Raw genomic sequence first — 111206 nt, 5'->3', positions numbered from 1 at the left:
GGCGCGGGGTGAGCCAGGAGGACCGCGAGGTCGACGAGGCGCTCGCGCTCGTCAGTCGCGCGCAGGCAGCACCGGCACCGGCATCGGCGCGGGGGGCGGATCCCGTGCAGGCGCTGGGGCAGATGGGCCAGGAGGCCGGCGCCCCCGGCTCCGCCGGGAACGACGGTCACGTCGGCGACGCGGGCCGGTCCGGCCACGCCGCCGACGCGGGTCATGGGGGGAGCGCCGGTCACGCCGCCGACGCGGGTCAGGCGGGTTCCGCCGGTAACCCCGGTAACGCCGATCGCGCCGGTAACCCCGGTGACCCCGGTGACCCCGGTGACCCCGGTGACCCCGGTAACGCCGATCGCGCCGGGCACGCCGGTAACCCCGGGCACGCCGGTAACCCCGGTAACGCCGGTAACGCCGGAGACCTCGGCCGCCCGGACACCCCGCTCTCGCCCCAGGCCCGCCCCCGTGCCACCCCCTGGGCCGAGGCCCGGGCCGTCGCGGCACGGGCCGGGAGTGCCGCCGTGCCCCGTATACGGCGGGTGGCGCTCGCACAGGCGCTCGGCCAGGTGCTCGCCGAGCCTCTCGACGCCCTCACCGACCTCCCGTCCTTCGACACATCGGCCATGGACGGCTGGGCGGTCGCGGGGCCAGGGCCGTGGTGGAGCGTCGAGGAAGGCGGCCAGGTGCTCGCCGGACACGCCGCCTCCGGGGCGCTCGCCGACGGTGCGGCCGTACGCATCGCCACCGGCGCGCGCGTACCGCCCGACGCCACCGCCGTGATCCGCAGCGAGCACGCCCGCCTCGACGAGGCCAAGGGGCGGCTGTACGCGACGCGCCGCGAAGTGGTCCAGGGGCAGGACATCCGGCCGCGTGGCCAGGAGTGCCGCACCGGCGACCAGTTGCTGCCCGGCGGCGCCCTCGTGACGCCCGCCGTGCTCGGGCTCGCTGCGGCCGCCGGATATGACGGCCTGTCCGTCGTGCCCCGGCCGCGCGTCGAAGTGTTCGTACTGGGCGACGAGTTGCTGAGCGGGGGCCTGCCGCACGACGGGATGGTCCGCGACGCCCTCGGTCCCCTCCTCGACCCCTGGCTCCGCGCCCTCGGTGCGGACGTGCTGGCCACCCGCCATCTCGGCGACGACGCCGACGCGCTCCACCGGGCCGTCACCGCCTCCGAGGCGGACCTCGTCGTCACCACGGGCGGTACGGCGGCCGGTCCCGTCGACCACGTCCATCCGACCCTGCGCAAGGCGGGTGCCGAACTGCTGGTGGACGGTGTGGCGGTGCGGCCGGGCCACCCGATGCTGCTGGCGCGCCTGACCGGGGCCGCAGGCGGCGCGGAGGGGAGCCGGTACCTCGTGGGGCTGCCCGGCAACCCCCTAGCCGCCGTCTCCGGCCTGCTGACCCTGGCGGAGCCGCTGCTGCGCGCCCGTGCCCAGCGGCCGCCCCTCGCGCCGTACCTCTCGCCCGTACGGGACGACGTGAACGGCCATCCGCACGACACCCGGCTCGTCCCCGTCGTCCATCGCGGAGGCGGAAGGGACGGGAACGGGCCCGAGCAGGCCGTGCCCCTGCGTTACAACGGCCCGGCCATGCTCCGCGGCATCGCCGCCGCCGACGGCCTGGCCGTCGTCCCGCCCGGCGGCGCTCGGGCCGGCCAGGAACTCGAAATCCTCGACCTGCCCTGGACAGAAGGACGTTTCACGTGAAACTTCCCGGCCAAGATGCGATGGCCAGGCATGCCGGCGAGCACCTTGTCACCGCTCGGATCAGGCTGCCGCGCCGTATCGTCGACCGCCCGCTGCGGCAGGTCGGGAAGCGGCTGCTGATGGCGCTGGCGGTGCTGCTGCTGACGGTGATAATCGTCTACCTCGACCGCGCCGGCTACCACGACAACGCCGACGAGAACCTCGACTTCCTCGACGCTGTCTACTACTCCACCGTGACCCTCTCCACGACGGGTTACGGCGACATCGTGCCGCACAGCGACAGCGCCAGGCTCACCAATGTGCTGCTGGTGACGCCGCTGCGCGTGCTCTTTCTCATCATCCTGGTCGGCACCACTCTCGAGGTCCTCACGGAACGGACCCGGGAGGAGTGGCGGCTGAACCGCTGGAGGGCCCAGTTGCGCGACCACACCGTCATCGTCGGATTCGGCACCAAGGGCCGTTCCGCGATCCAGACCCTGGCCGCCACGGGGCTCAGGAAAGAGCAGATCGTGGTCGTCGACCCGAGCGCGAAGGTCATCGAAGCGGCCAACGCCGACGGGTTCACCGGAGTCCTGGGCGACGCGACCCGCAGTGACGTGCTGCTGCGCGCCGAAGTCCAGCGGGCCCGCCAGATCGTGATCGCGACCCAGCGCGACGACACGGCGGTCCTGGTCACGCTCACCGCGCGCCAGCTCAACCGGGGCGCGAAGATCGTCGCGGCGGTCCGCGAGGAGGAGAACGCGCCGCTGCTGCGCCAGTCGGGCGCCGACGCGGTCATCACCAGCGCCAGCGCGGCAGGGCGCCTGCTCGGTCTGTCCGTACTCAGCCCCAGCGCGGGCACGGTGATGGAGGACCTGATCCAGCAGGGCAGCGGCCTCGATCTGATCGAGCGGCCGGTGATAAAGGCCGAGGTGGGACGCAACGTGCGGGAGACCGACGACCTGGTGGTCAGCGTGCTGCGCGGACACCGGCTGCTCGGTTACGACGACCCGGAGGCCAGCCCGCTCCAGCTGACGGACCGGGTGATCACCATCGTCCGCGCCTCGCCCGGCGTCACGACCGCGGGGGAAATGCGGCTGACGACGCCGGAGTGACCGGGCGCCCCGGAGCGCCGGTGCGACCGGGGCCCCGAAGCGGCGGCCGGGTGCGACCAAGGCCCGGGAGCGGAGGCCCGAAGCGGCCGGGTGCGACCCACGCCCGGGAGCGGCGCCCCGAAGCGGCCGGGTGCGACCAAGGCGCCCAGGACCGGCGCCCCGGAGCGGCCGGCGACTGGCGTTCCTGTGCGTCCTGGAGCGACCGGGTCCCCGTAGCGACCGGGGACCCGGAGTGGTCCGCTCCGGTGCGGAGTAGCCTCGCGGCCATGTATGCGATCACGATCCCTGAACCCGGTGGCCCCGAGGCGCTCGTATGGGCGGAGGTCCCCGATCCCGTACCCGGCGAGGGCGAGGTCCTCGTCGAGGTCGTCGCGAGCGCCGTCAACCGCGCCGACCTGCTGCAACGCCAGGGCTTCTACGACCCGCCGCCCGGTGCCTCCCTGTACCCCGGCCTCGAGTGCTCCGGCCGGATCACCGCGCTGGGGCCGGGTGTCTCGGGCTGGTCGGTCGGCGACGAGGTGTGCGCGCTGCTGACCGGCGGCGGGTACGCCCAGAAGGTCGTCGTACCGGCGGGGCAACTGCTGCCCGTGCCTGCCGACATGGACCTGGTCACGGCGGCTTCCCTGCCCGAGACGACCTCGACGGTCTGGTCCAACGTCTTCATGATCGCCCACCTGCGGCCCGGCGAGACGCTGCTGCTGCACGGCGGCGCGAGCGGCATCGGCACGATGGCGATCCAGCTGGCCAAGGCGGTCGGCGCGCGGGTCGCGGTCACCGCCGGCGGCCCGGAGAAGCTGGCCCGGTGCGCGGAGCTGGGCGCCGACATCCTCATCGACTACCGCGAGCAGGACTTCGTACAGGAGCTCCGCAAGGCGACCGACGGGGCCGGCGCCGACGTGATCCTGGACATCATCGGCGCCAAGTACCTGGACCGGAACGTGAAGGCGCTCGCCGTGAACGGCCGTCTCGCGATCATCGGTATGCAGGGTGGCGTGAAGGGCGAGGTCAACCTGAGCGCGCTGATGAAGAAGCGCGCCGCGATCACGGCGACGACGCTGCGGGCGCGCCCGCTCGGCGAGAAGGCGGCGATCGTCGCGGCCGTACGGGAGCATGTCTGGCCGCTGATCGGCACCGGCCGGGTGCGCCCCGTCGTGGACCGCGTCGTGCCGATGGCCGAGGCCGCGGAGGCCCACCGGGCGCTGGAGGCGGGCGGCCATGTCGGCAAGATCCTGCTGACGGCGCCCTGAGCGGGTCAGGAGCGAGGTAGAGCGCACGAGAGGCCCGCACCGCCGTCACGGTGGTGCGGGCCTCTCGCGTGGTGATGACGCTGCTCTAGAGGTACGGGCCCGAGCGCACCGGCCCGTGACCGTCCTCCTGGCCGTCGTCGTCGTGACCCGCGCCCGGCGGAAGCGCGCGCCGCATCTGCTCCAACTGGGCCCGCGCCGCCATCTGCTGGGCGAAGAGAGCCGTCTGGATGCCGTGGAAGAGACCTTCGAGCCAACCGACCAACTGGGCCTGCGCGATGCGCAGTTCCGCCTCGGAGGGGATCGCCTCGTCGGTGAAGGGCAGGGAGAGCCGCTCCAACTCCTCGACGAGCTCGGGCGCGAGGCCGTCCTCCAGCTCCTTGACCGAGCTGGCGTGAATGTCCTTCAGCCGTACGCGGCTCGCCTCGTCGAGAGGAGCCGCCCGTACTTCCTCCAGGAGTTGCTTGATCATGCTGCCGATGCGCATGACCTTTGCGGGCTGTTCGACCATCTCCGTCACTGGCACCTCGCGCGACTCGTCGTCCGCGCCGCCGAGAGCCATTCCGTCCTGACCTACGACCAGGACATGGGGGCTCTCCTGCGACCGTTCACTCCTCGGCATCTCCATGAAGCCATTCTCTCGTACACGTGCGTCACCACACGGTGTGCCCCCGTACAGGGGTGATCCACCCTGTACGGGGGCACGGGAAACGACTGTCGCCCGGTCAGCCGGCCGCGCGCCGCGCCACCGCGGTGCGGGAGCGGGTGACGAGTGCGGCGAGGAGCGCAGCGCCCACGGGTACGGCGACGAGCAGCGCCGCGAGGGTCTCCCAGGGGATGACGATCGGGACGTACGGTGCTTCGTTCATACCGCCCATGCCGGCGTCCAGGGCCTCCTCGTACCACTTGAGCTCCTGGCGCTCCTCGGTCAGCCGCAGCCCGATCGCGGGCAGCACGCCCGCCGCCGAGCCGAGCACCACGCCCATCGCGGCGACCACCCCGCACTGGAAACCGCTCAGCGTCCTGCGCACCCGCGGGGGTGCGCCGACCGCGGCGAGGGTCTTCAGGTCGGGCTCGGCGTCGGTCTGGGCGAGGCCCGTCGCGATGCCCGCGGCGCCGATGGTGACGAGTCCGGCGAACACGGTCAGGGCCAGCAGGACGATGCTGTTGTCGCTGGTGTAGCCCTTTTCGACGTACAGGCCGCCGTCGGTGCCGAGCGCGTCGAGTGCCGCGTCGAGCTTCTGCTGCTGGGTGCTGCTCGGCAGTGCGTCGGTCGAGAAGTACGCGCCGACCGGGGCGGTGACGAGCCCTGCGGCCTTCGCCGCCTGCGCGGGCAGGATGATCTTCAGTCCGTACGCGGTGACCGATCCGGGCGCCTGGTGGACGGGGAACGACTTGATCTCGCCGGGGGCGTCCTTGCCCTTCTGCGCCATCAGGTCGGCCTTGTCGGGGTCGGTGATCAGCTTGATGCCGACCTGCCCCTTGTCGACGTTGCGCCGGTCGAAGGAGACGGCCTTGCCGCTCTTGAGGGCGTCGACGGCGGCCGGGTCGTCGATCGCGAGGACCGACAGCAGCTTCTCGTCGGCGACCAGCACGTCGTGCTCGGCGTACTGGCCGCTCTCGTCGCAGCGCCAGTCCTTCGAGAGCTTGCGGCGCTCGGCCGGCGTGAGCTCCTTCGAACCGGGGGTGCCCTCGTCCCACAGGGCGCAGCGGTTCTTCTTGGGCGTGAAGATCTCGTACCGCCCGCAGCCCTTGGCGGCGCTGTAGGGCGCGCAGTTGACGTTGCCCACGGCGATGCGGTCGACGTTGGCGCGTACGTCGACGGGGAAGTGCTTCTGGACGGCCGCGCGCACGGCCGGCACGTCGCGGCCGCCGCCCTCGGCGTGCATCACGCTCACCGCGCCGTGCGGCAGTCGCGCCGAGTACGCGGCACGCTGCTGTACGTCGTCACTGGCGGCGTACGTCGCCACCGCGACCGTCCCGGCGACGGCGGCCAGCACGGCGGCGACGGCGGGGGCCGTGCGGCCCCGGTTGCGTACGGCGTCGCGCAGGGCGAGGCGCGGCGACAGCGGCAGCCACCCGCCGAGCCTGCCGAAGAGGCCGACGAGGGCGGGGGTGAGCGCGACGATGCCCAGCTCGGCGAGGGCGCTGCCGCCCGCGACGATGGTGACGTTGTCGGTCGCGGTGGCGCCGTAGAGGGTGATGGTGACGCCCAGGCCGGCGGCGATCAGGCCGATGACGGGCAGGACGCGGCTGGAGCGGCGTACCCCCCGGCGGCCGGTGAGCGAGGCCAGCACGGACTGCCGGGACGAGGTGATGGCCGGGACGATCGCGGCGAGCAGGCCGGTGAGGACCGCGAGCAGGCCGATGCCGAGCAGCTCCAGCGGACGGATGTCGAAGCTGCCGAACCGCTGGCCCATGTAGTCCTCGAGCAGTGGCCGCAGCGCGAGGGTGAGGAGCAGGCCGAGCACGGTGCCGACGACGGCCGCGGCGACGCCGATGACCAGACCGCCTGCCAGGACGATGGCGCGGATGTGGCGACGGTCGCCGCCGTTCGCGCCGACGAGGCCGAGCTGGCGCGCGGAGCGCCGGGCGCCGACCGCGAACGCGGGTCCCGCCAGCAGGCAGATCTCCAGCATGGCGAGGCCGACGACGGTGCCGACGGCGGCGAGCCCCGCGGCCTGGGACGCCGCGCTCTGCTCGTAGTCGGACCAGCCCTCCCTCTGGAAGAGCGGAACCTCGGAGTCGGCGGGCGGGGCGAGGGCGACGGCGCGCGAAACGACCGCGACGCCCTTGGCGTTCGCCTGCTGGACCATGCTCCACGCGAAACCGTCGCCGCCCACGGACACCAGATAGGTGCTGCTGGTCTCCGTGCCGGGCAGGTCGTCGGCCTTCAGCGCCTTGTCGAGCGGCGCGAGGAGCGTGCCGGGCGGGGCGAGGATCTCGTCGGCCTTGAGGGAGTCGGGGAGTTCGTACGAGCCGACGATCCGGTACTCGGTGCCGAGCCCCCGGGCGGCGATCGTCGAGCCCACCTTCAGGCCACCGGCCTCCAGGAAGTGGGTGGTCGCGGCGACCTCGCCGGCCTTGTCGGGGAACCGGCCCTGGCCGAGGGTCATCATGCCCGCGGTCATGGGGTCGGTCGCGTCCAGCTCGTGCAGCACGGCGTTGAGCAGGCCGTGCTCGGTGCGGATCTTGCCGCTGCCGTTCGCGTCCTTGAGCGTCTTGGCGCCCGCCGGGAAGGCGGCCCGGACGTCACCGGGGCCCTCCGGCCACATCGCGTCCCCGTAGTCCTTCACGGGTGTGGTGTTGATGCCGTCGGGGTCCTGGAGGATCGGCACCCCGCCCATGCCCGGGTCGCTCATCCGGGCGTCGGCGGCGCCCAGTTCGCGTGCCATCTTCTGCTCGGCGGAGAGCTCGGCGCTGCGCAGGGTCAGATCAGCGGCGCTGACGCCCAGGATGGGCAGAGCGATCATGGCGAGTACGAGAGCACTGCGGCCCTTGAAGCGCCAGGCGTCGCGGCGGGCGATGCGCACCGCGGCCACCCATGAGTGGTACCAGCGGTTCACTGTGCGGCCGCCTGCCCGGAGAGCAGGGAGTCGGCCTGGGTGCGCAGCGTCTCGTCGACGACGGAACCGTCGCGCAGGAAGACCACCCGGTCGGCCCAGGCCGCGAAGCGCGGCTCGTGGGTGACGAGGATGCCGGCGGCCCCCGCGTCGCAGCGGGCGCGCAGCAGCGCGAGTACGGACTCGCCCGTCTCGGAGTCCAGGGCGCCGGTCGGCTCGTCGGCGAGGACGAGGCGGCGGTCGCCCACGAGGGCGCGGGCGATGGCCACGCGCTGCTGCTGGCCGCCGGACATCTCGTCGGGGAACCGGTCGGCGAGCTGGCCGAGGCCCATCTCCTCCAGCGCGGCGACCGCGGAGACGCGGGCCTTGCGGGCGGACACGCCGTCCAGTTCGCGGGGCAGGGCGACGTTCTCGGCGGCGGTCAGGGCCGGTATGAGGTTGTAGTCCTGGAAGACGTAGCCGATGCTGCGGCGGCGCAGGGCGGCGAGTTCCTTGCGGCTGACGGCCGTGATGTCCGTACCTTCGACGACGACCCGGCCGGATGTGGGGCTGTCGAGGCCGCCCGCGATCGTGAGCAGGGTGGACTTGCCGGAGCCGGACGGGCCCATGACGGCGACGAGTTCACCGGGAAAGACGGAGAGGTCGACGCCGCGCAGGGCGTGCACTTCGGTGGCGCCGCTGCCGTGGACGCGGGTCAGCTGTTCCAGCCGCAGTACGGGCTGCTGTGATTCCTGCGTCTGTTGGGGCTGGTGTGACTGGTGAGGCGTGGAGCCGGGCATGGCTTCGGGCATGAAGGGGTCCCCCTGGGGCGGAATGGTCGGGCGACGCGGCTTATCGCCGTGCGCTGCGAGACGTCGGGGTGGTGCGAGCGGTTCCGGTGGCGGTGGTGCCGACGGCAGGGGCGGCCGGGTCTCCCGCGTCCGCCGTGCCGGGTGACGCGGCGGCCGCAGGGACGTTCCCGGCCCTGCGCGCGGCCGTCGCGGAGAGCCGGGCGAGCCGGGACTCGGAGTGGTCGAGCCAGCGCGCCTCGGCCTCGGTCTGGAAGATCAGCTGTTCCAGTACGAGCAGCCAGGCGACGTCGTCCCGTGCCTTCTCGCCGTCCCCGCCTTCGACGGCGACCAGGGCCTGGGCCTTGAGGCGCGTGTAGTCCTGCATCGCCCGCAAGGTGGCGTGGCGCTGGGCCTGGATGACGGCCCGGATGTCAACGCCGGGGGCGCCGACGGCCATGGCGAGCTTGATGGCCAGTTCGTCGCGGGGCGGGCTGGCGCGGTCGACGGGCCGCTCGAACCAGCTCCTGAGCTCGCCCCTTCCCGCGTCAGTGATCGCGTAGAGCGCGTGGCCGGCTCCGTCCTCGCCGTCCTGGGCGACCATGCCGTCGCGTTCGAGGCGGGCGAGGGTCGTATAGACCTGGCCGACGTTGAGAGGCCAGGTGGCGCCGGTGCGCGATTCGAACTCGGTGCGCAACTGGGAGCCGTAACGGGGCCCGTGCTCAAGGAGGGCCAGCAGCCCGTGACGGATCGACATACTGAGTATGTATACCGAGTATGCCGCCGTCCGGCCACCTCCTTGAGAAGGACATCGCGCCTAGGCCTTGAGAGGGACAGCCGCCGCACGACGGTCAGTTGCGTCGCAGCCGCAGTCCCAGGAACCCCAGCCCCAGCCCGACCAGAGTCAGCCCCGCACCCAGCGGCAGCACATGGACACCGAGCGGGTCGGACTGCGCCACGACCTGATCGGACCCCTCGTGCGCCGCGCCCGGCGGCTCACCGGAGGGCGAGTCGGTGGGCTCGTGGGCGGGCTCGTCGAGCGCCTCTTCGTGTACGTCCCAGGGCTCGGGCGCGTACGACTTGCGGGGGGTCGGCGAGGCGCCGGACGACCTGGACGCGGAGCCGGACGGTGAGGGGCCGGGCGTCTTGCCGGGGCTGCCGGACGGGCTCACCCCGCTGCTCGGCGACGCCTGCTCGTCCGCCTTCCCGCTCCCACGCGAGGGCGCGTCCTTCTCCGGCTCGCGCCCCGGCCGCGTACGCCCCTCCCCGGCCGGCCGGCCCGCCAGGCTCTTGCCCGGTGAGGCGGCGGGGTCGGAGGGCCGCTCCACCCAGTCCGGCGCCCCGGCGCCCGGCACCAGTTCGTGCTCCTCCTCGTCACCCGGGGCAGGCGACGGCCTGGCGGTGAACACGGGCGTGGGCCCCGGCGCGCGCTCCTCGGCGTGCGCCCCCGAGGCCGGCAGCACCAGCACTGCGGCCACCCCAACCGCCGCGAACCGGACAGCCATGGGACTCCGCCTCCTGAGCCGAAACGCACCGGACCACGATGTGATCCGGACCACTGGGAACAACAGACTCAGCGTCACATGCCGCAACATTTCCGGCACCCCAGGTCACACGAAAGGGGGCCCGCCACGCACGGCGCGTGGCGGGCCCCCTTGACGCTTCCGCACGGGACCGCGCCTGTTCGGCCTAGTCCGAGGGCGGGTTGCCCGTGGAGATCTCGAGCTCGATCGTGGCGTCTTCCGGATCGATGTCGTAACCGCTCTTGGGGAACTGGTTCACCACGAGGTCCTCGCCCCAGGTGGGGTTGTCGACCCTGGTCTCCTTGATCTTCCACCCCGCCGCGTTGAGGCACAGCTTGACCGAGAGGAGGTCCTTGTAGAGGAAGCTCGGCACCGTGACCTTCGCCGGGTCCGTCGCCGATTCCCTGCCCGGCGAGCACTCGGTGGTCTTCATGGTCCTGGTGCGGTCCGGGGCCCGGTATCCGGGCTTCGCCGCCACGTCGCTCTGGGTGGGGTCGGCGGTGACGTCGTCGGCCGGCGGGTCCTCCTTGAGCGAGATCGCGGTGATCACGCCACCGATCGCCAGCAGGACGACCGCGATGGCTCCCACGATCACTGGCATGTTCCGGCCGCCGCCCCCGCCGCCCTGATGCGGCGCCGGAGAGGGTGACATCGTGTACGGCGGCGGGGTCTGCCCGCCTTGCTGCTGCCCCCCTTGGTGCTGCCCGCCCTGGCCCTGCATGCCGTGCGTCGCGTACGGAGCCTGCATCGGCGCCGGGGTCGGGTACCCGTACCCCGACTGCGCGGGGCCGGGGGCCGGTGTGGGCGGACCGTACGGGCCGGGGCCCGGCTGGTAGGGCGTCTGGACGCTGCCGCTCTGCGGGTAGCCCGCCTGTTCGACCGGCGGGAAGACCGCCGATCCGACGCCGGACCCGCTCTGCGAGGGACCGCCGGCGATGATCACCGGTGCGGCGCCCGCCTGGCCCGACCCCGAGACCCGCGTGCACTCGTCGCGCATCGCGGCGGCGCTCGGGAAGCGCTCGTTCGGGTTCTTCTTCAGCGCCCGCGCGACCAGGGCGTCGACCGCCGGAGGGATCGACCGGTTGATCGACGAAGGAGCCACCGGCTCCTCCTGGACGTGGGCGTACGCGATGGCGAGCGGCGAGTCCGCGTCGAACGGCAGCCGCCCGGTCACCAGCTGGAACAGCATGATGCCGACCGAGTACAGGTCGGAGCGCGCGTCGACGCCGCGCCCCAGCGCCTGCTCGGGCGACAGGTACTGCGGCGTACCGACGACCATGCCGGTCTGGGTCATCGACGTGACACCGGACTGCATGGCCCGCGCGATGCCGAAGTCCATGACCTTGACGACATTGCGCTTGTTCATCATCACGTTGCCGGGCTTGATGTCGCGGTGGACCAGGCCCATCTCGTGACTGGTCTCCAGCGCGGCCAGCACGTCCGATGTGATCTTCAGCGCTTTGTCGGCCGGCATGGCGCCGTACTGAGCGATGTCCGCCTGGAGTACGGAGCCGAGCGGCTGCCCCTCGACGTACTCCATGACGATGTACGGCATCAGCGCGCCGTCGAGCTCGTCCTCGCCGGTGTCGAAGACCGAGACGATGTTGGTGTGGGAAAGCTTGGCGACCGCCTGCGCCTCGCGCCGGAACCGCTCGCGGAACGACTGCTCGCGTCCCAGTTCCGTATGCAGCGTCTTGATGGCGACCTGGCGGTCGAGCGCGGAGTCGTACGCGAGGTACACCGACGCCATGCCGCCTTCTCCGAGCAGGTCGCGCAGCTGGTACCGCCCGCCCGCGACCGAGCCGCCCGCGTAGCGGCCCTGTCCGCCGTCCTGGCTCATGACTGTGCTTCCCCCTCAGCGCAAGATTTACGGGCCAAGTCTGCCCGAGGGCACTGACACGTCAAGCGCGATGCCCGTTCCGTGACCGTACGGGCAAGAAGCGTCGCGGAAGCGTTACAGCCCGCGGTCGGCGTGGACCGGTCGCGGGCCGGTCGGGTGCCGGCCGGGGGCAGAGCCAGGGTCGTTCGCGGGTCCGTGCCGGCGGGCCGTCGCGGCCTCGGAATTTGCACGGGTACATCGGCAACGGGTTTGATGGCCGGTCCATCTCGAACCGGGGCGTCGCGCGGAGGCTGTAGCGTGACGTGGCGGAGCACCGAGGCCCTACCTTGAGGCCCATGAGGACGACCGCGGACGCGACGCGGACAGAAACGACGGCGAGGACTGATGGCACCCGAACCCGAGGGAAGCGGCGGCGGAGTGTCGGACGCCCCGGAATCGTGGGGTATGGGCGGGTTGGTCGGCGATGGCCGCTATCGGCTGACGCACCGCCTGGGCCGCGGCGGCATGGCGGAAGTGTTCGCCGCCGAGGACGTACGGCTCGGCCGTACCGTGGCGGTGAAGCTGCTGCGCTCCGACCTTGCGGAAGACCCGACCTCCAAGGCCCGCTTCACCCGTGAGGCACAGTCGGTCGCCGGCCTGAACCACCACGCGGTGGTCGCCGTGTACGACTCCGGCGAGGACCAGGTCGGCGGCAGCGTCGTCCCCTACATCGTGATGGAGCTCGTCGAGGGCCGCACGATCCGCGAGCTGCTGCAGAACGCCGAGGCCCCCGGCCCCGAGCAGGCGTTGATCATCGTCTCCGGCGTACTCGAAGCACTCGCGTACAGCCACCAGCACGGCATCGTGCACCGCGACATCAAGCCCGCGAACGTGATCATCACGCACAGCGGCGCGGTCAAGGTCATGGACTTCGGCATCGCCCGTGCCCTGCACGGCGCGCAGTCGACCATGACGCAGACCGGCATGGTCATGGGTACGCCCCAGTACCTCTCCCCCGAGCAGGCGCTGGGCAAGGCCGTCGACCACCGCAGCGACCTGTACGCGACGGGCTGCCTCCTCTACGAGCTGCTCGCGCTGCGGCCCCCCTTCACCGGCGAGACGCCTCTTTCGGTCGTCTACCAGCACGTGCAGGACATTCCCGTGCCGCCGTCCGAGATGTCGGACGTGGCGCCGCCCGAGCTCGACGGGCTCGTCATGCGCTCGCTGGCCAAGGACCCGGACGACCGGTTCCAGAGCGCCGAGGAGATGCGCGGTCTCGTCCAGTACGGCCTGACCATGCTTCAGGAGCAGGGCAGCCACACCGGCGTGTGGAACACCGGCCCCGTCGAGATGCACGAGGGCGGTCAGACCCCCGCGGGCGGCACCTACGCGACGACGGCGATGGGCCACCCGAACCACGGCGACACCTCGCAGATGCGGGCCGGCGGCGCGATCCTGCCGCCGATGAACCCGGACGACGGGGCGTACGACGGCGGGAACGGCGGCAACCGGGGCGGCCGCGGCAAGATGTGGATCTTCGCCGTGCTCGCGATCATCGCCATCACGGCCGGTGTCGCCTTCGCGGTGAACCGGGCGGGCGGCAACGGCACCGAGGACAAGAAGGACCCGCCGAAGATCACCGACACCCAGACCAAGCCGGAGAAGAAGCCCTCCAAGGAACCGTCGGACGACGAGGAGACCTCGGCCGACACGGACCCGGGCACCTCCTCGAACGGTGGCCAGCAGCCGAGCTGGACCCCGTCCCAGGTCCCGTCGACGTCCCCGAGCGACACCCCGTCGAACACGCCCAGCACCACGCCGTCGACTCCGTCGGAGACCGATCCGGGCACGACGACGGAGGGCGGCACCGACGACGGCGGTACGACCGAGGGCGGCACCGACGACGGCGGTACGACCGAGGGTGACAACGGCGACCCCGGCACGGACCCGGGCGGCACGGACCCGGGCGGTACGGACGCCGGTGGCACCGACGCGGGCGGCACGGACGCGGGCGGCACCGACGTCGGGGGTACCGACGCCGGCGCCACCACCCCCTGAGTCCGGCTCACCCCGCGAACGCCTCGCACACCGCCTCGTACTCCTTCGTCCACCAGACCGCCAGGGCCGACGCCGCAGGAAACTGCGGGTCGGCCCTCCGGTCGTGCCGCTGGTAGCGCCAGCGCAGTATCCAGAAGTCGTTGAGCCGCTCCCACCACACCCGGTGCACCGCCGCGGCCAGCTCCGGTGCCCCGGCCCCGGCGGCCCGCCGGTACGCGGCCGCGTACGCCCGCACCTTCGCGAGCTCCAGCTTCCCGTCCGGCCGTACGAAGAAGATCGCGGCGGCCCGTACCGCCTCCTCCGCGCGCGGCTGCACCGCGAGCCGGTCCCAGTCGACGATCGCGGCGGGCTCGGCGCCCCGGTAGAGCAGATTCAGCGGATGGAAGTCGCCGTGCACCCACCCGGTGGCGGGCTCGGCGACCGGCGGGGGGCGCCGGTCGGCGTGCCGCTCCAGGAGTGCCCGGCGCTCCACGAGGCGGTGCTCGGCCAGTACGTCGAAGGTGTCCCGGGGCCGCTGCCCGCGCGCCAGCGGCAGCAGCTCGTCGATCAGGGCGAAGGTGTCGGCGGGGTCGGCGCAGTCGTGCGTACGCGCGCCTGCCTCCTCCGCTCCGGCCTCGTCCATCACCCGGCCGATCATCACCCGGTCGAGGCAGGTGTGCACGAGCCCCAGCAGCGCCCCCAGCCTTCGCGACTCCACCGTCGTCAGCTGGGCGCCGTCCCGGTGCCGGCCATCGACCCAGGGGTGCAGGGCGTAGCAGCGGCCGCCGATCACGGTGACGGTGCCGCCGTGGGCGTCCTCGACGGGCGGCGCGACGGGGACGCCGAAGGCCTGGAGGTGGCGGGTGGCGCGGTGCTGGCGCCTGATCGTGTCGCGGTCGCCGTCGAGGTGGTGCTTGAGGAAGTAGTCGCCGCGGGTGGTGACGAGGCGGTAGCCGTGGTTGAGCAGGCCCTGGGCCACGGGTTCGCAGGAGAGCGGCTCGCCCGGATCGCGGTAGCGGCGCAGCAGGTCGCCGACGGGCGGCGGAGGGGCGAGTACAGATGAGCGTGGCACCCGCCAGATGTTAGATCACGGAGTCACAGAGCGTGCTCGCACTGTCGCTCCGGGGCGCTGTTCAGGGTGTGCGCGGTGACGAACTGCGGCTCGATGCGCATGTAGACGGGGTCGAAGAGCTCGCCGTCGACGTAAAGGGGGCCGCGTCCGAACAGCTCCAGTTCCTCGTCGGCGGGCTCGAAGATCTCGGCGGTGCCGGTGCACTGGACGGCCCACAGGGCGCCGTCGCCGGGGACCGGGGCGGCATGGAAATTGTCCGCGCCGTAGGCGACCACGCTGCCGTGACAGGCCTGGTGGTGGTTGAAACCCGCGTGCATGCGCAGCAGTACGCGGCCCTGTACGACGATGTGGCGCGCGACGGCGAGGAACGGCAGGGCCCGCATGCTCGTGGCGACTCGGCCGTAGGGGACACGGCGGAGCAGTTCGATGGCGCGGAGATCCTGGTCCTCGGTGGGCATGGCTCATACTCTCGGCCACCCGGGGCGGGCAGAACAGGGACGGAAGTCCCGAATGGCGTAAGTGCCGTGCACGGAAGCGCCGCGTACGGGGGACGGGCATGCGAGGGGGCTAGCGGCGCTCTTCCGCCTGCTTGCGCGCCACATAGGCGGCGGCCTGCGAGCGGCGCTCCATGCCCAGCTTGGAGAGCAGGCTGGAGACGTAGTTCTTGATGGTCTTCTCCGCGAGATGCAGGCGCTCACCGATGACCCGGTTGGTCAGGCCCTCGCCGATCAGGTCGAGGATCCTGCGCTCCTGCTCGGTGAGGTTCGCGAGCCGGCTGTCGCCCTTGGAACCGTTGCCGTTGCCGTCACCCGAACGAAGCCGTTCCAGGACCCGGGCGGTGGCCACCGGGTCGAGCAGCGACTTGCCGGCCGCCACGTCGCGTACGGCCGCCAGCAGCTCATTGCCGCGGATCGCCTTCAGGACGTATCCGGACGCACCCGCCATGATGGCGTCGAAAAGTGCCTCGTCGTCGGCGAACGAGGTGAGCATCAGGCATTTGATGGCCTCATTCTGCGAACGGACTTCGCGGCAGACCTCCACACCGCTCCCGTCGGGCAGCCGGACGTCGAGAACGGCCACGTCGGGGCGGGTCGCAAGGATCCTGACCTGGGCTTCTGCGGCGGTACCGGCCTCGCCGACCACCTCGATGTCGTCCTCCACGGAGAGCAGCTCGTGGACGCCGCGACGCACCACCTCGTGGTCGTCGACGAGAAATACGGTGATTTTTCCATCTTCGGGCACGCCGTCATCCTTACATGCGAACTCTTCCCGTGCCCCGGGTCGCCGGGATAACGTGCCCCTGTTCCGGCGGCCCGCAAGGCTGTGACCAGTGGTTGTTCCCGAATTCTTCGATTTACTTGGATTTCCAAGCAAAATCGCAGGTCAAATGGGGTTTCGCAGTTATGCGAGGCACTGGGTAACGTTCCTTTGGCAGGGCGTTTCGCCGGGGCACCTGTCACACCTGTTCCCGGCCGAGTCGCACCCACCCCGTGCACGAGGACGCAAGCAGGTGAGCCGCACTGGTCACCGGCAGACCCCGGGGGCCGGACAGACGGAGGAGCACGCACGTGACCGTGGAGAGCACTGCCGCGCGTAAGCCGCGACGCAGCAGCACCAAGCGCGTCAGCGCCAAGAAACCCCAGCGATCCGAGCCGGAGCTCGTACAGCTGCTCACCCCCGAGGGCGAGCGGGTCGAACACCCGGACTACTCGATCGATCTCACCCCGGACGAATTGCTCGGCCTGTACCGGGACATGGTCCTGACCCGCCGCTTCGACGCCGAGGCCACCGCGCTCCAGCGTCAGGGAGAGCTGGGCCTGTGGGCCTCGCTGCTCGGCCAGGAGGCGGCCCAGATCGGCTCCGGACGCGCTCTCCGTGACGACGACTACGTCTTTCCGACGTACCGCGAGCACGGCGTCGCCTGGTGCCGTGGCGTCGACCCGACCAATTTGCTGGGAATGTTCCGTGGCGTGAACCACGGTGGCTGGGACCCCAGCACCAACAATTTCCATCTGTACACGATCGTGATCGGCTCGCAGACGCTGCACGCGACCGGTTACGCGATGGGTGTCGCCAAGGACGGCGCGGACTCCGCGGTCGTCGCGTACTTCGGCGACGGTGCCTCCAGCCAGGGCGACGTCGCCGAATCGTTCACCTTCTCCGCGGTCTACAACGCGCCGGTCGTCTTCTTCTGCCAGAACAACCAGTGGGCGATCTCCGAGCCCACCGAGCGCCAGACCCGCGTTCCGCTCTACCAGCGCGCGCAGGGCTTCGGCTTCCCGGGTGTCCGGGTCGACGGCAACGACGTACTGGCCTGCCTGGCCGTGACCCGTGACGCGCTGGAGCGCGCCCGCCGGGGCGAGGGCCCGACGCTGGTCGAGGCGTTCACGTACCGCATGGGCGCCCACACCACCTCGGACGACCCGACGAAGTACCGGGCCGACGAGGAGCGCGAGGCGTGGGAGGCGAAGGACCCGATCCTGCGCCTGCGCACGTACCTGGAGAACGAGGGCGTCGCGGACGATGCCTTCTTCGCGGAGCTCGAGGTGGAGTCGGAGTCGCTGGGCAAGCGGGTCCGCGAGGCGGTGCGGGCGATGCCCGACCCCGACCAGATGGCGATCTTCGAGAACGTCTACGCGGACGGCCACGCCCTCGTCGACGAGGAGCGCGCGCAGTTCGCCGCCTACCAGGCGTCCTTCGCCGAGTCAGTGGAGGGCAAGTAGACATGACCGTGCAGTCTGTACAGAAACTTCCCCTCGCCAAGGCGATCAACGAGTCGCTGCGCAAGGCACTCGACACCGACCCCAAGGTCCTCATCATGGGCGAGGACGTCGGAAAGCTCGGCGGCGTCTTCCGTGTCACGGACGGCCTCCAGAAGGACTTCGGCGAGGAGCGGGTCATCGACACCCCGCTCGCCGAGTCCGGCATCGTGGGTACGGCGATCGGCCTGGCCCTGCGCGGCTACCGCCCGGTCGTGGAGATCCAGTTCGACGGCTTCGTCTTCCCGGCGTACGACCAGATCGTCACGCAGCTCGCCAAGATGCACGCGCGTTCGCTCGGCAAGATCAAGATGCCGGTCGTCATCCGCATTCCGTACGGCGGCGGCATCGGCGCGGTCGAGCACCACAGTGAGTCGCCCGAGGCGCTGTTCGCGCACGTGGCGGGCCTGAAGGTGGTATCGCCGTCCAACTCCTCGGACGCCTACTGGATGATGCAGCAGGCCATCCAGAGCGACGACCCGGTGATCTTCTTCGAGCCGAAGCGGCGCTACTGGGACAAGAGCGAGGTCGACACCGAGGCCATCCCGGGCCCGCTCCACAAGGCGCGGGTCGTGCGTGAGGGCTCCGACCTGACGCTCGCCGCGTACGGCCCGATGGTGAAGGTCTGCACGGAGGCGGCAGCGGCGGCGGCCGAGGAGGGCAAGTCCCTCGAGGTCGTCGACCTGCGGTCGATGTCCCCGATCGACTTCGACACGATCCAGACGTCGGTGGAGAAGACCGGTCACCTGGTCGTCGTCCACGAGGCGCCCGTCTTCTACGGCTCGGGCGCGGAGATCGCCGCTCGCATCACGGAGCGGTGCTTCTACCACCTGGAGGCGCCGGTGCTGAGGGTGGGCGGCTTCCACGCGCCGTACCCGCCGGCGCGCCTGGAGGAGGAGTACTTGCCGGGGCTTGACCGGGTACTCGACGCCGTCGACCGCTCGCTTGCGTACTGAGGAGAGCCGTGACGATGACTGAGACTTCCGCTCCTGCCGCTGACACGGCACGCTTTCGCGAGTTCAAGATGCCCGATGTGGGCGAGGGCCTGACCGAGGCCGAAATCCTCAAGTGGTACGTCCAGCCGGGCGACACCGTCACCGACGGCCAGGTGGTGTGCGAGGTCGAGACGGCGAAGGCCGCCGTAGAGCTGCCGATCCCGTACGACGGCGTGGTGCACGAGCTTCGCTTCGGCGAGGGCGTGACGGTCGACGTCGGCCAGGTGATCATCACGGTGGACGTGGCGCCGGGCACCCCCGACGTGACGCGGGCCCCGGTGGCCGAGCCCGAGCCCACGCCGGCGTCCGAGCCGGAGGAGGCCAAGCCCGCGGCCCGCCAGCCGGTGCTGGTCGGCTACGGCGTCTCCGAAGCCTCGACCAAGCGCCGCGCGCGCAAGGGCGCGGCGGCTCCGGAGGCCGCGGTGGCGGCGGCGATCCAGACCGAGCTCAACGGTCACGGGCACGGCGCCACGGCCGCGCCCGAGTCCCGCCCGCTGGCGAAGCCGCCGGTCCGCAAGCTCGCCAAGGACCTGGGCATCGACCTGGCCACGATCGTCCCGACCGGGCCCGACGGGATCATCACCCGCGAGGACGTCCACGCGGCGGCCGCGACGCCGGTGCACCCGGAGCCGGCCGCGGCCCGGGAGCCCGAGCCGGCCGTTGCTGTGGCCGCGGTACCGGCCGCCGCCGGCGCGCCCCGGGAGACCCGTACTCCCGTCAAGGGTGTACGCAAAGCGATCGCGGCGGCCATGGTGAACAGCGCGTTCACCGCGCCGCACGTCACGGAATTCATCACCTTCGACATCACCCGCACGATGAAGCTCGTCGACGAGCTGAAGTCCGACAAGGACATGGCGGGCCTGCGCGTCAACCCGCTCCTCCTGATCGCCAAGGCGCTCCTGGTCGCGATCAAGCGCAACCCGGACGTCAACGCGTCCTGGGACGAGGAGAACCAGGAGATCGTGCACAAGCAGTACGTGAACCTGGGCATCGCGGCGGCCACACCGCGCGGTCTGATCGTCCCGAACATCAAGGACGCCCAGGCGAAGACCCTGCCGGAACTCGCGGCGGCGCTGGGCGAGCTGGTGGCGACGGCCCGCGAGGGCAAGACGTCGCCGGCGGCGATGCAGGGCGGCACGGTGACCATCACCAACGTCGGCGTCTTCGGCGTCGACACCGGTACGCCGATCCTGAACCCGGGCGAGTCCGCGATCCTCGCGGTCGGCGCGATCAAGCTCCAGCCGTGGGTCCACAAGGGCAAGGTGAAGCCCCGACAGGTCACCACGCTGGCGCTGTCCTTCGACCACCGCCTGGTCGACGGCGAACTGGGCTCCAGGGTCCTGGCCGACGTGGCGGCGATCCTGGAACAGCCGAAGCGCCTGATCACCTGGGCCTGATTCGCTTGATCCGCCTGATGCGGTGACGTACGACGATGCCCCGCCGGGAATTCCGGCGGGGCATCGTCGTACGGTCGCTGATCAGTCCTGCTGTGCGCCCGAGGGCAGGGTGCGCAGCTTCATGGGCGACGACGTGGTGCTGGTGCCGAAGCCGTAGTTCAGGATCTTGGCGGCGTCGTTGTAGCGGTTGGTGACGCTGGTGCTGTTGAGGACGACGCCGATGAGGGTCTTGCTGCCGCGGGTGGCGGCGAAGACCAGGCAGGGGCCGGCCGTCGAGCCGGTGCCGGTCTTGATGCCGATGGCGCCGCTGTAGGAGCCCAGCATCTTGTTGGTGTTGTACCAGGTGTACGTTCGGGTACCGCCCGTGCTGGTCGTCGCGGTGCTCTTGTACGACGTCGCCTTGACGACGGAGCGGAAGGTGGAGTTCTTCATGGCGTAGCGGGCGAGCTTCGCCAGGTCGCGCGGCGTCGTGTAGTTGTTGCCGGTCGCCGAGATGCCGTCGAAGGAGTCGAACTTGGTGTTCGTCAGGCCGAGGGACCCGGCCTTCGCGTTCATCTTCGAGATGAAGGACTTCTTGCGCGCGGCGACGGTGGTGCCCGTGCCGAAGGCGTCGGCCAGGGCGTACGCCGCGTCGCAGCCGGAGGGCAGCATCGTCCCGTACAGCAGCTGACGGACGGTCACCTTGTCGCCGGTCCTCAGATCGGCGGTGCTCGCGCCCTGCGCGGTGACGTAGTCGCGGTAGGCCTGCTTGACGGTCACCTTGCGGTTGAGGTCGACGTTGGTCGTGCTGAGCACCACGGCTGCCGTCATGATCTTCGTCGTGCTGGCCATCTGGCGCTTGGTGTCCGCGCCCTTCTTGTAGACCGTGGCGCCGGTCGCGTTGTTCAGCAGGAACGCGCCCTTCGCGGTGACCGTCGGCGCGGTGGCCGCCTGCGCGGGCGTGGCCAGGGGCGAGACGGTCAGCAGCGCGCCGGTGGTGACGAGGACCGCGGCGGCTTTGCGGACGGCCGGGAGGCTGGTGATCAAAGAACGCTCCGAAGTTCGCGAATGCGTTGAAATGGGACCACCCTGGAATGAGGGTCCCGACAAGAGACGCACGAGCTCCCCGAATGGATGTACGTGTGCGGGAGATTGCCTCGTTCCGGGATGCGGACGCGGCTTTCTGTTGAACCCTGTTGTATCTATGCTGTGCGCATGCCTGCCGCGCCTCCCGCCTCGCCCCCTGTCGTCAAGCAGCCCCCTGTCGTCAAGCAGCCCCCCGCCGCCGACCGCGTCTACGCCCACATCAAGAAGGGCGTCCTCGACCGCCATTACGAAGGCGGCACCCTGCTCACCGAGGGCGACCTGGCCGACGCCGTCGGCGTCTCCAGGACGCCCGTACGGGAGGCGCTGCTGCGGCTGGAAGTCGAGGGGCTCATCAAGCTCTATCCGAAGAAGGGTGCCCTCGTCCTCGCCGTCTCCGCCCAGGAGATCGCCGACGTCGTCGAAACCCGGCTGCTGGTCGAGGAGTTCGCGGTGCGTCGCGCCGTACCGGCGTCCCCCGCCCTCGTCGCCCGGCTCGAAGAGCTGCTGGAGGAGCAGAAGCGGCGCGCCCTCGAAGGCGATCTCGCCGAAGTCGCCGTCACCGACCGGTGCTTCCACGCCGAGATCGTCCGCAACGCCGGGAACCAGATCCTCTCCCGCCTCTACGACCAGCTCCGTGACCGCCAGCTGCGCATGGGCGTCACCATCATGGAGGCGCACCCGGACCGCATCGCCAAGAACATCACCGAGCACGCCGAGATGCTCGAAGCCATCAGGGCGGGTGATGCCGAAGGAGCGGCCCAGTGCGTACGCCGCCACGTCAGCCGGGTCAAGGTTCTCGTCCGGGGCGACGACCGGTGAGCGGGAGCCCGGGGAAGGGGAGCGGGGGCTCCTCGGCCTCGCTGCCCGGCGACCCGCCCGGCGGCCGGCGGGCCGCCGCCGTCTGGGGCATCGGCGTCGCCGTCTACTTCGTCGCGGTCATCTTCCGTACGAGCCTGGGAGTCGCCGGCCTCGACGCCGCGGACCGGTTCGCCGTCAACGCCTCCGCGCTGTCGACGTTCTCGATCCTCCAGCTCCTCGTGTACGCGGGCATGCAGATACCCGTCGGCCTCCTCGTCGACCGCTTCGGGACCAAGAAGGTCCTGACCCTCGGCGTCGTGCTCTTCACCCTCGGCCAGACCGCCTTCGCCCTCTCCCCCTCGTACGGCATGGCCCTCGCCGCCCGAGCCCTGCTCGGCTGCGGTGACGCGATGACGTTCATCGCCGTACTGCGCCTCGGCGCCCGCTGGTTCCCCGCCCGCCGCGGGCCGCTCATCGCGCAGGTCGCGGCCCTGTGCGGAATGGCGGGCAACCTCGTCTCGACGCTCGTCATCGCCCGTCTGCTGCACGGCGTCGGCTGGACCGCCACCTTCGCGGGCAGCTCGCTCGCCGGGGTGTTCGTGCTCGTCCTGCTGCTGCTGTTTCTGAAAGACCACCCCGAGGGCCACGAGCCGGCGCCCGCCGAGCACGCGGGCGCGGCGTACGTCCGCAGGCAGATCGCCGCCGCGTGGCGCGAGCCCGGGACACGGCTGGGGATGTGGGTGCACTTCACGACGCAGTTCCCGGCGATGGTGTTCCTGCTGCTGTGGGGCATGCCGTTCCTGGTCGAGGCGCAGGGACTGTCCCGGGGGACGGCCGGCGAGCTGCTGACGCTCGTCGTGCTCTCCAACATGGCCCTCGGCCTGGTGTACGGGCAGCTGATCGCCCGTCATGGCGCCGCCCGCGCACCGCTCGCCCTCGGCACCGTCGGGAGCACCGCCCTGCTGTGGGCGGCGGTCATCGCCCACCCGGGGGACCACGCGCCGATGTGGCTGCTCGTCACGCTGTGCGCGGTGCTCGGCGCCTGCGGTCCGGCCTCGATGATCGGATTCGACTTCGCCCGCCCCGCCAACCCGCCCGAGCGCCAGGGCACCGCCTCCGGCATCGTCAACATGGGCGGCTTCGTCGCCTCGATGACCACGCTGCTCGCGGTGGGCGTGCTGCTCGACGCGACCGGCGACAACTACCGGATCGCGTTCGCCTCGGTCTTCGTGCTGGAGGCGCTCGGCGTCGTACAGATCCTGCGTCTGCGCAGGCGGACCGCCCGCCGGGAGCGCGACCACCTGGTCGCCAGCCGCGTCGAGGCGGTGCACGTCCCGGCCTGAGAGCGCCCCCGGGCTACGGCGTGACCGCGAAGTTGCGCAGGATCGCGTCCGCCAGCGCCTGGTCGCCCTCGACCTTGACGCGGTCGGCGACGGCCTCGAGGCGGACCCGGCCGCAGGCCAGGCGTACGTACGTCTCCCAGTCCATGCCGATCGTCGCGAGCGGGCCGAGCGACGGAGTGCCGTCCACCGAGCCGCGGCCGTCCGCGTCCACCCGGACCGTGCGCATGAACTCGACCGGGCCGTGCACGTCGAAGACGACCGCCGAGTTGGCGGGCGCGCCGGCGTGCTTCGCGACGACCTTTGGCAGGCCGTGCACCAGGATGTCGCGGGCGACGATCGCGCCGGGCGAGTCGAGGTTGCCGGGCCGGCCGAACGTCGTACGCAGGTCCTGCTCGTGCACCCAGGTGTCGAACGCCCGCATCCGCAGGGCCAGTTCCAGGGTCTGCTCGGCGCCGAGCGGGGCGCGGACCATGGTGTCGGGGGAGCGGGTCTCGTTGCGCAGCTGACGCGCGCGGCGGATGATCGTGTACTCGAGTTCCGAGGTCATCTCCGGCGCGGTGTGGTGGCGCCGTACGTCGACCTGCATCTCCATGTACCGGGCGAACTCCGAGGTCACGTGGTAGAGGTCGCGCGGCAGCGAGTGGATCGGGCGGGGGTCGCCGAGCATCTCGCACTCCATGCCGATGATGTGCGAGACGATGTCGCGCACCGACCAGCCTGGGCACGGCGTACGGCGGTTCCACTCCCCCTCGACGAGCGGAGTCACCAGCTCGGATATCGCTTCGATGGAGTGGGTCCAGGCTTCGGCGTATGTCTGGAGGCTGGGATGGACGGTCACGGGACCCCTCGTGCGGTTCAGTGGCGGTGGCGCGGGCTGGCTGGTCTGGCGGGCTTGCTGACTGGCTGGCGGGCTGGACTGACGTGCGTGCCGGACTGCGTGGGAGGCTCGCACGCTAAGTTACGCTGCCCCGTGGCACCCTGGCAGTGCTTTGGTGTGACGATCGTAGGCCCGTGTTGACGGCTCGAATGCCAGGACGGTGGTAGTGTGCGCGCCTCCCTCATCCAGATCGCAGTAGACCCGGACGAATCAGTCAATTCCCGTCGGCAGCGCGTTGCTTCACTCGTGCGCGAGCAGCGTGAGCGGCGTGGCGCGGATCTCGTGGTCCTCCCCGAACTGTGGCCGACCGGAGCCTTCGCGTACGAATCCTTCGTCGACGAGGCGGAGCCGCTCGAGGGCCCGACGTACGAGGCGATGTCGAAGGCGGCGAGCGACGCGGGCGTGTGGCTGCACGCCGGCTCGATCGTGGAGCGCGACCCGGACGGCCCCCTCTACAACACTTCCCTGATCTTCGCCCCCGACGGCGAGCTGGTCCGTACGTACCGGAAGATCCACCGCTTCGGCTTCGACCAGGGCGAAGCCGTGATGATGGGCGCGGGCGAGGAGCTCGTGACCGTGCCGGCCGCGGGTCTCACCTTCGGTCTGGGCACCTGTTACGACCTGCGCTTCCCCGAACTTTTCCGCGGCCTCGTCGACGCGGGCGCGCAGGCCTTCGTCGTCCCGGCCGGCTGGCCCGCCAGGCGGCGCGAGCACTGGACGCTGCTGGCCCGCGCCCGCGCGGTCGAGAACCAGGCGTACGTCCTGGCCTGCGGCACGGCCGGCACGCACGCGGGGGTGGAGCAGGCGGGCCACAGCATCGTCGTCGACCCCTGGGGCGAGGTGCTGGCGGAGGCGGGCGCGGCGGAGGAGGTCCTGGTGGTGGACCTGGACCCGGCGAAGGTGACGACGACGCGTGAACAGTTCCCGGCCCTTAAGGACCGCCGCCTGCGGTAGGTCCGGGGCGCCCGGACGGCGCCACCCGCCCGCTTGCCGCACGGCCGGAATGCCTGCCCGGTGCATGCGGTTGGATGGAGGTATGGCTACACGTGCACGCGTCCGGGCGCCCGAGCTCATCGGCAGGGGCGGCTGGCTGAATACAGGCGACCGGCAGTATTCCCTCTCCGACCTGCGGGGACGCATTGTCATCCTCGATTTTTGGACCTTCTGCTGCGTTAACTGCCTCCATGTCCTGGATGAGCTGAGGGAGCTCGAGGAGAAGCACCGGGACACGGTGGTGATCATCGGGGTCCACTCGCCGAAGTTCGTGCACGAGGCCGAGCATCAGGCCGTCGTCGACGCCGTCGAGCGGTACGGGGTGCACCACCCCGTTCTCGACGACCCCGAGCTCGCGACCTGGAAGCAGTACGCCGTGCGGGCCTGGCCGACGCTCGTCGTCATCGACCCCGAGGGGTACGTCGTCGCGCAGCACGCCGGTGAGGGCCACGCGCACGCCATCGAGAAGCTCGTCGAGGAGCTGGAGGCCACCCACGCGGCGAAGGGGACGCTGCGGCGCGGGGACGGACCGTACGTCGCGCCCGAGCCCGTCGCGACCGGTCTGCGCTTCCCGGGCAAGGCGCTGCTGCTGCCCGGCACGGGCCACTTCCTGGTCTCGGACACCACCCGGCATCAGCTCGTCGAGCTCGAGGCGGACGGCGAGACCGTCGTGCGGCGCATCGGCGGGGACGGGGACTTCAAGGAGCCGCAGGGGCTCGCGCTGCTGCCGGACGGGCGGGTCGTCGTGGCCGACACCGTCAACCACCAGCTGCGTACGTACGACCCGGCGAGCGGCACGGTCGAGGTCGTAGCCGGTACCGGAAAGCAGTGGTGGCAGGGGTCACCCACCTCCGGGCCCGCCGGTGAGGTCGACCTGTCGTCGCCGTGGGACGTGGCGTGGTGGCAGGGCAGGGTGTGGATCGCCATGGCCGGCGTGCACCAGTTGTGGACGTACGACCCGGAGGCCGGCACGGTCCAGGTCGCGGCCGGCACGACCAACGAGGGGCTCGTGGACGGGCCCGCCGCCGAGGCGTGGTTCGCGCAGCCGTCGGGGCTCGCGGCGGACGGTGACCGGCTGTGGGTGGCGGACTCGGAGACGAGCGCGCTGCGGTACGTCGACAGCGACCTGGTGGTGCACACCGCCGTCGGGGCCGGGCTCTTCGACTTCGGCCACCGGGACGGCGCGGCGGGGCAGGCGCTGCTCCAGCACCCGCTCGGGGTGACCGCGCTGCCCGACGGGTCGGTCGCGATCAGCGACACGTACAACCACGCCCTGCGGCGCTACGACCCCGTGAGCGGTGAAGTGAGCACGGTGGCGACGGACTTGAGGGAGCCGAGCGACGCGGTGCTCGTCGGTGACGACATCGTCGTCGTCGAGTCCGCCCGGCACCGGCTGACCCGGCTGCGGCTGCCCGAGGAGGCGGTACGCGTCGAGTCCGTCGCGCACCGTACGCAGCGGGCGGCGACCGAAGTGGCGCCCGGGAAGCTCCAGTTGGACGTGGTGTTCCAGGCGCCGAGCGGTCAGAAGCTGGACACACGGTACGGGCCTTCGACGCGGCTGCTCGTGTCCTCGACCCCGCCCGGGCTGCTGCGCGGTGGTGAGGGCACCGGGACCGACCTGAGCCGCGAGCTGGAACTGAACCCGGACGTCACCGAGGGCGTGCTGCACGTCTCGGCGATGGCCGCGTCCTGCGACGACGATCCGGCGAACGAGTACCCGGCGTGCCACGTCCACCAGCAGGACTGGGGCGTACCCGTCCGCGTGAGCGCGGACGGGGCGCGCCGGCTGCCGCTGGTGCTGGCGGGCATGGACGACTGAGGGGCCCGGGGGCCCGGGGCGCCGCCGGGCCGGGGCGCCCCCTCCCGGCACCGTGAGGTGCGGGGCGGGGTGAGGGTGTTCGCCGGCCGGCTCAGAGGTTGTGGTGCCGGTCCTCGGACACGACGGTGGTGGTGGGGGGCACGACCGTGCGGCGGCGCCTGGCGACGCTGGCGTAGACCGCGACCCCGATGATCCCGACGAGCATCATGATGACCCCGACGAGGTCGAGATTGACGCTCTCCATCTCCCAGTCGGTGGCGAAGGCGAGTATCGCTCCGCCCGCGATGAGGAGAATGAATCCTCCCAGTCCCATGAGTTCCGCCTCCCTGTTGGCCCGGCTGTTCCGGGCCGGTGTACGTCCTTCGCGTACCCGGCCCTTCAACGGACAAGCCTGCGAGCGGCATTCGGGATTCGGGGCTCAGCCCTCCAGGAACGCCGTCATCGCGTTCGCCAGCAGGTACGGGTCTTCCGCGCCGCACAGCTCACGCGCGCTGTGCATCGACAGGATCGCGACGCCGATGTCCACGGTCCGGATGCCGTGCCGGGCCGAGGTGATCGGGCCGATCGTCGTGCCGCACGGCATCGAGTTGTTCGACACGAAGACCTGCCACGGCACGCCCGCCTTCTCGCACGCCGCCGCGAACACGGCCTGGCCGCTGCCGTCCGTCGCGTACCGCATGTTGACGTTGACCTTGAGGATCGGTCCACCGTTGGCGCGCGGCTGATGCGTCGGGTCGTGGCGCTCGGAGTAATTGGGGTGCACGGCGTGCCCGGTGTCGGACGACAGGCAGATCGTGCCGGCGAAGGCGCGCGCCTTGTCGTCGTAGCTTCCGCCGCGCGCGAAGACCGAGCGTTCCAGCACGTTGCCGAGGAGCGGACCGTCGGCGCCCGTGTCGGACTGCGACCCGTTCTCCTCGTGGTCGAAGGCGGCGAGCACCGGGATGTACGGCAGGGGTCCGTCCGCCGCGCTGACGGCCGCCAGCGCCGCTACGCCCGCGTGTACGGAGATCAGGTTGTCCATGCGCGGTCCGGCCACCAGCTCGCGGTCGCGGCCGAGGTAGGACGGCCGGTCGATGCTGTGCGCCATCAGGTCCCAGCCGGCGACCTCGCCCTCGGCGAGACCCTCTTCCTCCTCCAGGAACCGGATCAGGTCCCCTTCGTGCACGTCGCCCAGGCCCCAGATCGGCTGCATGTGCCGCTGCTTGTCGAGCTTGAGGCCCTCGGTGTTGACCGACCGGTCCAGGTGCACGGCGAGCTGCGGCACGCGCAGCAGCGCCCGGTCGATGTTGACCAGGCGGTACGAGCCGTCGCGCAGCGTCAGCCGGCCCGCGATGCCCAGGTCGCGGTCGAGCCAGGTGTTGAGGAGCGTCCCGCCGTAGATCTCGATGGCGATCTGGCGCCAGCCTCCCGCGCCCATGTCGGGCAGCGGCTTCACGTGGAGGTGCGGGGAGTCGGTGTGCCCGCCGACGATCCGGAACGGGGTGCTTGCCTCCGCTCCCTCCGGCACGTACCAGGCGATGATCGCGCCGCCGCGCAGCACGTACTTGCCGCCGGTCGTCCCGTCCCAGGCGTCGGTCTCCGCGACCTGCCGGAACCCGGCCTTGTCCAGGCGTTCGGCGGCGTTGGCCACCGCGTGGTAAGGCGTCGGGCTGGCCGCCAGAAAGGTCATCAGGTCGTCAGTGTGGCCGCGGTCGAAGCGGAGGGGTGCGCTCATGGGGTTCACCATAACGAGGGTCAACCGCGAGCCAGAGCCGTCCTTCAGAGCCCCGGCGGCCGTTCGAACCGCCGCTGTATGGTCCGGCGCTCACCGCGGCGCACCTGCGGCAGCATCTGCGGGGCGCCGGGCGGCCGCTGCCGCTGACGCCGGCGGCCCACGCAGAACAGGCAGCCCTCGCCGGGCGGCGCCGTCGGGTCGATGGGGGAGCCGGGGTGCTCGGCGCAGCCCGACGCGTTGCGCGGCCGGGAGAGCTCGCGAGCCACGATGAAGGCGCGGTGCAGGCTGTCCGCGATCTCCACGAACTCCTCGCCGGGGGAGGAGACGGTCACGGCGAACGCACGGTCGTTGACCCGCTGGACGTACCCCTTGAGCACGTCCAGGGTGTACGGCGGATCCGGCACGGGGTAGCCCAGGCGGCGCTGCTCGGCCGGGGCGGGGACGCTGCGCTCGCCCCGGCGGCGGCGGTCGTTGCAGAGCAGGCAGCGGCCCCAGCCCGTGGGGGCCTCGGGGTCGATGGCGCCGTTGGGGTGCAGGGCGCAGCCGGTGTAGCTCTTGACGGGCGCGAGGTCGGCGGCCGTCTTGAAGGCGATGTACAGCGTGTCGGCCACCGGTTCGTACTCGAGCGGGTGGGAGCCGTCGTACAGGTCGCCGATCTGGTCGCCCACAGAGCCGAGTTTTCCGCGCAGCTCGACGAGCGCGTACGGCCGGCCGGCCGGGACGGAATAGCCACCCCTGCGGGGTTCCATGGAACTCATGCTCACCAGAGTCGCACGGGACACTGACAACGGGCCGGGGCCAAGCCCGTGGGGGCGAGGTCCCCGGCCCGTCGCCAGAGGGTTTTCCAGAGGTGGAACGTGAGTTAGAACGCCGCCTCGTCCAGCTCCATGAGGGACTGGTCGACGGACTCGGCGAGGGCGCGCTCGACACCGACGCCCGGCAGGACGTTCGTGGCGAAGAACTTCGCCGCCGCGATCTTGCCCGTGTAGAACGGGACGTCCTTCGGGGAGGCGGTCGGCAGCTTCTCGGCGGCCACGGCGGCGCCCCGCAGCAGCAGGTAACCGACGACGACGTCACCGGAGGCCATGAGCAGGCGCGTGGTGTTCAGGCCGACCTTGTAGATGGACTTGACGTCCTTCTCGGTGCCCGCGAGGTCCGTCAGCATGGTGCCGACGATGGCCTCCAGGTCCACGGCCGCCTTGGCGAGGTGGTCGCGGGCGGCGGCGAGCTCCTCGCCGCCGGTGCCGACCGCGAGGAACTTCTTGATGTCCTCGGCCAGCGAGTTCAGGGCGGCGCCCTGGTTGCGGACGATCTTGCGGAAGAAGTAGTCCTGGCCCTGGATCGCGGTCGTGCCCTCGTACAGGGTGTCGATCTTGGCGTCGCGGATGTACTGCTCGATCGGGTACTCCTGGAGGTACCCGGAGCCGCCGAACGTCTGGAGCGACTGCGCGAGCTGCTCGTACGACTTCTCGGAGCCGTAGCCCTTCACGATCGGCAGCAGCAGGTCGTTCAGCGCGACGAGGGCCTTGGTGTCCTCGCCCGCGGCCTCCTTGGCGGCGATCTCGTCCTGGACGGACGCGGTGTGCAGCACCAGGGCGCGCATGCCCTCGGCGTACGCCTTCTGCGTCATGAGCGCGCGGCGGACGTCGGGGTGGTGGGTGATGGTGACCTTGGGCGCGGTCTTGTCCATGAAGTTCGCGAGGTCCGGACCCTGGACGCGCTCCTTGGCGTACTCCAGGGCGTTCAGGTAGCCGGTCGACAGGGTCGCGATGGCCTTCGTGCCGACCATCATCCGGGCGAACTCGATGATCATGAACATCTGGCGGATGCCGTCGTGCTTGTCACCGATCAGCCAGCCCTTGGCGGGGTGCTGGTCGCCGAACGTCATCTCGCAGGTGTTGGACGCCTTGAGGCCCATCTTGTGCTCGACGTTCGTGGCGTAGACGCCGTTGCGCTCGCCCAGCTCGCCGGTCTCCCAGTCGAAGTGGAACTTCGGGACGAGGAAGAGCGACAGGCCCTTGGTGCCGGGACCGGCACCCTCGGGGCGCGCCAGCACGTAGTGAAGGATGTTCTCCGACATGTCGTGCTCGCCGGACGTGATGAAGCGCTTCACGCCCTCGATGTGCCAGGAGCCGTCCTCCTGCTGCACGGCCTTCGTGCGGCCCGCGCCGACGTCCGAACCGGCGTCCGGCTCGGTCAGGACCATCGTCGAGCCCCACTGCTTGTCGACGGCGATCTGCGCGATCTTCTTCTGGACGTCGTTGCCCTCCTCGAAGAGCACGCCGGCGAACGCCGGGCCCGAGGAGTACATCCAGACCGCGGGGTTGGCGCCGAGCAGCAGCTCCGCGTACGCCCAGATCAGCGAGCGGGGAGAGGTGGTGCCGCCGATCTCCTCGGGGAGGCCGAGGCGCCAGTACTCGCTGTCCATGAAGGCCTGGTAGCTCTTCTTGAAGGACGCCGGTACGGGCGCGGTGTTGGTGGCCGGGTCGAAGACCGGCGGGTTGCGGTCGGCGTCCTCGAAGGAGGCGGCGAGGTCGTTCTCCGCGAGGCGGGCGATCTCGTCGAGGATGCTCTTGGCGGTTTCGACGTCCATCTCCGCGAACGGGCCGGTGCCGTACAGCTTGTCGCGGCCGAGCACCTCGAAGAGGTTGAACTCGATGTCGCGGAGGTTCGACTTGTAGTGACCCATGGCAACGGCTCCGTTAAGGATCGGGAGGCAGGTTCCTCGTACATCTACTACTGGTAAGTAGCTACGATGATGCTACCCGTCGGTAATAAGGCGCAACCCCTTCCGCGGATGTGTGACTGAGTACGCTTGCGCGCATGTACGGCTACGACCAGAACCAGGGTGGACAGCAGCAGCAGTACGCGCCGCCGCAGCCTCCGCCCCAGGGCGGCTACGGGGAGCAGCCGCTCTACCCGGAGCCGTCGCCGCCCTCGCTCGCCGACGCGGTGCGCGCCTTCACCACGGGATCGCTGTCCGCGGAGGACTTCCAGCAGATCTTCGCCACCTCGAAGGTCTACTGCCCGCGCGGCGACAACCCGGGATTCCTCGCGCTGCACAACACCCAGCAGCCGGTGATCCCGATGTTCACCTCGCTCAAGGAGCTGCGGAAGTACGCGGGCAAGGAGTCCAAGTACTTCGTGATCACCGGGGCGGAGGTGATCGACCTGCTGCCGACCGGGTACGGCTTCGTCCTCGACATGGAGGGGGAGCACCGGATGGTCTTCGACGCGAAGGCGGTGGAGCAGATGGTCGACTTCGCGATGCGCCGGATGTACGGCTAGCCGTCCTCGGCTCGACGACACACACGCGCCCGGGGGGAATTCCTCCCGGGCGTCTCTCGTTGGGGGTGGCAGGAAGTTCTACGTTCAACTAAAGTGGACGTACAAGGAGGCTCGCCATGCCCGCAGTAACCGTTGAGAACCCGTTGACCCTGCCGAAGGTCGCCGCACCGGTGGACGCCGTAGCGCGCCCCGTGCTGGCCGTCACGACCGCTCCGGGCGGTTTCGAGGGTGAGGGCTTCCCGGTACGCCGTGCCTTCGCCGGCATCAACTACCAGTACCTCGACCCGTTCATCATGATGGACCAGATGGGCGAGGTGGAGTACGCCCCCGGGGAGCCGAAGGGCACCCCCTGGCACCCCCACCGCGGCTTCGAGACAGTCACGTACCTGATCGACGGCACCTTCGTCCACCAGGACAGCAACGGTGGCGGCGGCAGCATCCAGAACGGCGACACCCAGTGGATGACCGCCGGGTCGGGCATCCTCCACATCGAGGCGCCGCCGGAGTCGCTGGTCGTGTCCGGCGGTCTGTTCCACGGCCTGCAGCTGTGGGTCAACCTGCCCGCCTCCGACAAGATGATGGCCCCCCGCTACCAGGACATCCGCGGCGGCCAGGTGCAGCTCCTGACGTCGCCCGACGGCGGTGCGCTGCTGCGCGTCATCGCGGGCGAGCTGGACGGCCACGAGGGCCCCGGCATCACGCACACCCCGATCACGATGATCCACGCGACGCTGCGGCCGGGTGCGGAGATCACCCTGCCCTGGCGTGCGGACTTCAACGGCCTGGCGTACGTCCTGGCCGGGCGCGGCGCCGTCGGTACGGACCGCCGGCCCGTCCACAAGGGCCAGACCGCGGTCTTCGGCGACGGCGGTTCGCTGACCGTGCGCGCGGACGAGCACCAGGACTCCAACACCCCGGACCTGGAAGTCGTCATCCTGGGCGGGCAGCCGATCCGGGAGCCGATGGCTCACTACGGTCCGTTCGTGATGAACACGCAGGAAGAACTGAAGCGCGCCTTCGAGGACTTCCAGCGGGGCCGCCTGGGCACCATCCCGGCCGTGCACGGCATGGGTGAGTAGCACAAGCGAGCAGAACGCGCGCGAAAGACGCCCACGGACCGCCCGGTTGACGATCAGTCACCCGGGCGGTCCCGTTCGGCGGGCCGCCCCGCGCACGCCGTGATCGGCTGGTGCGGTGCAGACGACTCAGCCGCTCCTTCCCGAGTCCGCACGCCGGGTCGCCGCCTGGTGTGTCGTCGCCCTGCTCGTCACCGGGGTCGCCGCGGTCGGCGTCTGGCTGTGCGTCACCTTCAAGCCCGCCGTCACCCCCGTCCTGCTCGCCATCCTCGGCACCGCGCTGCTCGGGCCCCTGCACCGGCGGCTCGTCGGGATGCGGCTGAACCGTTCGCTCGCCGCCGGGCTGACCTGCGTCGCGGTGGTGGCCGTCGTCGGCGGCGCCACGTACATCGTCGTCAGCGCGCTCGTCGAGACCGGCGACCAGATCCTCGAATCGCTCCGGCAGGCCGCCAAGGACCTGGCCGAGCACCTCGGGGCGGCGGGCACCTCCCTGGACGACGTGGCCAAGAACGCCAAGGACCTGCTCGGAAAGTTCGGCGGTACGGCGGCCTCCGGACTGATCACCGGGCTCAGCGTCGTCGGCGAGATGACCGCGGTCGCCGTCCTCGCGCTGCTGCTGATGTTCTTCTTCCTCCGGGACTCCGACAAGGCCGCCGGCACCCTCAGGTCGCTCGCGCCGGGTGCGACGGGCGACACCGCCGAGGCGGTGGGCCGCCGCGCCTTCGAGGCCGTCGAAGGCTTCATGCGCGGCACGACGGTCATCGCGTTGATCGACGCCATCCTGATCACCGTCGGGCTGCTGATCCTGCGCGTGCCGGGCGCGGTCGGTCTCGGCGCGCTCGTCTTCGTCGGCGCCTACATCCCGTATCTCGGCGCCTTCATCTCCGGCGCGGTCGCGGTCCTCGTCGCGCTCGCCGACCGGGGGGTCGTTGTCGCGCTGTGGGTGTTCGGGATCGTACTGGCCGTGCAGATGCTGGAGGGGCACGTCCTCATGCCCACGATCCAGAGCCGGACCGTCCAGATGCATCCGGCCGTGGTGATGCTGGCGATCACCGCCGGGGCGTCCGTCGCGGGCGTCCTCGGGATGCTGCTCGCCGTGCCGCTGACGGCGGCCGTCTTCGGGGTGGCCGGGGAGATGCGCCGCGGCGAGTACGAGCGCCCCTCGCCCGGCGACGGCAGCGACCCCGGCACCTGAGCCGCGGGCCTCACATGGCCTGGGGCGGGACGGAGCCGTCGGGCCCCGGCTCGAAGCCCGCCAGCATCTGCTCGAGCGCCTGCTGGTCGGGGCCGACGAAGGGGTCGGAGCCGGGGGCCTCGGCGAGCGTGTCGAGCATCCGGGGGGCGAGGCCGACGGCCGGCGGCAGGTGGGTGCACAGCACGTTCTCGGCGTCCATGGCGCGCAGCGGCTGGACGGTGGCGAGGTACTTGCCGGTGTCGACTGTGTGGACCCACGGGCTGTCCACGGTGGCCCACAGCAGCTGCGCCGCGCGCAGGTCCTCGGGGTCGAGGTCGGCGGCCGTACCGTCCACGGCGGCCTCCGCGCTCGGCATCGGCCCGCCGAAGCAGTCGGAGCTGAAGCACGTTCGCGTCCGGTCGTCGTAGAAGCCGACGGTGGCGGGGTTGTCGAACAGCGGCGGCCGGAAGGCCCGGAGCGTACGCCCGCCGCCCACGTCCAGCGACTGGCCCGGGTTCACCAGGCGTACGCGGTCCATGGGCAGGGGGCGCTCGGTCGACATGATCCCGGCACCGAGGAACGTGGTCACGACGCGGGCCTCGGGCGCGGCGACCAGGAGGTCGAACAGGCCGCCCGTGTGGTCGCGGTCGGGGTGGGTGAGCCAGATCCAGCGCACGTCGGCGGGGTCCATGACGGAGCCGAGGGTGCTGAGGAAGTTCCGGTCGGGGAGGCTGAGGCCCGTATCGACGACGACCGGCTCGTCGGCGAGCAGAACGAAGGCGTTGACCGGGAGGAAGCCGATGCCCGGCACCTCGAGGCAGTCCGCCAGGACGGTGGTGTCGCTTCCGATCTTCTGCATGCTCATGGCGGGTCTCCGTGGTCCCCCCGGTGGCGGAGCAGAGCGTCTCTTCGACCATTTTGCCCCTGCGGGGTGGGTACGGCGCTCCGGGGCCGCGCGGTCGGGGGCGGCGGGGTCGGTGCCGCGCCGGGCGTCTGTCGGGCGCCGGAGCTACAGACCCCCCGACCCGCCGTCCTCGTGGAGCTCGAACCAGATCGACTTGCCCTCGCCCCTGGGGTCCACGCCCCAGGCGTCCGCGAGCATCTCCATCAGGATCAGGCCGCGCCCGCTGGACGCCATCTCCCCCGGGCGCCGCTTGTGCGGCAGTTCGTCGCTGGAGTCCGCCACCTCGACCCTCAGCCGCCGTACGCCCGGGTCGCCCGTCGCCTCCGCGATCAGCAGCGCGTCGCCGTCGGTGTGCACCAGTACGTTGGTGACCATCTCGGACACCATGAGCACGGCCGCGTCGAGCTGCTCCGCGTCCGACCAGTCGTGCAGCAGGTCCCGCAGCTGCTGCCGGGCGGCGGCGACACGCTCCGGCTCGGCCTGGGCCACCGTCAGGGCCGTACGCCGCACCGGGACCGCCGCCACCGCCGAGCCGGGCCCGCAGCCGCAGCCGACGCCCTCGCGGCACAGCAGCAGTACCGCGATGTCGTCCTCGCGGCGGTCCACGAGCGGGCCGGTCGTGTAGTGCGACGAGGGGCCGTGGACGCCCGACACGAGGGCGTCGGCGAGCTTCTCCAGGCTGTCGCCGGTGTGCTCCTCCATGATCGTGCGGAGCCTGGCCCAGCCGGTGTCCAGGTCGTGGCCGCCGGTCTCGATGAGACCGTCCGTACAGATCATGAGCGTCTCGCCCGGTTCGAGGACGAGCCGCGTCGTCGGATAGTCCGTGTCCGCGACGATGCCCAGCGGCAGCCCGCCGGCCGTCGGCCGCACCAGCACCGTCCCGTCGCCGAGGCGCACCGCCGGTTCGGGGTGGCCCGCGCGGGCGATGTCGAGGAGGCCGGTGGCAGGGTCGGCCTCGATGTAGAGGCAGGTGGCGAAGCGCGGGCTGGAGTGGTCGTCGGGGCCGTAGGTGGCCGTGATGCCGTGCAGGAAGCGGGACGCGCGGGAGAGGACCGCGTCCGGCCGGTGCCCCTCGGAGGCGTACGCGCGCAGGGCGATCCGCAGCTGGCCCATCAGCCCGGCCGCCCGTACGTCGTGCCCCTGTACGTCGCCGATGACCAGGGCTATTCGTCCGCTGGGCAGCGGGATCATGTCGTACCAGTCGCCGCCCACCTGGAGTCCGCCGCCGGTCGGCACGTACCGCGCCGCCACCGTCATGCCGGGGATCTCCGGGCCCAGCGTCGGCATCATCGACCGCTGGAGGCCCAGCGACAGCTCGCGCTCGTTCTCGGCCACCGAGGCCCGCTCCAGCGCCTGCGCGAGCATCCTGGCGACCGTGGTCAGCACCGAGCGCTCGTCGGGGGTGAACGCCACGGGGTGCGCGAAGCCGGCCATCCAGGCGCCCATGGTGCGGCCGGCCACTGTCAGCGGCACGAAGGCCCAGGAGCGGCGCTCGGAGTTGCGGGCGAGGGGCCGGCCCGCGGGGTAGCGGCGGCTGTACTCCTCGGGGGACGAAAGGTAGATGGCGCGTCCCGTCCGTGCGACCTCGGAGGCCGGATGGTCGGTGTTCAGCAGCATGTCCGCGAAGGGGAGGTCGTCGCCGGGGCCGTAACCGTGGTGTCCCAGGACCGAGATGCGCCCGCCCGACGATCCGAAGACGGCGAGGCTGTCCGGCGAGAACCCCGGCATGGACAGCGAGGCCGCGACGCGCAGCACCTCGGCCGTGGACCGCGCCTCCGCGAGCGCCCGCCCCGCGTCCAGCAGGAACGCCTCGCGGGAGCGGCGCCAGTCACCGGTGACGGGGGTGTGGGCAGCAGCGCCCGGACGCGGCTCGGCGACCTCCTGGAGGGTGCCGAAGAGCTGGTAGTCGTTGCCTTCGACCACGGGCTTGGAGCGGCTGCGTACGGTCCTGAGCAGCCGCCCGTCCACATCCATGATCCGGAGCCGGGCCTCGGCCAGCGTGCCTTCGGCGACCGCGAGGTTCACGACGCCGTTGATCTCGTTCCAGTCGACGGGGTGAAAACGCGAGCGTACGGCGGCCTCGGGAAGCACCACGGGCTCGGCGGGCAGCCCGAGCAGCCGGGCGGCCTCCGCGTCGAGCGTGACGACACCGGACGCGTTGTCCCAGCGCCACAGGCCGGTCGCGATGGCGGCCAGGATGTCCTCAGTACGCATTGCTTCATCTTTACAGGTCGCGGCCGGACCGGCCGTCCGAGCCCCGTCGGGCCGGGGCGCGCACGGCAAATAAAACGGGATGCGCCGGGCGGTAACCTTGGGTGCTCCGACACACCCCGAATCCCGAAGGCTGGATGAACGACGATGCATCGGTACAGGTCCCACACCTGCGGCGAGCTCCGCGCCTCTGACGTCGACACCGACGTCCGGCTGAGCGGCTGGCTGCACAATCGTCGAGACCTGGGCGGCATCCTCTTCATCGATCTGCGCGATCACTACGGCATCACGCAGCTCGTCGCCCGCCCCGGCACCCCCGCGTACGAGGCCCTCGACAAGGTGAGCAAGGAGTCGGTCGTCCGGGTCGACGGCCGGGTCGTCTCGCGCGGCGCCGACAACATCAACCCGGAGCTGCCGACCGGCGAGATCGAGGTCGAGGTCGCGGCGGTCGAACTGCTGGGCGCGTCGCAGCAGTTGCCGTTCCAGATCAACACCGACGACGGGGTCGGCGAGGAGCGCAGGCTGGAGTACCGCTTCCTCGACCTGCGTCGCGAGCGCATGCACCGCAACATCATGCTGCGTACGGCCGTCATCTCGGCCATCCGTCACAAGATGACGGCGCTCGGCTTCAACGAGATGGCCACGCCGATCCTGACGGCGACCTCCCCCGAGGGCGCCCGGGACTTCGTCGTCCCGTCCCGCCTGAACCAGGGCAAGTTCTACGCCCTGCCGCAGGCGCCGCAGCAGTTCAAGCAGCTGCTGATGATCTCGGGCTTCGACCGCTACTTCCAGATCGCGCCCTGTTTCCGCGACGAGGACGCCCGCGCGGACCGTTCGCCGGGCGAGTTCTACCAGCTCGACGTGGAGATGTCCTTCGTCGAGCAGGAGGACGTCTTCCAGCCGATCGAGAAGCTGATGACCGAGCTCTTCGAGGAGTTCGGCAACGGCCGCCACGTCACGTCGCCCTTCCCGCGCATCCCGTTCCGCGAGTCGATGCTGAAGTACGGCAACGACAAGCCGGACCTGCGTGCCCAGCTGGAGCTCGTCGACATCTCCGACGTCTTCGCCGGCTCGGAGTTCAAGGCCTTCGCGGGCAAGCACGTCCGCGCGCTGCCGGTGCCGGACACGGCGGGCCAGTCGCGCAAGTTCTTCGACGGCCTGGGCGACTACGCCGTCGAGCACGGTGCCAAGGGCCTGGCCTGGGTCCGTGTCGGCGAGGACGGCTCGCTGAGCGGCCCGATCGCCAAGTTCCTCACCGAGGAGAACGTCAAGGTCCTCACCGAGCGCCTGTCGCTGGCCCCCGGCCACGCGATCTTCTTCGGCGCGGGCGAGTTCGACGAGGTCTCCAAGATCATGTCGGCCGTCCGGGTCGAGGCAGCCAAGCGCGCCGGTCACTTCGAGGAGGGCGTGTTCCGGTTCTGCTGGATCGTCGACTTCCCGATGTACGAGAAGGACGAGGAGACCGGCAAGATCGACTTCTCGCACAACCCCTTCTCGATGCCGCAGGGCGGCCTGGAGGCCCTGGAGACGCAGGACCCGCTGGACATCCTCGGCTGGCAGTACGACATCGTCTGCAACGGCGTCGAGCTGTCCTCCGGCGCGATCCGCAACCACGAGCCCGAGCTGATGTTCAAGGCGTTCGAGATCGCGGGCTACTCCAAGGAGACCGTCGAGCGCGAGTTCGCCGGCATGCTGCGCGCGTTCCAGTTCGGCGCCCCGCCGCACGGCGGCATCGCCCCCGGCATCGACCGCATCGTGATGCTGCTGGCCGACGAGCCGAACATCCGCGAGACGATCGCCTTCCCGCTCAACGGCAACGCGCAGGACCTGATGATGGGTGCGCCGACCACGCTGGACGAGGCGCGGCTGCGGGAGCTCAACATCCAGCTGCGGAAGCCTGTCGCCGAGAAGCAGGGCGACCGGCCGGCGGCCGGCTGACGGCTGACCCGGAAGAGGGGGCCCGGAACCTGATGGTTCCGGGCCCCTCTTTCGTGCCGGGGGCGACGTGTCGAGGACGCCCGCCGGGTAGCGGACTCCCTTACGTTCGGCAGCAGGAAGACGAAAGGGACAAAATGAAGCGCCGGAACCGAACCAGGGCTCCGCTGACCGCGCTGCTGACGGCCGCCGCACTCCTGGCGACGGGCTGCGCCACCACGACCACCCCGCACGCCGCACGCGCCGCCGCCACCCCGGGCGTCCCCGGCGCCCCGGGCGTCCCCGCGCACGAGCCGTCCGGGGGCAAGGCCGACAAGGCCGGCAAGGCCGCGCCCGGGCCGTGGAGCCCGCCCCGGCCCCTCCTCGACCTCCCGGGCATCGGCCCGAAGACCCTCCTCGACCTCCCGGGCATCGGGCCCAGGACCCTCGCCGGACTCCCGGGCCTCGGCCCCAGGACCCTCGCCGGGGTTCCGCGGAACACCCGCCAGGCCCTCGTCGTCACCGGCGAGGGCCGTGACAAGAACCGGGGCACAGCGGTCCTCCACGAGCGCGAACGACCCGGCGCCGCCTGGCGGCCGGGCCCCCGCTGGCCCACGCGCAACGCGGTGCGCGGCTGGACGGACAAGCACGTCCAGGGGGACCTGCGCTCCCCGGTCGGCGTCTTCACCCTCACCGACGCGGGCGGCCTGCTGCCCGATCCGGGCACGAAGCTGACGTACGACATGAGCCCGGCCTTCACCGCCCAGGGCACGGGCGCCCAGGGCGAGCCGCTCGAGGGCTCCTTCGACTACGTGATCGCCATCAACTTCAACCGGGAGCCCGGCACCACGCCCCTGGACTGGACCCGCCCGCTGGGCGAGGACAGGGGCGGCGGAATCTGGCTGCACGTCGACCACGACGGGCCGACGCAGGGCTGCGTCTCGTTCACCCGCCCGGTCATGAAGCGCCTGCTGCGCACGCTGGACCCGGCGAAGTCCCCGGTGGTGGTGATGGGCGACAAGGCCTCCCTGCGGAGGTGAGGGCGGGCCTCCAGCGGCCCGCCCCGCCGACCGGCGTCCGGGGCGTCGTCCTACGCGCCGACCGTCTCCTCGGAGCCGTTCGCGCCGGACTCCGCGTCCTCGAAGGCGTCCGTCTCGTGGGACCCGGGCCCGCGCTGGCTCGGAATGCCCGCGGCGAGGTGGGTCGTCATGAGCGCGCGGCGGCTGTCGGCCTCGGCGCACAGGGCGAGGGCGGCCGCGTTGAAACGGACCAGGGAGGGCGGGTCGGAGGGGCCGAGGAGGTGCGCCTTCAGCTCCGCGCGGGCCGCCTTGTAGAGGTCCTTCTCCGGGTGACGCACGGACTCCAGGAGCTCCGGGACGCCGGACGCGTCCGGGGCCAGTACGGCGGCGGCGCGCACGGTCGGGAAACCGGCCCGGAACTCTTCCTCGGTCATGCCGCTGGTGTTGGCCACGGCGTACGGCTTCTCGCTGTGCAGGTAGTCCGAGACGACGCTCGACACATCGCTGATCAGCAGGTGCGACTGGTTGAAGCAGCTGTAGATGCCCAGCCGCGGGGTGACGACGATCTGGTGCTCCCACCCGGGGAACGAGGCCCAGTAGGCCTCCTCCCAGGCATCCGTGGCCGCCGCGACGAGCGCCGCGCGGTCGTCCTCGGGCGTGCCCTGGATCATCATCCGCTCCAGCTCGTCCGCGCCGGTCCGGAAGTCGCTGCTGGTGAGCCGGTCGAGCTCGGCCTTGCGGCGGGCGAGCTCGGCCACGGCCTCCAGGCCCGGGCGGGGGCCGGTGCGCCTGGCGGCGGCCTCGGTGATCATGGCCCGGATGCGCCGGTCCGCCGCGCCGGCCTCGGGGTCGACGGAGCCGGTCATCGGGTGCGGCTTGTAGAGCAGCCGTACGCCCTCGTCCTCCAGGAGCGTGCGGACGATGTTCTCGCCTGCCAGGACGACCGAGGTGTTGCCCGGGTTGCCGTCCCAGCCCTCCCAGGTGGGGGCGTACAGCACCGTCGTGTACGTGCCTTCGGGGGCGCCGGTCCAGGGCTGGATCGGGGCCAGCTGCGGGCGGCCCACCTCCACGACGTCCTTGTCGTCGACGCCTATCTCGGCCTGCCGGTAGCGCTCGCGGGCCGCCGGGCCCGCCACCCAGACCTCGTCGTACGCCTTGGCGTACGGGTTGCAGCTGGACAGCTTGTCGCTCTCGCCGTGGTTGGTGAAGGCGTGCTTGATCGAGGGGATGCGCAGCACCTGCGAGGTCTTACCGGAGTTCGCCGGGTGCAGCATCATCTTCAGCGTCGAGCTCTCCAGGGCGAACATGTGCGCGACCCGCGGGATGCAGATGATGGGCACGTCGGTGGCCTGGATCTTCTGCACCATGAAGCGCTCGCGCAGGACGATCAGCGGCTTGCCGTCCAGCGCGGAGAGCGTGGAGAGCCACATGTTCGCCTGGTACGCCGACGAGGTGCCGCCGGAGAAGTACATCGCCACGGTCGGCCGGTACTCGGCCAGCCAGGTGTCCAGCCACTCCAGGGTCTGTTCCTTGCTCGCCGGGCGCTTCCCCGGCAGCAGCCACGTGGCCAGGTGGACGGTCCCGGCCGCCATCAGCACGAGGGTGATGCCGAGGCCGACAGCGCCGCCGTACATGTCCCCGGTCACGGCGGTGACGAGCAGGCCCGTCGTGGCGGGCACGGAGAACGTCAGCAGCCGGTGGCCCGGGCGGCGGGCCAGGATGCGCGGCGGAGCGGCGCACAGGCGCAGCGCCGAGGCGTCGATGTTGCGGGTGACGACCGGCAGGGTGCGGCTGCGCCGGACCATCACCGCGAGCCCCTGGCAGACGAAGTGCAGCGCGTAGACGCCGAGCAGCGCGACGGTCAGCGGGGCCTGCTCGTGCAGCGGCTGGATCTCGTCTATGCGCAACAGGCCGAGGAGTATCAGCATGTCGCGCAGCAGCTGCCGGACGGTGACGTCGAATCGGACTCTGCTCAGCATCGACAGCAGTACGGGCTGCCTGTGCCGCAGGTACAGATCGAGCGCGAGGCCCGCGGCGGCGGCGGCGACGAAGACCGGCACGTGGGCCAGCAGGGCGCCGACGAGCTGAGCGGTGAACGCGGCGAACATCGCGAGCAGCGCGGCAAGCTGCTTGATGCGGCGGGGGGTGAGTCCGGCGGAGGGCACGGTGACTGAACTCCTGGCGGGGAGGGGCGATCGGCTGGGGCAGCCGTCCTGGGGGCGCCGGTCTTCGCGCGCGTATGGGGGTGAGCGGCGGCGAAGGAGGGTCGGCGGCTGACGGTATGACGTACACGGCCGTCGTAGCAATGCGGGGTGACAACAATCACCGCAGATGCGGCATATGACCGGGACAACGGGGCGTCTTACCGGCGCACGGGCGGACAGCGCGCCGGGGCCGGTCCGGGAAGGCTCTCCCCGGACCGGCCCCGGTGGGCGGTCGCTGGTGTTCCGGTTACGCCTTCTTCGGGTCCTCCAGGCGGGGGAAGAGCACCGCGCCCTTCGTCACCGTCGCACCGGCCGGCAGCTGGCCCCACCGGGCCGCCTCCTGGAGCGGCTGGTCGGCCAGGGCGCCCAGCGGCGCCTCCGCGCCCAGGGAGTCCCACAGCTTCTGCGAGGTCTCCGGCATGACCGGGTTCAGCAGGACGGCCATCGCGCGCAGGGACTCGGCGGCCGTGTAGAGGATCGTCGCGAGGCGGGCCTGGCCCTCCGGCGACTCGTCCTTCGCGACCTTCCAGGGCTCCTGCTCCGTGATGTAGCCGTTGACCTGCTTCACGAAGTCGAAGACCGCCAGGATGCCGCCCTGGAAGTCCAGCTCCTCGCCGATCTTGCGGTCGGCCTCCGCGAGCGCCTTCGCGAGACCGGCCTGGACGGCCGTCTCGGCGTCACCGGCCGCCGTCGCCTCCGGCAGCGTGCCGCCGAAGTACTTGCCGACCATCGCAGCCACGCGCGAGGCGAGGTTGCCGAAGTCGTTCGCGAGCTCGCTCGTGTAGCGGGCGGAGAAGTCCTCCCACGAGAAGGAGCCGTCCTGTCCGAAGGCGATGGCCCGCAGGAAGTACCAGCGGTAGGCGTCCACGCCGAAGTGCGAGGTCAGATCCTGCGGCTTGATGCCCGTCAGGTTCGACTTCGACATCTTCTCGCCGCCGACCATCAGCCAGCCGTTCGCGGCGACCCGGCCGGGGACCGGCAGGCCCTGCGCCATCAGCATCGCGGGCCAGATGATCGCGTGGAAGCGCAGGATGTCCTTGCCGACCAAGTGGACATTGGCCGGGAACGTCGCGTCGAATTTTGCCTGGTCGGCGCCGTAGCCGACCGCGGTGGCGTAGTTGAGGAGTGCGTCGACCCACACGTAGATGACGTGCTTCTCGTCCCACGGGACCGGGATGCCCCAGTCGAACGTGGAGCGCGAGATCGAGAGGTCCTGGAGGCCCTGCCGCACGAAGTTCAGCACCTCGTTGCGGGCCGACTCCGGCTGGATGAAGCCCGGGTTCGCCTCGTAGAACTCCAGCAGCTTCGGGCCGTACTCGCTCAGCTTGAAGAAGTAGTTCTCCTCCTTGAGGATCTCCACCGGCTTCTTGTGGACGGGGCACAGCTTCGTGCCGTCCTCGGCCTCGATGAGATCGCCGGGGAGCTTGTACTCCTCGCAGCCCACGCAGTACGGGCCTTCGTAGCCGCCCTTGTAGATCTCGCCCTTGTCGTACAGGTCCTGCACGAACTCCTGCACACGGTCCGTGTGCCGCTTCTCCGTCGTACGGATGAAGTCGTCGTTTCCGATGTTCAGGTGCTCCCAGAGGGGCTTCCAGGCCTCCTCCACGAGCTTGTCGCACCACTCCTGGGGCGAGACCCCGTTCGCCTCGGCAGTGCGCATGATCTTCTGACCGTGCTCGTCCGTGCCGGTGAGGTACCACACCTTCTCGCCGCGCTGACGGTGCCAGCGCGTGAGCACGTCCCCTGCGACGGTCGTGTAGGCGTGGCCCAGGTGAGGAGCGTCGTTGACGTAGTAAATGGGGGTCGATACGTAAAAGGCCTTCACGCCTTCGCTCGTCCCCTGCTTCTCGGATCCAGTGGCCGCCATGGGCGAAATCCTAACGGCCCACAGGTGATCCGCTCACCCGCATAAATCCCGGCCGGGCCCGGACGGGCGGCTCCCGGTGAAACGACGACGGCGGTGCCCGGCCGCAGGGCCGGGCACCGCCGTCGTCGTGAAGCCGCCGGGTCAGGCCTTCAGGCCCTCGAGGCCGGTGACCAGCTGTGCGTACAGCTCGGCATCGGCGACCTCGCGCGGGGCGGGGCCGGCGTGGAAGAACGCGGCGTTCGGGACGTCGAGCTTCCGGAGGAAGTCGAAGCCCTTGGCGTCGTGCTCGCCGAACGCGACGAACTGCCAGAACAGCGGCTTGTCGGCGGCGTCGGCCAGGGCCTGCTTCGCCGGGCCCTTGGCGTCCGGCGGGCCGTCCGTCTGGAACACGACCAGGGCGGGGCGGTCGCTGCCGGACTTCTCGTGGTGCGCGACGACCTCCTCGACGGCGCGGTGGTAGCTCGTACGCCCCATGTGCCCGATGGCGGTGTGCGCCTCGTCCACGCGCCCGTCGTACGCGTCGAGGCCGACGTCGACCGTGCCGTCGATGTCGGTCGAGAAGAAGACGACGTGTACGCCGGCCTTCTCGTCGAGGTGCGCGGCGAGGGCGAGCGTCCGGTCGGCGAGGTGCTGGGCACTGCCGTCCTTGTAGAACGGCCGCATGGACCCCGACCGGTCGAGGACGAGGTAGACGTCCGCCCGCGCCCCGTCCAGCTCCTTGGCGCCGAGGGCGGCCCCGGCGGCCTCGTAGTGCGCGACGAGCGCGGGGGCGCGCGACGCGATGTGCGAGAGCGGAAGTGCGGACCCGCCGGCAGCGACACCGTCTGCGGCGACCGGCTCGGGCCGGGCGTCGTCGGCCTCGGGCTGCGAGGCCGGGGTGGCCTCGGACTCGCGCTCGGGTTCGGTGACGGGCTCGGCCTTCGCTGCGGGCTGGGCCTCGGGCTCGGCCTCCGGCTCGGCCCGCGTGTCAGGCTCGTCGACCGGCTCGGTTTCCGACGCGACGGTCTCCGGCTCGGCCGTGACCGTCCCGGGCTCGGCCGTGACCGTCTCCGGCTCGGCGTCGGCCTCGGGCTTCGCTTCACCCGCCGTGGCCGGGGGCTCGACGTCGTCCGCTTCGGCGGCGTCGGCGGTGACCGGCTCGCGCGTGGCCTCCGGCTCCGTACCGGCCGAGGGCTCGGCGGCCGTCTCCGGTGCGGCGACGGTGGCCTCGGGCTCGGCGGCCGGGTCGGCCTCGGCCTGCGCCTCCGCCTCGGCGGTCACGGGCTCCGGCTCGGCCTCGGTCGTGTCAGGGGCGGCCTCGGTGGCGGGCTCCGCCTCGGCGGCCGGTGCGGCCTCCGGGGCGGGCTCGGTCTCCGGGGCGGCCTCGGCGGTCGCGGACGACTCCGCGGCCGGCTCGGCGTCGGCGGCCGGGACAGACTCCGCGACCGGCTTGGCGGACTCCGGCGTGGACTGGGACGGGACCGGGGCCGAGGGCCTCGCGGTGGCCGGCGTGGACTGGGCCGGGACGTTGGGTCCGGGCGAGGGGGTCTTCGTACGGGACGAGGACGAGGGCGAGGCGGTGGCCGGCGCCGGCTTGTCGAAGGCCGCCGCCACCAGGTCCGATGCAATACCCGGCGTCGACTTCCGGGCCGGCTTCTCCGTCGCCGGAGTCTCGTCCTCATTGGCCGGGGCCTGGTCGGGGGCCGGTACCGACGCCACCGTCTCCCTGGTCTCGGCGGTCGCGGATTCCGGTTCCGGCGCGGTGGCCGTCTCCGGCTTACGTTCGGCCTGGGACGGAACGGAAGCTGCCGCCGAGGTCTCCCGTGCCGGCGGCTGCTCGTTGCTCTCCGCTCGATCGCGTCCGAACACCTTGCGCAGCAAGCTCCGAATGCCCATGGGCGAGGCCTTTCGCATGAGTTGGGTGCGATGCACGCCCGCACCCGGCGGATGATCCCTGGCCAGGGCGGACACGTAAGGTTAGCGGCCCCGCCCGCCGATCTTCGGGAGGGTCAGCCGTGCCGTTCCAGTTACGGGCGCGCGCGGCTCGCGGCGGCGAACACCGATGACGAACGCGCCCCCTCCGGGCGCCCCGGGGCGCAGACGCCTGACGCGCAGTTCCGTACCGCTGAAGCGCCTGCGCGCCGATGACGAAACATCCGCGACGAGTCGCCGGCCGTCAACCCAACTTCCGCACGGCCGTTCCGCATTCACCTCACGTTCACCCGACAGCCGCCGGAGCGCGGGCGTACGCCCCTAACGTCACCGCCGGAGACATTCCGACACGATGTCGGCGCGGGGCGCGCCGAACCACTTCCCGTACATCCCATATGGAGGGGTCCGTGCGCAATCTGCTGCCGCTGCTCAACTCGCCTCACTCGGGTGGGCGCTCCGCGCTGACCTGTCGCTACCGCTGCGGAGACGCCTGCTTCCAGGAGGTCCCGAACACCAGCGACAACGAATATGCCGGTGACGTCATAGCCGGCGCTCTGTCGAGACGATCGATGATGCGCGCCGCCGCGGTGGTGACCGTCGCCGCCGCCGCGGGGGCATCGGCCCTCGCCGGCCCCGGCGCCCCGCAGGCCGTCGCCGCCGGCAACGCCCGCGGGCCCCGGGCCGGCAAGGCGGACGGCGCTCGCGGCCTGCGCTTCGCGTCCGTCGCGCCGAACACCACCGACGCCGTCACCGTTCCCGACGGCTACGCCCAGAACGTCGTCATCCGCTGGGGCGAGCCCATCCTGCGTGGCGCCCCCGCCTTCGACCCGGACAAGCAGTCCGCCAAGGCGCAGGCCGGCCAGTTCGGCTACAACAACGACTTCCTCTCCCTGCTCCCGCTGCCGGGCGAGCACGGCCGCCAGGTACTCGTCGCCAACCACGAGTACACGGACGAGATCCTGATGTTCAAGGGGTACGACCCGGCCAAGCCCACCCGCGAGCAGGTCGAGACCGCCTGGGCCGCGCACGGCCTGTCCGTCGTCGTCGTCCAGGAGGAGCGCAAGTCCGGCAAGCTCACGCCGGTCACCCGCCACCACCTGAACCGCCGCCTCCACACGACCTCCGAGTTCAGGCTGACGGGTCCGGCCGCCGGCAGTGACCTCCTGAAGACGTCCGCCGACCCGACCGGCACGAAGGTCCTCGGCACGCTCAACAACTGCGCCGGCGGCACCACCCCGTGGGGCACGACCCTCCACGGCGAGGAGAACTTCAACCAGTACTTCGCCAACGGCTCCAGCGCCACCGACAAGCGCTACGGCATCTCCACCGGTGCCACCGAGCGCAAGTGGGAGCTCTTCGACAAGCGCTTCGACGTCAAGCAGGAGCCGAACGAGCCGCACCGACAGGGCTGGGTCGTCGAGCTCGACCCGTACGACCCCGACTCGACGCCCCGCAAGCACACCGCGCTCGGCCGCTTCAAGCACGAGGCCGCGCAGCCCCGGCTGACCGCCGACGGCCGCCCGGTCGTCTACATGGGCGACGACGAGCGGTTCGACTACTTCTACAAGTTCGTCTCCTCGAAGCGGATGAAGAAGGGCACCTCGCGCGCGGCCCGCGAGCACAACCTCACCCTCCTCGACGAGGGCACGCTGTACGTCGCCAAGCTCACCGGCGACAGCCCGGCCGCCGAGATCGACGGCACGGGCAAGCTGCCCGACGACGGCGAGTTCGACGGCAGCGGCCAGTGGATCCCGCTCGCCACCGGCGACGTCTCCCACGTGCCCGGCATGACCGCCGAAGAGGTGTACGTCTTCACGCGCCTCGCGGGCGACAAGGTCGGCGCGACCAAGATGGACCGTCCCGAGGACGTCGAGCCGAGCCCCCGCACGGGCCGTGTGTACGTCGCGCTGACGAACAACACGGACCGCGGCAAGCCCGGCAAGGCGGGCGCGGACGAGGCCAACCCGCGCAACCTCAACAAGCACGGCCAGGTGCTGGAACTCGCCGAGCACTGGGACGACCCGGCGTCGGACGGCTTCGCCTGGCGGCTGTTCCTGGTCGCGGGCGACCCGGAGGACCCGGCGACGTACTTCGCGGGCTTCCCGAAGGACAAGGTCAGCCCCATCTCCTGCCCGGACAACGTGGCCTTCGACCCGCACGGCAACCTGTGGCTGTCCACGGACGGCAACCAGCTCGGCTCCCACGACGGACTGTTCGGCGTGGCGACGCGCGGTGAGCGGCGCGGTGAGCTGAAGCAGTTCCTGACGGTGCCGAAGGGCGCGGAGACCTGCGGCCCGATCATCCAGGACCGCCGCGTGCTGGTCGCGGTCCAGCACCCGGGGGAGATCGACGGCGCGAGCGTCGAGAAGCCGGCGTCGGTGTGGCCGGACGGACCGGGCAAGATCGTCCGCCCGTCGGTGGTGGCGGTCTACCGCAAGGACGGCCGCGACATCGGCGTGTAGGGGGAAACGCCGGAGGGGCTGGGTGGTTGCCGCGGCGCGGCACCACCCAGCCCCTCCGGCGTTCGAGGACCGGGGCCCCGGCTCGGGAAGGGGCGGGCAGGGCCCGTGCGGCGGCTCGCCCTACCCGCTCTGCCCCCGCCACCTCACGTACTGCTCGCGCGCATCCCCGGTGTACGACCACGGCACCCGTGCAGCGCGGCCCCCCAGCAGGGCGAAAGCCTCCCGCGCGATGTCCGGCAGGTCGGCGTAACAGGACGCGTGGGCCAGGTAGTTCAGCTCGCCCACCTCCTCGGGGCGCACCGGGCCCGGCGGCCGCCCGCCCAGCCACCGCTCCCTCGTCCGGCGTACCTCCGTCACGGCCAGCTCGTGGTGCCAGTGCTGGTCGAAGCCGCGCACCGGCCGGCCCTGGGCGGCGGCCGCGACGTACCGGTACTCCTCCACCCGGGCGATCTGGACCAGCACCGGCAGCGGCGAGCCCTCGGGCGCCGCTCCCGCAGCGTCGCGGGCGAAGTCGTACATCCGGCCGTGCGTGCCGTGCCAGCGCGCCGAGTGGTAGCGCAGCAGCTGCACATGGCCCTCGATGTTGTACGGGTCGCGGCGCCGCAGCTCCTCCCACCATTCGCGCAGCTCCGCCCGGCCGACCCCGTCGCCGTACAGCCGCGCCACCGTCAGCAGCGACACCCAGGGCATCGGGTCGGCGGGCCGTGCGTCGGCCGCGCTCAGGCAGGCCATGACGGCGACGTCGATGCGGGTGCGGTCGACCTCGGTGCCGCGTCCCGCCTCGATGGCCTGGTTGAAGACCCGTACGACCTCGGTGGCGGCACGCAGCACCGCCGCGTCCGGGCTGTCGGGCTCGGCGGCGCGCCATGCCTCGACCACGGAGCTGGCAGCGGCCGCGTGCGACAGGAGGCGCAGCCGGTGCGTGCGCAGGGGCCAGTCGTCGCCGGTCGCGCTGAGCAGGTCGCGTACGCCCTGCCAGCGGCCGATGACGATGTCCTGCCGGGCGGCGGTCAGCGGCCGGTCGCCGGAGTCCGGGTCGAAGTCGGGGGCCGGGCCCTGACCAGGACCGGGACCGGAAGACGAGCGGCGGCGGAGTGCGGCCATCGGGACACCTCCTGCTCAGAAGACGAGACGGTCAGAAACCGGTACGGGCCACAGCCCGGCAGCGCTCAGAAGTCGGTGGGGAGGCCGGCATCGGCGTAATCCCTGCGGTCGGAACCGGAGTTGACGTGCGCCGACTCGATCTCGATGGCGTGCGTGGCGTCGAGTCGCGCGGGGCTGTAGTACGCGCTGCCCCGGCGCCAGTACCAGAGCATGGGGAGCACTCCGACGGCCAGGCCGCCGAGGCCGATGGCGACGGCCGCCGCGCTGAGCCCGGAGAGGGAGGCCGCGAAGACGCAGAACATGAAGAGCGAGCCGAGCAGCGGCCAGGCCCCGCCGAGCACGAAGTCCTTCGCCGAGGTCAGCAGGGTCTTGCGGTATGCGACGACGGCGGCGAGACCCGCGAGCCCGTAGTACAGCGTGGTCTGGAGGCCGATCGCGGCGAGCGCGTCCGACATGATCTCCTCGGTCGAGCCCAGCGCGTTCGAGGCGACGAAGAGGACCAGCGCGACCGTACCCACGACGGCGACGGCGACCCACGGGGTGTTCCAGCGACGGTGCACGAGGCCGAGCGCGGACGGCATCGTACGGTCGCGGCCCATCGCGAAGAGTGAGCGCGTGACCTGGATCAGGGTGGTTTCGAGCGTGGCGATGGTGGAGAGCACCACGGCCAGGACCATGAGCTTGCCGCCGATGCCCGGCCAGATCGCGTCGCCGAGGACCGCGAGCACATTGGTGTCGTGGGCCGAGATCTGTTCGGTCGTCAGGATGACGTTGACGGCGATCGTGAAGACGACGAAGAGAAGAAACACGACGCCCACGCCGACGAGCGAGGCGAGCCCGGCCGTCCGCCGGCTGTTGCGGGTCTCCTCGCTGAGGTTGCTGGTGACGTCCCAGCCCCAGTAGTAGAAGGCGGCGATCAGGGTGCCCGCGGCGAACCCGGTGACGCCGTCGAAGTGGCCGAAGCCGAGCCACGACCATTCGAAGGCGGTCGCCGAACCCCGGTGGAGGAGGGCGCCGACCACGAAGAATACGAGGATCACGAGCTCGACACCGGAGACCAGGAGCTGGGCGCGGGCCGAGAGGCGGGCGCCGCCGAGTACGACGGCGAGCATCAGCAGGAACCAGCCGGCCCCGGCCGTGGTGGCGAGCGCGGTGTTGGACGCGAGGTCGGGATCGAAGAGGGAAAGGGTCATCTGACCTGCGGGAAGCGATCCGGCGACCATGAAGATCGTGGCGGCGACGACGAGCGCCCAGCCGCTGATGAAGCCGAGGAACGGGTGCAGGGTGCGCCCCACCCAGGAATAGGTGGCGCCCGCGTTGACGTCGATCCGGCCGAGGCGGCCGAAGGCCAGGACGATGCCGAGCATGGGTATCGCGCAGTAGAGCAGCGCGGCGGGGCTTGCCAGGCCGACGGTACCGACGAGGACGGCGGTGGTGGCGGCGAGGGAGTAGGCGGGGGCGCTGCCCGCGACGGCCATCACGATCGTTTCGAAGGTGCCGAGGGCGTTGGGCTGGAGCCCTCTGCCGGGGTTGTTGCTCATGCGGTTCTCAACTGCTTCCCGAGGTGTGCCGGGCGCAATTGGAATCGCCTGTTCCCCTTGCGTGGCACGACATTTGGCGACAAGTCAGAGATGAGGCCCCAGTCCGGAGGTGTCGGCTCCGCACGGGAGATCGTGCGCATAGTAGTGCGACCGGCGGGGAGGGCGGGCACGGGACGGCCGACGGTCGTACCCTCGGAGGCATGGCTTCGGACGACGTGACGACCGGGACCGTACGGATCGACGTCTGGATCTGGTCCGTACGGCTCACCAAGACCCGCGCACAGGCCGCGGCCGCCTGCAAGGCGGGCCACGTCCGTGTCGGCGGCGAGCGGGTCAAGCCCGCCCACGCGCTGAAGGCGGGCGACGAGGTGCGGCTGTTCCACGCGGGGCGCGAGCGGATCGTCGTCGTCTCGCGGATCATCCGCAAGCGGGTGGGCGCTCCCGCGGCGGCCGAGTGCTACGCCGACAACAGCCCGCCGCCTCCGCCCCGGGAGTTCGTCGCACCCGTCGCGGTACGGGACCGGGGCGCGGGCCGCCCGACGAAGCGCGACCGGCGCGAGATGGAACGGCTGCAGGGCCTGGCAGAGTGAGGCACATGTCGTCGACCTCTCCGCGCCGTCCGTGCCCTTCGTGCGGCCGGGAGGTCGCCGTTGTCGCGGGCCGGTTCGTCCGCCACGACCCGCGCACGCGGGCCGCGGCCGCCGAGCTGACGCTGTGCGCCGGCTCGAAGCGCGCGGCCCCGCCCGCCGCGTCGCAGCGGACACTCGACGGCTACGAGCTGCCGCCGTTCCCGGGCCAGCTGCCGCTGTTCTGAGGCGGCAGCCGACCAGGAACTCACCCGGCGGCAGCGCCGAACCACCTGGGCAGCTGACTGAGCAGCTCCTGCTGATCTTCACCGACCCACGCCACGTGGCCGTCCGGCCGCAGCAGCGCCGCGGGCACGTCCAGCTCCTCGCTGACGTCGACGACGTGGTCGACCCGGTCTGCCCAGCCCGCCACCGAAAGCCGGCCGGTCTGGTCGAGCAGCAGCCCGCGGCCGCCGTGCGTCAGCTCGTAGAGGCGCCCCCGCTTCAGCCCCACGTCCCGCATCCGCCGACCGAGCAGTTCATGCCCCTCGCCGAAGTCGTAGCGGACCCCGATCGCAGTGATCTTCTCGATCACGTACCGGTTCACGTCCTCGATTTCCATCAGTTCCGACAACAGCCGGCGCACCGACCGGGCACCCGGCTCGGGGGACATCAGCTCCATCTGCGCGCGGGTGTTGTCCAGCACGTCGGCGGCCACCGGGTGGCGTTCGGCCTGGTAGCTGTCCAGCAGCCCTTCCGGCGCCCAGCCGTTGACCGCGGCGGCCAGTTTCCAGCCGAGGTTGAACGCGTCCTGGATGCCGAGGTTGAGACCCTGTCCGCCGGTCGGCGGGTGGACGTGCGCCGCGTCGCCCGCCAGCAGCACCCGGTCGACCCGGTAGCGCTCGGCCAGCCTGGTGGCGTCGCCGAAGCGGGAGAGCCAGCGCGGGGAGTGCGCGCCGAAGTCGGTGCCCGCGACGGCCCGCAGCTGCTTCTTGAACTCCTCCAAGGTCGGCGCCGCACGGTCCTCGGACACCCCTTCGGCGGGCACGACGAGGCGGTACATCCCGTTCGGCCCGGGTATGGCGCCGAACCGCATCTGGGTCTTGCGGACTTCGGCCACCACGGCGGCCAGCGTCTCCGGGTCCTCGGTCACCGCCATCTCGCCCAGGAGCGTCTCCACCTTGGCGGGCTCGCCGGGGAAGCCGACACCGAGCAGCTTGCGCACCGTGCTGCGTCCGCCGTCGCAGCCGACGAGGTAGCGCGACCGCAGCCGCGTGCCGTCCGCCAGCTCGGCGGTCACCCCGTCCTCGTCCTGGCTGAGCCCGACCAGTTCGCAGCGGCGCCGGATCTCGGTGCCGAGCTCGATGGCGTGCTCGGTCAGCAGGCGCTCGGTGACGGTCTGCGGGATCGCGAGGACGTACGAATGGGCGGTGTCCAACCGGTCGGGCCAGGTCGTGCCGAGGCCGGCGAAGAATCCCCCGACCGTGAACTGCTTGCCGAGCGGAAGGAACCTCTCCAGCAGGCCGCGCTGGTCCATCACCTCGACGCTGCGTGCGTGCAGGCCGAGCGCGCGGGTCTGCACGGTCGGCTCCGCGTCCCTCTCCAGTACGAGCGCCCGCACGCCCTGCAGCCGCAACTCGGCCGCCAGCATCAGGCCGGTCGGTCCGCAGCCAACAATGATCACGTCAAGCATGAATCCCCCATTTAACAAGATTTCCGGCCAGCCGCTCCGGAACGGAACATGCACTTCGCACATCCCTGTTTCCGCAGGTACTGGCTTCGGTCGACGATTCTGCGCCACGACCCGGGTCTTGCCGCAAGGCCCCCGGTGCGCTATATGTTGAGAGTGGCAAGGAGCGGGTACCCTCCTTGCCTTTTGCTTTTGCCGTCCGCTGCGGACGCCCAAGCACCCCCGGAGCGGTGGCACTTGGCTGCCCCCTCGCACCGCCCGCGTGCCCTACCCCGGCGGCCGTACCGGTGACGCCATGGCCCGTGCCGCCGCGACCTCCTGACGCAGCGGGGCCAGGACCGACTCGTCGTCGCGCGGGAGGTCCGTCCGCACCTCCACCAGCGTGTCGCTCGCCCGCAGCCCCTCGGCCAGCTCACGCAGCTCCCGCGCCACCTCCGCCACTTCCGCCCCACCCGGAGCCTGCGCCCCATGGTTGATCCGGACCCGCGCCGCCGTGGTGGCGTCCACGATCCGCTCGGTCGCGACCACCAGGGGCCACCACGCCGCCGCCCGCGCCCCCGTCGGCGGCGGTTCGGTCAGCGCGCGCTGGAATTCGGAGCGTACGACCGACAGGTCCCGGTAGAGCCGGCGCCGCAGTCGCTGCCGCTGCCGCTCGCCCTGGTGGTCCGGCGGGCCGAACGCGCACTCCACATAGCCCGCCGTGTCCGCCACCGTGTCCGCGAGCCGCGCCCCCACCCGCGTGCTCCAGCTCTCCGGCCACAGCAGGTACCCGGCGACCAGCGAGATGCCGCACCCGATGAGGCTGTCGTACAGGCGCGGCATGACGAGCCCGAACCCCTCGTGGTTCAGAAGGTCGGAGAGCAGCAGGATCACCGGGGTGATCGCGGCCGTCTGGAACGCGTACCCCTTCGCCGTGAACGCCGGAATGAGCGCCGCCAGCACCAGCATCACCGGCACGTCCCACCACCCCCGCTCCAGCTCCGCCAGGATCGCCGCGGCCACCACCAGCCCGAGCGCCGTACCGAACGCCCGCTGCACGGCCCGTGAGAACACCGATCCGAAGTCCGGCTTCAGGACGAACACCACGGTCAGGGCCACCCAGTACGAGCGCGGCACGGCGATCAGCGACACGAGCGCCTGCGCCAGGCCGATGCACAGGGCGAGCCGCAGGCCATAGCGCCAGGACGCCTTGGACAGCAGGACGTTGCGGGTGGCGCGGCGGGCCCGTACGCCGAGCGCGGCGGGCCGGCCGAGCCGGTCGTCGAGGGGGGCGGCGTCGGGGTCGGCGCTGAGCACGACCGCCGCCGCGTGCCGCAGCGCGTGGTCGACGGCGCGCCCGGACTGCGACGTCGGCTCGGGAAGGTGGAGTTCGAGCTCGGAGGCGTCGCCCGTGCGGCCCCGCGCCACGGCGTCGGCCAGCTCTCGTACGGCGGCCGGGATTTCCGGCGGCAGCGGCCGTCGCCGCAGATGTGCGGCGGGCGCCGACTCGACGAGCGGTACGACGACGTTGAGCTGCGCCAGCAGCCGTACGAGCGGACGCCTGCGGCCGTGGTCGCGCGCCCGTCGCGCCAGGACCAGGTCGTACGCCGCGTTCAGGGCCTCGGTGACGGCCTGGCGCCCGGCGTCGTAGGTGTCCGTGTCCCGGCCCGCCGCCTCCAACAGACCGGCCGCTGCCCGGTAGGTGTCCGCCACCGCGTCACGCTCCGGCACCCCGCCCCGCAGCGGCCACGCGACGAGCGTCAGGGCGAGGACGAAGAGGCCGCCCAGGGTGAGCAGCAGCGGCGCCGTCCACCAGGGTTCGGGCATCGGCAGCCCGGCGCCGACGACCGCCTGGAGCAGGAGCAGCAGCCCGGACACGGAAGCGACAGCGCCGATGGTCGAGATCATCCCGGACACGAGCGCGACGAAGGTGAGGACTCCGACGGCGAGCCACCCCTGCCCGTACACGAGCGTGCCCAGAGTGACGCCGATCGCCCCGAAGAGCTGCGGTACGGCGATGTTGAGCAGGCGCATCCGGTACGCGTCGGCGGTGTCGCCGATGACGCCGGACAGTGCCCCCATCGACACGAGGGCCCCGTACTCCGGTTCGTCGACGGCGAACCCGACGGCGAGCGGAGCGGCCATCGCGATCCCGGCCCGGACGACGGCGGCCCACGGCACGGGCGCGGACTGCGGCCGCAGCCCCTGCGTCAGCCATTCGGGCGGCGTCAGCCGGCCCCCTGCTCTCTGCTCAGCCATGACCCCAACAGACCGAAACTGATCTCTCTACGCAAGTCGCCGGGGAACCGCAACCGCAACCGCACCTGCCCTCTCGCCGTCCACAGCCTGTGGACAACTTTTCCGGTGGCGAGTCGATCATGGTCGGCGAGGTCGCCCACGGACCCCGCACCGCCAAGCACACGGCACCGCACAGCTCGCCCCGCACAGCACGCCCCGCACCGGCTCAGCTCTTGTAGTTCTCCACCTCGGCCGCCGGCCGCACCCGCGCCTCGCCCGGGTCCTCACCGAACTCCGACTTCGCGCGCCGCTGACGCAGCAGGTCCCAGCACTGGTCCAGCTGAATCTCCACAGCCCTCAGCCGGGCGCGCTCGGCATCGTCGAGTCCCAGCTTCCGGGTGGAGCGGTCGCGCAGTTCGCGCTCCTCGGCGACCAGATCGGTGATGTTGTCGAGAATCTGCTGGTTGGCGTCTTCCCTGTCTTCCATGTTCTCCATGGCGGACTCGCCTCCGTCTGATCGGTCCCTACCAACCCCAGCACACCTCTAGTCCCTGTGCAGCTCCAGCTCGACGAGCAGCGCCCGGTGGTCGGTGTCCCTGAGCGTGAGGAAGCGTGCCGACCGTACGGAGAAGTCGTCGCTCGCCAGCACGTGGTCGATCTGGGTGCCGATCCGCGCGCCCGTCCACGGCCTGCCCGCGGGCCAGGACGGCGCACGGAACGCCCCGCCGAGCACCGCGCTGTCCCGCAGCCTGCCCGCGTCGAGCACGCGCCGGAAGGCGGCATGGTCCTGGGAGGCGTTGAAGTCGCCCGCGATCAGCGTCGGCCGGTCCCCTCCCCCGGCGGCGTAGTCGCGGATCGCCCCGAGTTCGGCGCCCCACTCCGGCACGGTGCCCGGCACGGGCGGCAGCGGATGGACGAGCTGGAGACGTACGGGACGGTCCTCCACCAGTGCCACGGCGCCCGGCATGGCGAACGTGCCGTCGATCCCGGGCGCGGGCCGCAGTGGGTACTTGCTGAGGATCGCCGAACCCTCGGGCCCGCTCCCCTCGACGACCTTCCGGTACGGGTACGACGCCTCCGGGAGGCCGGCGTCGAGGGCGCGCGCGCAGTCGTGATCGCACTCCTGGACGAAGACGAGACCGGGCTTCTCGCGTGCGACGGCGGCGATCAGGTCCGGAGTGCCGCCGCCGAATTCGACGTTCGAGGTCAGGACGCGGACGCCGGCGACCACGGGGCCGGCGGGCCCGGCATCCTCGCCGGGCCCGTACGGCCGGACGTACCACCCGGTCGCGGCGAGCACGACCATCGCCCACACCAGACCGGGGCGCCAGCGGGCGAGGAGCGAGAGAAGGAGGCCGAGGCCGGCCGGTACGAGCAGCCAGGGCAGGAACGCGAGGAGCTGGGGGACGGGCGTCGGGCCGTCGATGTCGAGGGCCCGGCAGCCGACGACGACGCTGGGCGCGGCGAGGCCGAGCCCGGCTGCCCACGTCAGCAGCCGCTGCCAGGGAGGGCGGCGGTACGGGGGCGGTGACGCGGAGGTCCGCGCGGCCGCGAGCGCGTCTCGGGGACTCCCCAACGAACCAACCAGCCTCTCGCTCGGTCTGCGTGCTCTGCATCTTCCCGTAGGGACGGGGCCGGGCGGAGGCTGGTTGCCCCGGTGTCGGCGGCGGCCGGGGCGCCGACACGCGGTGACGCGGACGGGGGCGGCTACCGGGCCAGGTGCCTGCGGAGCGCGGTGTTGAAGGCGTCGGGGCGTTCCAGGTTGGGGAGATGGGCCGACGCCTCGATGATCGCGAGGGCCGAGCCCGGGATCGCGGCGTGCATCGCCTCGGCGTCCGCCACGGGTGTGTACGTGTCGTCGCGCCCCACGACGACCAGGGTGGGAACGCTCACGCGGGTCAGCAGGTCGCGGTAGTCGGGCCGCTGCGCCCGCCCGCGCAGGGCGGCTGCCGCGCCCTCGGGCGAGGTGGCGGTCATCATGCGGTGGACGTGGGTCGCCGCACCGGTGTTGTACGGGGCGACCATCTTGTCCAGGACCTCGTCGGCGTACCCCTTCATCCCCTCGGCGAGGAGGCGGTCGGCGAGGGCGTTCCGCGACCGCTTCCCGTCCTCCGTCTCGGCGGCGGGGAAGGTGTCGGCGAGGACCAGGCCGGTGACGCGGCCGGGAAAGAGGCGGTAGCACTCCATGACGATCTGGCCGCCCATGGAGAGGCCGCCGAATACGGCGCGCCCGATGCCGAGGTGGTCGAGGAGGGCGGCGATGTCCGCGGCGAAGACGGACAGCGGGGTGGTGCCCGGGACGACATCGCTTTCGCCGTATCCGCGCAGGTCGGGGGCGATCACGCGGTGGGTGGGGGAGAAGGCGGCGATCTGCGGGGCCCACATCGTGCGGTCGAAGGGGTGGCCGTGGACGAGGACGAGGGGCGGTCCGCTGCCCTCGTCGGTGTAGCCGACGGTGATGCCGTTGACGTCTGCTGCGAGCTGTGCGGTTGCCATGACGAGGAGGCTAGGCGCGGTCAACTGCTCGGTGCAATAGGATCTTTGCTCTCGGTGCAATGTCCCAGGGCGGACCACGTACCCCGCGCGGACGACGGCAACGGCAACAGCAACAGCAACAGCGACGGACGGTGGACCGACGTGGCAGAGGACTTCCGACGGGTGGCCGACCAGGTGGCCGCCGAGATCGCCGCGGGCCGGCTGCGCCCCGGCGACCGCCTGCCCACGCAGCGCGCCTTCGCCCGCAGCCGCCGGATCGCGAACTCCACCGCGATCCGGGTGTACGGCGAACTGGTGCGGCGGGGCCTCGCGGTCGGCGAGGTGGGGCGCGGCACGTTCGTACGGGCCGCCCCGGCCTCGCCCGGTCACGCGCTCGCGGAGGAGGCCGCGCCGACGGGGGGCAGGGCGGCGAACGCGGTCAATCTGGAGCTCAACTACCCGGTGGCGGAGGGCCAGTCGGAGCTCATGGCGCAGTCGCTCGCCGGCCTGCTGCGCCCCGACGTACTGGAAGCGGCCACCCGCCCGGCCGCCGCCGACGGCACCCCGGCGGCGCGGGAGGCGGCGGCGTCGCTGCTGGCCAGGGGCGGATGGCGGCCGGACGCCGGGCAGCTGCTCTTCGCGGGCAACGGCCGCCAGGCCATCGCCGCGGCCGTCGCCTCGTTCGTACGCCCGGGAGGCCGGCTCGGCGTCGAGGCGCTGACGTATCCGCTGGTCAAGGCTGTCGCGGAACGGCTCGGGGTGAGCCTGGTCCCGATCGCGGCGGACGCTGACGGGCTGTGTCCGGACGCGCTGTACGCCGCGCACCGCAGCGCGCCGCTCGGTGCTGTGTACGTCCAGCCGACCCTGCACAATCCGACGTCGGTGACGATGAGTGAGGAGCGGCGGGCCCGGCTGGCGCGGGCGTGCGAGGGGTTGGGCATCGGGGTGGTCGAGGACACCACGTGGGCCTTCCTGGCGCCCGAAGCCCCCGCTCCGCTGGCCGCCCACGCGCCCACCCGTACGGTCCTCGTCGACAGCCTCTCCAAGCGCCTCGCACCCGGCCTGACCACCGGCTTCCTGGTCGCCCCCGCCGATCACACCGGCCCGTCGGCCGACGCCCTGCGCTCCGGCGCCTGGACCGCCGCGCGCTTCAATCTGGAGGCCGCCACCCGCTGGATCACGGACGGCACGGTGGTCACGGTCGCCGCCGCCAAGCGCGCGGACACCGCCGCCCGCCACCGGCTCGTCCGGCGCCGGCTCGGCGGCTTCCGGGTCCGCACGGACCCGCGCGCGTACTACTGCTGGTGGGAGCTGCCCGCGCCCTGGCGTACGGACACCTTCGTCGCGGCGGCAGCGGCCCGGGGCATGGCGATCACGCCGGGGCAGGCCTTCGCCGTACCGCCGCACACCGCCCCGGACGCGGTGCGGATCGGCCTGGCGTCGCCCTCGCACGAGGTCCTGTCGTACGCGCTGGAAACGCTCGCGGAGCTGGCGGCGCAAGGCCCGGCGGATGCTCCGGGGACAGCCGGTACTTAGTTCCACTTGCCGACCGCCGCCCGCGGGTGTGACCTGGTAGCGAGGGTGGGGTGTGCGTGCGCGAGTGCGCTGCGGAAGGAGTGCTGCGATGGCTGGACATGCGGCGATCCCGGGCCGTTCCCGCAGGCCGGCGGCCCCGTCTGGGCAGCCGGGACACAGCGGAGCCGACTCCGGATCAGGATCCGGGACCGTACGACGCCGACGGGGAATCGTGCCCGTGGTGCTCGGCCTGGTGTACGGCTTCTACGCGGCCTTCCTCGCCCGCGACGCCGGCGCCATGACCGGCTGGAACGTCGGTTTCGGCTTCCTCTGCGCGGCCGTCCTGGCGGTCCTGTGCTTCCTGCTGGGGCGCACCCAGCACGCGATGATCCCCCTGGTCCGCGCCGCCGCGTACGGGACGCTCTTCGGCGTCGCGATCGGCTTCCTGCACAGCCTGGCGGACAACACCATCCTCGACGCCGCTGTCATCGGAGCCGTGCTCGCGGCCGCCATGACGGCAGCGACGTTCTACATCTTCTACACGCGGGAGTGAGGGCGTGCTGAGAACCTCGGCCGGCCGGGATTCTCAGCCGTAGGACCAAAGAACGATTACTTCCGGCCCCCGGGGCGGTCAACACTGGGTAAGACGATCCGACGACCCCTCGGAGGGGCGGAAGACATGAGTGGACACCCCGGGCCGGAGCTCGCCATCGAGACGGCGGGCCTGGTCAAAGTGTTCGGTGAGAACCGGGCCGTCGACGGCATCGACCTGGCCGTCCCCGCCGGCACCGTGTACGGCGTGCTCGGCCCGAACGGCGCGGGCAAGACCACCGCCGTGAAGATGCTCGCGACGCTGCTGCGCCCCGACGGCGGCGAGGCGCACGTCTTCGGCAAGGACGTGGTGCGGGAAGCCGACGCGGTGCGCGGGCGGGTCAGCCTGACCGGGCAGTACGCGTCGGTCGACGAGGACCTGACCGGCACGGAGAACCTCGTGCTCCTCGGTCGGCTCCTCGGCCACTCCAAGGCCGCGGCGCGCGTCAGGTCGGCGCAGCTTCTGGAGGCGTTCGGGCTCGCGGAGGCGGCCGACCGGCAGGTCAAGAACTTCTCGGGCGGCATGCGGCGCCGTATCGACATCGCGGCGAGCATCCTCAACACGCCCGACCTGCTCTTCCTCGACGAGCCGACGACCGGCCTCGACCCGCGAAGCCGCAACCAGGTGTGGGACATCGTGCGGGCGGTCGTGGCGCAGGGGACAACGGTCCTGCTGACCACGCAGTACCTCGACGAGGCCGACCAGCTGGCGTCCCGTATCGCGGTGATCGACCACGGCAAGGTCATCGCCGAGGGCACGAAGGGCGAGCTCAAGGCGTCGGTCGGCTCGGGCTCCGTACATCTGCGACTGCGCGATCCGGCGCAGCGCCCGGAGGCCGAGCGGGTCCTGCGCAAGGCGCTGAACGTCGCCGTACAGCTGGACGCGGATCCCGTCGCCCTGACCGCGACGGTCAACGGGCACGCGAGTGACCTCGGCGCGGCGGAACAGGCGGCGCGGGCGCTGTCCGAGCTGGCGTCGTCGGGGATCACGGTCGACAACTTCGCGCTGGGCCAGCCGAGCCTGGACGAGGTCTTCCTGGCGCTGACGGACCGGAACAAGAAGACCGGCACTCCCGGCGAGCCGACCGGCGATCCGGCGACCGCCCCGGCCGACGACTCGACGAACGACCCGACGACAGGAGTGCCCGCATGAGCACCGTCGCGACCAAGGACAAGAACCAAGGCCCCGACGAAGTCGCCTTCGAAGCCCCGAGGGCCGAGGAGCTCGCCGCTCTGCTCGTGAGCAAGGACCGCCCGCCGCGTCCGAGCGCGCTTTCCGCGTCCCTGACGTTCGGCTGGCGCGCCATGCTCAAGATCAAGCACGTCCCGGAGCAGCTGTTCGACGTGACGGCCTTCCCGATCATGATGGTGCTGATGTACGCGTACCTCTTCGGCGGGGCGCTGGCGGGATCGGTCGAGGAGTACGTCCAGTTCCTGCTGCCCGGCATCCTCACGATGAGCATCGTGATGATCACGATGTACACGGGCGTCGCCGTCAACACCGACATCACCAAGGGCGTCTTCGACCGCTTCCGTACGCTCCCGATCTGGCGCCCGGCGCCCATGGTCGGCTACCTGCTCGGCGACGTGATCCGCTATCTGATCGCGTCCGCCGTGATGCTGGGGATCGGCATGATCATCGGCTACCGCCCGGAAGGCGGCGCAATCGGCGTCGTGGCCGGTGTGGCGCTGCTGATGGTCTTCTCGTTCGCGTTCTCGTGGATCTGGACCATGTTCGGCCTGCTCCTGCGCACCGAGAAGTCGGTGATGGGCGTCAGCATGATGGTGATCTTCCCGCTGACGTTCCTGAGCAACGTCTTCGTCGACCCGAAGACGATGCCGGGCTGGCTCCAGGCGTTCGTGAACAACAGCCCCGTGACCCATGTGGCGACGGCGGTCCGGGAGCTGATGGCGGGCAACTGGCCGGCCGCCGACATCGGCTGGTCGCTGGCCTGGTCGGCGGTGCTGCTGGTCGTGTTCGGCACGGTGACGATGCGGCTCTACAACCGCAAGTGATCCCCCGGCTCGTACGGGACCACGACGATCTGGTGCTCGTCCTCGTAGACGACCCGCCCCGGATCGGTGGACCGTACGAGTCGGCATTCGACGCCGTGGGCGGCCAGGATCTCCAGATAGCCGCCGACGCGCGCGATCAGCTCCACGGCGGTGGGCTTGAACCAGGCCGCCGCGCCCGGATTGAGGCGCTCGTCGTAGACGGCCGGGTCGACGGTGCTCGGATCGGTGTACGCCGCGTCGTACCAGTCGTTGTTCGTACGCCGCAGCCGCTCCTGAGCGGGGGTCAGCCTGCCCTCCCGCGCAAGGCCGTTGACGAGCCCGAACACTCCGGGGAAGTTGCCCCGCGCCCGTGGGGCCGTTCCCTGGAACCGTATGTACGCGATCGGATCGTGAGCCATCACGGCATCGTAGGCACCGGCACCGGCACCGGCACCGGCACCGGCACCGGCACCGGCACCGGCACCGGCACCGGCACCGGCACCGGCACCGGCACCGGCTCCGCGCTGTCGCGGCCAGGCCGGAGCCGGGGCGGGTACTTCGCGGTGTGGGTCTCCCACGCCGCTTCCTGGCGGCAGCGGCCGCACTGCGCCTCGTCGCCCAGGGGGCGGAAGACGTGTTCGGGGCCGGGCCCCTCGCAGGTGATGAGTGGCCTCGGCAGGCGCTCCGTCTGCGGGGGCAGGCCGGGTGTCCGGCGTACGAGGGCCCGCTCCTGCGGCATCTTCACCGTCAGGCGGTGCCGCAGGAACCCGACGGCGGAACGGACACCGTTCGGCGGCAGAGCGCTGCTCAGTGCGTGACGCAGGTCCGCCGGGCTGATGCCTCTGCGCAGCCAGTCGGCCGCGATCGCGGAGAGCGTACGGGCCTCGCTCTCGCCCAGGTGCAGTTCGCGGCGCGTCCGGCGCAGGGACAGCAGCACGTCCTCGGCGGCGGCACGTTCCGGATCGTCCTGCGGCGGCTCGTGGGGTGGGTGGGGGGTGTTCTCTTCCCCGTTGTTGTCCCCCGAAGGGGAGTCACCGACCGTCTGGGGTGCCGGTTCACCGACCGTCCGCATGTGCGTACTCGGTACGTCGCCGTCGCGGACGGCCGCCGCCTCCTCGGTGGTGAGGTGGACGTTGGCGAGAAGCTGGTCGGTCACCCAGCGGCCGCGCTCGTTCTGGTGACGCCACTCGTGCAGGAACCCGCAGGCGGCCAGGGATTGCTTGACCTTCTGATACGCCCGGCCCTTGATGCCGAGACGTTCGGCGTGCGCGCTGAGGGGCCTGTCGGTCGAGCCCTCGGGGAGCCCCTGTACGTACAGAAGCAAGATCTTCGCGTCGCTGTTCAGACGCGGGTGCTGCACGACGTCGTGCGAAGCCTTCGTATAGCGCCGGAGGGGCGCGATAGCATGCCGAAGCATCCTCGGGACTCCTGTTTCAGTCCTCGATGGTGAAGGTCCTCGGATGGTGTTGGTAGCACCGCCGGGGACCGCCCCGCGTCCGGGCGGACACGAAGCGTGATGACGCGGTTACCGTACAGCACCGGCCCGAACTCCCGCACACGCACAGCGAAATGCCCCCACCCAGGGGGTGAGGGCACTCGTGCCTGCCGCGGTGAGGTCCGGCCACAGGGTCAGCCGGTCCGCAGCTCTGCGAGCTGCCGCGCGAACGGCGTCACCGCTTCGTCAGTGGGACGGCGGGACCGCGCGCGCAGCCCCATCAGCTCCGCCAGCTCGGCTCCCGCCCGCTCGATCCGGCGCGGGAGGTCGTCCGTACGGGCGTCTCCCCGCGAGCCCCAGTCCTCCGAGGCGGCGTACACCGCCGTCGGCACGACCAGGGCCCGCAGGTAGGCGAAGAGGGGACGCACGGCGTGCTCCAGCGCCAGGGAATGGCGGGCCGTGCCCCCGGTCGCGGCGATCAGGACCGGCTTGCCGGCGAGGGCGGTGTTGTCGATCAGGTCGAAGAAGGACTTGAACAGACCGCTGTACGAGGCGGCGAAGACGGGGGTGACGGCGATCAGGCCGTCGGCCTCCGTGACCGCGTCGATCGCATCGGAGAGAGCCGGGCTCGGAAAGCCGGTGACCAGATGGTTCGCGATGGCGGTCGCCAGCTCCCGTACCTCGACGACCCGTACCTCGACGACCCCGACGTCGACCGGGGAGGTCCGCGTCGCCTCCGCCAGCCGGTCCGCGAGGAGCCGGGTCGACGAGGGCACGCTCAGGCCCGCCGATACGACCACGAGCTTCATGCCGTCACCTCTCCCTGTGCGATCGCGGCGGCGACGCGCGCCGCGTGGGTCGGGCCGTCCGGCACCTGGGCCGGGCGGTTCTTGGCGAATTCCCTACGGAGTACCGGCACGACCTCCTCGCCGAGCAGATCGAGCTGTTCCAGCACCGTCTTGAGGGGCAGCCCGGCGTGGTCCATCAGGAACAGCTGACGCTGGTAGTCGCCGAAGCTCTCCCGGAAGGTGAGTGTCTTCTCGATGACCTCCTGCGGCGAGCCGACGGTCAGCGGGGTCTGCTCGGTGAAGTCCTCCAGGGAGGGCCCGTGCCCGTACACCGGCGCGTTGTCGAAGTACGGACGGAACTCGCGCACGGCGTCCTGCGAGTTCTTCCGCATGAACACCTGCCCGCCGAGCCCGACGAACGCCTGGTCCGGAGTGCCGTGCCCGTAGAAGGCGTAACGCTCGCGATAGAGGCTGATCAGCCGGCGGAAGTGGTCCTTCGGCCAGAAGATGTTGTTCGCGAAGAAGCCGTCGCCGTAGTACGCCGCCTGCTCGGCGATCTCCGGGCTGCGGATGGAGCCGTGCCAGACGAATGGCGGTACGCCGTCCAGCGGGCGCGGCGTCGACGTGAAGCCCTGGAGCGCCGTGCGGAACTTGCCCTCCCAGTCGACGACGTCCTTGCGCCACAGCTCGTGCAGCAGGGCGTAGTTCTCGACGGCGAGCGGGATGCCCTGGCGGATGTCCTGGCCGAACCACGGATAGACGGGGCCGGTGTTGCCGCGCCCCATCATCAGGTCGACCCGGCCGTCGGCCAGGTGCTGGAGCATCGCGTAGTCCTCGGCGATCTTCACCGGGTCGTTGGTGGTGATCAGCGTGGTGGACGTGGACAGGATGATGTTCTCGGTGCGGGCGGCGATCCAGCCGAGCATGGTGGTGGGCGAGGACGGGACGAAGGGCGGGTTGTGGTGCTCGCCGGTCGCGAAGACGTCGAGCCCGACCTCCTCGGCCTTGAGTGCGATGGCCGTCATGGCCTTGATGCGCTCGTTCTCCGTCGGCGTCCTGCCGGTGGTCGGGTCGGTCGTCACATCACCGACGCTGAAGATCCCGAACTGCAACGCGCTCACCTCCGAGGTTGTCCTGCGACCTATTGTTGAATATTGAACAATACCCACAACGGCGCATGCCACCGAGGTATTCCAGGCCGAGGCATGCCAGGCGCACGACGGCAGCTGCCGCCGACGCGCACGCCCGTCACCCCGTCACCTCGCCCCGTCAGTCCTCACTCCTCACCCCGTCACCCCCGTGGCCGGAGCGATAGCCTCCTCAGGGGACGACGGGCCGGACGCCCGCATCTCCGGCGTCCTGTCGGGTCCCTTCCCGAGCCCCTTGCCGCGCCCCTTCCCCCGTCCCCGCCGCATGCGCGAAACCAGCGGCTCGGTCCACCGGGCCGCCAGGGGGCCCAGGATGACCAGGATCAGCACGTACGCCGTGGCTATCGGTCCGATCCGCGGCTCCGTCGCCACCGCCAGACCGGCGATCACGATGGAGAACTCGCCCCGCGCCACCAGCGCCCCTCCCGCCCGCAGCCGGCCGCGCGAACCGATGCCGGCCCGCCTCGCGGCGTACCAGCCCGTGACGATCTTCGTGAACGCCGTCACGATCGCCAGCACCAGCGCGGGCAGCAGCACCGGCGGGATGTCCGCCGGAGCCGTCGACAGGCCGAAGAAGACGAAGAAGACGGCCGCGAAGAGATCCCGCAGTGGCGTCAGCAGCTTGTGCGCGCCCTCCGCGACCTCCCCCGACAGCGCGATGCCGACCAGGAACGCCCCCACCGCCGCCGAGACCTGCAGCTGCTGTGCCACACCGGCCACCAGCACCGTCAGCCCCAGCACGACGAGCAGCAGCATCTCCGGGTTGTCCGACGAGACCGCCCGGCTGATCAGGCGCCCGTGTCGCAGCGCGACGTACAGGACCAGCCCGACCGTGCCCAGCGCGATCAGCAGCGCCACGCTGCCGCCCGCCAGGCCGACGCCCGCGACCAGCGCCGTCAGCAGCGGCAGGTAGACCGCCATCGACAGGTCTTCCATCACCAGGACCCCGAGCACGACCGGCGTCTCGCGGTTGCCGAGGCGGCCGAGGTCGGTGAGCACCTTGGCGATGACCCCCGACGACGAGATCCAGGTGACACCCGCCAGCGCGACGGCCGCGACCGGACCCCAGCCCAGGAGAAGCGCGGCCACCGCACCCGGTGTCGCGTTGAGGACGAAGTCGACGGCGCCCGACGGGTATTGCGTCTTCAGGCTGGTGACCAGTTCCGAGGCGCTGTACTCCAGCCCCAGCAGAAGCAGCAGCAGAATGACGCCGATCTCGGCGCCCACGGCCACGAAGTCCTCGCTCGCGGCGAGCGGCAGCAGCCCGCCGTGCCCGAAGGCGAGCCCGGCCAGCAGATAGAGCGGTATGGGGGAGAGGCCCACCCGCCCCGCCAGTCTTCCGATCAGGCCGAGCGCGAGGATGAGCGAGCCGAGTTCGATGAGCAGCGCGGTGGTGTCGTGCACGGCTCAGCCCCCCGCGATGATCTCGACGAGCGCGTCGACGCCCTCGCGCGTCCCGACGGCGACCAGCGTGTCCCCGATGGAGAGACGGAACTCCGGCCCCGGTGACGGCGTCGCGGAGGTCCGCTGGAGTACGGCGACGATCGACGCGCCGGTACGGGTGCGCGCCCGCGTGTCGCCCAGCGGCCGTCCGGCGTACGGCGACTTGCCGGTCACCTGGATGTGCTCGGTGACGAGATCGATCCCGTCGGTGCGTACGGCGTCGATGGGCGCCGTGTCGATCAGGTGGGCCAGGGCCGTGGCCTCGTCGGGCGACATAGGTACGGAGAGCACGCACGCGTCGGGGTCGTCGCGGTCGTAGAAGCCGATGAAGCGCCGGCCGTCCTTGTGCACGACGACCGAGATGTGCTGGCCCAGCTCGGTCGTGAAGTCGTACTGCGTGCCGACTCCCGGCAACGTGGTCCGGCGCGTGCCCATGGTCTGCCTCCCGGTCTGCTGCCCGGCCGCGGCACGTGCGGACTTCCGGGCACGGCGGCCGAAAGGGACAACAGCGCGACCGGCTACTTTGCCTTGGCATTACCCTACTCCGCGCGTGCGCCCGCCTCCTGTCGGACGTAAGCGCATCTCAGAGGCGTGACGAGGGCGGCGGCGCCCCCACCGGGGACGCCGCCGCCCGCTTGCCGCCTCGCAGCTACGCGGAAGCGGGGTCCTCCTCACCGCGCCTGCCGCCCCTGACGCGGCCCGAGCCGACGGCTTCGCCGCCGGCGTCGGACTGCTGCGACTCGGGCCGGCCGGGAGGCGCGGCGACGGGCGGTTCGGACGAGCGGGCGACTTCGGCGCGCACCATGGCGTTCAGGGCGGCGTACGGGTCGATGGGCATGACGAACATCCTTACGGTCGAGGGAGATTCAGCGCCGGTACGGCGACGACGCACGGCCGCCACGGGCCGTGCCGGCCCCCTCAGCAGCGCAGAATCACCGACCGCCGCACCTCGCCCGGCGCCCCCGGCGCCAGGCCGGGCCACACCCGCCGCTGACCGCGCCCGGCACGCCGGTACGCCGCCACCGCCTCCGGAGCCCGCCCCCGGCCGCCACGGAGCAGACGGCCCCGCCGGGCACTGCGGGCGCCCTCACCGCCCCCGCGCACCTCACTGTCGACGGAGTCCGCCTCGCCCCCGGAAGCACCACCGCCACCCATTCCGGAAGGAGCCGCTTCACCGACCGCTCCCCACACCGGCGGCCGCGCCTGCCCGGACGGCCCGCCCTCCCCCAGCAGCACGGCGAAGGCGGCGACGAGCACCAGCAGCGCCATCAGAGTGCCGCTGCGCACCGCGCGCGGGACGTGGCACAAGGCAGGCATGTGCCTCTCGTCCCACGGGCGGGCCGGTTCCTAGCCCTACGGCGCCCAAGTCCCCTCCACCGGGCTAGTGCCGTAAGACTTTCGTCATGGAAATACCGAGGTCGCAGCCGTCTTCCGGGCGTTGAATGGGCACATGAGGCGCACACTCGGCAAGCCCGTGATCATCGGACTTCTGCTGCTCGGCATGCTCGTGGCCGGCGCGGGACTGTACTGGTTCCAGCCGTGGAAGCTGTGGGTGGACGACACGGTCCGGGAAGGACTGCCCGTCCCGGCCCCCGCCGCCACCCCGCCTGACGCCCCCTCCGGCAAGCCCACCCCGTCGGCCCCTCCCACCGCCGTGGCCTCCGGCACGTTGATCAGCCACGAGCACAGCACCAGCGGCACCGTGAAGATCATCCGGCTGCCCGACGGCTCCCGCACCCTGCGTCTGGAGAACCTCGACACGAGCAACGGCCCCGACCTGCGCGTGTGGCTCACCGATGCCCGGGTGAAGGAAGGCAGGGACGGCTGGCACGTGTTCGACGACGGCAAGCACGTCAGCCTGGGCAAGCTCAAGGGCAACAAGGGCGACCAGAACTACGCGCTGCCCGCCGACCTGGACCTCAAGGACCTCACGAGCGTCAGCATCTGGTGCGACCGCTTCGACGTCTCCTTCGGCGCCGCCGAGCTCACCGCCCGCATGTAGCCCCCGGCCGTCTGCCTCAGCCCGGCAGCCACATGGTGAAGGCCACAACGCTCCCGCGCCGGCTCTCCCCCTCCCCCGTGATGACCAGCCGGTCAGTGATCAGCCGTGTGAGCCACAGACCCCGCCCGCAGTGGCTGCCGGCCAGCCCCGGTGCCAGCTCCGGGATGACCGAGGCGGCGAAGCCGGGCCCGGAGTCGCTGATCGCGCACTCCAGAGCGCCGGGCGAACCCGGCGACCGGTGCAGCACCAGCCTGCCGCCTCCGCCGCCGTGCTCGACGGCGTTCGTCGCCACCGCGTCCGCCGCGAGGACGAAGTCGCCCCGCCGGGGCTCCGCGAGCCCGGCCCAGGCGGCGTACTGGTCGACCAGTACACGCAGCCGGGGCATGTCCTCGCGGGTGAAATCGAATTCCAGCAACCGCTCCTGCGGTCCGCCGTTGTTGAGGTGCAGCCCTTCCGTCACCATTCCCGGACCGCCTCCGTCAGCGTGAGGCGCCGGACCCGGTCCGAACCGAGTCGGCGCAGCAGCACCGCCTGCGCCGTGCCGCAGCGGACCTCGACGCCGTCGTGTCCGGCGGCCCCGGCGATGTGGTCGATGAGGTCGAGGGCGCACCGTACGCCGAGAAAGTGCAGCGGCATCAGATCCACCAGCAGCCGCCGGGACGCCGCGGTTCGCTTCAGCGCGTCGTCCAGGGCGGCAACGAAGGCTCCCCCCGTGGCGTGGTCGGCCTCGCCCGCTATTCTGACCGACTCCCGCGCCTGTAGAACCCGCATCTCACCGAGCGACCCGAGCAGCGAGCAGGGATGCGCGTCCGACATGGCGTCGAGTACGTCGTCGTCGAACGCGCGCCGGTCGTAGGAGCAGATCTCGTTGTACGGCCGCCCCTCGAACAGGTGCTCGGCGTGGGACTCGCGGTACATCATCGTCTCGATGTCGGCGTCGAGGTCCGCCACCCAGTGCATGTCGATGAACGCCCGCAGCCCCTGGTAGCCCTGCGCGACGGCGAGCGCGGTCTCCTCGCGGAGGCGCTCCCACTGCCGTTCGGGAGTGAAGCCGCGGTCGGGCCGGATCAGTGCCCGCATGCTGCTGTGCGTCAGCTGCCCCCGCCCCCGCGCCTCGGCGAGCAGCCGGCTGGTCCCGTCCAGGCGCGTGCGTACGGTGTCGGCGTCGAGCTGCGGCGCCGCGAAGACGATCACTTTCTCGCCGCGCGCCAGTCCGGTGCGGGTGTACGTGATGAGCGCGTCCCAGTTGGCTTCGTCGTCGTCATAGCTGAGAAACGCGTGGTCACCCGCTCGCATCCCTTGTACGGGCATGAGGCCCGGATGCGTGTCTGCCCGTTCATGCATCGCTTCTGGGGGTCCCTTCCTGCTGTGCGCCCAACCATAGGGATAGCGGAAGGAGTTGAGTAGCCGTACCCGAAGTCGCGTGACGGCACCCGAACGGAGCGGCCGCGCGCGTGGGCCGGCCCAGATCACGTGACAGCAAGGGTGGTTCGACCTACGATCGCCGCACGGCATCGCGTGTCGGTCACCGACCGGGTGAGGCATGGAGGTAGCCCGTGAGTTTGCCTTACGGAGGCATTCCACAGTGTCAGTACAGCTGAATCACACCATCGTTCACTCCCGGGACAACCGGGAATCCGCCGCGTTCTTCACCCACGTCATGGGCCTGGAGATCGCGGCCGAGTGGGGCCCGTTCATCGCCGTCGAGCTGAGCAACGGGGTCACGCTGGACTTCGCGACCGTCCCCGCGGAGTCGATCACCGTGCAGCACTACGCCTTCCTCGTCACGGAGGAGGAGTTCGACGGGATCTTCCAGCGTCTCCAGGACGCCGGGGTCACGTACTACGCCGATCCGCACGGCAAGCAGCCGGGCGAGATCAACCGCAATGACGGCGGTCGCGGCATGTACTTCATGGACCCGTCCGGCCACGGCCTGGAAGCCATCACCCGTCCGTACGGCAGCACCGGGGCGTAACTGCGGCAGGCGACGGCAGCAGGGGAATCCGTACGCACGAACTAGCCCTCATTACATAGGGCGAACGTTGTAAGGGCCCGTCCGGGTGGGCGCGTATAAAGGTTGCCGGACAAACTCGGAGGAGCGACGAGTGGCCAGTGCGACAGATGCCGTCAGCACGCTGATGGTGCAGAAATTCGGCGTAGCCCCTGCGGCCGTCCGTCCCGAAATCCCGCTCCACGAATTGCGCATGGATTCACTCGCGCTGGAGGAATTCCGCATCCTCATCGAGGAGCAGCTGGAGATCGACCTGGAGGACGCGACGCTGACCTCCCGGAACACCGTGGGTGAGCTGGTCGAACTCGTCCAGGCCAAACTCGCACACACCAAGGCCGTCGGATGACCAGGCCGGCGAATCCGCCCTTCACCGCGGCGGTGACAGGACTCGGCCTGGTCACAGCGGCGGGAGTGGGCGTCGACGAGGTGTGGCGAAACGTCACGCGTGGCGAGGTCCGCCCCTCGTCCGTCCGCGCGCGCGAGGAACTGCGCGACCTGCCCTGTGACTTCATGTACGCCATCGGTGCCGAGGACCTCGACACGGCGCGGCTCCTCGGCGTGGCGGCCCAGCGCCTGATGGACCGCTTCTCGCAGCTTGCCGTGCTGGCGGCGCGGGAGGCGGTCGCGGACGCCGGACTCGACCCCTGCGTCTGGGAGAGCGGCAGGGTCGCGGTCGTCATCGGATCCGCCCACGGCGGGCTCCCCTTCTACGACGAGCAGCACGCCGCACTGACCACCAAGGGCCCGCGCCGGGTCTCCCCCAAGCTCGCCCCGCTCACCGTCGTCAACAGCGCGGCCAGCAGCGTCTGCACGGACCTCGGCGCCCGGGGCCCGAGCATGGCGGTCTCCACGGCGTGCTCGTCGGGCACGGTCGCGATCGGCACCGCGCACCAGATGCTCCGCACGGGGGCCTGCGACATCGTCGTCGCGGGCGGTGCGGAATCGGTGTGCTCGCGACTGCTGATCGCCAGCGCCTGCCAGATGAAGGCGGTGTCGACGCGTCGCGACGACCCCGCCGCGGCCTGCCGCCCGTTCGACGCGGACCGCGACGGCTTCGTCGTGGGCGAGGGCGCCGGCCTGCTCGTCATGGAACGCCCCGAGCACGCCAGGGCCCGCGGCGCCCGGATCCGGGCGGGCATCGCGGGCTACGGCGCGTCCAGCGACGCGTACTCCGCCGTCGCCCCCGACCCCGAGGGCAAGGGCATCGAGAGCGCGCTGCGCACCGCGCTGTCGGACGCGGGCGTGACCCCGTCCGACATCGGGCACGTCAACGCGCACGGGACTTCGACGGTGTTCAACGACCTCATCGAGGCGACGATGCTGCACCGGCTGCTGGGCGCGGACCCGCTCGTCACCTCGACCAAGGCCATGACGGGCCACACCCTGGGCGCGGCCGGCGGGATCGAGACGGCGCTGACCGTGCTGGCCCTGGAGCGCCAGCTCGTCCCGCCGACGGCGAACCTGGACTCACTCGACCCGCACATCCCGGTCGAGGTGGTCGCCAAGGCCGCCCGCCCCGCCGCGTTCGACTGCGCGGTCAAGACGTCGCTCGGCTTCGGCGGCCACAACGCCGCGCTGGTCCTCACCCGCTAGCCGGAACGGCGGTCGGCCGCCCCCGTCGCGACGAGCCGGCGGGCACGACCAGGACGCGAAGCCGCGCCCCGCACACCGGAGAAGGAGCAAGGAGCATGCCCGAGGAAACCGTTCGCTCGCTGTCGGTGGACGGGCTGCGCTACTCCTACCGTCTGCTGCACCGGTCCGGTCCGGTCACGGAACCGGCCGCCGGACCGCCCACCGAACCGGTCGTCCTCCTCGGCGGCGCGCTGCAGGGGATGCTCGGCTGGCCCCAGATGGACGGGCGCCTCGGTCCGGTGGCGAGCGTCGTGACCGCGGATCTGCCGGGCATGGGAAGCGCGGCGCCCCTGCCGCCGGGCCCGAGCCGGGACATCCTGTGCGCCGCCGTCACCCGGATCATCGACGACCTCGACGTACCGCGCGTCAACCTCTTCGGTTTCTCGTACGGTGCCGCACTCGCCTTCCACTGCGCCCAGCGCAACCCGGCCCGCATCGCCCGGCTGATCCTCGGCGGAGTTCCCACGCACATCACGGACGCCCAGCGGGCCCACTGGCAGTGCGCCACCGACCGGCTCGCCGCCGGGGACAGGGACGGCTTCGCCACGATGGTGACCGAGGCCCTGATGTGCCTGGACCCCGACCGGTACGTCGCCCGCAGGGACCTCGCGTACCGGTACGTGAAGCGGTCCATGCTGCACGCGGTCGCGCACTCCCCGCACGCCGCGGACTCCGTGTACCGCTCCCTCGGCGACCGGCCGGACTTCTCGGGGGGCCTGTCCGGAGTACCGGCGCTGGTCTTCACGGGGGAGCACGACACGGTGACGTCGGCGGAGCGCCAGCGGGCCTTCGCCGCGACCATCCGGGGCAGCCGCTTCACCACGATCCGGGACGCCGATCACTGGGTCGTACTCGAAAAGGCGGACGAGGTCGCGGACTTGACGCTGCGGTTCTTCACCGACCGCCCGCTGGAGCCGGCCGGGTACCTGAGCTCGGTGCCGCACCAGGAGCACGCGGCGAACCGCAGTACGGCCTGAGGAGCGTCGGTGCTCAACCGGGTGCGGGCCGCGCGCGTGACCTGTGGCGACTCCAGCCGTTGGCAGAACATGAAGACACGAAGCACGGCCGCCGGCGCCGCCGCACTCGTAGCCGGGCTCGCGGCGGTCCTCGCGGGCCCCGCCCCGTCGGCCCTGGCGGCGCAGCCGGAGCAGCCCGACCGGCCGGCGCGGCTCCTGATCGCCCTTCCGGACGTGGGCGACGAGAGCTTCCAGGGTCTTGAGAAGGCGATCCAGTATTGACGCAGCGTGTGGGAAAAGTTGCGGAGCGTGGTCACTGGTTGCACGGTGGCGTTGTCCCCACTCTTCAACCCCTCACGTAAGGACACTCGCATGCGCATTTCCCGAACCGCCGGACTCGTCGTCTCCTCCGTGGCGTGCGGAGTACTGGCGTTCGGCTCGGCCGGGGGCGCGATAGCGGCCCCGGTGCCGCCCTCGCTCGCCGCGGAGGGCTCCGCTGCCGAAGACCCGCTGCCCGGCGCCGACAAACTCACTCCGCAGGTCAAGCTGCTGAGTGAGATCGCCGGCGTACTGAAGCCCGTCACCGACCTCCTCGGCGCCGTCATCGCCGGGGGCGGAAAGCTGTCGCCGGAGGCGATCGCCCAGCACACGAAGGCCGTCGAGGGGGCGCTGAAGGACGTCCCCAAGGCACCCGGCAAGGCGCCCGGCACCGCCCTCGAAGTCCCGGTCACCCCGAGGCCCGAGCTGCCCTCGGTGGCGGCTCCGCGGGCCGCCGACGCGAGCCCGGAGCTCAAGGCCAAGGCGGTCGCCGACCTGCGGACCAAGGTCGACGCGCTGCTGAAGGCCGCGGAGAAGGGCGATGCGGCGAAGGTGGCGGAGGCCGTCGTGGCCACGATCACCGCCACCACCAACGTGGTCGCCAGCGTCGTCGTCGGCGGCGGCCTCCCGGCTCCGAACCTCGCCGGTCTGCCCCCGCTGCCCAAGGTCCCGGGTGCCCCGGAAGCGCCCAAGGTCCCCGGCGCGCCCGCCTGACCGCCGGCGCCGCCCGCCAATCCCCGGTTCTCCCTGTTGGGGAGGCCGGGCATTGGCGTGCGGGAAAGAATTTCCGCCGCGCCGGGCCGAAATGAAAGGTTAGGGCGTTCGGGTGACGGTCGATGGATAGCTTCTTTTATGGAGTTTCCTCGGTGGAACCGGATCGTTACCGATGACGACGGCGACGCTACGGGCGTGAAGAAACAGACTCGTGCAGCGCGAAGGACGTGGCTGTGTAGGGTGTCGCCGCCGGAAAGGTTCTTAAAGTGAAGTACATGAAGAGCGCCGCATTCATCGCCGGCTCGCTCCTGGCCGTCGGTGTCGCCTCCCCGGCCCTCGCCGACTCCGGTGCGAACGGTGACGTCAAGGGCAGCCCGGGCTTCATCTCCGGCAACAACGTGCAGGTTCCGATCCACATCCCGATCAACCTCTGCGGCAACACCGTGAACGTCATCGCGCTCCTGAACCCGGCCTTCGGCAACGAGTGCGTCAACAAGTAGTTCCCAGTCCGAACCGCTAGATGTTCGGTCGCAGTCGGCCCCCCGAGCGCACGCCATGCGCTCGGGGGCCGACTGAACCTCCCTCATCGCGTGTGAGCAATCGGCTCACCCGCAGGCATGAAAGACAGGGAACGGCAAAGTGCGACAGGTTTTGAGCAGAGGTGTGTTCGCCGCGGCGGCTGCTTCCGGGATCCTCGCCATTTCCGGCGGTACCGCTGTGGCGGACGCCGGGGCCGATGGGGAGACCTCCAACTCGCCGGGCGTTGTGTCCGGCAACAACGTTCAGGTGCCTGTACACGTTCCGGTGAACGCGTGCGGCAACACCATCAACGTCATCGCCCTCCTGAACCCGGCGTTCGGCAACGACTGCGTCAACGGCGGGTCGGCCAGGCCGCACAAGCCCGGCCACGACAAGCCGGGCCATGGCCACCCCGGCCCCGGCAAGCCCCACGACGAGGGCAAGCCCGGCCACGAGCACCCCGGTGGTGGTCACCCGGGTGACCACCACGGCGACAAGCCTGGTGGCAACCCGGGCGGAAACCCGGACGCCAAGCCGCCCACGGGCGACCACTCCGGTGGCGAGCGTCCCGATGATGAGCGTCCCGGTGGTCACCCGGGTGACGAGCCGCCGCGCCACCAGCCGCCCCACCAGGAGAACCCCGGCGACGAGCCGTGCGACGAGCCCCCCGCCAAGACGCCGCCCGGCCACGGCCCCGCCGAGCCGCCGGCCGCCGAGCCGCCGGCCAAGGAAGTGCCCGCCGCGGAGGTGCCGGTCGACGAGCCGTCCGTCAACAAGCCGCCCAAGGCCGAGCCCCAGGCCCAGGAGCCGGCCGCGCGGGTGCTTCCCGCCGCGCAGGTCGCCCCGAGCCTGGCCGACACGGGCGCCGGCGAACTGGGAGCCGCCGCTGCGATCAGTGCCGGGCTGCTCGGTGGCGGTGTGCTGATGTTCCGACGTAAGAAGTTCGCGCAGGTCTGACACGCCACGCACGTCACATGAGGGAGCGGGTTCTCCGGAACCCGCTCCCTCTTTGTGTTCAAGTACTTCTCGGCCCGGTTTTCAACCGCATCCGAGTGAATCGCCAAGAACGGCCTACGGCGTCAGTTTCTCACCGTCGGGGCCTTCGTTAGTCATGGTGTAAGTGGCATGGAACAGCAGTGTCGGAATGTCACGGGATTCGTAGTTCGCGGATTGCGCCAGCACGAAGAGGGATTACTGGAATGAAGCACATGAAGGCCGCCTCGGCCATTGCCGTTTCGATGATGGCCGCGGGAGCGGCCGCGGGAGCGGTGTCGCCCGCCGTGGCTGCCGACTACGAGTCGATGAGCCTGAACGGGGGCGTGCAGCAGCTGACCGACGCCCTGAACACCCATCAGCCCGTGGACTCGACCGTCCAGCCCCTCCTGCACATCGCCACCGACACCGCGCTGGCCGTCAACGAGGCCAGGAACGGTGACCCCTCCAGGCTGCTGGGCAATGCCGGGGAGGCCGCCAAGTCGGCTGCCCCGACGCTCGGCGGAATGCCGCTCGGGAGCTGAGCAGCGCCCGCGCTTCTCCCCGCGGTGCCGGAAGGCCGGCGCGTACACCAGTCGGTGTGTGCGCCGGCCTTCTGACGTGTGCGGCCGCCGCCGGATGTCGCCGGCGTTCCCCGGTCGCAGCAGTGCGCCCCTGACGAGTGTCAGGGGCGCACTGTGGATCAGACCGCGATCGGCGTCAGCGGTTCTCCGCGCCGTTGGCGGAGATGGCGTTGTCCAGGAGGTGCGAGAGGGTCTCGTCTTCCTTGGTCTGCGTGGAGCTCTCCGCGCACTGCTGCTCCTGCGGGTTGGACAGGATGTTCTGAACCCCGACGTTGATGAGGAGCACGTTCTGGAGGTTCTTCACCGGGACGGCGACACACGGCTTGTTGAGCGCGCCCTGGACGATGGACAGCTGCGGGCTCTGCTTGCCGCGCGTGACAGAGTTGCCGTACTTCTGCTCGGCCCCGTTGCCACTCGCGTTCGTGGTCACCTCGTCGTCACCGGCCGCCATCGCCTGACCGGCCCCGGCAGCGCCGAACCCGACTACAGAAGCAGCGACTGCCGCCGTGGCCATCATCTTCTTGAGCATTTGATTTCCTTGTTAGTCCGGTACTCAGGGTTCTGCGTCAGGCTCAACTCTGATTATGAGGATTGGTTGCGTCGATTCACTCGAATGGTATTCAGGGTCCTTCTGCAGTAATTCTGCACGGCCAAATGGGTGATGCAGGAGAACTAACACACTCCAGTGAAGTTGGTCAGTGAGCCTCACCTCGGGGTACGACATGGAAAGAGGAAAACAGTGATCAAGAAGGTCATGGCTACCGCTGCCGTCGCCGTCTCCGTCATGGGCCTCGGTGCCGCGGCCGCCCCGCAGGCAATGGCGGCCGCTGACGACCAGGACACGCGCACCGCGAGTGGCAACGGGTCGAAGCAGATCTACGGCAACTCCGCCACGCACGGTGACATGAGCCCCCAGATGTCTCTCATCCAGGGCTCGTTCAACAAGCCTTGCGTCGCCGTCCCGATCAAGAACGTCCAGAACGTGGTCGGCTTCGTCAACGTCGGCGTTCAGGACATCCTGTCCAACCCGCAGAACCAGCAGTGCGTCGAGAACTCCACCCAGAACAAGGGTGACGAGACGCTCTCGCACGTCCTGGACAACCTCCTCGCGGCCAACGGCGCGGAGAACCGCTGATATCAGTCGGCGACGGCCCGGGCCACCCCTCTTCCTCCTGGGTGGTGGCCAGGACCGGCACCCGGCCGGGTCGTGGTGGAGCCCCAGCCACTCCTCCGCCCCTGGTCACAGCCTTCAGGCCCTGCAGATGAATTCACATCTGCAGGGCCTGAAGGCTGTGGCGTGTCCAGTGGGGAAGGAGTGGCCGGGGAAGCCGGGGGGCTACTTGCGCAGGGTGGTCACCGGAATCACGCAGTGTGCGGAGGCCGCGAGTACTTCCTCATCGGTGACGAACGCCTTCAGGTCCTCCGCCTCTACGGGAACGCCGGGTGTGCCCTCCGGCCACGGGCGGGTCGTGAAGATGAAATGCACGTGCTTGCGCCTGAGGGCCGCCGCGGTCCACTCCTCGGGCACGAGGCACTGGACGCGCAGGCTCGGCATCGTCAGTGACGCACTGCCACTCTCGACGAGCAGGCTCACGGGCTCCTTGGACTTGGACGCGTCGAAGATTCCCTCGCCGACCGGCAGGCCGGTCTGTTCCAGGAGCAGCCGGACGGCCTTCTCGCCGGCCTCGGGGCCGGCCGTTCCGTCGCCGAGCGAATATGCGAGCAGGAAAGCCATGTCGCGGCCGTCGTCGATATTCTCCCCCGACCATGCGATTACCGAGATGGTTCCCAAGTGGCTTTGTTCGACAGCGGTTTGAGCGGTCTGTGAGGTCATACAGCGGGACCCTAATTGCCCGGAGCGGGTACGCCCGTCCGGAAGTCACCCGGTCGGGCTAACCGGCTTTCCTCAATACCCCTTACGAGGGGTGCGACAATCGGCATTGTCGCAAAGCTGGGCTTCGTGATTGTCGTACGGGGACCGGTCTGGTTCGGGCGGGTGCCGGGGCGTCAGGCGGCGTACTCGCCCAGCATCTTGCCCATCGCGGTCAGTACGGACGGGGCGACGCGGTAGTAGACCCAGGTGCCCCGGCGTTCGGAGGTCAGCAGGCCGGCCTCTTTGAGCTTCTTCAAGTGGTGGCTGACGGTCGGCTGCGAGACGCCGACGTCGGAGATGTCGCAGACGCACGCCTCGCCGCCCTCGTGCGACGCGACGGCCGAGAAGAGGCGCAGTCGCACCGGGTCGCCGAGCGCCTTGAACATGGCGGCTGTGCGGACTGCCTCCTCGGCCGAGAGGGGGCGCTCGTTCAGTGGCGGGCAGCACGGCTCGACGGCGGCGTCCGGCTCCAGCAGCGGCAACACCTTCGCATTCGACATGTGTCTATGTTGACACATGTCGAAGCAAGTGTGCTGATTAGATTTCTATCTATGTTGACGGACGTCTAAGCAGTGTGCCATGCTGACATCAAGAGATTGATGGATGTCTATATGGGGAGTCGTCATGACCGAGTCGCGTGCACAGGGGCCCACCGTCGTGATCGGCGCCGGCCCGGTCGGTCTGGCGGCCGCCGCCCACCTGGTCGGGCGCGGTCAGGAACCGCTCGTCCTAGAGGCCGGCCGCCAGGCCGGTGCGGCGGTCAGGGAGTGGGCGCACGTGCGGCTGTTCTCGACGTGGGCCGAGGTCGTGGACCCGGCTGCCGAGAAGCTTCTGGCGCCGACCGGGTGGACTGCCCCGGACGGGGCGACGTATCCGACCGGGGGTGACTGGGCCGAGCGGTATCTCCAGCCGCTCGCCGATGTTCTGGGGGACAGGGTCCGCTACGGCGCCCGGGTCACCGGCGTCTCGCGCGCCGGGCGTGATCGGGTCGTCGACTCCGGGCGGGAGGAGCAGCCCTTCTCGGTCCACGTCCGGTACGACGACGGTACGGAGGAGCGGATCCTCGCCCGCGCCGTGATCGACGCATCCGGTACGTGGGCGACACCGAGCCCGGTCGGCGGCGACGGTCTCCCGGCTCTGGGCGAGCGCGCGGCCGCCGACCGGGTTTCGTACCGCGTGCCGGATCTCAGGGACGCGGAGGTCGCGCGGCGTTACTCCGGCCGCCGCACCGCCGTCATCGGTTCCGGCGCCTCCGCCTTCACCGCCCTCGCCTCCCTCGCCGACCTGGCGAAGGACGCCCCCGCCACGCACGCCGTCTGGGTCCTGCGCCGGGGTATCGGCGGCGACACCTTCGGCGGCGGCGAGGCCGACCAGCTGCCGGCGCGCGGTGCGCTCGGGCTGCGGGCGAAGGCGGCCGTCGACGAGGGGTACGCGGATGCCGTGACCGGGTTCCGTACGAGTGCCGTCGAGAAGGCCGACGGCGGGCGGCTCGTGCTGGTCGCCGAGGACGGGCGGCGGCTCGAACCGGTCGACGAGGTCATCGTCCTCACCGGGCTCCGCCCCGACCTGACGTTCGTCTCCGAGCTGCGGCTGGGGCTGGACGAACGGCTCCAGGCGCCCCTCGCGCTCGCCCCGCTGATCGACCCGAACGCCCACTCCTGCGGCACCGTCTATCCGCACGGCGTCGTCGAGCTCTCGCACCCCGAGAAGGACGTCTACCTCGTCGGCATGAAGAGCTACGGCCGAGCTCCGACCTTCCTCGCCATGACCGGCTACGAGCAGGTCCGGTCGATCGCGGCCGCGCTTGCCGGGGACCGGGAAGCGGCGGAGCGGGTTGAACTGACACTGCCGGAGACGGGTGTGTGCGGAGGGGCCGGGCTGTTCGAGGAGGCCGACGCCTCGGCAGTGTCCGGGGAGGGCGGCGGTGGTGGTGGCTGTTGTGCCGCTCCGGTCCAGACCCTTCAGATCGGCACGGGGGCCGGACCGGTCTCCTCCGGGGGCTGCTGACCGCTGCGGGAGTCGTGCCGCTACGGTCGGGCGATGACCCGAGCGGACACTGGTACGGACGTCGCACGCCGGTGGGAGTGGCGGCGGGACCCTGTCCTCGCCGCGCTCGCCGTGGGGGTAGCGGTTCTGCTGGCCTTCCCTTCCGCCGTGCCCGACATGAGCGGACGGCCCGGCAGTCTGCTGGAGACGTTCCTGCCCTGGCTCGGGCTGGTGGTTCCCGTACTGCTCGTCCTGTCGGTCGTGCGCCGCTCACTCGCCGGGACGGTCGCCCTGCTACTGCCCGTCGCCGCCTGGCTCGGCTGCTTCGGCGGGCTGCTGCTGCCCACGGACGGTTCGGGTTCGGCGTACGACATCGTCGCGGTTCAGCACAACGCGAGTGACGAGAACGCCGACCCGGCGGGCACGGCACGGACCCTGATGGAATCGGGCGCCGGGCTCATCGCCGTCGAGGAACTGACCTCCGCCGCCCTTCCCGCCTACGCGTCGGCGTTCGCCCCGGGGTATGCCCACCACGCCGTGGTGGGCACGGTCGGGCTCTGGTCGAAGTACCCGCTGACGGGCGTGCGGCCGGTGGACATCAAGCCGGACGGGATCGCGGCGGGCTGGAACCGGGGACTGCGGGCCGAGGTCCGGCTGCCGGGCGGCGGGGAAGAGCCCGTCGCCGTGTACGTCGCCCATCTGCCCTCGGTACGGATCGGGCCGTCCACGGGATTCCGTTCGGGGTGGCGGGACGAGAGCGCCCGGCTGCTGGGCGCGGCCCTCGCCGACGAGCGGCGGGAACGCGTGATTCTGCTCGGCGACCTCAACGGCACGATGGACGACCGGGGGCTCGACCCGCTCACTGGGCAGCTCACCCCGCCCGGGCCGGGCTTCGCCTTCAGCTGGCCCGCCTCCTTCCCCGTGGCGCGGATCGACCAGGTCATGACCCGGAACGCAACTGTCACCGAGGTGTGGTCGCTGCCCGCCACGGGGAGCGACCACCTGCCGGTCGCCGCCCGCATCAAGCTGTGACGATCGCACGGCCCGGTGCGCTGGAGGTGGAGTACGTGATCTTCTCTCCGACGGGAACGGAACACATGTCCAACTCGGTCCGCATTCACAGCCGGTGGCGCGCCGCCGCCACGTTCGCAGTCGCGTCGTCGGTCGTCGCGGGGACCTTCGTCGCCGCCGCGCCCGCGCAGGCGGCAAAGCCGGTGCCGGCGCCCACAGGGTCGTACTCCTACACCAGTGACCCCTACGAGTACATCGGCCAGGGCGGCAGCGGCAGCTACGCCGGCCCCACGTACGAATTCGGCATGACCTCCGGCAGCAATGCCGTCAACATCAGCGTGAGCAGTGACAACTGGCCGGTGTGGTCGATCGCGCTGGAGGCCGACGACGGCGAGCAGCTGACGCTGGGCCGGACCTACCGCGACCACGGTGACCCCGACTCGGCCCGCGTCTGGGTCGAGAGCAACGAGCGCGTGTGCTCCAGCGACTCGCTCACCATGGGGACCTTCACCGTCACCGCGCTCCAGAAGGACCGCCGCACGGGTGAGATCACGGAGTTCGCGGCCGACTTCGAGCAGCACTGCGACGAGGCGTACGAGGCGCTGCGCGGCAGCGTCCACTTCACACGGGGCTGACGGCCGGTCCGGGGCCGGGCCGGTGGCACTCGAACCACACGGTTTTGCCGTCCCTGCCCGGCCCCGGGTCCACCCCCCACCGGTCGCTGACCGCCTCCACGAGCGCCAGCCCCCGGCCGCCCTCGTCCAGGGGGCCGGAGCCTTCCGCCTTCGGCAGCCGGGCGCACGCGTCGGCCACCTCGACCCGTACGCCGTGCTCCGCCCGGAGGATCAGGACCGAGCACCGGCGGCCGGGTACGTGGCGTACGACGTTGGCGACCAGCTCCGTGAGCGCGAGCTCCGCCGCGTCCGAGACGGCGGACAGCTGCCAGGTCGTGAGGTACATCCGCAGGATGCACCGCAGATGCCGGGCCGAATGGTCACCCACGGTGAAGTTCGCCCCGTAGCGGCGCGCGCCAACTTCGGCGTCCGGTTCGTCAGTTACGTGATTCACGTCACCAGAGTGTGGGCTGATGACTACCCTCGGCTACGGGTGGAAAACAACGTTACGTTGCGTGAGCTTGTCCGTGAGCCAGGGAGACCCCGTATGGCCAACATCCGTGACCTCGACCCCCACGCCTCCGCGCTCGACTACTACGGGGCCGAACTGCGCCGGCTGCGGGAGGCGGCGGACCTCAACCAGAAGCAGCTCGGCTCGATCATCTTCTGTACGGCGTCGCTGGTCGGCCAGATCGAGACGGCCCGGAAGGTCCCGACCCGGGCGTTCTCGGAGCGCGCGGACGCGGCGCTGGGGACGGAGGGAGCACTGAGCCGGCTGGTGGGCCTGGTACTGCGGAGTCAGCTGCCGTCGTGGTTCCAGCCGTACGCGGAGATGGAGGCGCGGGCGGCGTACATCTCGACGTACCAGGCGCAATTGGTCTACGGGCTGCTGCAGACGGAGGAGTACGCGCGCGCGGTGCTCGCGACCGGGATGCCCAGCAACCTGGAGGAACTGGTTGCGGCGAGGATGGAGCGGCAGCGGGTTCTGCAACGAGAGCGGCCACCCATGGTGTGGGTAATGCTGGACGAGGCTGCTGTGTTCCGGCCAATCGGCGGTCATAAGGTCATGCGCAGCCAACTTGCACATCTGTTGGACCTGCAAGATCAGCGATGGGTCCAGATTCAGGTTCTGCCATTCGAAGCCGGTGAACACGCAAGCCTGATCGGCTCGTTCAATGTTCTTCGTTTCGACGATGACCCCGACATTGTCTACACCGAGGATCTGATTTCCGGTCACATGACAGCCAACCCTGACGCGGTCAGGGAGGCGTCGCTCCGTTACGCTCACTTGCAGGCCGCTGCACTCTCTGTGGAGCATTCGGCGGCACTGATCACCCGCGCGATGGAGGAACGTTATGGGGACCAGTCAGGACCTGACGGGCGCGCGGTGGCGTAAGTCGAGCTACAGCGGCAACACCGGTGGCGACTGCGTCGAAATCGCCCAGCTCGCCGCGCGCGTCGCCGTTCGTGACTCCAAGAATCCCGGGGGCCCCGCCCTCACCGTCACCCCCGCCGCCTTCGCCGCGTTCGTCGCCGCCGTGGCCGGTGGGCCCGGGCGGTAGCTAGCGCGGGGTGGCCAGGAGCAGTGTCCACCAGCCCTGGCCGCCCCGGGTTCTGACGGGCCACGCCCGCGTGGCGGTAGGAGCAGGTGAGCATCGCGGCGCGGTGCTTCGGGCCGGCCTTCCACAGGGGGAAGGCCGTGGCCGCGTTCGGTTGGGAGCGGGCCAGGTTCTCCGCTGCCCGGCGCCATCTGTACCCCTCGTCCGTGAGCCGGTCGCCCGGGCCGGACGTATGGGGGCCGGTGTGGGAGAGCACGCCGACGCGGGCCATGTAGTCGCTGTGCCGCTGGGCGGTTCCGGTCACGGTGCGGTGGATCCGTACCGGGCGGCAGCCCTTGCGGGCCCGCTCGCGGTTGAGGAGACGGATCACGGCCGCCTGGCTCTGGGGGCGGTACTGCTGCGAGGTGATGGGGGGGCCGCCACGTGTCCTCCCAGGGGTCCGGCAGGGGCCAGCTCGTGTGGGGAGGAGGCCGCTCGGCCGGACGGGGTCCGGGGGCGGGGAGTGGGGCGCGACGCCGGCCCATCGAGGGGTGAGGATCCACAGTGCGGCCTTGGGCGCCGTACGGCGTCTGACGCTCCGGTACGTGGGTCCTCGCACGGCTGCCCCCGTCTATGCGGCGACTGTGGGAACAATCGTGTCAGAGGCTGACGGCCGCGCAGATCTGCTTGCCCCCTTCGGGGGAGGGGGTGACCGTGACCAAACGGGCCAGGAAGTTGACCAGGGTCAGGCCGTAGCCGCCCTCGTAGCCGGTGATGTCCGGGTGGCGCGGGCGCGGGCGGGACGGGCTGGGGTCCTGCACCGTGATCTCCACGGTGTGCCGGTTCGCGGCCAGGCAGAGCTTCGTGATGCCGCCCGCGTGCCGCAGCGCGTTGGTCACCAGCTCGGAGACCACCAGCACCACGTTCTCGGCGATCTCCTGGGTGGGCGCCGGGGCCAGATCGGACAGGAACGCGCGAGCCGTGTCGCGGGCCTCGGCGGCCGTGTCCGGCCGAGTGGTCCTCTCGGCGGCCTCGGTCCTTGTCTGCGTGCGGTTCATGTCATTTCACCCCCGTTGGATGGAAAGTGCTGCTCGGGTGACCCCGGGGCTCCTGCCCCGCTTCTACTGTCCGCTAACTTCGCGTGTCGCCCGGCCGAACCAGTCCAGGCAGACGACGAGGGCGTCGTCGTCGAGGTCCGCGTCGGTGTCACGGTACGAGGACAGTTCCTGGAGAACCGCACGGGGTACCGCGGCGGCGGGCAGCAGGCTCGCGGCCTGGATGGCCCGGGCGAGTGCGCGTTCGCCGTACTCTTCGCCTGCCCGGGTCGCCGCCGCGTACACCCCGTCGCTGACGAAGACCAGCCGGTCGCCGGGGAGGGCGCGGAACTCCTGGGGGACGTACGCCGTCTCCTCGAACATGCCGAGGGGGAGCTGGGCCTCGAAGTCCATGCGCTCGACGGTCTTGTCGCGCTGGCGCCACAGCTGGGGGGAACCGGCGTCGACGACCTGGACGTGTCCGGTGGCCAGCTCGAAGGAGAGCAGGAGCGTCGAGACGTAGGCCTCGCCGTGGTGCTGTCCGTGGATGGCCTGGTCGGCGAGGGCGGCCTGGTCGGCGATGCCGATGCCGGCCCGGCGGGCGTTGCGCAGGGCGTTGACGGCGAGGTTGGTCAGGAGGGACGCCTCGATGCCCTCGCCCATCCCGTTCGTGACCGTGAGGGTGAGGGTCTCGGACGTGGCGGCCCAGTCGAAGTTGTCGCCGTGGATGTCGTACGCCGGTTCCAGCTGGGCCCCGATGGCGTACTCCTGGCGGGAGCAGGCGCGGCCGGGCAGCAACTGCCACTGCATCTCGGCGGCGAGGGTGAGGCGGCTGGAGCGGCGGGCCTGGAGGTAGAGGTCGGTGTCGCGCTCGGCGACGATGATCTCGTGGCCGAGCAGTTCGGCGAGTTCGGTGAGTTCCGCGGTGGCCTCGGGCGTGCGTCTGTGTTTGGGCAGGCGCACGGTGAGGATGCCGAGTCTGTCCCCGCGGACGGTCACCGGCAGGTGGAGGTCGACGGCCCCGTCCCGGGCCACGTACTGGCCGTAGGGCTCCTGGCTGCCGAAGGCGCGGCCCTCGGGGCTCGAATGGACCGGCAGGGCGTGCCCGTTGCCGGGCCGGGCGGTGACCGACTGGAGGACCGTGAGGCTGTAATCGGCCATCAGGAGGTCGACGTGGGTGGCTTCGTAGTGCTCGACCAGCGCGGCACGTGCCGTATCGAGGAGGGCGTGCGGTGCGGCGGTGCGCACGGCACGCTCTACGGCAAGGAAACGCGTCACGGTCGGTGATCCTTTGTGAAGAGGTGGTGTGTTCGGGACGGTGCAGCGTAACGGGATGAAGGAGATTCGGTGTGCCGACTGTTGACAAATGGCGAGTGTTGCCAAGTGGCAACTATCAATCCTAGGGTGATTGTGCCGCACATCGGGGCAGTTGTGCCGGCCTCGGTCGGCTTGCTGCCACATCTGAGGGGCCAGTCGTGCACACACGCAGCACCGGAGAGCGCGTGCTCGTCGTCACCCACCGGTCCGAACGGGCCGTCGTGCTCGCCCTGCGGGGTGAGGTGGATCTGGAGCCGGTCGGGCCCTTGCGGCTGGCACTGGACCGCGAGACGCGGCAGGGGGGAGTGCCAGTGGTGCTCGATCTGTCGGCGGTGGACTTCGCCGACACGGTGATGATCAACGTCCTGCTACGGGCACGCGCCGGGCTCGGGGACCGCCTGCGCCTCGCCGCGCCCTCCGGACTGGTCGAGCGTCTGCTGCGGGTGCTTGGTCCGGACGGAGCCTTCACCGTCCGCGACAGCCGCGAGGCGGCGGTGAACTGTTAGGCGGGGCGTACTACGCGCATACCGGACGCGTCCGCGGCCGTGTCGCCGTGGACCACCGCCGAGGCGGCGTCCCGGAACGCGGCAAGGCCCTTCGCGAGTTGCGTCAGGGCTTCGGGAGACATCGTTTCCAGCACGGGGGCGAGCTCCAGTACCTGCGCCTGCCGTACTTCGTCGAGCAGCACGCGTCCCGGCCTGCTCAGGTGGAGCTCCACTTCGCGTCGGCTGGCCGGGCTGAGGCGGCGCTCCACCAGGCCGGCCGCCTCCAGCCGGTCGCACAGCCGGCTGGTCGCGGGAGGACTGGAGCCGAGCGTGGCGCCGAGGGCCCGCAGGTTGCCGCTCTCAAGGCGCTCGATCACCAGCAGCGCGCGCAGCTGCGACGGTGAAATGGGCCCGGACGGGGCCTGCAGCTGCGCCCTCCCCCACAGGACGGCAAGCAGATCCGTCACCTCGGACGCGGTGTGCGCCGGAGTCTGCGGGGGTGACGGAGGTCTGCGGGGCATCATTCCACTGTGCCACCCCGGGGGCGGCGCTGTCAGTAAGGGGCGGGTACGTCGGGCCTGGGCCGCCCGTCAGCGCTCGTCGACCAGCATCCCGCTGCGGAGCTGCTTCAGCACGCGCGTCAGGAGGCGGGAGACCTGCATCTGGGAGACGCCGAGCTCCTCGCCGATCTGCGACTGGGTCATCTCCTGGCCGAAGCGCATCTCGACGATGCGGCGGTCGCGGGCGTCGAGCCGCTCCAGGAGCGGGGCCAGTGTGTGCAGGTCCTCGACGCTCTCCATGGCAGGGTCGGGCTCGCCGAGGCGGTCGGCGAACGTCCGCCCGCTGTCGGGCCCGTCACCGCTGTCGTTGGGTGCGTCGAGGGAGCCCGCGGTGTAGCCGTTGGCGGCGACGAGGCCCTCGATGATCTCTTCCTCGGAGAGGTCCAGGTGCTCGGCGAGCTCCTTCACGGTGGGGTCGCGGTCCAGGCGCAGGGAGAGTTCCTCCTTGGCCTTCGCGAGGTCCACACGCAGTTCCTGGAGCCGCCGGGGGACGTGGACGGCCCAGCTGGTGTCGCGGAAGAACCGCTTGATCTCACCGACGATGTACGGCACGGCGAAGGTGGCGAAACCGACCTCGCGGCTGAGGTCGAACCGGTCGATGGCCTTGATCAGGCCGATGGTGCCGACCTGGACGATGTCCTCCATGTCGCCGCCGCCACCACGATTGCGGAAGCGTCCGGCGGCGAACCGCACGAGGGACAGGTTCATCTCGATGAGGGTGTTGCGCGCGTACTGGTACTCGTGCGTCCCCTCTTCGAGGACCTGGAGCCGGTCGAAGAAGAGCTGCGACAGTTCGCGGGCGTCCTTGGGCGCGACCTTGCCGGCGTCCTCGATCCAGGGCAGTCCACCGATCGTCTCCGCATCGGCGGTCCCCACGGACACGGTCGTCATCGTCGCGGTCCTCGTCATCGTCCTGACCCCTCCCGGTGTTTCAGACCCTTCAAAGGGCGCTCCTGCCCCGCAATCAAGAACCCATGCCAACTCACTCTCCGCTTTTTCGCGGCCGGAACCATCAGGCCCCGGCGGACATCGGGCGGGGCCGCCCTGTTCCACTTGGCGTACTGGTTCAGCCGTCGACGGGGAGTTGTGCGTGTCCGGTCAGTCCAAGCCGTTTCTGTACGTCGTCGTGTGCGCCGCCGGGGGCGCCGAAGGGGTCGGGGAGCTCATCACCGCCGCGCAGCGGCAGGGCTGGGAGGTCGGCGTGATCGCCACGCCGCAGAGCCTCGGTTTCATCGACGCGCGGGCGGTGGAGGAGCAGACCGGCCGGCACGTCCGCTCCGCGTGGCGCCCGCCGAGTGACCCGCGGCCCTTTCCTCCCGCCGACGCGATAGCGGTCGCGCCGGCCACGTTCAACACCATCAACAAGTGGGCGGCCGGCATCGCGGACACCCTTGCGGTGGCCACCTTGTGCGAGGCGTCCGGCGCCGGAGTACCCACCGCCGTGCTGCCCTCTGTGAACCCTGCCCTGGCTGCCCATCCCGCGTACCGGCAGAGCGTCGAGCGGCTGCGGGGAATGGGTGTCCTGGTGGGGGGCGGCGCGGGGCCGCTCCGGTGGGAGGAGGCGCTGGAGCTGCTCGCGGCGGGCGTGCGCGGGCAGGGCGCACCCCTGACGGCTGATCAGCCGAGGTCGGCCGCCGCCGAATAGACGCCGTCAGCTCACTGGGGGGACTCGGCGGTGCTCCCGGGACCGGGCTCCGGGGTCTCGGCGGAGCTGGGTTCGGGGGAGAGCCAGGCCATGCCGACGAGAACCGCCACCAGGAAGGCGATGGCCCCGGCGATGGCGCTCGCGACGCGGGGGCGGCGGCGTACGAACTTCCGGGTGCTCGGCCGCTGGGCGGGCGGCGCCGCGCGGCGTCGGGAGGCCGGGCGCGGGGCGCCCGTGGACGGCAGTGCGTACGTCGCCGTGGTCCGGGGCGCCTGCTCGCTCACCGGGAGCGGCGGCGGGAGGGGCTCGGGGTGGCCGCGCCAGGAGTCCTGGCGGAACCAGTCGGCGGCCTGCTCGGCCGTCGGCCGGTCCTCGGGCTGCTTGGCGAGCAGCCCCAGCAGGTACGCCTCGAAGGGGCCGGGTACGTCGACGCCGAGGGTCCGCGGGGGCACGGGCGCGGCGTCCACATGCTGGTAGAGCGTGCCGGTGGCGGTGTCGGCCTGGAACGGCGGGCGGCCCGCCAGCAACTGGTAGAGGACACAGCCGAGGGAGTACATGTCGGAGGCGGGGCCGGCGGGTCTCCCCAGCGCGCGCTCGGGGGCCAGGTAGAGGCTGGTGCCCACGATCTGGCCGGCGGTGGTGAGCGCCGTCGCGGGGTCGTCCACGAACTGGGCGATGCCGAAGTCCGCGATCTTGACCGTACCGTCATGACTCGTCATCAGGTTGCCGGGCTTGATGTCCCGGTGTACGACGCCCTGACGGTGGGCGGCTGCCAGTCCGGCGGCTGCCTGGGCAGCGATGCCGGCGACCCGCTCGGCCCGCAACGCCCCTTCGGACAGCAGCGTCTGGGCCAGGCTCGTGCCCTCGACGAGCTCCATGACGAGGTAGAAACGGTCCTCCCACGCCCCGAAGTCGAACACCGCCACGAGATGCGGATGGCTCAGCCGGGCGGCGGTCTGGGCCTCCAGCCGGAACCGGGCCGCGGCCGACGCGTCGGCCCCGTTGCCGAGCAGCAGCTTGACGGCGACTGGCCGGCCCAGCACCTCGTCCGTGGCCCGCCAGACCTCACCCATCCCGCCCCGCCCGATGGGTGTGTCCAGCCGGTATCTGTCCGCCACCAGCACTTGCGCACCAACCCCGATTCACTGTGACAATCTCAAGGCTGCTGAACCTACTTCACCCCGTTGGCGACTCCTTCGGTGAGGGCCCGTCACGAGTGATGCGCGCGATGTGGTTTGCGGTGCGGTCCGAGGGGGGGCCGGGCCGGATCAGGGGAACAGGAACGTCGCTGCCGTCGCAGCGCCGAGGGCCGCTCCGGCCACCGTCTGGGCGACGGTGTGGTACCGCAGGGCGACACGGGACCAGCAGACCGCGCCGGTCATGGCGAAGGCGAGCAGCCACCAGGGCGAGTGCACGACGGCGAGCAGGGCCACGACGGCGGACGCGACCGCCGAATCCACCGAGATCTTCCAGGCGGTGTTCACGGTCAGGAGGAGGACGGTCATCGTCCAGAGGCCGAGCATCGCGCGGAGGATGCCGGCCGGGGCGCCGCCGAGGACCATGACGAGCGCGCCGGAGCCCAGGGAACCGAGGATGACGAAGAAGATCGGTGCCCGCTTGGTGCGGTCGACGACGTGCCGGTCGTCCCACGTTCCGCGCTTGCGCTCCCACTCGATGTAAGCGGCGGGGACGAGCCCCGCGCACAGGGCGCCGAGCAGGCCCCACAGCAGCCCGGTCCAGTCGCCGGCGGCGGCGGTCCCGATGCCGAGCATGCCCGCCAGCAGGACGTTGCGGGGCTGGAGGGCGTCGGTGACGGTACGGGCCGCCGTGGTGGTGCGGGTGTACACGTGCTTCTCTCCGTGGGGCGGGCGTGGTGCGTTCGATGACGTCGTCGAACGGTATGCGGCCGGGGTGGCCGTTCCGGGGGCTACCCCCACCGCAGGCTTCATGCCTGCCGCATGGGCAGGGGCAATCCCTTCAACAACCCTTGTTCCATGACTACTTGCTCCCCGAGAGTTGCCCGGCCGCTCCTTCTCGCGCTCGCCGCCGCAGTCGCCGCCTCCACGCTGAGCGCCGTTCCTGCCGCCGCCTCGGCCGCCGGCGCGGTGCCCGCCCTGGAGTGGAAGCCCTGCGCCCGGACCGGAGGCCCTGACGACCAGGAGTGCGCCGAGCTGCCCGTACCGCTCGACTACCGCGACCCGGACGGACGGCACCTCACCCTCGCGGTCTCCCGTTTGCGCAGCGACCGGCCCGAGGCGCGGCGCGGGACGCTGCTGGTGATCGCCGGAGGGCCGGGAAGTTCCGGTGTGCAGCGGCTGACGCAGAAGGGGGCGGCGCTGCGGAAGGAGATGGGGGGCGCGTACGACATCGTCAGCCTCGACCCGCGAGGGGTGGGCGGGAGCACCACGGCGAGCTGCGGGCTCGACCCGGACGACCGCCACCTCGTGAACCTGCGCGCCTGGCCCGGCCCCGACGGCGAGGTCGCCGCCGCCCTGGCCCGGTCCCGGCGGGTCGCCGAGGCCTGCGACCGCAACGGCGGCGACCGGCTGCGCAGCTTCACCACGGCGAACGAGGTGCGGGACATCGACCGCTTCCGGCAGGCCCTGGGGGAGGAGGAACTCTCGGCGTGGGGAATCTCGTACGGGACGTACGTCGGGGCGGTGTACGCGCAGAAGTACCCGCGGCGCACCGACCGCTGGGTGCTGGACAGCAGTGGGGACCCCGATCCGTCCCGCGTCGGCCGGGGGTGGCTGGCGAACATGTCGGCGGGGGCGGACAGCCGCTTCCCCGACTTCGCGGCCTGGGCGGCGGACCCGGCCAGGGACGAGACGGGGCTGCGGCTGGCCCGGCGTCCCACGGACGTACGTCCGCTGGTGCTCGGCCTGGCGGCGAAGCTGGACCGGGAGCCGAGGACGTCGGACCGGCCGGGCACCCTGCTCACGGGCAACCGACTGCGGCAGGCCCTGCAGAACGCCCTGTACAGCGACACCGCGTTCGCGCAGGTGGCACGGCTCATCAAGCAGGCCCAGGACCCCGGCGTGACGCCCGTACTGACGCCCGACATCGCCGCGCCCGTCTCGGACCAGGAGGCGGCGGTGTCGATGGGAGTCGTCTGCAACGACGTGCGCTGGCATCCTCCCACGGTCGCCTCGTACGAGCGAGCGGTCGCCGCCGACCGCGCCCGGTACCCGCTCACCGCCGGGATGCCCGTGAACGTCACGCCCTGCGCCTTCTGGAAGGGCGCGCCGGTGGAGAAGCCCACTCGGATCACCGGCCGGGGCCCGTCCAACATCCTGATGATCCAGAGCCTCCGCGACCCCGCCACGCCGTACTTCGGAGCCCTGAAGATGCGCGAGGCCCTCGGCGACCGCGCCCGCCTGGTCACCGTCGAACACGGCGGCCACGGCGTCTACCTGGGCAACGGCAACGCCTGCGGCGACCGCGAGGTCACCCGGTACCTGACGACCGGCCGACGGCCTGCCGGGGACACGTACTGCGCGGACTGAGGTGTCAGCGCCGGGTGAGCCGCCGCCCGGCCTATTCGCCGATGCGCAGCATCGCGAGCGTGATGTTGTCGGGGCCGCCGGCCTCGATGGCGCCCTTCCACAGCTCGAAGGCCGCCCTGGCGCCGTCGTACCGCCGCAGCACGCTGCCGATCGCCTCGTCCGGGCACGGGTCGGTCAGCCCGTCCGTGCACAGGAGGTAGCGGTCGCCGGCGGACAGCGGGCGGGCCGTCACATGCGGCGTGACGGAACTGAACACGGGACTGCCGCCTAGCGTCTGGGTGACGGCCGACGTGGTGCGGTGTCCCGGCGGCGGCAGCGGGCTGTCGTCCACGCTGACCTGCCGGAGCCCGCCGGGCGCCGCGTCGAACACCTTGCTGTCGCCGACGTTGAACACCAGCAGCGACTCCGCCAGGACGACGGCGCCCGCGACCGTCGTCCCCATGGTGATCAGTTCCGGATCGCCGTCGGCGGCCGAGTACACGACCTGATTGCAGACGTCCAGAGCGTCACGGACAGAATCCTCGCCGTCCAACGCCGGTCCCAGCGAGGCGAGTTGGCGGACGACCAGCGAACTGGCCACCTCGCCGGCCGGCTGCCCGCCGAGCCCGTCGGCCACCGCCACGACGAGCGGGCCGCCGAGGGGGAAGACGAGCGTCTGCGGATTCTCGGTCACGGTGCCGCACAGCGTCCACGGCCCGACCACGAGGCTGTCCTCGTTGTGATCGCGAATGAGTCCGGCATGGCTCAGGGCAGTCACAGCTATGTACGGCACCGGAAGTCCCGCCTCTCCGCGATGGAAGGCATCCCTCCCCACCATTGTCCCGCTTGTCGTGCCCGCCCTGCCTGTCCTGCCGGCCCTGCCTGTCGCGTCCGCCCCGCCTGCATGCACGGACCTGCATGCACGGACCTGCATGTACGGAACCGGGAAGTGCGGCTCCGGCTCGGTCAATGGCAATCCGGGGCCGCCAGGAGATGATTCGTCCATGTGTGTCCGGCAAGTAATCAATGAAGGCGACATGTGACAGCAGGCCGCATGCGCGCCGGGTGGGAGGCGCATTGATCCGGGTTCTGCTCGTCGAGGACACCGGCCTCATGCGCGGACGGCGGGCGTACGGCTCACCGTCCGGCCCAGTGCCGCCGCCCCACGCGCGAACCACGCGGCGTCCACGACGGCCGCGCCGCCCGTGTCGTTGTTGAAGTACACGAACACGTCGTCCTCGTCGGGCCACGCGCCCGCGACGCGCCGGGCCCACGACGTGAGCGCCTGCCGGCCGTAGCGCGGCGGCGGCGCGGCGGCGCCGCCGTGGAAGCGTACGTACGCCCAGGACGCGGTACGCCAGAGCGGCGTCACCGGGCGGGATCCCCGGTCCGCCCAGCACAGGGCGCTGCCGTGCCGCTCCAGCACCGCCCGGAGGTCCCGCTCCGCGTCCCACCACGAGGTGTGCCGCAGCTCGACGGCGACCCTGACCGTGCGCGGGAAGCACCCCAGGCAGGCATCCAACAATCCGGTGTCCGCACGGAAGTCGGGCGGCAGCTGCAGCAGAACGGGACCCATCCGGTCACCGAGCCCGTCGGCGCGGTCCAGGAGCCGGCTCACCGGCTCCTCGGGGTCGCGCAGCCGCTTGATGTGGGTCAGGTAGCGGCTGGCCTTGACCGCCATGACGAACCCTTCCGGCGTCCGCTCCCGCCAGGAGGCGAAGATCTCCCTGGTGGGGAGCCGGTAGAAGGCGTTGTTGTTCTCGACCGTGGCGAAGTGCCGGACGTACTCCTCCAGCCAGAGCCGTTGCGGCTGCTCGGACGGGTAGAGACCGCCGCGCCAGTCCCTGTACTGCCATCCAGAGGTTCCGACGAGCATGGGCATGCTCCGATGCCTGCCCCCGAATCCTCCGGCCCGCACGACGCGGCGCCAGGATCAGCCTTCGCGGCGCCGGCACCAGCCTCCAAGCGGGTGAAAGCGCGGCAGGTCGAGGTCGGCGTGCACACAGAAAAGCGTACTGCCGGGTTATCTGTTGCTCACCCACCGGCCGTGGCCACACCGCGTCACGGCGCTGCCGAGTCAGTCAGCGGAGGAGAAACAGGATGTCGCCTTCACCCTTTGCCACGCGGTCCGTCCAAACGGTTCTGTCTCTGCTGCTGGTCCTCCTGAGCGCCCTGGGCCTCGCGGGCCAGAGCACGGCGAGCGCCGCTCCGAAGCCGGCCGCTCCGAAGCCGGCCGCCCCGCAGGTCCACGCCCCGAAGGCCTTCGGCCCGCAGTCGGCCGCGCCGCACTCGGTGCCGGTGCGGACCGACTGGGAGTCCATCGCCGCCTGCGAGAGCAACGGCCGCTGGAACATCAACACGGGCAACGGCTACTACGGCGGGCTCCAGTTCAACCCCTCGACCTGGCGGGCCTACGGCGGCCACCGCTACGCGCCACGCGCCGACCTCGCATCGCGCTCCGAACAGATCGCCATCGCCTCGCGCGTCGCCCAGGACCGCGGCTTGTCCGCCTGGCCCCACTGCGGGCGTCGCCATAGTACGAGCGGCTCCAGCAGTACCGGGTCGGGCGCGGGCAACACCTGGACCGGCTCCAGCAACACCGGGGCCAGCGTGGGAAGCAGCGGTTCCGGCGCGACCACCACTCAGCCGCAGCGTCAGCCCCAGGCCCAGCGCCAGTACAAGGCCCAGCCCCCGGCAGCCGTCCCCGCTCCGTCCCGCGGCTCGCAGGAAGCCATCAGCTCCCAGACCTATGTGGTGCAGCAGGGCGACTGTCTGTCCGTCATCGCTGACCGCGCCGATGTCCGGGGTGGCACCCAGGCTCTGTACGAAATGAACAAGCACAAGCTCGACGAGGGGCCCGACCGCATCTACCCCGGCCAGCGTCTGCGACTGCGCGCATGAGGTGCGCGGCGCGGTCGACAGGGAGCGGCCGGATGGCGGCCGAGCGTCATGGGTCACGTCGCAGGCACGACGGATACGGAACAAGCGGAACGGTCGGAACAAGCGCACCGGGCGGAAACTGCCAGGCCGGCGCCAGGGCCAGGGCCCGGATTCGGGACCGTGAGACGGCACGCGACAGCTTCAGCAGTACCGGCGTAAGCATGGGATCGGGCGGTCCCGACCGTGAGTCCACGGTCAGCACCGCTGCGGATGATCGAGATCCACAGATCGGATCGCTCGTACGAGCTCGCGTTCCGCACCAGCATTCGGGCCGGCCGGGTGATGAGGCAGGTGACAGGCCGACTGAGCAGAGCGGCGTACTCGGCGACCGAGGCCGTGAACGTGACCGTGACGATCCGATCACACGACGTGTCTGCCACCGGAGCGAGCCCGGCGTGATCCCTTCCCCCGCAGGCGAGACCGAGCGGACCGGCGGCCCTGGAACGACACGACCGGCCAACATCCTTACGTGGCAGGACAGTTCAGCGAAGCCGACGACACGTCCGAGGTCAGGGCCGCTGATAGGACTCAGCGCCCCGGCACGGCACCCGCCCCCGACCCGGATCCCGCCCCGGGCGCGTGCGCTGTCCTCGTCACCGTGCTCAGGAGGAGTCGCCCGGCGGAATCGTGAGCTCGCCGCCGCGGTAATAGCCTTCCGTCTCCTCGACGACGTACGGAGCCATGGCCTCGCGCCGCTGCTTCTCCGCTTCGGAGCCACGCCAGGAGTCACAGGCTTGCCTGGAGTCCCAGAACGACATTCCCGTGACCTCTTGGCCGTCCTCGGACCAGTACGCGAAAGCCTTGCGCATGCCCTCCGGATGAGCGCTCGGGCGCCATGCCCTCTCGAAGTCCTCCAAGGTGCCCGGCTTGACGCGGCGCGTCGTCACCCAGACGAAGTGCTCGTCCATCGCGGCCTCCTCCGGAGCGCCGGTTCGGGTGGACGGCGCCCTCTTTGACCACGGTAGGCGCGTGGCGGTGCCACCGCCTATCGGCGGTCGGCGCTCAGCAGCAGCGAGGTGTGCTGCCAGACGTCGTCCAGCAGGGCCGGGTCGTTCTTGAGCTTGGCGAACAGGACCATGCCTTCGAGCTGGGCGATCACGGCCCGCGCCGTGGCCGTGGTCGCACGGTCGGGCGGAACGCTGCCCTCCGCCGCGGCCCCCTCCAGCGTCGCGGTGACGAGGGCGATCTGCTCGTCGAAGATCTCTTCGAGCCGGGTGCGGACATCCGGCTCCTGAGTGCTGAGCTCGAGGGCGAGGTTGCCCAGCAGGCATCCGTCGACCGTTCCGGCCGTCTCTTTTCTGCGTCGCTGGGCGGATGCCATGGCGGTCAGGAGGCGCTGGAGCCGGGTGAGGGCGGGGTCGGAACCCGCCAGTTCGCTGTTCCAGCAGGCGCGCTCGCTGTGCCAGTAGGCGTTGATCACTTCCAGAGTGAGGGCCTGCTTCGACGGGAAGAAGTGGTAGAAGCTGCCTTTGCGCACGTCGGCACCGGCGCAGATCTCGGCGATCCCGAGGCTGCTGTAGCCGCGGCCGCGCATCAGCTCGCCGGTGGCGGCGAGCAGCCGTTCGCGTGCGGTGCTGGTGCGTCCCATGGCGGGAGTATACGGGCGGTCAACTACCCCCTCTTCCCGAATCGGCAGCGTACTAGTTGACCGGTCGTCTAGTGTCGTGATCAGCGGCGGACAACGGCCCGCCGACGACCTGGAGGACATTCATGTCCATACCGGAATCCGTGAGCTCCGCCGGACGGCTGGGCGATCTGCTCGGCATCGAACACCCCGTCGTGCAGGGTCCGTTCGGGGGCGGACTGTCCTCGGTCGCGCTCGCCGTGGCGGTCTCCGAGGGCGGCGGACTCGGCTCGTACGGCGCTCACATCCTGTCGCCGCAGGCGATCGTGGACGTCGTCGCGGAGCTGAAGGCCGGCACCGGACGCCCCTTCGCGGTGAACCTCTGGGTGCCGCTGGACGGCGAGGCGGACCTGCGGCCGGACGACGCCGAGCTGGCCCGGCACGCGGAACGCCTTCGCCCGTACTACGGCGAGCTCGGCCTGGAGGTGCCGTCCGCCGGGGAAGTCGACGGCGCCCGGCCGGACTTCGCCGCTCAGGCCGAGGCCCTGCTGGCGGCCGGGCCGCCTGTCGTCAGCTTCGTCATGGGTGTCCCGCCCCGGTGGGTGAGGGAGGAGGCGCGGCGCCGTGGCATCGCGGTGATCGGCACGGCGACGACCGTGGAGGAAGCGGTCGTACTGGAGCGCGCCGGTGTAGACGCGGTCGTGGCCTCCGGCAGCGATGCCGGCGGGCACCGGGGCGCGTTCCTGAGGCCCGTACGGGAGTCGCTGGTCGGTACGTTCTCCCTGGTCCCGCAGGTGGCGGACGCCGTTTCGGTGCCCGTCGTCGCCGCAGGCGGGATCGCGGACGGCCGAGGGGTCGCCGCCGCGCTCGCCCTGGGGGCCGACGCCGTGCAGGTCGGCACCGGGTTCCTGGCGACCCGCGAGTCAGGGGCAAGCGCCGTGCACAAGAAGGCGCTGAGCGGGCCAGACGCCCGTACGACGGTGCTGACCCGGCTCTTCTCCGGCCGGACAGCACGCGGAATCCCGAACCGCTTTGTGCGAGAGATGGAGGCGTACGAGGACGACGTACCCCCGTACCCGGTGCAGAACGCACTGATGCAGCCGATCCGCCGCGCGGCGGCGGCGCAGGGGCGCGCGGACTACGTCAACCTGTGGGCCGGCCAAGCGGCTTCGCTGACGCGCGGGTCGCTCGGTGCGGCGGAGTACCTGGCGTAGCTGGTCAAGGGGGCGCGGCAGTACGGGGCTTGAGTGCGACCGGCGGATCGTGCGGGCTCGCGGGACGGCGTACACCGTCCCGCCGCTCAGGCGTCGTCCTCCGTAAGGGCCCATGCGGGGCGGCTCGATGCTGCCTGCCGGGGTGGCCTCGGGCGGCTCGTGCCGCTGTCACGGTCCGTACGGCTGTCCCGGTCCGTACCGCTGTCCCGGTTCGTGTTGCGCATCGCGGCGGCCGGTGCGCCGGGTGGGGGCGGCGGGCCGAGCTGCCAGGGACGTGAGCCGGATGAACGGCGGGCCGGGGGGAGTTGCGAGACCTCCTGGTGAGACAGGCCGAGCAGCCGGCCGGCGTCGCTCTGGCTGACGTGGTGGTCCTCGATCAGGGTGCGGGCGGCATCGGCGAGTGCCTGCTGTTCGGCGGCATCGGCCGCGGCCCGGTGCGTCCTTGCCTCCCGTACGCCGCGCAGCAGTGGCGCGAATTCCGGGACCACGAGCGTCACGGCGACCGTGTCGGGCCGGATCCCACACGCTTCGGCGATGGCGTCGCGGGCCATGTCCTCGGCTTCGCCGAGGGTGCGGCACTGGGTGTGGACGGCGGCTTGGGGAATGTCGACGGCCCACCAGCGGCCGATCCTGTGCAGCCGGGCCTCGTAGGCAGCGGGGCTCACGGGGAGTCGGCCTCCTTGATGTCGCGGCGGTGAGATACGGCTGTCGGGCCGGCGGGGTGCGCCGGCGCGCGAGCGGACGCCGAAAGTGATGCCGAAGGTGAAGAGGACGGGGACGGGGGAGGGGAGGGGCGGGGCGATCAGCCGAGGCAGACACCGATGACGCAGACGTGCGCCGACTCCGGCTCGTCCGCCGGGGCGGTCGGCAACAGGCCACCGACCAGCGTGCCTACGACGCCGGGACGCTCGGCGGAAGCGGTGGCCTCGGGGGCGGGGGCCGGGGCGGGGTCCTGGGCTTCGGGTGCGGCGGGGGCCGGAGCCGGTGCGGAGGCTTCGGCGTTGCCCGGGCCCGTGCCGTCCGACGACCGGGCTGCTGATTGCGGCGCGAGGTGCGGCTTCGCGCTGCGGGGCGCGGGGGCCTGCGCAGCGGCGGCGGTTTCGGCCTGGCGGCCGTTCGCCGTGGAGGGAGGGGTGGTTGTGGCGCTGTTCTGCTGCCGACCGTTCGTACCGGCCGGGCGAGCGTTGCCGGGGTCCTGCGCGTCCCGGATGCCCGGCTGCTCGGAGGCCGAGTCGGTGGCCGCTGCCCGGGGCGTGGCCGACGCGTTCACCGGCTCCGGCGGCGGGGCCGCGTGGGTGTGGCTGGTGGTCGGCCTGGACGCCGGCAGCGCGGCCAGGGTCAGCCCGCCGCCTACCAGGGCAACGGCCGTCGCGGCCACGGCCCGGCGCCGGTGCTTCTTCCACCGGGCCAACTGCCGCCGCCGAGCCGCCCGGCCCTGGCCGGTGGGGGAGGTGCCTTCGGCGCGGGCGGCATCGGGCCCGGGAGCCGCCGCTGCGTCGGCGGACATCCCCGCGGGTATCTCCGCTGGTGTCTCCGCACTTATCTCTGGGGCCGAATCTGCGTCCGCGCCGTGGAGCAGATGGGCGGGCGGGGCAATGTCCGGAGCGTATGCGCCGCACCCGGGACACACGAGAGCGCCATTGAGATGCCGACGGCACGACGAGCAGTAGTCCATCTGCGATCTTTCTGCTGACTGCGCCCGCCAGGGACGCCGGCGACCTGTTCCAGTTCGCACGCGGGCTCGAGCGGCGTAACGCTAGCGGCACCCCCCGAAGGTGGTGCGCAGTCCTTGTGATGCTGCTGCGAAGATTTACTGGCCGCGATTCAGGACGATTGTCCGTTTGGGGCGGCTTACCGCCGTGGTGTGAGGGTGGCGGGATCGACGCGCCGTGAAGCGGCCTCCCGCGCGCGCGTGATGACTCCACGGGTGACGACTCCAGTACGAGGAAGGCCTGCGCCGCGAGGCGTGCGGCCCGGCCTGCGTACGGCTGTTGACCGGACGGGCCGTTCATCTTCCCTTTCACCGCGTACAACCCTTCGTCCATCAGGCGTGTCATACGTCACCGAAGCTTCGAACCGGCTTCCGCTTTTCAGACAGGAGCACCACCTTGCGCGTACGTACCCTGGCCGCAGTCACGGCCGCTGTCCTTGCGGTCGCCGGGCTCGGTGCCCCGGCCGCCGTCGCGGCCCCCTCCGGTCTGCCGGACGACTTCAACGGGGACGGCTACCGCGACCTCGCCATCGGTACGCCGAAGGCGAGCGGAGGCACGGTCACCGTCGTCTTCGGCTCGGCCGACGGCGTCAGCCCCGCGCGATCGGTGAGCATCACCCAGAACACGCCGGGCGTTCCCGGGACCTCGGAGTCCGTGGACAAGTTCGGCGAGAACGTCACCGGCGGTGACGTCGACGGCGACGGCTACGCCGACCTGATCATCGGCGCGCCCGGGGAACTGATCACGGGCAAGGCGAGTGGCGCGGTGACCATCGTCTGGGGCGGAGCGAAGCCGTTCACGTCCGGTGGCTCCATGCTCACCGCCCCGAGCGCCGAGGCCTTCCGGTTCGGGGAGGGCACCTCCTTCACCGACCTCGACGGCGACGGCACGGGCAACCTCGTCGTCGTCAGCAGCAACACCTTCTGGTGGTACGAGGACGGGAAGGCCAACCAGGGCGGGGCGATGGCGCCGGAGGCGAAGTTCCTCCCCGACAACGTGCGCCTCGACGGCGTCGTCGGCGGCCACTTCTCCGGCACTGACGGCAGCGACTTCGTCCTGTACGGCCAGCGCGTGGACGACGCCGCTTCCCGCACCACCAGTTACGTGGGCCTGCTGCGCGGCGGCCCCGGCGACATCGGCTCCTCCTACTCGGTTCTGGCCGAGGGCAGCGCCCCGGGCGCCACCGCCTGGGCGCCGGCTGTGTCGGAGGGCGACATCAACGGCGACGGATACGACGACCTGGTCACCGGCAACACGGCGTTCGGGCAGGGCGGTTCGTTCACCGTGCGCTACGGCAAGGCGGCCGGACTCCCCGCCACGGGCACCACCTACACCCAGGACAGCGCCGGAGTGCCCGGCACCGACGAGGCGTACGACTCCTTCGGCGCCGCCGTCGCGGTCGGCGACGCGACCGGCGACGGTTACGCGGACCTGGCGGTCGGCGCCACCTACGAGGACGTGGACGGCCGCAACAGCGTCGGCAACGTGACGTTCCTGAAGGGCAGCGCGGGCGGCCTGACCACGAGCGGTGCCCAGTCCATCCACCAGGCGAAGGCGGGCGTGCCGGGCGCCGCCGAGGGCGGCGACCACTTCGGCTCCTCGCTGCGCCTGCGGGACATCAACGGCAACGGCACGGCGGACCTGGCGATCGGCGCGTTCGGGGAGGACATCCTGCCCAACGGGTACGACGACGGGGCGGCCTGGGTGCTGCGCGGCGCGGCCTCGGGCGTGACGACGACGAACGCCACCTCCTTCAACGCGACGGACTTCGGCTACCCGCAGGTCGAGGGCCGCAAGTTCGCGGATGTCTTCGCCCGCTGACGCCCGCCCCCCGCACCCGCGCTCAAGCCAACAGCCACCCCGCAAACCAAGAGGAACGCAGACAGCGATGCGCAACAAGATCCTCGCCGCGACGGCGATCTGCGCGGCGACCCTGCTGGGCGTGACCGCGCCCGGTACCGCAGCGGCGGCCGGGACCGCCGCGGCCACCGCGCGGCAGGGAGACTTCAACGGCGACGGCTACCCGGACCTGGCGGTGGGCGTGCCCTCCGCGCAGGTCGGTGACCAGACCAAGGCCGGCTATGTGCACGTCCTGTGGGGCGGCGCCGACGGCCCGGGCAAGCACGGCTCCGTACGGATCAGCCAGGCCACGACCGGGGTGCCCGGCACCCCCGAGACCGGCGACTTCTTCGGCTCCGCGGTCACCGCCGCTGACGTCGACGGCGACCGCTACGCGGACCTGGTCGTGGGCGCCTCCAGCGAGTCCCTCACCTCCGACAAGTACGCCGAGCACGGCACGGTGACCGTGCTGCGCGGCTCCGCCTCCGGACTCAAGAGCGGGGGTTATACGGTCGCGAAGGGCCAGAGCGAGTTCTCCCGGCTCGGCGCGGTACTCGCCGCAGGGGACGTCACCGGCGACGGCCGCACGGACCTCGCCCTCGGCCGTAGCGGCGAGGAGCACGGCGGCGCGGTACTGCGTCCGGGCCCGCTCACCGCCGCCTCCCCGGACACCGTGACCGGGGAGTTCGCCGGGGCGGACTTCGGCCGCGTGAACGCCCTCACCACGGGCGATTTCGACGGTGACGGCGACGGCGACCTGGCGCTCTCCGTCACGGCGACGGACACCAGGTTCACCCGGGTCTACCACTGGCAGGACGGCGCCCCCGTGGAGCTCTGGAGCACCACGGCCTCCGCCGCTTCCCTCGCTGCCGCCGACTTCGACGCGGACGGCACGGACGACCTGGCACTCGGCGCCTGCTACCCCAACTACGAGGCCGACACCCCCGCCTGCGCGGACTACTCGACGGGCAGAGCCGAGGCGTTCAAGGGAGGGTTGGTGCATGTCGCGTACGGCTCGAAGGCCGACGGCTTCGGCTCCCGCATCCACGACATCCACCAGGACACCCAGGGCGTCGCCGGCACCGCCGAGTCCGAGGACCGCCTCGGCACCGACCTCGCCGCGGCCGACATCGATGGCGACGGCCGCGCGGACCTCGCCATCGGCGACCCGTACGAGGCGATCGGCTCGCAGCAGAACGCGGGCACGGTGGCCCTCGTGCGCGGCACCGCCACCGGCCTGCTGACCTCCGCCGGCACGGCCATGGGTCTGGGCTTCAGCCAGAGCACGACCGGCGTCCCGGGCAGCGCGGAGTGGGGCGACCGCTTCGGCGCCTCGGTCCGCCTCCAGGACTACGACGCCGACGGCTACGCGGACCTCACGGCGGGCACCCCCGGCGAGGACTCCGCCAAGGGCGGCGCCTGGCTCCTCCCGGGCACCACCCAGGGCCCGACCGCGACGGGCTCCAGGGCCCTGACACCGAAGACCCTGGGCCTGCCGTCGTCGACGAGTGCGCTGCAGTACGGGCTGGTGCTCGGCCACGGCTAGTGATCTGGTTCGGAGATGCGTGAGCAGTAGCGGCAGATGCGGTCGAGGATCTGGTCGCTGCCGGGCAGCACACACGGCACACGGGGCCCGCACGGCGGCACACGCGTCACGCGCCGCCGTACGGGCCCCAGGACGAGGCAGCCACCAACAAACCCCGAGCCACGTCGGTGCGCACAGGCCGAAAGGCGCCCCCTCATGCCGCGTACTCGGGTAGAGCTGCGTACTCGGGTAGAACTGAGTACGTGCGCTCTGGTCGGCCACGGGCTGAGCCGAAAAGCTTGGGGCCATGGAACAACGACTCCCGAAACCCGCTCTGCACCTGTTGGCGACCCTCGTGCTGACCGGGGTGACACTGGCGCTGTGGGCTGCCTGGCTGGGATGGGACCAGCACCGTGACGTGCAGCCTGACGGTTCGACGACCGGCCCGTACGAGGCGTGGCAGGTCATCGGGCTCGTGCTGACTCTGCTGGCGCCGGTGTACTGGGCGGCATCCCGGCGCTCCATCGCAGGCGCTGTGCTCGGCACCACGGCCGGCCTGACCCTTGCCGCCTACTACGACTGGTCGGACGACTCCAGCGGCCTGTTCGTGGTCGGCGTGGGGATGGTCATGGCGGGAAGCCTCGTCGTGACCACCGCTGTCTCCGCCGTGATCGTCTCAGTGAAACGGCAAGGCCCCCCGGCAGTCGCCGCTGAGTAGCGGTGCGGCGCTCAGCGGTTGCCCGTGGCAGGCCCTGACCATCCGCCGTGCGGACAACGGGACATGGGAACTTCCGGGCGGAGTACCGGGAGCCTCGGCCTGGTCCGGCGCGACGCGTGAGGGCGCGATGACGGGGGACTTGGGGCTGCGGTACTGCGCTGTTGTACGCCGCCAGAGGTTGGCGGTCCGGACTCGGATGGCCGCGCAGCACTCTGGCTGTCATCCGCTCATGGACACGTCCGGCCAGGTGCTCGATCTCCATCGTTTCACTGTCAAGGCGAAGCGGTGGCCCGTCGGTGCGGCGATCGGAATATGGCTGCTGCTCCTGTTCGTGGTGATCCCCGAGGCCCGGAAGCTCCTTGACGGCGCCGAGATGCTCGGTGCGGCAGCCACCAGCGGCACGCCTTCCGCGTCGGCCGGAGATGCGGCGTACACGAAGCTCTATACGACGGCCCATCTCGGTTCGATCTCACCGGCGAGCGTCGCCGTGGGGCGACCAGTGCACCGGGGCGGCGATCGGCGAGGAACTGGAAAGCGCCGGTATCAGTCTGTGGGGCGCGACGCCATGGAGCGCGGGTGGTACGTGGGATTTGCGGCGTTGGTCGTGGGCGCTGCGGTGCTGTCGTTCTCCATCTCCCGACAGCCCCGGCACCAGATGTGGTGGGTCCTGGGCCTGATGCCGTTCGCCGTAGGCGTTCCGTGGTTGCTTCTCGCAGGCCCGTACCTCTGAGCGGCCGCAAGGCCACGCGGGCGGGCGCGCTCTGGTCAGGCGCACCGCTCCGGGATCGGCAGCCGATGGCCGGTGACGTGTCTCCATGAGTCGGCGCCCGCAGCTCGGGATGCCGACAGAGCGCCGTCGTGCCACGCTGAGAGAGATCACGCCGCTGCGAGAGCTCGGCCGACCGGATGGCTCTGCCGCCCAAGGAGTCCGACATGGCCAGTGACGCCGTCCCATCCAGAACGGCCAATGCCGACCCGCGCCCGTGGCATGCGCCCACATCGGGTACCACCGTCTTCGCAGCAGCACTGATGATGGTCGGTGGCGCGATGGCGATCCTTGAAGGAATCGCGGCCATCGCCAAGGACGATCTGTTCATTGCGACGCGCCACTACGTGTTCGAGTTCAGTCTGGCGGGCTGGGGCTGGGTGCACCTCATCCTGGGCATTGTCATTGTCGTTGCGGGGTGCGCCGTGCTCAGCGGAGCGCTGTGGGCGCGCTACTTCGGTGTATCCGCGGCAGGGCTCGGCGTGATCGCCAACTTCCTGTGGGTGCCGTATTACCCCCTGTGGGCCCTCACGTTGGTCGCCGTCAACATCTTCATCGTCTGGGCTCTGTGCACGGGTATGCACAGAGAGGCCGACGACGGTGGCACTTGAACCTGTTCAGACAACAAAGAAGCCCCCGGCCGATGGCCTGGGGCTTTTGCGTGGAGCGGGTGACGAGAATCGAACTCGCGCTCTGAGCTTGGGAATCAACCAGCATATGAGTGGCTGACGCAGCGCTGACCAGGTGAAACGCCCGAGATGGCATCGTCTCGGGACGGCGCGCAGATGCCCGTGGTGACCGTTGTTTACCGCTTCGAATGGCACGTAGTGGCACGGCGACGGCTTCCGCTCGGTCGGACCAGCTCGGCGAGTAGTTGCAGGGGTGCAGGATCGCTCGCGATGGTGAGGGCCGATCATGGTTCGCGGGAGCACGGAGGTTGGCCAGCCAAGGCGAGGGGCAGGCTGCGGTCGGATCCTGGCACCACGCAGTGCTTCGGGACGGCCGCGGAGCGAGGCTTGGTGCCGTGGGCCGCGGCGAGAACGGTGGCGGCCAGGGGGAGCCAGAGGCTGGTCACGCCGGTGAGTCCTTGTGGAGGCTGGGCTTCGCGTCGAGCTCACCGCGCAGGGCGTCGACTTCCTTACGGCGGCGCCGGAGCTCCTGCTCCTGCTCGGCAGTGGGGGCCGTGTGCGGCGGCTGGGCGGTGGTCGCGGGGCGCTTGGAGCGCAGCACCGGGCCGACGCAACGCGCTCTTGCGGCACTGGCTCGATTCGGCCGCAGCGATCGACGGACCTGATGGCATCGAGGGCGAAATCGGCGACTCGATTTGTGACGAGGCAGGTCCGGCACCGGCGCAAGGTGTGCTCCCGATGGAGCGCCGTTGCTTTTCGATGCTACCGGGGGGCGCCCGGGGGCTGCACCGCGCACGGCAGTCGTCGCCGCAGGTCCTGAAGAGACGTCAAGTCTTCAGCCAGGCAAGGTGGTCGGGCCGGCCTGAGGCGCTATCCGCAACCTTTGGTCAGGACTACGCTGTTGAGTGAGGCCCCGGTCCCCGGCAGCGATGTCTTGTTGCGCTCCGGGAAGGGTCGCCGTGTTCGTCTTGCTTCTCATCCTCATCGTGGTCCTGCTCGGACTCGGATTCCTCAGCCCCGTCTGGTGGGTGGCCGCAGCCGTTCTCATCTTCGGTCTCGTGCACTACGGCCGCGGTGGCGCCAGGAGCGGGGCCCGTGGCGGTGGTTCCGGTTACCGGGATTATCGGGATTACAGGGACCGTCAGGACCGCTGGGATCGCCGGTACAGGCGGCAGCGCCGGGGCGGCCGGAATGGCCGGGACAGCGAATATCACAGGTGACCGATGGGGCGGACTGGCATCCAGGCGTGCCAACGGCTTTCGCCCAGGCCGGACGCGCTGACTGTGCTGCGAGGTACACACCATGCGTCAGACGATCACGCTTCATGAAGCACAGCGGGCTGTGACGACTGTGGGCGTGGTGGCAGACGCCGCTCTGGTCGCGGAAATTCTTGCACTGCGTGCCGAGAACAAGCAGTTGGGGCAGGCGCTGGTCAGCCACGCGGTGATCGACCAGGCGCGCGGGATGGTGATGGCCCTGGTGTCCTGTTCCAGTGAGGGGGCCTGGAATCTCCTGGTGGACGTATCGCAGCACTGCAACGTCAAACTCAGGGACGTAGCTGCGGCCCTGGTCGCCACCACGGAGGGCAAGAAGCTCCCGAAGGAGATGCAACACGAGTGGCGTCGTGCGTTGCGGCGCCTTCGTGCGGCGTAGTGACGGTGACTGCTCGCGCGTCCACGGGTGGCACCGGTCAGCGTGTGAGCCGGTAGGGCCGTACGCCGGAGAGGGGCCGTAAGGTCGCTGGAAGGCGGTGACCGAGGAACGGCTGCCGGGGGGTGGGCGCGAGGGCTATGCTGCGATGGACGTCCCAGACCCCGGCGTGGCCCAATGCTGTTGTCGTGCTGGTGCCTGTGGGGAGTGGACAGGACGTCTGGATCACCACAGGTCCACCTTCGAGGCGAAGTCGGTCGGGTTCACGGCCCTGCAACAGGGTGACCGTCCGTCGCTCTTGCCTGACCTGTAAAGGCGTCCGACCACGCGGAATACGTGCCAGGCGTAGCCGAAATTCCAGGCCCGCCCAGCGCTGCACCAGGTGGTCATAAGAACTGAGGCACTATGCCTGTTCTCTCAAGCTTGAACATCCACCGGCGCGACCGGGGAAGCCACGCGACCATCACCCTGGCGGGTGAACTCGACCTGGAGACAGCACACTCCGTGCGCGTGGTGATCGAAGACTGCCTGGGGGACGGAATCCGTACGGTCGACATCGACCTGACGCTCCTCGCCTTCTGCGATGTCAGCGGCCTCAATGCCTTCCTGGTCGCATCTCGGCTCACCACCACGGCCGGGGGGTCGCTGTGTCTGCGCCACCCGAGTCCGCTGCTGACCCGCCTCCTGGATCTGACCGCCACCGGTTTCCTTCTTTACGACCGGCCCCAGGTCCCCGCGCCGCGCGTCCCTGCCACGGACGACGTGGCGGCCGCGTGTCCCACGTTGTTGGCCTCGTGACCGGGCCCGAGAGCATGGCCATGGGCCCGCCCGGCGGCACGGGGCGAGGTGGTGGTGGGTGATCAGTGACCGCATGGTCGGGGTTCTGCGTCTGCTGCAGTCCGACGACGGCTCCGGCCAGGTCGCCGATGTCACCGCGGCCGGCGCCGCCGCGTTGGGCGTGGACGGCCTCGCGGTCTCCCTGGTCACCGAGGGCGACCTCACCGAGCTCCTGTGGTGCTCGGACGCCGCGACGCGCCGCTTCGAGGACCTTCAGCTCACCCTCGGGGAGGGCCCTGGGCCTGACGCGGCCCGTACCGGCGCGATGGTGTGGGTGCCCGACCTGGCCGGCGTTCGCTTTGCGCGCTGGCCCGCGCTGGCCATGGAGGCCCCCGGCCTGCCGGCCCGGGCGGTCTTCTGCTTCCCGATGGGGATCGGAGCGATCCGCACCGGTGTCCTGACCGCCGTACGCCGCACCCCGGGCCCGCTGACCGCAGAGCAGGCAGACGACGCGCTGATCTTGGCCGACGCGCTCACCGCCCGGTGCCTGGGCAGTGGCGAGCCTCGCGTGGACGGGCCGTCCCCCGCCGGCTCCCCGGGCACCCTGCAGCACGCCGTGATCCACCAGGCGACGGGCATGGTCAGCGTCCAACTCTCCCTGCCCCTGCCCCAAGCCCTGCTCCGGCTGCGCGCGCATGCTTACAGCAGTGGGCGTTCCATCACCGACATCTCCCAGGACGTGGTGGACCGGCGGCTCCGCCTGGACCACAACGGCAACGGCACGCCCCCGACCGTCGTAGACAAGGACTGATCGACATGCCCCGCGAACAACGGCTCACCGAGGTCTTCGTGGAAGTCGCCGACTCCCTGACCGACGACTTCGACCTCATCGACTTTCTCCAGCAGCTCTCGGTGCGCTGCATGGAACTGCTGGACGTGGCGGCGGTCGGCATCCTGCTGGCCGACCAACACGACACCCTGCAGACCATCGCCGCCTCCGACGAACACACCCGGCTGCTGGAGCTCTTCGCCCTGCAGCACGACCAAGGCCCCTGCGTGGAGTGCTACAAGAGCGGCCAGGCCCGCACCAACATCAACCTCACCGATCCGAAAGCCACGGAGAGCTGGCCGCAGTTCGCCACCCGCGCCCACGAGACCGGGTTCGTGGCCACCAACGCCCTTCCGCTGCGGCTACGCGGCCGTGTGATCGGCGCGCTCTCCCTGTTCCAGACCGACCCCGACCCCCTCGGTGATCAGGACATCACCCTCGCCCAGGCCCTGGCCGACATCGCGACCATCGCCATCCTGCAGCAGCGCACCCTGGACCACAGCCACATCGAGCGTGCCCAACTCCAGTACGCCCTCACCAGCCGCATCGTCCTGGAACAGGTCAAGGGCATCCTCGCGGAACGCTGGCAGATCTCGCTGGACGATGCGTTCACCGCCTTCCGCTCGTACGCCCGCGCCCACCAACGTCAGCTCGCACAGCTCGCTCGCGAGATCGCCGACGGCGACTTCGACACCACCCTGATCCCCCACCCGGCCACCGCATCCCCGCGGCGCTGAGCGGCGCGTCATGTGCGCGCTTCGTTGGAACGGCATGACGGATGAGAGCACTCGTACGACGAGCTTGTGATTAACCATCCGCGGAACGGCCTGCTGAATTCCGACGACGAGTGGCAGCAGGAGGTCGCCGAGGGCATCGACACGAGGGTACGGGCCGCCCGCCAGAAGGCGACCGAGCAACGGCTCGCGCGGGCAGCCTGACCACCGCGGGCGGGGGCGACACGGCGTCGTCCCCGCTGTCGGGACGGTCATACCGGCCGCTTCACGGCCACGGAGGGGCGCTAGCGGGAACCGGGCGCATCAGGGTTCTCTTCCCTGCCGAGGGCGGACCGCAGTTTCTGGTGTGCTTCTCCAGGACCGCCGCCCTCCTGAACTTCCAGCAGGACGGCTGCGATGGCATCCAGCTTGCGCTGGACGGCGCGTTCGGCCCGCAGCTCGGAGTTCTTCAGCAGCGCCACCATGAGCAGGGTCACCGCCGACATTGCCTCGCCCACGAACAGAAGCCACGTGATCGGCAGGCCGATCACGTGCAACGTGACAGCCACGGCAACCAGGATCAGGCAGATCCCGAAGAACGTCGCTGAACTGGTGAACCGTGAGGCATTCTCGGCCAGCCTCTCAAAGGGCTGACTCCGCGAGCCCCCGCGGTCGGACGGATGCTTGAGAATCATGCCCATTCTCTACAGCGGGCGGTGGTATGCCTGAGGGCTGCCACGCCCGGCCAGGATGCGGAGTTTCCTCTCCGCGGGTTCGGCGAGATTCCGTCCTGGTATGCGGCGAAGGGTTCCTAGTCGACGCGATGGGTGCGGTGACGGGCTTCCCGGAGGCGAACGTTCGACGGGAGGCGGTCCAAGCCTGCCGAGTCCCGTGCGCGTGCGAGTGCTTCCCGGCTGAGCCGCCCCAGGGTCTGCTCTGGTTCCCCGTGAGGCTCCAGCCACAGCCGCACTCGTGCGACCGGAGCAGTACGCCGGCCCGTCAGCCGCAGGTGAGCCCGCGAGACTCCGTCCAGGGCTTGCAATTCTTCCTCGATCACGCCCTCCAGCGCACGGCCGTTGACTTGGGCCGTCGCGCCGTCTTCGCTGTCGACAACAACCTGGCCCAGCCGGTCTTTGCGCAGTTGCGCGAGAAGCCACCACAGCAGCAGCACCAGCAGCACGGCGAGCGCCGCGATGACGGCCGGCCACCACCAGCCCTCTTCCCTCCACCGGGTGCGTCCCTCGATGCCTAGAACTACATCGTCCGGACCACGAAAGGGCCACCAGCCCGGCACGTCGAAACCCCAGTGGCGCTGCAGATCCAGGCCGCCCAGCAGCACGCCGCCACCCAGGGCGAACAGTCCAAGGCCAAGCAACCCCAGCAGGACCCGGTTCACTGTCTTGAGCATCAGGTCAACCTCAGCCTTTCTTCGAGCGCCGGACACGCACGGTCAGCGTGGGTTGCCGGGAGAGACCCAGGGTTGTCGCGGCTTCACCCAGCGTGGCATCGAGGTCCGCGCGGACCTCGTCGAGATCACGGAAATGTGACTTGGCATGGGCTTTGACCTTCCGGCGCCCGACATCGACCCGAGCCGACTCGACACCGGACACCCGCATGGCCCGGTCACGCAGGAGCAGGGCGGCCACGCGGCGGTCGAGCCCGGCGCGGACCTCCCATGTTCCTCGGGTACCGGTGGGCTGCCGCATGGGTAGCAGCCTGCGCAGTCCCGGCGTCACCGCCAGCAGGAAAAGCCACAGGCCGAGAACCATCGCCACTGCGGCCCCGACGATCAACCAGATGTCCTCCAGCGGTCGTGTCGCCAGCTCCTCGGCGAGCCGCCGTCGCCAGCGCATCTCAGGCCCACTTGCCCGCACCGAGACCACGTCGTACAGGAGCAGCCCGGTGGCTGCGACGGACAGCAGGGCCACAATGGTCGCGGGGATCCGCCGCGCAGACCAGA

General features: G+C 71.1%; 113 protein-coding genes (1 of these 113 running past the window's edge). 55 read left to right on the top strand and 58 right to left on the bottom strand.

Annotation, left to right across the window (positions count from 1 at the left end; all coding sequences use genetic code 11):
• From ACWIHY_RS10475 to ACWIHY_RS10460, 4 genes are all read left to right on the top strand, one after another.
• A protein-coding gene (locus ACWIHY_RS10475) for an NTP transferase domain-containing protein (protein ID WP_454375240.1) crosses the window boundary here: on the top strand, positions 1-12 show its 3' end. 882 nt of this gene lie to the left of the window's left edge; the window shows 12 of its 894 coding nt (coding positions 883-894); its start codon lies off the left edge, out of view; it ends in the stop codon at positions 10-12.
• Between the two features lie 110 nt (positions 13-122).
• Complete coding sequence (locus ACWIHY_RS10470; RefSeq protein ID WP_454375466.1) at positions 123-1697, top strand: molybdopterin molybdotransferase MoeA; 1575 nt, start codon at positions 123-125, stop codon at positions 1695-1697.
• 20 nt (positions 1698-1717) lie between these two features.
• On the top strand, positions 1718-2791 hold the full coding sequence (locus tag ACWIHY_RS10465; protein WP_454375239.1) for a potassium channel family protein: 1074 nt from the start codon (positions 1718-1720) through the stop codon (positions 2789-2791).
• Between the two features lie 266 nt (positions 2792-3057).
• Complete coding sequence (locus ACWIHY_RS10460; RefSeq protein WP_454375238.1) at positions 3058-4038, top strand: NAD(P)H-quinone oxidoreductase; 981 nt, start codon at positions 3058-3060, stop codon at positions 4036-4038.
• Between the two features lie 85 nt (positions 4039-4123).
• Here the strand turns inward: ACWIHY_RS10460 and ACWIHY_RS10455 are convergent, their stop codons facing one another.
• The 6 genes from ACWIHY_RS10455 to ACWIHY_RS10430 form a co-directional block, all read right to left on the bottom strand.
• On the bottom strand, positions 4124-4663 hold the full coding sequence (locus tag ACWIHY_RS10455) for a bacterial proteasome activator family protein (protein WP_454375237.1): 540 nt from the start codon (positions 4661-4663) through the stop codon (positions 4124-4126).
• A 97-nt stretch (positions 4664-4760) separates the two neighbouring features.
• Complete coding sequence (locus tag ACWIHY_RS10450) at positions 4761-7601, bottom strand: FtsX-like permease family protein (RefSeq protein ID WP_454375236.1); 2841 nt, start codon at positions 7599-7601, stop codon at positions 4761-4763.
• Positions 7598-8377 carry an ABC transporter ATP-binding protein gene (locus ACWIHY_RS10445; protein WP_454375465.1) on the bottom strand — a complete coding sequence of 260 codons (780 nt, stop codon included), beginning with the start codon at positions 8375-8377 and terminating at the stop codon, positions 7598-7600. The genes ACWIHY_RS10450 and ACWIHY_RS10445 overlap by 4 nt, the downstream gene beginning before the upstream one ends.
• A gap of 52 nt (positions 8378-8429) precedes the next feature.
• Entirely contained in the window at positions 8430-9122 is a 693-nt protein-coding gene (locus tag ACWIHY_RS10440) for a PadR family transcriptional regulator (RefSeq protein WP_454375235.1), read from the bottom strand.
• A gap of 94 nt (positions 9123-9216) precedes the next feature.
• Positions 9217-9870, bottom strand: coding sequence for a hypothetical protein (locus tag ACWIHY_RS10435; protein WP_454375234.1), 654 nt, complete (start codon positions 9868-9870; stop codon positions 9217-9219).
• A 184-nt stretch (positions 9871-10054) separates the two neighbouring features.
• Positions 10055-11728: a protein kinase domain-containing protein gene (locus tag ACWIHY_RS10430; protein ID WP_454375233.1), complete on the bottom strand. Its 1674-nt coding sequence runs from the start codon at positions 11726-11728 to the stop codon at positions 10055-10057.
• Positions 11729-12112: 384 nt separating this feature from the next.
• On the opposite strand from ACWIHY_RS10430, the gene ACWIHY_RS10425 reads away from it, so the two are divergent.
• On the top strand, positions 12113-13765 hold the full coding sequence (locus tag ACWIHY_RS10425; RefSeq protein ID WP_454375232.1) for a protein kinase domain-containing protein: 1653 nt from the start codon (positions 12113-12115) through the stop codon (positions 13763-13765).
• Between the two features lie 7 nt (positions 13766-13772).
• Here ACWIHY_RS10425 and ACWIHY_RS10420 read toward each other — a convergent pair whose 3' ends face one another.
• The 3 genes from ACWIHY_RS10420 to ACWIHY_RS10410 form a co-directional block, all read right to left on the bottom strand.
• Complete coding sequence (locus ACWIHY_RS10420) at positions 13773-14816, bottom strand: phosphotransferase (RefSeq protein WP_454375231.1); 1044 nt, start codon at positions 14814-14816, stop codon at positions 13773-13775.
• Positions 14817-14839: 23 nt separating this feature from the next.
• Entirely contained in the window at positions 14840-15274 is a 435-nt protein-coding gene (locus ACWIHY_RS10415; RefSeq protein WP_454375230.1) for a pyridoxamine 5'-phosphate oxidase family protein, read from the bottom strand.
• Positions 15275-15383: 109 nt separating this feature from the next.
• A complete protein-coding gene (locus tag ACWIHY_RS10410; protein ID WP_454375229.1) occupies positions 15384-16058 on the bottom strand; it encodes a response regulator in 675 nt (224 codons plus the stop codon).
• Between the two features lie 326 nt (positions 16059-16384).
• Between ACWIHY_RS10410 and pdhA the strand changes: the two genes are divergently transcribed.
• From pdhA to ACWIHY_RS10395, 3 genes are read left to right on the top strand one after another with little or no spacing between them, the layout of a single operon-like run.
• Positions 16385-17539 carry a pyruvate dehydrogenase (acetyl-transferring) E1 component subunit alpha gene (gene pdhA / locus ACWIHY_RS10405; protein ID WP_454375228.1) on the top strand — a complete coding sequence of 385 codons (1155 nt, stop codon included), beginning with the start codon at positions 16385-16387 and terminating at the stop codon, positions 17537-17539.
• 2 nt (positions 17540-17541) lie between these two features.
• On the top strand, positions 17542-18531 hold the full coding sequence (locus ACWIHY_RS10400) for an alpha-ketoacid dehydrogenase subunit beta (RefSeq protein ID WP_454375227.1): 990 nt from the start codon (positions 17542-17544) through the stop codon (positions 18529-18531).
• Positions 18532-18545: 14 nt separating this feature from the next.
• A complete protein-coding gene (locus ACWIHY_RS10395) occupies positions 18546-19967 on the top strand; it encodes a dihydrolipoamide acetyltransferase family protein (RefSeq protein WP_454375226.1) in 1422 nt (473 codons plus the stop codon).
• Positions 19968-20048: 81 nt separating this feature from the next.
• Here ACWIHY_RS10395 and ACWIHY_RS10390 read toward each other — a convergent pair whose 3' ends face one another.
• Positions 20049-20993 carry a D-alanyl-D-alanine carboxypeptidase family protein gene (locus ACWIHY_RS10390; protein ID WP_454375225.1) on the bottom strand — a complete coding sequence of 315 codons (945 nt, stop codon included), beginning with the start codon at positions 20991-20993 and terminating at the stop codon, positions 20049-20051.
• A gap of 168 nt (positions 20994-21161) precedes the next feature.
• Between ACWIHY_RS10390 and ACWIHY_RS10385 the strand changes: the two genes are divergently transcribed.
• Complete coding sequence (locus ACWIHY_RS10385; RefSeq protein WP_454375224.1) at positions 21162-21851, top strand: GntR family transcriptional regulator; 690 nt, start codon at positions 21162-21164, stop codon at positions 21849-21851.
• Positions 21848-23173: an MFS transporter gene (locus ACWIHY_RS10380; RefSeq protein ID WP_454375223.1), complete on the top strand. Its 1326-nt coding sequence runs from the start codon at positions 21848-21850 to the stop codon at positions 23171-23173. Before ACWIHY_RS10385 ends, ACWIHY_RS10380 begins: the two co-directional genes overlap by 4 nt.
• 13 nt (positions 23174-23186) lie before the next feature.
• Here the strand turns inward: ACWIHY_RS10380 and ACWIHY_RS10375 are convergent, their stop codons facing one another.
• Complete coding sequence (locus tag ACWIHY_RS10375; protein ID WP_454375222.1) at positions 23187-24011, bottom strand: maleylpyruvate isomerase family mycothiol-dependent enzyme; 825 nt, start codon at positions 24009-24011, stop codon at positions 23187-23189.
• A gap of 207 nt (positions 24012-24218) precedes the next feature.
• Here ACWIHY_RS10375 and ACWIHY_RS10370 point away from each other — a divergent pair, with 207 nt between their 5' ends.
• Both ACWIHY_RS10370 and ACWIHY_RS10365 read left to right on the top strand, forming a co-directional pair.
• Positions 24219-25004 (top strand): carbon-nitrogen family hydrolase, encoded by a 786-nt coding sequence (locus ACWIHY_RS10370; protein ID WP_454375221.1) that lies wholly within the window; start codon positions 24219-24221, stop codon positions 25002-25004.
• An 82-nt stretch (positions 25005-25086) separates the two neighbouring features.
• Positions 25087-26862, top strand: a complete 1776-nt coding sequence (locus ACWIHY_RS10365; RefSeq protein WP_454375220.1) for an NHL domain-containing thioredoxin family protein — start codon at positions 25087-25089, stop codon at positions 26860-26862.
• A gap of 91 nt (positions 26863-26953) precedes the next feature.
• Here the strand turns inward: ACWIHY_RS10365 and ACWIHY_RS10360 are convergent, their stop codons facing one another.
• The 4 genes from ACWIHY_RS10360 to ACWIHY_RS10345 all read right to left on the bottom strand — a co-directional run bounded on the left by ACWIHY_RS10360 (position 26954) and on the right by ACWIHY_RS10345 (position 31265).
• Positions 26954-27175, bottom strand: coding sequence for a DUF6458 family protein (locus ACWIHY_RS10360; RefSeq protein WP_454375219.1), 222 nt, complete (start codon positions 27173-27175; stop codon positions 26954-26956).
• A 105-nt stretch (positions 27176-27280) separates the two neighbouring features.
• Positions 27281-28576 (bottom strand): M18 family aminopeptidase, encoded by a 1296-nt coding sequence (locus ACWIHY_RS10355; protein WP_454375218.1) that lies wholly within the window; start codon positions 28574-28576, stop codon positions 27281-27283.
• Positions 28577-28620: 44 nt separating this feature from the next.
• Positions 28621-29325 carry a hypothetical protein gene (locus ACWIHY_RS10350; protein WP_454375217.1) on the bottom strand — a complete coding sequence of 235 codons (705 nt, stop codon included), beginning with the start codon at positions 29323-29325 and terminating at the stop codon, positions 28621-28623.
• A gap of 113 nt (positions 29326-29438) precedes the next feature.
• A complete protein-coding gene (locus ACWIHY_RS10345; protein ID WP_454375216.1) occupies positions 29439-31265 on the bottom strand; it encodes an acyl-CoA dehydrogenase in 1827 nt (608 codons plus the stop codon).
• Between the two features lie 134 nt (positions 31266-31399).
• Here ACWIHY_RS10345 and ACWIHY_RS10340 point away from each other — a divergent pair, with 134 nt between their 5' ends.
• The 3 genes from ACWIHY_RS10340 to ACWIHY_RS10330 all read left to right on the top strand — a co-directional run bounded on the left by ACWIHY_RS10340 (position 31400) and on the right by ACWIHY_RS10330 (position 34135).
• The gene (locus ACWIHY_RS10340; RefSeq protein WP_028810610.1) at positions 31400-31864 is read left to right on the top strand and encodes an SseB family protein; all 465 of its coding nucleotides are present in this window, start codon (positions 31400-31402) and stop codon (positions 31862-31864) included.
• Between the two features lie 116 nt (positions 31865-31980).
• The gene (locus ACWIHY_RS10335) at positions 31981-32943 is read left to right on the top strand and encodes a pirin family protein (protein ID WP_454375215.1); all 963 of its coding nucleotides are present in this window, start codon (positions 31981-31983) and stop codon (positions 32941-32943) included.
• A gap of 115 nt (positions 32944-33058) precedes the next feature.
• Entirely contained in the window at positions 33059-34135 is a 1077-nt protein-coding gene (locus ACWIHY_RS10330) for an AI-2E family transporter (RefSeq protein WP_454375214.1), read from the top strand.
• A 10-nt stretch (positions 34136-34145) separates the two neighbouring features.
• Here ACWIHY_RS10330 and ACWIHY_RS10325 read toward each other — a convergent pair whose 3' ends face one another.
• Both ACWIHY_RS10325 and ACWIHY_RS10320 read right to left on the bottom strand, forming a co-directional pair.
• On the bottom strand, positions 34146-34979 hold the full coding sequence (locus tag ACWIHY_RS10325) for an MBL fold metallo-hydrolase (RefSeq protein ID WP_454375213.1): 834 nt from the start codon (positions 34977-34979) through the stop codon (positions 34146-34148).
• 144 nt (positions 34980-35123) lie between these two features.
• On the bottom strand, positions 35124-37232 hold the full coding sequence (locus ACWIHY_RS10320; protein ID WP_454375212.1) for an ATP-binding SpoIIE family protein phosphatase: 2109 nt from the start codon (positions 37230-37232) through the stop codon (positions 35124-35126).
• Between the two features lie 144 nt (positions 37233-37376).
• On the opposite strand from ACWIHY_RS10320, the gene aspS reads away from it, so the two are divergent.
• Together aspS and ACWIHY_RS10310 are read left to right on the top strand one after the other, a co-directional pair.
• A complete protein-coding gene (gene aspS, locus ACWIHY_RS10315; RefSeq protein WP_454375211.1) occupies positions 37377-39167 on the top strand; it encodes an aspartate--tRNA ligase in 1791 nt (596 codons plus the stop codon).
• Between the two features lie 134 nt (positions 39168-39301).
• A complete protein-coding gene (locus ACWIHY_RS10310) occupies positions 39302-40183 on the top strand; it encodes a hypothetical protein (RefSeq protein WP_454375210.1) in 882 nt (293 codons plus the stop codon).
• A 50-nt stretch (positions 40184-40233) separates the two neighbouring features.
• Here ACWIHY_RS10310 and ACWIHY_RS10305 read toward each other — a convergent pair whose 3' ends face one another.
• The 3 genes from ACWIHY_RS10305 to ACWIHY_RS10295 form a co-directional block, all read right to left on the bottom strand.
• A complete protein-coding gene (locus ACWIHY_RS10305) occupies positions 40234-42327 on the bottom strand; it encodes a hypothetical protein (RefSeq protein WP_454375209.1) in 2094 nt (697 codons plus the stop codon).
• A gap of 286 nt (positions 42328-42613) precedes the next feature.
• Complete coding sequence (metG, locus tag ACWIHY_RS10300) at positions 42614-44233, bottom strand: methionine--tRNA ligase (protein ID WP_454375208.1); 1620 nt, start codon at positions 44231-44233, stop codon at positions 42614-42616.
• Positions 44234-44374: 141 nt separating this feature from the next.
• On the bottom strand, positions 44375-46108 hold the full coding sequence (locus ACWIHY_RS10295) for a VWA domain-containing protein (RefSeq protein WP_454375207.1): 1734 nt from the start codon (positions 46106-46108) through the stop codon (positions 44375-44377).
• 443 nt (positions 46109-46551) lie between these two features.
• Between ACWIHY_RS10295 and ACWIHY_RS10290 the strand changes: the two genes are divergently transcribed.
• On the top strand, positions 46552-48606 hold the full coding sequence (locus ACWIHY_RS10290) for a PhoX family protein (protein WP_454375206.1): 2055 nt from the start codon (positions 46552-46554) through the stop codon (positions 48604-48606).
• A gap of 120 nt (positions 48607-48726) precedes the next feature.
• Here ACWIHY_RS10290 and ACWIHY_RS10285 read toward each other — a convergent pair whose 3' ends face one another.
• Together ACWIHY_RS10285 and ACWIHY_RS10280 are read right to left on the bottom strand one after the other, a co-directional pair.
• Positions 48727-49710, bottom strand: coding sequence for a hypothetical protein (locus tag ACWIHY_RS10285; protein ID WP_454375205.1), 984 nt, complete (start codon positions 49708-49710; stop codon positions 48727-48729).
• Between the two features lie 65 nt (positions 49711-49775).
• On the bottom strand, positions 49776-51251 hold the full coding sequence (locus tag ACWIHY_RS10280; RefSeq protein WP_454375204.1) for an APC family permease: 1476 nt from the start codon (positions 51249-51251) through the stop codon (positions 49776-49778).
• A gap of 200 nt (positions 51252-51451) precedes the next feature.
• Here ACWIHY_RS10280 and ACWIHY_RS10275 point away from each other — a divergent pair, with 200 nt between their 5' ends.
• Both ACWIHY_RS10275 and ACWIHY_RS10270 read left to right on the top strand, forming a co-directional pair.
• Entirely contained in the window at positions 51452-51841 is a 390-nt protein-coding gene (locus ACWIHY_RS10275) for an RNA-binding S4 domain-containing protein (protein ID WP_454375203.1), read from the top strand.
• 5 nt (positions 51842-51846) lie between these two features.
• Complete coding sequence (locus tag ACWIHY_RS10270) at positions 51847-52065, top strand: hypothetical protein (RefSeq protein ID WP_454375202.1); 219 nt, start codon at positions 51847-51849, stop codon at positions 52063-52065.
• Positions 52066-52085: 20 nt separating this feature from the next.
• Here ACWIHY_RS10270 and rox read toward each other — a convergent pair whose 3' ends face one another.
• The 5 genes from rox to ACWIHY_RS10245 all read right to left on the bottom strand — a co-directional run bounded on the left by rox (position 52086) and on the right by ACWIHY_RS10245 (position 58220).
• On the bottom strand, positions 52086-53510 hold the full coding sequence (gene rox / locus ACWIHY_RS10265; RefSeq protein WP_454375201.1) for a rifampin monooxygenase: 1425 nt from the start codon (positions 53508-53510) through the stop codon (positions 52086-52088).
• A 264-nt stretch (positions 53511-53774) separates the two neighbouring features.
• On the bottom strand, positions 53775-55745 hold the full coding sequence (locus tag ACWIHY_RS10260; protein ID WP_454375200.1) for an FUSC family protein: 1971 nt from the start codon (positions 55743-55745) through the stop codon (positions 53775-53777).
• Between the two features lie 205 nt (positions 55746-55950).
• Complete coding sequence (locus ACWIHY_RS10255) at positions 55951-56220, bottom strand: DUF2630 family protein (protein ID WP_454375199.1); 270 nt, start codon at positions 56218-56220, stop codon at positions 55951-55953.
• 48 nt (positions 56221-56268) lie between these two features.
• Entirely contained in the window at positions 56269-57300 is a 1032-nt protein-coding gene (locus tag ACWIHY_RS10250) for an endonuclease/exonuclease/phosphatase family protein (protein ID WP_454375198.1), read from the bottom strand.
• Positions 57301-57431: 131 nt separating this feature from the next.
• Positions 57432-58220 carry an alpha/beta fold hydrolase gene (locus ACWIHY_RS10245; protein WP_454375197.1) on the bottom strand — a complete coding sequence of 263 codons (789 nt, stop codon included), beginning with the start codon at positions 58218-58220 and terminating at the stop codon, positions 57432-57434.
• 141 nt (positions 58221-58361) lie between these two features.
• On the opposite strand from ACWIHY_RS10245, the gene ACWIHY_RS10240 reads away from it, so the two are divergent.
• From ACWIHY_RS10240 to ACWIHY_RS10225, 4 genes are all read left to right on the top strand, one after another.
• Positions 58362-59735 (top strand): aminotransferase-like domain-containing protein, encoded by a 1374-nt coding sequence (locus ACWIHY_RS10240; protein ID WP_454375464.1) that lies wholly within the window; start codon positions 58362-58364, stop codon positions 59733-59735.
• Between the two features lie 211 nt (positions 59736-59946).
• Complete coding sequence (locus ACWIHY_RS10235; protein WP_454375196.1) at positions 59947-60267, top strand: hypothetical protein; 321 nt, start codon at positions 59947-59949, stop codon at positions 60265-60267.
• 126 nt (positions 60268-60393) lie between these two features.
• A complete protein-coding gene (locus ACWIHY_RS10230; RefSeq protein WP_454375195.1) occupies positions 60394-61458 on the top strand; it encodes an ATP-binding cassette domain-containing protein in 1065 nt (354 codons plus the stop codon).
• Entirely contained in the window at positions 61455-62321 is an 867-nt protein-coding gene (locus ACWIHY_RS10225) for an ABC transporter permease (protein ID WP_454375194.1), read from the top strand. The genes ACWIHY_RS10230 and ACWIHY_RS10225 overlap by 4 nt, the downstream gene beginning before the upstream one ends.
• On the opposite strand, the gene ACWIHY_RS10220 is transcribed toward ACWIHY_RS10225, so the two are convergent.
• The 8 genes from ACWIHY_RS10220 to ACWIHY_RS10185 form a co-directional block, all read right to left on the bottom strand.
• Positions 62306-62719 (bottom strand): hypothetical protein, encoded by a 414-nt coding sequence (locus tag ACWIHY_RS10220; protein ID WP_454375193.1) that lies wholly within the window; start codon positions 62717-62719, stop codon positions 62306-62308. The genes ACWIHY_RS10225 and ACWIHY_RS10220 overlap by 16 nt on opposite strands.
• A complete protein-coding gene (locus tag ACWIHY_RS10215; protein ID WP_454375192.1) occupies positions 62719-63717 on the bottom strand; it encodes a hypothetical protein in 999 nt (332 codons plus the stop codon). The genes ACWIHY_RS10220 and ACWIHY_RS10215 overlap by 1 nt, the downstream gene beginning before the upstream one ends.
• Positions 63718-63929: 212 nt before the next feature.
• A complete protein-coding gene (locus ACWIHY_RS10210) occupies positions 63930-64544 on the bottom strand; it encodes a CE1759 family FMN reductase (protein ID WP_454375191.1) in 615 nt (204 codons plus the stop codon).
• The gene (locus tag ACWIHY_RS10205; RefSeq protein ID WP_454375463.1) at positions 64541-65635 is read right to left on the bottom strand and encodes an LLM class flavin-dependent oxidoreductase; all 1095 of its coding nucleotides are present in this window, start codon (positions 65633-65635) and stop codon (positions 64541-64543) included. The genes ACWIHY_RS10210 and ACWIHY_RS10205 overlap by 4 nt, the downstream gene beginning before the upstream one ends.
• A 171-nt stretch (positions 65636-65806) precedes the next feature.
• On the bottom strand, positions 65807-67075 hold the full coding sequence (locus ACWIHY_RS10200; protein ID WP_454375190.1) for a cation:proton antiporter: 1269 nt from the start codon (positions 67073-67075) through the stop codon (positions 65807-65809).
• Positions 67076-67078: 3 nt separating this feature from the next.
• A complete protein-coding gene (locus ACWIHY_RS10195; RefSeq protein WP_454375189.1) occupies positions 67079-67549 on the bottom strand; it encodes a cation:proton antiporter regulatory subunit in 471 nt (156 codons plus the stop codon).
• 214 nt (positions 67550-67763) lie between these two features.
• Positions 67764-67952 (bottom strand): hypothetical protein, encoded by a 189-nt coding sequence (locus ACWIHY_RS10190; protein ID WP_454375188.1) that lies wholly within the window; start codon positions 67950-67952, stop codon positions 67764-67766.
• A gap of 80 nt (positions 67953-68032) precedes the next feature.
• Positions 68033-68431 (bottom strand): hypothetical protein, encoded by a 399-nt coding sequence (locus ACWIHY_RS10185; RefSeq protein ID WP_454375187.1) that lies wholly within the window; start codon positions 68429-68431, stop codon positions 68033-68035.
• Between the two features lie 133 nt (positions 68432-68564).
• Between ACWIHY_RS10185 and ACWIHY_RS10180 the strand changes: the two genes are divergently transcribed.
• Positions 68565-69116 carry a DM13 domain-containing protein gene (locus tag ACWIHY_RS10180; RefSeq protein WP_454375186.1) on the top strand — a complete coding sequence of 184 codons (552 nt, stop codon included), beginning with the start codon at positions 68565-68567 and terminating at the stop codon, positions 69114-69116.
• A 16-nt stretch (positions 69117-69132) separates the two neighbouring features.
• Here the strand turns inward: ACWIHY_RS10180 and ACWIHY_RS10175 are convergent, their stop codons facing one another.
• On the bottom strand, positions 69133-69579 hold the full coding sequence (locus ACWIHY_RS10175) for an ATP-binding protein (protein WP_454375185.1): 447 nt from the start codon (positions 69577-69579) through the stop codon (positions 69133-69135).
• Complete coding sequence (locus ACWIHY_RS10170; protein ID WP_454375184.1) at positions 69573-70427, bottom strand: MEDS domain-containing protein; 855 nt, start codon at positions 70425-70427, stop codon at positions 69573-69575. The genes ACWIHY_RS10175 and ACWIHY_RS10170 overlap by 7 nt, the downstream gene beginning before the upstream one ends.
• A 274-nt stretch (positions 70428-70701) precedes the next feature.
• Here ACWIHY_RS10170 and ACWIHY_RS10165 point away from each other — a divergent pair, with 274 nt between their 5' ends.
• The 9 genes from ACWIHY_RS10165 to ACWIHY_RS10125 all read left to right on the top strand — a co-directional run bounded on the left by ACWIHY_RS10165 (position 70702) and on the right by ACWIHY_RS10125 (position 76783).
• Positions 70702-71091: a VOC family protein gene (locus ACWIHY_RS10165; protein WP_454375183.1), complete on the top strand. Its 390-nt coding sequence runs from the start codon at positions 70702-70704 to the stop codon at positions 71089-71091.
• A 130-nt stretch (positions 71092-71221) separates the two neighbouring features.
• Positions 71222-71473, top strand: coding sequence for an acyl carrier protein (locus tag ACWIHY_RS10160; protein ID WP_454375182.1), 252 nt, complete (start codon positions 71222-71224; stop codon positions 71471-71473).
• Positions 71470-72720: a beta-ketoacyl-[acyl-carrier-protein] synthase family protein gene (locus ACWIHY_RS10155; protein ID WP_454375181.1), complete on the top strand. Its 1251-nt coding sequence runs from the start codon at positions 71470-71472 to the stop codon at positions 72718-72720. The genes ACWIHY_RS10160 and ACWIHY_RS10155 overlap by 4 nt, the downstream gene beginning before the upstream one ends.
• A gap of 95 nt (positions 72721-72815) precedes the next feature.
• Positions 72816-73736 carry an alpha/beta fold hydrolase gene (locus ACWIHY_RS10150; RefSeq protein ID WP_454375180.1) on the top strand — a complete coding sequence of 307 codons (921 nt, stop codon included), beginning with the start codon at positions 72816-72818 and terminating at the stop codon, positions 73734-73736.
• Between the two features lie 9 nt (positions 73737-73745).
• Positions 73746-73997, top strand: coding sequence for a hypothetical protein (locus tag ACWIHY_RS10145; protein WP_454375179.1), 252 nt, complete (start codon positions 73746-73748; stop codon positions 73995-73997).
• Between the two features lie 90 nt (positions 73998-74087).
• Complete coding sequence (locus ACWIHY_RS10140) at positions 74088-74747, top strand: hypothetical protein (RefSeq protein ID WP_454375178.1); 660 nt, start codon at positions 74088-74090, stop codon at positions 74745-74747.
• Between the two features lie 266 nt (positions 74748-75013).
• Entirely contained in the window at positions 75014-75247 is a 234-nt protein-coding gene (locus ACWIHY_RS10135; RefSeq protein ID WP_454375177.1) for a chaplin, read from the top strand.
• A 139-nt stretch (positions 75248-75386) separates the two neighbouring features.
• Complete coding sequence (locus ACWIHY_RS10130; protein ID WP_454375176.1) at positions 75387-76223, top strand: chaplin family protein; 837 nt, start codon at positions 75387-75389, stop codon at positions 76221-76223.
• Positions 76224-76465: 242 nt separating this feature from the next.
• Positions 76466-76783, top strand: coding sequence for a hypothetical protein (locus ACWIHY_RS10125; RefSeq protein WP_454375175.1), 318 nt, complete (start codon positions 76466-76468; stop codon positions 76781-76783).
• A gap of 175 nt (positions 76784-76958) precedes the next feature.
• Here the strand turns inward: ACWIHY_RS10125 and ACWIHY_RS10120 are convergent, their stop codons facing one another.
• Positions 76959-77351, bottom strand: coding sequence for a rodlin (locus ACWIHY_RS10120; protein ID WP_454375174.1), 393 nt, complete (start codon positions 77349-77351; stop codon positions 76959-76961).
• A 210-nt stretch (positions 77352-77561) separates the two neighbouring features.
• Here ACWIHY_RS10120 and ACWIHY_RS10115 point away from each other — a divergent pair, with 210 nt between their 5' ends.
• Positions 77562-77957 (top strand): rodlin, encoded by a 396-nt coding sequence (locus ACWIHY_RS10115; RefSeq protein ID WP_454375173.1) that lies wholly within the window; start codon positions 77562-77564, stop codon positions 77955-77957.
• Positions 77958-78158: 201 nt separating this feature from the next.
• On the opposite strand, the gene ACWIHY_RS10110 is transcribed toward ACWIHY_RS10115, so the two are convergent.
• Together ACWIHY_RS10110 and ACWIHY_RS10105 are read right to left on the bottom strand one after the other, a co-directional pair.
• Positions 78159-78656, bottom strand: coding sequence for a DUF5949 family protein (locus ACWIHY_RS10110; RefSeq protein WP_454375172.1), 498 nt, complete (start codon positions 78654-78656; stop codon positions 78159-78161).
• Positions 78657-78829: 173 nt separating this feature from the next.
• A complete protein-coding gene (locus ACWIHY_RS10105) occupies positions 78830-79195 on the bottom strand; it encodes an ArsR/SmtB family transcription factor (RefSeq protein ID WP_454375171.1) in 366 nt (121 codons plus the stop codon).
• Between the two features lie 124 nt (positions 79196-79319).
• Here ACWIHY_RS10105 and ACWIHY_RS10100 point away from each other — a divergent pair, with 124 nt between their 5' ends.
• From ACWIHY_RS10100 to ACWIHY_RS10090, 3 genes are read left to right on the top strand one after another with little or no spacing between them, the layout of a single operon-like run.
• Entirely contained in the window at positions 79320-80702 is a 1383-nt protein-coding gene (locus tag ACWIHY_RS10100) for an NAD(P)-binding domain-containing protein (RefSeq protein ID WP_454375170.1), read from the top strand.
• A 33-nt stretch (positions 80703-80735) separates the two neighbouring features.
• Positions 80736-81713 carry an endonuclease/exonuclease/phosphatase family protein gene (locus ACWIHY_RS10095; RefSeq protein ID WP_454375169.1) on the top strand — a complete coding sequence of 326 codons (978 nt, stop codon included), beginning with the start codon at positions 80736-80738 and terminating at the stop codon, positions 81711-81713.
• Positions 81710-82327 carry a hypothetical protein gene (locus ACWIHY_RS10090; RefSeq protein ID WP_454375168.1) on the top strand — a complete coding sequence of 206 codons (618 nt, stop codon included), beginning with the start codon at positions 81710-81712 and terminating at the stop codon, positions 82325-82327. Before ACWIHY_RS10095 ends, ACWIHY_RS10090 begins: the two co-directional genes overlap by 4 nt.
• Here ACWIHY_RS10090 and ACWIHY_RS10085 read toward each other — a convergent pair.
• Complete coding sequence (locus tag ACWIHY_RS10085; protein ID WP_454375167.1) at positions 82314-82760, bottom strand: ATP-binding protein; 447 nt, start codon at positions 82758-82760, stop codon at positions 82314-82316. The two genes, ACWIHY_RS10090 and ACWIHY_RS10085, sit on opposite strands and share 14 nt — an antisense overlap.
• 93 nt (positions 82761-82853) lie before the next feature.
• Between ACWIHY_RS10085 and ACWIHY_RS10080 the strand changes: the two genes are divergently transcribed.
• The gene (locus tag ACWIHY_RS10080; RefSeq protein ID WP_454375166.1) at positions 82854-83702 is read left to right on the top strand and encodes a helix-turn-helix domain-containing protein; all 849 of its coding nucleotides are present in this window, start codon (positions 82854-82856) and stop codon (positions 83700-83702) included.
• Positions 83662-83868 carry a DUF397 domain-containing protein gene (locus ACWIHY_RS10075; RefSeq protein WP_454375165.1) on the top strand — a complete coding sequence of 69 codons (207 nt, stop codon included), beginning with the start codon at positions 83662-83664 and terminating at the stop codon, positions 83866-83868. The genes ACWIHY_RS10080 and ACWIHY_RS10075 overlap by 41 nt, the downstream gene beginning before the upstream one ends.
• On the opposite strand, the gene ACWIHY_RS10070 is transcribed toward ACWIHY_RS10075, so the two are convergent.
• The 3 genes from ACWIHY_RS10070 to ACWIHY_RS10060 form a co-directional block, all read right to left on the bottom strand.
• Complete coding sequence (locus ACWIHY_RS10070) at positions 83810-84235, bottom strand: CAP domain-containing protein (RefSeq protein ID WP_454375164.1); 426 nt, start codon at positions 84233-84235, stop codon at positions 83810-83812. The two genes, ACWIHY_RS10075 and ACWIHY_RS10070, sit on opposite strands and share 59 nt — an antisense overlap.
• Positions 84236-84503: 268 nt before the next feature.
• The gene (locus ACWIHY_RS10065; RefSeq protein ID WP_454375163.1) at positions 84504-84902 is read right to left on the bottom strand and encodes an ATP-binding protein; all 399 of its coding nucleotides are present in this window, start codon (positions 84900-84902) and stop codon (positions 84504-84506) included.
• A gap of 63 nt (positions 84903-84965) precedes the next feature.
• Positions 84966-86156: a PP2C family protein-serine/threonine phosphatase gene (locus ACWIHY_RS10060; protein WP_454375162.1), complete on the bottom strand. Its 1191-nt coding sequence runs from the start codon at positions 86154-86156 to the stop codon at positions 84966-84968.
• A 197-nt stretch (positions 86157-86353) separates the two neighbouring features.
• On the opposite strand from ACWIHY_RS10060, the gene ACWIHY_RS10055 reads away from it, so the two are divergent.
• Positions 86354-86701, top strand: coding sequence for an STAS domain-containing protein (locus tag ACWIHY_RS10055; RefSeq protein ID WP_454375161.1), 348 nt, complete (start codon positions 86354-86356; stop codon positions 86699-86701).
• On the opposite strand, the gene ACWIHY_RS10050 is transcribed toward ACWIHY_RS10055, so the two are convergent.
• Positions 86698-87201 (bottom strand): MarR family winged helix-turn-helix transcriptional regulator, encoded by a 504-nt coding sequence (locus ACWIHY_RS10050; protein ID WP_454375160.1) that lies wholly within the window; start codon positions 87199-87201, stop codon positions 86698-86700. The genes ACWIHY_RS10055 and ACWIHY_RS10050 overlap by 4 nt on opposite strands.
• A gap of 69 nt (positions 87202-87270) precedes the next feature.
• Complete coding sequence (locus ACWIHY_RS10045) at positions 87271-88131, bottom strand: SigB/SigF/SigG family RNA polymerase sigma factor (protein ID WP_454375159.1); 861 nt, start codon at positions 88129-88131, stop codon at positions 87271-87273.
• Between the two features lie 199 nt (positions 88132-88330).
• Here ACWIHY_RS10045 and ACWIHY_RS10040 point away from each other — a divergent pair, with 199 nt between their 5' ends.
• Positions 88331-88885: a flavoprotein gene (locus ACWIHY_RS10040; protein WP_454375158.1), complete on the top strand. Its 555-nt coding sequence runs from the start codon at positions 88331-88333 to the stop codon at positions 88883-88885.
• A gap of 11 nt (positions 88886-88896) precedes the next feature.
• Here the strand turns inward: ACWIHY_RS10040 and ACWIHY_RS10035 are convergent, their stop codons facing one another.
• Both ACWIHY_RS10035 and ACWIHY_RS10030 read right to left on the bottom strand, forming a co-directional pair.
• A complete protein-coding gene (locus tag ACWIHY_RS10035; RefSeq protein ID WP_454375157.1) occupies positions 88897-90009 on the bottom strand; it encodes a serine/threonine-protein kinase in 1113 nt (370 codons plus the stop codon).
• 144 nt (positions 90010-90153) lie between these two features.
• Positions 90154-90834: a hypothetical protein gene (locus ACWIHY_RS10030; RefSeq protein WP_454375156.1), complete on the bottom strand. Its 681-nt coding sequence runs from the start codon at positions 90832-90834 to the stop codon at positions 90154-90156.
• Between the two features lie 45 nt (positions 90835-90879).
• Between ACWIHY_RS10030 and ACWIHY_RS10025 the strand changes: the two genes are divergently transcribed.
• Positions 90880-92391 carry an alpha/beta hydrolase gene (locus ACWIHY_RS10025; protein ID WP_454375155.1) on the top strand — a complete coding sequence of 504 codons (1512 nt, stop codon included), beginning with the start codon at positions 90880-90882 and terminating at the stop codon, positions 92389-92391.
• 31 nt (positions 92392-92422) lie between these two features.
• On the opposite strand, the gene ACWIHY_RS10020 is transcribed toward ACWIHY_RS10025, so the two are convergent.
• Together ACWIHY_RS10020 and ACWIHY_RS10015 are read right to left on the bottom strand one after the other, a co-directional pair.
• Complete coding sequence (locus tag ACWIHY_RS10020) at positions 92423-93163, bottom strand: PP2C family protein-serine/threonine phosphatase (protein WP_454375154.1); 741 nt, start codon at positions 93161-93163, stop codon at positions 92423-92425.
• Positions 93164-93481: 318 nt separating this feature from the next.
• Positions 93482-94252, bottom strand: coding sequence for a DUF72 domain-containing protein (locus ACWIHY_RS10015; protein ID WP_454375153.1), 771 nt, complete (start codon positions 94250-94252; stop codon positions 93482-93484).
• 218 nt (positions 94253-94470) lie between these two features.
• On the opposite strand from ACWIHY_RS10015, the gene ACWIHY_RS10010 reads away from it, so the two are divergent.
• Positions 94471-95271 (top strand): transglycosylase family protein, encoded by an 801-nt coding sequence (locus ACWIHY_RS10010; RefSeq protein WP_454375152.1) that lies wholly within the window; start codon positions 94471-94473, stop codon positions 95269-95271.
• Between the two features lie 641 nt (positions 95272-95912).
• Here the strand turns inward: ACWIHY_RS10010 and ACWIHY_RS10005 are convergent.
• Both ACWIHY_RS10005 and ACWIHY_RS10000 read right to left on the bottom strand, forming a co-directional pair.
• Entirely contained in the window at positions 95913-96218 is a 306-nt protein-coding gene (locus ACWIHY_RS10005; protein WP_454375151.1) for an antibiotic biosynthesis monooxygenase, read from the bottom strand.
• Positions 96219-96295: 77 nt separating this feature from the next.
• Positions 96296-96898, bottom strand: coding sequence for a TetR/AcrR family transcriptional regulator (locus tag ACWIHY_RS10000; protein ID WP_454375150.1), 603 nt, complete (start codon positions 96896-96898; stop codon positions 96296-96298).
• Positions 96899-97020: 122 nt separating this feature from the next.
• Here ACWIHY_RS10000 and ACWIHY_RS09995 point away from each other — a divergent pair, with 122 nt between their 5' ends.
• Positions 97021-98088, top strand: a complete 1068-nt coding sequence (locus tag ACWIHY_RS09995) for an NAD(P)H-dependent flavin oxidoreductase (protein ID WP_454375149.1) — start codon at positions 97021-97023, stop codon at positions 98086-98088.
• 86 nt (positions 98089-98174) lie between these two features.
• Here ACWIHY_RS09995 and ACWIHY_RS09990 read toward each other — a convergent pair whose 3' ends face one another.
• Together ACWIHY_RS09990 and ACWIHY_RS09985 are read right to left on the bottom strand one after the other, a co-directional pair.
• Positions 98175-98753, bottom strand: coding sequence for a hypothetical protein (locus ACWIHY_RS09990; RefSeq protein ID WP_454375148.1), 579 nt, complete (start codon positions 98751-98753; stop codon positions 98175-98177).
• 137 nt (positions 98754-98890) lie between these two features.
• Positions 98891-99763, bottom strand: coding sequence for an SCO2400 family protein (locus ACWIHY_RS09985; protein WP_454375147.1), 873 nt, complete (start codon positions 99761-99763; stop codon positions 98891-98893).
• A gap of 433 nt (positions 99764-100196) precedes the next feature.
• On the opposite strand from ACWIHY_RS09985, the gene ACWIHY_RS09980 reads away from it, so the two are divergent.
• The 5 genes from ACWIHY_RS09980 to ACWIHY_RS09960 all read left to right on the top strand — a co-directional run bounded on the left by ACWIHY_RS09980 (position 100197) and on the right by ACWIHY_RS09960 (position 105259).
• Positions 100197-101621, top strand: a complete 1425-nt coding sequence (locus ACWIHY_RS09980) for an FG-GAP repeat protein (RefSeq protein WP_454375146.1) — start codon at positions 100197-100199, stop codon at positions 101619-101621.
• 67 nt (positions 101622-101688) lie between these two features.
• Positions 101689-103185, top strand: coding sequence for an FG-GAP and VCBS repeat-containing protein (locus ACWIHY_RS09975; protein ID WP_454375145.1), 1497 nt, complete (start codon positions 101689-101691; stop codon positions 103183-103185).
• 286 nt (positions 103186-103471) lie between these two features.
• Complete coding sequence (locus ACWIHY_RS09970; RefSeq protein ID WP_454375144.1) at positions 103472-103882, top strand: hypothetical protein; 411 nt, start codon at positions 103472-103474, stop codon at positions 103880-103882.
• A gap of 229 nt (positions 103883-104111) precedes the next feature.
• Positions 104112-104612, top strand: a complete 501-nt coding sequence (locus ACWIHY_RS09965; protein ID WP_454375143.1) for a hypothetical protein — start codon at positions 104112-104114, stop codon at positions 104610-104612.
• A 203-nt stretch (positions 104613-104815) separates the two neighbouring features.
• The gene (locus tag ACWIHY_RS09960) at positions 104816-105259 is read left to right on the top strand and encodes a DUF7144 family membrane protein (RefSeq protein WP_454375142.1); all 444 of its coding nucleotides are present in this window, start codon (positions 104816-104818) and stop codon (positions 105257-105259) included.
• A 460-nt stretch (positions 105260-105719) separates the two neighbouring features.
• Here ACWIHY_RS09960 and ACWIHY_RS09955 read toward each other — a convergent pair whose 3' ends face one another.
• Positions 105720-105878, bottom strand: a complete 159-nt coding sequence (locus ACWIHY_RS09955) for a hypothetical protein (protein WP_454375141.1) — start codon at positions 105876-105878, stop codon at positions 105720-105722.
• A 701-nt stretch (positions 105879-106579) separates the two neighbouring features.
• Between ACWIHY_RS09955 and ACWIHY_RS09950 the strand changes: the two genes are divergently transcribed.
• The 5 genes from ACWIHY_RS09950 (at position 106580) to ACWIHY_RS09930 (ending at position 109471) form a co-directional block, all read left to right on the top strand.
• Positions 106580-106930: an ANTAR domain-containing protein gene (locus ACWIHY_RS09950; RefSeq protein WP_454375140.1), complete on the top strand. Its 351-nt coding sequence runs from the start codon at positions 106580-106582 to the stop codon at positions 106928-106930.
• A gap of 420 nt (positions 106931-107350) precedes the next feature.
• Entirely contained in the window at positions 107351-107725 is a 375-nt protein-coding gene (locus ACWIHY_RS09945) for an STAS domain-containing protein (RefSeq protein ID WP_454375139.1), read from the top strand.
• Between the two features lie 58 nt (positions 107726-107783).
• Positions 107784-108515: an ANTAR domain-containing protein gene (locus ACWIHY_RS09940; RefSeq protein ID WP_454375138.1), complete on the top strand. Its 732-nt coding sequence runs from the start codon at positions 107784-107786 to the stop codon at positions 108513-108515.
• A gap of 5 nt (positions 108516-108520) precedes the next feature.
• Positions 108521-109270 (top strand): GAF domain-containing protein, encoded by a 750-nt coding sequence (locus tag ACWIHY_RS09935; protein WP_454375137.1) that lies wholly within the window; start codon positions 108521-108523, stop codon positions 109268-109270.
• A 66-nt stretch (positions 109271-109336) separates the two neighbouring features.
• A complete protein-coding gene (locus ACWIHY_RS09930) occupies positions 109337-109471 on the top strand; it encodes a hypothetical protein (protein WP_454375136.1) in 135 nt (44 codons plus the stop codon).
• Positions 109472-109551: 80 nt separating this feature from the next.
• On the opposite strand, the gene ACWIHY_RS09925 is transcribed toward ACWIHY_RS09930, so the two are convergent.
• The 3 genes from ACWIHY_RS09925 to ACWIHY_RS09915 all read right to left on the bottom strand — a co-directional run.
• Positions 109552-109941: a low affinity iron permease family protein gene (locus ACWIHY_RS09925; protein ID WP_454375135.1), complete on the bottom strand. Its 390-nt coding sequence runs from the start codon at positions 109939-109941 to the stop codon at positions 109552-109554.
• A gap of 116 nt (positions 109942-110057) precedes the next feature.
• Positions 110058-110654, bottom strand: coding sequence for an alkaline shock response membrane anchor protein AmaP (amaP, locus tag ACWIHY_RS09920; RefSeq protein ID WP_454375134.1), 597 nt, complete (start codon positions 110652-110654; stop codon positions 110058-110060).
• 10 nt (positions 110655-110664) lie between these two features.
• A partial coding sequence (locus ACWIHY_RS09915) for a DUF6286 domain-containing protein (protein WP_454375133.1) occupies positions 110665-111206 on the bottom strand: 542 nt, incomplete at its 5' end.

The sequence above is a fragment of the Streptomyces sp. NPDC055287 genome (assembly GCF_053646035.1).
The sequence above is the reverse complement of the archived record's forward strand: the minus strand, read 5'-3'. Positions and strand labels throughout refer to the sequence as shown.

Bases quoted from the DNA above. Each gene is read 5' to 3' on its own strand.
- ACWIHY_RS10470 (WP_454375466.1), top strand. From the start codon at position 123: ATGGGCCAGGAGGCCGGCGCCCCCGGCTCCGCCGGGAACGACGGTCAC.
- ACWIHY_RS10465 (WP_454375239.1), top strand. From the start codon at position 1,718: ATGGCCAGGCATGCCGGCGAGCACCTTGTCACCGCTCGGATCAGGCTG.
- ACWIHY_RS10460 (WP_454375238.1), top strand. From the start codon at position 3,058: ATGTATGCGATCACGATCCCTGAACCCGGTGGCCCCGAGGCGCTCGTA.
- ACWIHY_RS10455 (WP_454375237.1), bottom strand. From the start codon at position 4,663: ATGGAGATGCCGAGGAGTGAACGGTCGCAGGAGAGCCCCCATGTCCTG.
- ACWIHY_RS10445 (WP_454375465.1), bottom strand. From the start codon at position 8,377: ATGCCCGGCTCCACGCCTCACCAGTCACACCAGCCCCAACAGACGCAG.
- ACWIHY_RS10440 (WP_454375235.1), bottom strand. From the start codon at position 9,122: ATGTCGATCCGTCACGGGCTGCTGGCCCTCCTTGAGCACGGGCCCCGT.
- ACWIHY_RS10435 (WP_454375234.1), bottom strand. From the start codon at position 9,870: ATGGCTGTCCGGTTCGCGGCGGTTGGGGTGGCCGCAGTGCTGGTGCTG.
- ACWIHY_RS10430 (WP_454375233.1), bottom strand. From the start codon at position 11,728: ATGAGCCAGGACGGCGGACAGGGCCGCTACGCGGGCGGCTCGGTCGCG.
- ACWIHY_RS10425 (WP_454375232.1), top strand. From the start codon at position 12,113: ATGGCACCCGAACCCGAGGGAAGCGGCGGCGGAGTGTCGGACGCCCCG.
- ACWIHY_RS10415 (WP_454375230.1), bottom strand. From the start codon at position 15,274: ATGCCCACCGAGGACCAGGATCTCCGCGCCATCGAACTGCTCCGCCGT.
- ACWIHY_RS10400 (WP_454375227.1), top strand. From the start codon at position 17,542: ATGACCGTGCAGTCTGTACAGAAACTTCCCCTCGCCAAGGCGATCAAC.
- ACWIHY_RS10395 (WP_454375226.1), top strand. From the start codon at position 18,546: ATGACTGAGACTTCCGCTCCTGCCGCTGACACGGCACGCTTTCGCGAG.
- ACWIHY_RS10385 (WP_454375224.1), top strand. From the start codon at position 21,162: ATGCCTGCCGCGCCTCCCGCCTCGCCCCCTGTCGTCAAGCAGCCCCCT.
- ACWIHY_RS10365 (WP_454375220.1), top strand. From the start codon at position 25,087: ATGGCTACACGTGCACGCGTCCGGGCGCCCGAGCTCATCGGCAGGGGC.
- ACWIHY_RS10360 (WP_454375219.1), bottom strand. From the start codon at position 27,175: ATGGGACTGGGAGGATTCATTCTCCTCATCGCGGGCGGAGCGATACTC.
- ACWIHY_RS10355 (WP_454375218.1), bottom strand. From the start codon at position 28,576: ATGAGCGCACCCCTCCGCTTCGACCGCGGCCACACTGACGACCTGATG.
- ACWIHY_RS10350 (WP_454375217.1), bottom strand. From the start codon at position 29,325: ATGGAACCCCGCAGGGGTGGCTATTCCGTCCCGGCCGGCCGGCCGTAC.
- ACWIHY_RS10345 (WP_454375216.1), bottom strand. From the start codon at position 31,265: ATGGGTCACTACAAGTCGAACCTCCGCGACATCGAGTTCAACCTCTTC.
- ACWIHY_RS10340 (WP_028810610.1), top strand. From the start codon at position 31,400: ATGTACGGCTACGACCAGAACCAGGGTGGACAGCAGCAGCAGTACGCG.
- ACWIHY_RS10335 (WP_454375215.1), top strand. From the start codon at position 31,981: ATGCCCGCAGTAACCGTTGAGAACCCGTTGACCCTGCCGAAGGTCGCC.
- ACWIHY_RS10325 (WP_454375213.1), bottom strand. From the start codon at position 34,979: ATGAGCATGCAGAAGATCGGAAGCGACACCACCGTCCTGGCGGACTGC.
- ACWIHY_RS10320 (WP_454375212.1), bottom strand. From the start codon at position 37,232: ATGCGTACTGAGGACATCCTGGCCGCCATCGCGACCGGCCTGTGGCGC.
- aspS (WP_454375211.1), top strand. From the start codon at position 37,377: ATGCATCGGTACAGGTCCCACACCTGCGGCGAGCTCCGCGCCTCTGAC.
- ACWIHY_RS10310 (WP_454375210.1), top strand. From the start codon at position 39,302: ATGAAGCGCCGGAACCGAACCAGGGCTCCGCTGACCGCGCTGCTGACG.
- metG (WP_454375208.1), bottom strand. From the start codon at position 44,233: ATGGCGGCCACTGGATCCGAGAAGCAGGGGACGAGCGAAGGCGTGAAG.
- ACWIHY_RS10295 (WP_454375207.1), bottom strand. From the start codon at position 46,108: ATGGGCATTCGGAGCTTGCTGCGCAAGGTGTTCGGACGCGATCGAGCG.
- ACWIHY_RS10285 (WP_454375205.1), bottom strand. From the start codon at position 49,710: ATGGCCGCACTCCGCCGCCGCTCGTCTTCCGGTCCCGGTCCTGGTCAG.
- ACWIHY_RS10280 (WP_454375204.1), bottom strand. From the start codon at position 51,251: ATGAGCAACAACCCCGGCAGAGGGCTCCAGCCCAACGCCCTCGGCACC.
- ACWIHY_RS10275 (WP_454375203.1), top strand. From the start codon at position 51,452: ATGGCTTCGGACGACGTGACGACCGGGACCGTACGGATCGACGTCTGG.
- ACWIHY_RS10270 (WP_454375202.1), top strand. From the start codon at position 51,847: ATGTCGTCGACCTCTCCGCGCCGTCCGTGCCCTTCGTGCGGCCGGGAG.
- rox (WP_454375201.1), bottom strand. From the start codon at position 53,510: ATGCTTGACGTGATCATTGTTGGCTGCGGACCGACCGGCCTGATGCTG.
- ACWIHY_RS10260 (WP_454375200.1), bottom strand. From the start codon at position 55,745: ATGGCTGAGCAGAGAGCAGGGGGCCGGCTGACGCCGCCCGAATGGCTG.
- ACWIHY_RS10255 (WP_454375199.1), bottom strand. From the start codon at position 56,220: ATGGAGAACATGGAAGACAGGGAAGACGCCAACCAGCAGATTCTCGAC.
- ACWIHY_RS10245 (WP_454375197.1), bottom strand. From the start codon at position 58,220: ATGGCAACCGCACAGCTCGCAGCAGACGTCAACGGCATCACCGTCGGC.
- ACWIHY_RS10230 (WP_454375195.1), top strand. From the start codon at position 60,394: ATGAGTGGACACCCCGGGCCGGAGCTCGCCATCGAGACGGCGGGCCTG.
- ACWIHY_RS10225 (WP_454375194.1), top strand. From the start codon at position 61,455: ATGAGCACCGTCGCGACCAAGGACAAGAACCAAGGCCCCGACGAAGTC.
- ACWIHY_RS10220 (WP_454375193.1), bottom strand. From the start codon at position 62,719: ATGGCTCACGATCCGATCGCGTACATACGGTTCCAGGGAACGGCCCCA.
- ACWIHY_RS10215 (WP_454375192.1), bottom strand. From the start codon at position 63,717: ATGCTTCGGCATGCTATCGCGCCCCTCCGGCGCTATACGAAGGCTTCG.
- ACWIHY_RS10210 (WP_454375191.1), bottom strand. From the start codon at position 64,544: ATGAAGCTCGTGGTCGTATCGGCGGGCCTGAGCGTGCCCTCGTCGACC.
- ACWIHY_RS10195 (WP_454375189.1), bottom strand. From the start codon at position 67,549: ATGGGCACGCGCCGGACCACGTTGCCGGGAGTCGGCACGCAGTACGAC.
- ACWIHY_RS10190 (WP_454375188.1), bottom strand. From the start codon at position 67,952: ATGCCCATCGACCCGTACGCCGCCCTGAACGCCATGGTGCGCGCCGAA.
- ACWIHY_RS10185 (WP_454375187.1), bottom strand. From the start codon at position 68,431: ATGCCTGCCTTGTGCCACGTCCCGCGCGCGGTGCGCAGCGGCACTCTG.
- ACWIHY_RS10180 (WP_454375186.1), top strand. From the start codon at position 68,565: ATGAGGCGCACACTCGGCAAGCCCGTGATCATCGGACTTCTGCTGCTC.
- ACWIHY_RS10175 (WP_454375185.1), bottom strand. From the start codon at position 69,579: ATGGTGACGGAAGGGCTGCACCTCAACAACGGCGGACCGCAGGAGCGG.
- ACWIHY_RS10170 (WP_454375184.1), bottom strand. From the start codon at position 70,427: ATGCCCGTACAAGGGATGCGAGCGGGTGACCACGCGTTTCTCAGCTAT.
- ACWIHY_RS10155 (WP_454375181.1), top strand. From the start codon at position 71,470: ATGACCAGGCCGGCGAATCCGCCCTTCACCGCGGCGGTGACAGGACTC.
- ACWIHY_RS10150 (WP_454375180.1), top strand. From the start codon at position 72,816: ATGCCCGAGGAAACCGTTCGCTCGCTGTCGGTGGACGGGCTGCGCTAC.
- ACWIHY_RS10140 (WP_454375178.1), top strand. From the start codon at position 74,088: ATGCGCATTTCCCGAACCGCCGGACTCGTCGTCTCCTCCGTGGCGTGC.
- ACWIHY_RS10125 (WP_454375175.1), top strand. From the start codon at position 76,466: ATGAAGCACATGAAGGCCGCCTCGGCCATTGCCGTTTCGATGATGGCC.
- ACWIHY_RS10120 (WP_454375174.1), bottom strand. From the start codon at position 77,351: ATGCTCAAGAAGATGATGGCCACGGCGGCAGTCGCTGCTTCTGTAGTC.
- ACWIHY_RS10110 (WP_454375172.1), bottom strand. From the start codon at position 78,656: ATGACCTCACAGACCGCTCAAACCGCTGTCGAACAAAGCCACTTGGGA.
- ACWIHY_RS10105 (WP_454375171.1), bottom strand. From the start codon at position 79,195: ATGTCGAATGCGAAGGTGTTGCCGCTGCTGGAGCCGGACGCCGCCGTC.
- ACWIHY_RS10100 (WP_454375170.1), top strand. From the start codon at position 79,320: ATGACCGAGTCGCGTGCACAGGGGCCCACCGTCGTGATCGGCGCCGGC.
- ACWIHY_RS10095 (WP_454375169.1), top strand. From the start codon at position 80,736: ATGACCCGAGCGGACACTGGTACGGACGTCGCACGCCGGTGGGAGTGG.
- ACWIHY_RS10080 (WP_454375166.1), top strand. From the start codon at position 82,854: ATGGCCAACATCCGTGACCTCGACCCCCACGCCTCCGCGCTCGACTAC.
- ACWIHY_RS10075 (WP_454375165.1), top strand. From the start codon at position 83,662: ATGGGGACCAGTCAGGACCTGACGGGCGCGCGGTGGCGTAAGTCGAGC.
- ACWIHY_RS10065 (WP_454375163.1), bottom strand. From the start codon at position 84,902: ATGAACCGCACGCAGACAAGGACCGAGGCCGCCGAGAGGACCACTCGG.
- ACWIHY_RS10050 (WP_454375160.1), bottom strand. From the start codon at position 87,201: ATGCCCCGCAGACCTCCGTCACCCCCGCAGACTCCGGCGCACACCGCG.
- ACWIHY_RS10045 (WP_454375159.1), bottom strand. From the start codon at position 88,131: ATGACGACCGTGTCCGTGGGGACCGCCGATGCGGAGACGATCGGTGGA.
- ACWIHY_RS10030 (WP_454375156.1), bottom strand. From the start codon at position 90,834: ATGAAGCCTGCGGTGGGGGTAGCCCCCGGAACGGCCACCCCGGCCGCA.
- ACWIHY_RS10025 (WP_454375155.1), top strand. From the start codon at position 90,880: ATGACTACTTGCTCCCCGAGAGTTGCCCGGCCGCTCCTTCTCGCGCTC.
- ACWIHY_RS10015 (WP_454375153.1), bottom strand. From the start codon at position 94,252: ATGCCCATGCTCGTCGGAACCTCTGGATGGCAGTACAGGGACTGGCGC.
- ACWIHY_RS10010 (WP_454375152.1), top strand. From the start codon at position 94,471: ATGTCGCCTTCACCCTTTGCCACGCGGTCCGTCCAAACGGTTCTGTCT.
- ACWIHY_RS10005 (WP_454375151.1), bottom strand. From the start codon at position 96,218: ATGGACGAGCACTTCGTCTGGGTGACGACGCGCCGCGTCAAGCCGGGC.
- ACWIHY_RS10000 (WP_454375150.1), bottom strand. From the start codon at position 96,898: ATGGGACGCACCAGCACCGCACGCGAACGGCTGCTCGCCGCCACCGGC.
- ACWIHY_RS09995 (WP_454375149.1), top strand. From the start codon at position 97,021: ATGTCCATACCGGAATCCGTGAGCTCCGCCGGACGGCTGGGCGATCTG.
- ACWIHY_RS09985 (WP_454375147.1), bottom strand. From the start codon at position 99,763: ATGGACTACTGCTCGTCGTGCCGTCGGCATCTCAATGGCGCTCTCGTG.
- ACWIHY_RS09975 (WP_454375145.1), top strand. From the start codon at position 101,689: ATGCGCAACAAGATCCTCGCCGCGACGGCGATCTGCGCGGCGACCCTG.
- ACWIHY_RS09970 (WP_454375144.1), top strand. From the start codon at position 103,472: ATGGAACAACGACTCCCGAAACCCGCTCTGCACCTGTTGGCGACCCTC.
- ACWIHY_RS09965 (WP_454375143.1), top strand. From the start codon at position 104,112: ATGGACACGTCCGGCCAGGTGCTCGATCTCCATCGTTTCACTGTCAAG.
- ACWIHY_RS09960 (WP_454375142.1), top strand. From the start codon at position 104,816: ATGGCCAGTGACGCCGTCCCATCCAGAACGGCCAATGCCGACCCGCGC.
- ACWIHY_RS09950 (WP_454375140.1), top strand. From the start codon at position 106,580: ATGCGTCAGACGATCACGCTTCATGAAGCACAGCGGGCTGTGACGACT.
- ACWIHY_RS09935 (WP_454375137.1), top strand. From the start codon at position 108,521: ATGCCCCGCGAACAACGGCTCACCGAGGTCTTCGTGGAAGTCGCCGAC.
- ACWIHY_RS09925 (WP_454375135.1), bottom strand. From the start codon at position 109,941: ATGATTCTCAAGCATCCGTCCGACCGCGGGGGCTCGCGGAGTCAGCCC.
- amaP (WP_454375134.1), bottom strand. From the start codon at position 110,654: ATGCTCAAGACAGTGAACCGGGTCCTGCTGGGGTTGCTTGGCCTTGGA.